Annotated in this window: 88 protein-coding genes (2 of these 88 only partly in view); 46 read left to right on the top strand and 42 right to left on the bottom strand. The window is 72.7% G+C overall.

Annotation, left to right across the window (positions count from 1 at the left end; all coding sequences use genetic code 11):
• The 3 genes from ACIBQ6_RS02275 to ACIBQ6_RS02265 form a co-directional block, all read right to left on the bottom strand.
• On the bottom strand, positions 1 to 307 hold the 5' portion of the coding sequence (locus ACIBQ6_RS02275; protein ID WP_397159937.1) for an HPP family protein. 194 nt of this gene lie to the left of the window's left edge; only the first 307 of its 501 coding nucleotides appear in the window; it begins with the start codon at positions 305 to 307; its stop codon lies beyond the left edge, outside the window.
• A complete protein-coding gene (locus ACIBQ6_RS02270; RefSeq protein ID WP_397209772.1) occupies positions 304 to 1146 on the bottom strand; it encodes a universal stress protein in 843 nt (280 codons plus the stop codon). Before ACIBQ6_RS02270 ends, ACIBQ6_RS02275 begins: the two co-directional genes overlap by 4 nt.
• A 407-nt stretch (positions 1147 to 1553) precedes the next feature.
• On the bottom strand, positions 1554 to 1736 hold the full coding sequence (locus ACIBQ6_RS02265) for a hypothetical protein (protein ID WP_397209771.1): 183 nt from the start codon (positions 1734 to 1736) through the stop codon (positions 1554 to 1556).
• A 359-nt stretch (positions 1737 to 2095) separates the two neighbouring features.
• On the opposite strand from ACIBQ6_RS02265, the gene ACIBQ6_RS02260 reads away from it, so the two are divergent.
• Complete coding sequence (locus ACIBQ6_RS02260; RefSeq protein ID WP_397209770.1) at positions 2096 to 2539, top strand: hypothetical protein; 444 nt, start codon at positions 2096 to 2098, stop codon at positions 2537 to 2539.
• A gap of 15 nt (positions 2540 to 2554) precedes the next feature.
• Here ACIBQ6_RS02260 and ACIBQ6_RS02255 read toward each other — a convergent pair whose 3' ends face one another.
• Positions 2555 to 3736: an acetate/propionate family kinase gene (locus tag ACIBQ6_RS02255; RefSeq protein WP_397209769.1), complete on the bottom strand. Its 1182-nt coding sequence runs from the start codon at positions 3734 to 3736 to the stop codon at positions 2555 to 2557.
• Positions 3737 to 3938: 202 nt separating this feature from the next.
• On the opposite strand from ACIBQ6_RS02255, the gene ACIBQ6_RS02250 reads away from it, so the two are divergent.
• The 6 genes from ACIBQ6_RS02250 to ACIBQ6_RS02225 all read left to right on the top strand — a co-directional run bounded on the left by ACIBQ6_RS02250 (position 3939) and on the right by ACIBQ6_RS02225 (position 14197).
• Positions 3939 to 4544, top strand: coding sequence for a CBS domain-containing protein (locus ACIBQ6_RS02250; RefSeq protein ID WP_358301706.1), 606 nt, complete (start codon positions 3939 to 3941; stop codon positions 4542 to 4544).
• Positions 4545 to 4749: 205 nt separating this feature from the next.
• The gene (locus tag ACIBQ6_RS02245; protein ID WP_397209768.1) at positions 4750 to 5571 is read left to right on the top strand and encodes a MerR family transcriptional regulator; all 822 of its coding nucleotides are present in this window, start codon (positions 4750 to 4752) and stop codon (positions 5569 to 5571) included.
• Between the two features lie 486 nt (positions 5572 to 6057).
• On the top strand, positions 6058 to 7518 hold the full coding sequence (locus ACIBQ6_RS02240; RefSeq protein WP_397209767.1) for an endo-1,4-beta-xylanase: 1461 nt from the start codon (positions 6058 to 6060) through the stop codon (positions 7516 to 7518).
• Positions 7519 to 7993: 475 nt separating this feature from the next.
• Positions 7994 to 10714, top strand: coding sequence for a beta-L-arabinofuranosidase domain-containing protein (locus ACIBQ6_RS02235; RefSeq protein WP_397209766.1), 2721 nt, complete (start codon positions 7994 to 7996; stop codon positions 10712 to 10714).
• Positions 10711 to 12729, top strand: coding sequence for an RICIN domain-containing protein (locus ACIBQ6_RS02230; RefSeq protein ID WP_397209764.1), 2019 nt, complete (start codon positions 10711 to 10713; stop codon positions 12727 to 12729). The genes ACIBQ6_RS02235 and ACIBQ6_RS02230 overlap by 4 nt, the downstream gene beginning before the upstream one ends.
• Before the next feature lie 16 nt (positions 12730 to 12745).
• The gene (locus ACIBQ6_RS02225; RefSeq protein ID WP_397209763.1) at positions 12746 to 14197 is read left to right on the top strand and encodes a non-reducing end alpha-L-arabinofuranosidase family hydrolase; all 1452 of its coding nucleotides are present in this window, start codon (positions 12746 to 12748) and stop codon (positions 14195 to 14197) included.
• A gap of 87 nt (positions 14198 to 14284) precedes the next feature.
• On the opposite strand, the gene ACIBQ6_RS02220 is transcribed toward ACIBQ6_RS02225, so the two are convergent.
• On the bottom strand, positions 14285 to 14812 hold the full coding sequence (locus ACIBQ6_RS02220; RefSeq protein WP_397209762.1) for a hypothetical protein: 528 nt from the start codon (positions 14810 to 14812) through the stop codon (positions 14285 to 14287).
• 284 nt (positions 14813 to 15096) lie between these two features.
• Here ACIBQ6_RS02220 and ACIBQ6_RS02215 point away from each other — a divergent pair, with 284 nt between their 5' ends.
• The gene (locus ACIBQ6_RS02215) at positions 15097 to 15429 is read left to right on the top strand and encodes an STAS domain-containing protein (RefSeq protein ID WP_358303116.1); all 333 of its coding nucleotides are present in this window, start codon (positions 15097 to 15099) and stop codon (positions 15427 to 15429) included.
• A 7-nt stretch (positions 15430 to 15436) separates the two neighbouring features.
• Here the strand turns inward: ACIBQ6_RS02215 and ACIBQ6_RS02210 are convergent, their stop codons facing one another.
• Positions 15437 to 15898: a helix-turn-helix domain-containing protein gene (locus ACIBQ6_RS02210; RefSeq protein WP_358303113.1), complete on the bottom strand. Its 462-nt coding sequence runs from the start codon at positions 15896 to 15898 to the stop codon at positions 15437 to 15439.
• A gap of 157 nt (positions 15899 to 16055) precedes the next feature.
• Between ACIBQ6_RS02210 and ACIBQ6_RS02205 the strand changes: the two genes are divergently transcribed.
• Together ACIBQ6_RS02205 and ACIBQ6_RS02200 are read left to right on the top strand one after the other, a co-directional pair.
• Positions 16056 to 17339: a glycosyltransferase gene (locus ACIBQ6_RS02205; protein ID WP_358303110.1), complete on the top strand. Its 1284-nt coding sequence runs from the start codon at positions 16056 to 16058 to the stop codon at positions 17337 to 17339.
• Between the two features lie 127 nt (positions 17340 to 17466).
• Positions 17467 to 18681, top strand: coding sequence for a cation:proton antiporter (locus ACIBQ6_RS02200; RefSeq protein WP_397209761.1), 1215 nt, complete (start codon positions 17467 to 17469; stop codon positions 18679 to 18681).
• 33 nt (positions 18682 to 18714) lie between these two features.
• Here ACIBQ6_RS02200 and ACIBQ6_RS02195 read toward each other — a convergent pair whose 3' ends face one another.
• Positions 18715 to 19263: a TetR/AcrR family transcriptional regulator gene (locus ACIBQ6_RS02195; RefSeq protein ID WP_397209760.1), complete on the bottom strand. Its 549-nt coding sequence runs from the start codon at positions 19261 to 19263 to the stop codon at positions 18715 to 18717.
• A gap of 80 nt (positions 19264 to 19343) precedes the next feature.
• Between ACIBQ6_RS02195 and ACIBQ6_RS02190 the strand changes: the two genes are divergently transcribed.
• A complete protein-coding gene (locus tag ACIBQ6_RS02190) occupies positions 19344 to 20078 on the top strand; it encodes an SDR family NAD(P)-dependent oxidoreductase (RefSeq protein WP_397209759.1) in 735 nt (244 codons plus the stop codon).
• A gap of 34 nt (positions 20079 to 20112) precedes the next feature.
• Here the strand turns inward: ACIBQ6_RS02190 and ACIBQ6_RS02185 are convergent, their stop codons facing one another.
• Entirely contained in the window at positions 20113 to 21282 is a 1170-nt protein-coding gene (locus ACIBQ6_RS02185) for an alpha/beta hydrolase (RefSeq protein ID WP_397209758.1), read from the bottom strand.
• Positions 21283 to 21409: 127 nt separating this feature from the next.
• On the opposite strand from ACIBQ6_RS02185, the gene ACIBQ6_RS02180 reads away from it, so the two are divergent.
• The gene (locus tag ACIBQ6_RS02180; RefSeq protein ID WP_397210361.1) at positions 21410 to 22279 is read left to right on the top strand and encodes a LysR family transcriptional regulator; all 870 of its coding nucleotides are present in this window, start codon (positions 21410 to 21412) and stop codon (positions 22277 to 22279) included.
• Between the two features lie 10 nt (positions 22280 to 22289).
• On the opposite strand, the gene ACIBQ6_RS02175 is transcribed toward ACIBQ6_RS02180, so the two are convergent.
• From ACIBQ6_RS02175 to ACIBQ6_RS02165, 3 genes are all read right to left on the bottom strand, one after another.
• A complete protein-coding gene (locus ACIBQ6_RS02175; protein WP_397209757.1) occupies positions 22290 to 23705 on the bottom strand; it encodes an OmpA family protein in 1416 nt (471 codons plus the stop codon).
• A 264-nt stretch (positions 23706 to 23969) separates the two neighbouring features.
• Positions 23970 to 24626, bottom strand: a complete 657-nt coding sequence (locus ACIBQ6_RS02170; protein ID WP_358303075.1) for a CBS domain-containing protein — start codon at positions 24624 to 24626, stop codon at positions 23970 to 23972.
• Between the two features lie 190 nt (positions 24627 to 24816).
• Positions 24817 to 25344 carry a hypothetical protein gene (locus ACIBQ6_RS02165; protein ID WP_397209756.1) on the bottom strand — a complete coding sequence of 176 codons (528 nt, stop codon included), beginning with the start codon at positions 25342 to 25344 and terminating at the stop codon, positions 24817 to 24819.
• Between the two features lie 341 nt (positions 25345 to 25685).
• Here ACIBQ6_RS02165 and ACIBQ6_RS02160 point away from each other — a divergent pair, with 341 nt between their 5' ends.
• From ACIBQ6_RS02160 to ACIBQ6_RS02130, 7 genes are all read left to right on the top strand, one after another.
• Positions 25686 to 26435: a hypothetical protein gene (locus tag ACIBQ6_RS02160; protein WP_397209755.1), complete on the top strand. Its 750-nt coding sequence runs from the start codon at positions 25686 to 25688 to the stop codon at positions 26433 to 26435.
• A 1-nt stretch (position 26436) separates the two neighbouring features.
• Positions 26437 to 26946 (top strand): hypothetical protein, encoded by a 510-nt coding sequence (locus ACIBQ6_RS02155; protein WP_358302734.1) that lies wholly within the window; start codon positions 26437 to 26439, stop codon positions 26944 to 26946.
• Positions 26943 to 27455 carry a hypothetical protein gene (locus tag ACIBQ6_RS02150; protein ID WP_352328891.1) on the top strand — a complete coding sequence of 171 codons (513 nt, stop codon included), beginning with the start codon at positions 26943 to 26945 and terminating at the stop codon, positions 27453 to 27455. Before ACIBQ6_RS02155 ends, ACIBQ6_RS02150 begins: the two co-directional genes overlap by 4 nt.
• Before the next feature lie 9 nt (positions 27456 to 27464).
• Positions 27465 to 27638: a hypothetical protein gene (locus ACIBQ6_RS02145; RefSeq protein WP_397209754.1), complete on the top strand. Its 174-nt coding sequence runs from the start codon at positions 27465 to 27467 to the stop codon at positions 27636 to 27638.
• Between the two features lie 18 nt (positions 27639 to 27656).
• Entirely contained in the window at positions 27657 to 28199 is a 543-nt protein-coding gene (locus ACIBQ6_RS02140; RefSeq protein ID WP_358302728.1) for a hypothetical protein, read from the top strand.
• The gene (locus ACIBQ6_RS02135) at positions 28196 to 28588 is read left to right on the top strand and encodes a MauE/DoxX family redox-associated membrane protein (protein ID WP_387676384.1); all 393 of its coding nucleotides are present in this window, start codon (positions 28196 to 28198) and stop codon (positions 28586 to 28588) included. Before ACIBQ6_RS02140 ends, ACIBQ6_RS02135 begins: the two co-directional genes overlap by 4 nt.
• 71 nt (positions 28589 to 28659) lie before the next feature.
• On the top strand, positions 28660 to 29736 hold the full coding sequence (locus ACIBQ6_RS02130; protein WP_397209753.1) for a hypothetical protein: 1077 nt from the start codon (positions 28660 to 28662) through the stop codon (positions 29734 to 29736).
• Positions 29737 to 29767: 31 nt separating this feature from the next.
• Here the strand turns inward: ACIBQ6_RS02130 and selD are convergent, their stop codons facing one another.
• The gene (gene selD / locus ACIBQ6_RS02125) at positions 29768 to 30760 is read right to left on the bottom strand and encodes a selenide, water dikinase SelD (RefSeq protein WP_397209752.1); all 993 of its coding nucleotides are present in this window, start codon (positions 30758 to 30760) and stop codon (positions 29768 to 29770) included.
• A gap of 127 nt (positions 30761 to 30887) precedes the next feature.
• Between selD and selA the strand changes: the two genes are divergently transcribed.
• The 12 genes from selA (at position 30888) to ACIBQ6_RS02065 (ending at position 60859) form a co-directional block, all read left to right on the top strand.
• Positions 30888 to 32198 (top strand): L-seryl-tRNA(Sec) selenium transferase, encoded by a 1311-nt coding sequence (gene selA / locus ACIBQ6_RS02120; protein ID WP_397209751.1) that lies wholly within the window; start codon positions 30888 to 30890, stop codon positions 32196 to 32198.
• A 311-nt stretch (positions 32199 to 32509) separates the two neighbouring features.
• Entirely contained in the window at positions 32510 to 32983 is a 474-nt protein-coding gene (locus tag ACIBQ6_RS02115) for a DUF6463 family protein (RefSeq protein WP_397209750.1), read from the top strand.
• Between the two features lie 114 nt (positions 32984 to 33097).
• Complete coding sequence (locus ACIBQ6_RS02110) at positions 33098 to 34387, top strand: phosphatase PAP2 family protein (protein ID WP_397209748.1); 1290 nt, start codon at positions 33098 to 33100, stop codon at positions 34385 to 34387.
• A 587-nt stretch (positions 34388 to 34974) separates the two neighbouring features.
• Positions 34975 to 36465 carry a thioesterase domain-containing protein gene (locus ACIBQ6_RS02105; protein ID WP_397209747.1) on the top strand — a complete coding sequence of 497 codons (1491 nt, stop codon included), beginning with the start codon at positions 34975 to 34977 and terminating at the stop codon, positions 36463 to 36465.
• A complete protein-coding gene (locus ACIBQ6_RS02100) occupies positions 36462 to 41072 on the top strand; it encodes an amino acid adenylation domain-containing protein (RefSeq protein WP_397209746.1) in 4611 nt (1536 codons plus the stop codon). The genes ACIBQ6_RS02105 and ACIBQ6_RS02100 overlap by 4 nt, the downstream gene beginning before the upstream one ends.
• Positions 41069 to 46498, top strand: coding sequence for an SDR family NAD(P)-dependent oxidoreductase (locus tag ACIBQ6_RS02095; RefSeq protein WP_397209745.1), 5430 nt, complete (start codon positions 41069 to 41071; stop codon positions 46496 to 46498). Before ACIBQ6_RS02100 ends, ACIBQ6_RS02095 begins: the two co-directional genes overlap by 4 nt.
• Positions 46495 to 46710, top strand: coding sequence for an MbtH family protein (locus tag ACIBQ6_RS02090; protein WP_397209744.1), 216 nt, complete (start codon positions 46495 to 46497; stop codon positions 46708 to 46710). Before ACIBQ6_RS02095 ends, ACIBQ6_RS02090 begins: the two co-directional genes overlap by 4 nt.
• Positions 46703 to 49843, top strand: coding sequence for an amino acid adenylation domain-containing protein (locus tag ACIBQ6_RS02085; RefSeq protein WP_397209743.1), 3141 nt, complete (start codon positions 46703 to 46705; stop codon positions 49841 to 49843). Before ACIBQ6_RS02090 ends, ACIBQ6_RS02085 begins: the two co-directional genes overlap by 8 nt.
• A complete protein-coding gene (locus ACIBQ6_RS02080) occupies positions 49840 to 52971 on the top strand; it encodes an amino acid adenylation domain-containing protein (RefSeq protein WP_397209742.1) in 3132 nt (1043 codons plus the stop codon). Before ACIBQ6_RS02085 ends, ACIBQ6_RS02080 begins: the two co-directional genes overlap by 4 nt.
• Positions 52964 to 55993, top strand: a complete 3030-nt coding sequence (locus tag ACIBQ6_RS02075) for an amino acid adenylation domain-containing protein (protein WP_397209741.1) — start codon at positions 52964 to 52966, stop codon at positions 55991 to 55993. Before ACIBQ6_RS02080 ends, ACIBQ6_RS02075 begins: the two co-directional genes overlap by 8 nt.
• A complete protein-coding gene (locus ACIBQ6_RS02070) occupies positions 55990 to 59610 on the top strand; it encodes an amino acid adenylation domain-containing protein (protein ID WP_397209740.1) in 3621 nt (1206 codons plus the stop codon). Before ACIBQ6_RS02075 ends, ACIBQ6_RS02070 begins: the two co-directional genes overlap by 4 nt.
• Positions 59591 to 60859: an MFS transporter gene (locus tag ACIBQ6_RS02065; protein ID WP_364338412.1), complete on the top strand. Its 1269-nt coding sequence runs from the start codon at positions 59591 to 59593 to the stop codon at positions 60857 to 60859. The genes ACIBQ6_RS02070 and ACIBQ6_RS02065 overlap by 20 nt, the downstream gene beginning before the upstream one ends.
• Here the strand turns inward: ACIBQ6_RS02065 and ACIBQ6_RS02060 are convergent.
• From ACIBQ6_RS02060 to ACIBQ6_RS02010, 11 genes are all read right to left on the bottom strand, one after another.
• Positions 60828 to 61847 carry an LLM class F420-dependent oxidoreductase gene (locus ACIBQ6_RS02060; protein WP_358297780.1) on the bottom strand — a complete coding sequence of 340 codons (1020 nt, stop codon included), beginning with the start codon at positions 61845 to 61847 and terminating at the stop codon, positions 60828 to 60830. The two genes, ACIBQ6_RS02065 and ACIBQ6_RS02060, sit on opposite strands and share 32 nt — an antisense overlap.
• Positions 61826 to 62560 (bottom strand): alpha/beta fold hydrolase, encoded by a 735-nt coding sequence (locus ACIBQ6_RS02055; RefSeq protein ID WP_358297783.1) that lies wholly within the window; start codon positions 62558 to 62560, stop codon positions 61826 to 61828. Before ACIBQ6_RS02055 ends, ACIBQ6_RS02060 begins: the two co-directional genes overlap by 22 nt.
• Positions 62557 to 66516, bottom strand: a complete 3960-nt coding sequence (locus ACIBQ6_RS02050; protein ID WP_397209739.1) for an amino acid adenylation domain-containing protein — start codon at positions 66514 to 66516, stop codon at positions 62557 to 62559. The genes ACIBQ6_RS02055 and ACIBQ6_RS02050 overlap by 4 nt, the downstream gene beginning before the upstream one ends.
• Positions 66513 to 66824, bottom strand: coding sequence for an acyl carrier protein (locus tag ACIBQ6_RS02045; protein WP_358297791.1), 312 nt, complete (start codon positions 66822 to 66824; stop codon positions 66513 to 66515). The genes ACIBQ6_RS02050 and ACIBQ6_RS02045 overlap by 4 nt, the downstream gene beginning before the upstream one ends.
• Positions 66825 to 67050: 226 nt before the next feature.
• A complete protein-coding gene (locus ACIBQ6_RS02040) occupies positions 67051 to 67977 on the bottom strand; it encodes an AMP-binding protein (protein ID WP_397209738.1) in 927 nt (308 codons plus the stop codon).
• A gap of 12 nt (positions 67978 to 67989) precedes the next feature.
• Complete coding sequence (locus ACIBQ6_RS02035; RefSeq protein ID WP_397209737.1) at positions 67990 to 69219, bottom strand: serine hydrolase domain-containing protein; 1230 nt, start codon at positions 69217 to 69219, stop codon at positions 67990 to 67992.
• 162 nt (positions 69220 to 69381) lie between these two features.
• The gene (locus ACIBQ6_RS02030) at positions 69382 to 70212 is read right to left on the bottom strand and encodes a hypothetical protein (protein ID WP_397209736.1); all 831 of its coding nucleotides are present in this window, start codon (positions 70210 to 70212) and stop codon (positions 69382 to 69384) included.
• 101 nt (positions 70213 to 70313) lie between these two features.
• Positions 70314 to 71354, bottom strand: coding sequence for a CU044_5270 family protein (locus tag ACIBQ6_RS02025; protein WP_397209734.1), 1041 nt, complete (start codon positions 71352 to 71354; stop codon positions 70314 to 70316).
• A complete protein-coding gene (locus tag ACIBQ6_RS02020; protein WP_364338429.1) occupies positions 71354 to 71938 on the bottom strand; it encodes an RNA polymerase sigma factor in 585 nt (194 codons plus the stop codon). The genes ACIBQ6_RS02025 and ACIBQ6_RS02020 overlap by 1 nt, the downstream gene beginning before the upstream one ends.
• A 159-nt stretch (positions 71939 to 72097) precedes the next feature.
• A complete protein-coding gene (locus ACIBQ6_RS02015; RefSeq protein WP_397209733.1) occupies positions 72098 to 73357 on the bottom strand; it encodes a serine hydrolase domain-containing protein in 1260 nt (419 codons plus the stop codon).
• A 108-nt stretch (positions 73358 to 73465) separates the two neighbouring features.
• Positions 73466 to 74629: a pyridoxal phosphate-dependent aminotransferase gene (locus ACIBQ6_RS02010; RefSeq protein WP_397209732.1), complete on the bottom strand. Its 1164-nt coding sequence runs from the start codon at positions 74627 to 74629 to the stop codon at positions 73466 to 73468.
• A 108-nt stretch (positions 74630 to 74737) separates the two neighbouring features.
• Between ACIBQ6_RS02010 and ACIBQ6_RS02005 the strand changes: the two genes are divergently transcribed.
• Complete coding sequence (locus tag ACIBQ6_RS02005) at positions 74738 to 75508, top strand: GntR family transcriptional regulator (RefSeq protein WP_358297803.1); 771 nt, start codon at positions 74738 to 74740, stop codon at positions 75506 to 75508.
• An 82-nt stretch (positions 75509 to 75590) separates the two neighbouring features.
• Here ACIBQ6_RS02005 and ACIBQ6_RS02000 read toward each other — a convergent pair whose 3' ends face one another.
• The 11 genes from ACIBQ6_RS02000 to ACIBQ6_RS01950 all read right to left on the bottom strand — a co-directional run bounded on the left by ACIBQ6_RS02000 (position 75591) and on the right by ACIBQ6_RS01950 (position 87923).
• On the bottom strand, positions 75591 to 77084 hold the full coding sequence (locus tag ACIBQ6_RS02000; protein WP_397210360.1) for a CoA-acylating methylmalonate-semialdehyde dehydrogenase: 1494 nt from the start codon (positions 77082 to 77084) through the stop codon (positions 75591 to 75593).
• A 74-nt stretch (positions 77085 to 77158) separates the two neighbouring features.
• Positions 77159 to 77953, bottom strand: a complete 795-nt coding sequence (locus ACIBQ6_RS01995) for an SDR family NAD(P)-dependent oxidoreductase (RefSeq protein ID WP_397209731.1) — start codon at positions 77951 to 77953, stop codon at positions 77159 to 77161.
• Positions 77950 to 79134 carry a glycine C-acetyltransferase gene (locus ACIBQ6_RS01990; RefSeq protein WP_397209730.1) on the bottom strand — a complete coding sequence of 395 codons (1185 nt, stop codon included), beginning with the start codon at positions 79132 to 79134 and terminating at the stop codon, positions 77950 to 77952. The genes ACIBQ6_RS01995 and ACIBQ6_RS01990 overlap by 4 nt, the downstream gene beginning before the upstream one ends.
• A 28-nt stretch (positions 79135 to 79162) precedes the next feature.
• Positions 79163 to 80491, bottom strand: a complete 1329-nt coding sequence (locus ACIBQ6_RS01985) for an MFS transporter (RefSeq protein ID WP_397209729.1) — start codon at positions 80489 to 80491, stop codon at positions 79163 to 79165.
• Positions 80492 to 80528: 37 nt separating this feature from the next.
• Positions 80529 to 82244, bottom strand: a complete 1716-nt coding sequence (locus ACIBQ6_RS01980; RefSeq protein WP_397209728.1) for a hydantoinase B/oxoprolinase family protein — start codon at positions 82242 to 82244, stop codon at positions 80529 to 80531.
• Positions 82241 to 84319 carry a hydantoinase/oxoprolinase family protein gene (locus tag ACIBQ6_RS01975; protein WP_397209727.1) on the bottom strand — a complete coding sequence of 693 codons (2079 nt, stop codon included), beginning with the start codon at positions 84317 to 84319 and terminating at the stop codon, positions 82241 to 82243. Before ACIBQ6_RS01975 ends, ACIBQ6_RS01980 begins: the two co-directional genes overlap by 4 nt.
• Before the next feature lie 114 nt (positions 84320 to 84433).
• Positions 84434 to 85003 carry a hypothetical protein gene (locus tag ACIBQ6_RS01970; protein WP_397209726.1) on the bottom strand — a complete coding sequence of 190 codons (570 nt, stop codon included), beginning with the start codon at positions 85001 to 85003 and terminating at the stop codon, positions 84434 to 84436.
• A 181-nt stretch (positions 85004 to 85184) separates the two neighbouring features.
• Positions 85185 to 85592: a hypothetical protein gene (locus ACIBQ6_RS01965; RefSeq protein WP_397209725.1), complete on the bottom strand. Its 408-nt coding sequence runs from the start codon at positions 85590 to 85592 to the stop codon at positions 85185 to 85187.
• A complete protein-coding gene (locus tag ACIBQ6_RS01960; RefSeq protein WP_397209724.1) occupies positions 85589 to 86515 on the bottom strand; it encodes an NAD-dependent epimerase/dehydratase family protein in 927 nt (308 codons plus the stop codon). The genes ACIBQ6_RS01965 and ACIBQ6_RS01960 overlap by 4 nt, the downstream gene beginning before the upstream one ends.
• 140 nt (positions 86516 to 86655) lie before the next feature.
• Entirely contained in the window at positions 86656 to 87012 is a 357-nt protein-coding gene (locus ACIBQ6_RS01955) for an ArsR/SmtB family transcription factor (protein ID WP_397209723.1), read from the bottom strand.
• Complete coding sequence (locus ACIBQ6_RS01950; protein ID WP_397209722.1) at positions 87009 to 87923, bottom strand: ketopantoate reductase family protein; 915 nt, start codon at positions 87921 to 87923, stop codon at positions 87009 to 87011. The genes ACIBQ6_RS01955 and ACIBQ6_RS01950 overlap by 4 nt, the downstream gene beginning before the upstream one ends.
• A gap of 232 nt (positions 87924 to 88155) precedes the next feature.
• Here ACIBQ6_RS01950 and ACIBQ6_RS01945 point away from each other — a divergent pair, with 232 nt between their 5' ends.
• Positions 88156 to 89058 carry an endo-beta-N-acetylglucosaminidase H gene (locus tag ACIBQ6_RS01945; protein WP_358297833.1) on the top strand — a complete coding sequence of 301 codons (903 nt, stop codon included), beginning with the start codon at positions 88156 to 88158 and terminating at the stop codon, positions 89056 to 89058.
• Between the two features lie 63 nt (positions 89059 to 89121).
• Here the strand turns inward: ACIBQ6_RS01945 and ACIBQ6_RS01940 are convergent, their stop codons facing one another.
• Genes ACIBQ6_RS01940 through ACIBQ6_RS01925 form a run of 4 tightly spaced genes read right to left on the bottom strand, consistent with a single transcriptional unit; the run spans position 89122 to position 95241 of the window.
• Positions 89122 to 92118, bottom strand: coding sequence for an alpha-mannosidase (locus ACIBQ6_RS01940; RefSeq protein WP_397209721.1), 2997 nt, complete (start codon positions 92116 to 92118; stop codon positions 89122 to 89124).
• A gap of 30 nt (positions 92119 to 92148) precedes the next feature.
• Positions 92149 to 93063: a carbohydrate ABC transporter permease gene (locus ACIBQ6_RS01935; protein ID WP_358297839.1), complete on the bottom strand. Its 915-nt coding sequence runs from the start codon at positions 93061 to 93063 to the stop codon at positions 92149 to 92151.
• 1 nt (position 93064) lies between these two features.
• Positions 93065 to 93964 carry a sugar ABC transporter permease gene (locus ACIBQ6_RS01930; RefSeq protein WP_358297843.1) on the bottom strand — a complete coding sequence of 300 codons (900 nt, stop codon included), beginning with the start codon at positions 93962 to 93964 and terminating at the stop codon, positions 93065 to 93067.
• Positions 93961 to 95241 (bottom strand): sugar ABC transporter substrate-binding protein, encoded by a 1281-nt coding sequence (locus ACIBQ6_RS01925; protein ID WP_358297846.1) that lies wholly within the window; start codon positions 95239 to 95241, stop codon positions 93961 to 93963. The genes ACIBQ6_RS01930 and ACIBQ6_RS01925 overlap by 4 nt, the downstream gene beginning before the upstream one ends.
• 98 nt (positions 95242 to 95339) lie before the next feature.
• Here ACIBQ6_RS01925 and ACIBQ6_RS01920 point away from each other — a divergent pair, with 98 nt between their 5' ends.
• From ACIBQ6_RS01920 to ACIBQ6_RS01905, 4 genes are read left to right on the top strand one after another with little or no spacing between them, the layout of a single operon-like run.
• Positions 95340 to 96371 carry a LacI family DNA-binding transcriptional regulator gene (locus ACIBQ6_RS01920; protein WP_358297849.1) on the top strand — a complete coding sequence of 344 codons (1032 nt, stop codon included), beginning with the start codon at positions 95340 to 95342 and terminating at the stop codon, positions 96369 to 96371.
• A 46-nt stretch (positions 96372 to 96417) separates the two neighbouring features.
• A complete protein-coding gene (locus ACIBQ6_RS01915) occupies positions 96418 to 97638 on the top strand; it encodes a glycosyl hydrolase (protein WP_358297852.1) in 1221 nt (406 codons plus the stop codon).
• 45 nt (positions 97639 to 97683) lie between these two features.
• Positions 97684 to 101970 (top strand): NEW3 domain-containing protein, encoded by a 4287-nt coding sequence (locus tag ACIBQ6_RS01910; protein WP_397209720.1) that lies wholly within the window; start codon positions 97684 to 97686, stop codon positions 101968 to 101970.
• Positions 101967 to 102953, top strand: coding sequence for a hypothetical protein (locus ACIBQ6_RS01905; protein ID WP_397209719.1), 987 nt, complete (start codon positions 101967 to 101969; stop codon positions 102951 to 102953). Before ACIBQ6_RS01910 ends, ACIBQ6_RS01905 begins: the two co-directional genes overlap by 4 nt.
• An 87-nt stretch (positions 102954 to 103040) precedes the next feature.
• On the opposite strand, the gene ACIBQ6_RS01900 is transcribed toward ACIBQ6_RS01905, so the two are convergent.
• On the bottom strand, positions 103041 to 103691 hold the full coding sequence (locus tag ACIBQ6_RS01900; protein WP_397209718.1) for a TetR/AcrR family transcriptional regulator: 651 nt from the start codon (positions 103689 to 103691) through the stop codon (positions 103041 to 103043).
• 141 nt (positions 103692 to 103832) lie between these two features.
• Here ACIBQ6_RS01900 and ACIBQ6_RS01895 point away from each other — a divergent pair, with 141 nt between their 5' ends.
• Positions 103833 to 104180: a nitroreductase family deazaflavin-dependent oxidoreductase gene (locus ACIBQ6_RS01895; RefSeq protein WP_397209717.1), complete on the top strand. Its 348-nt coding sequence runs from the start codon at positions 103833 to 103835 to the stop codon at positions 104178 to 104180.
• A 29-nt stretch (positions 104181 to 104209) separates the two neighbouring features.
• Positions 104210 to 104989, top strand: a complete 780-nt coding sequence (locus ACIBQ6_RS01890) for a DUF4386 domain-containing protein (protein WP_397209716.1) — start codon at positions 104210 to 104212, stop codon at positions 104987 to 104989.
• Here the strand turns inward: ACIBQ6_RS01890 and ACIBQ6_RS01885 are convergent.
• Complete coding sequence (locus ACIBQ6_RS01885) at positions 104965 to 106437, bottom strand: S41 family peptidase (RefSeq protein WP_397209715.1); 1473 nt, start codon at positions 106435 to 106437, stop codon at positions 104965 to 104967. The two genes, ACIBQ6_RS01890 and ACIBQ6_RS01885, sit on opposite strands and share 25 nt — an antisense overlap.
• A gap of 167 nt (positions 106438 to 106604) precedes the next feature.
• Between ACIBQ6_RS01885 and ACIBQ6_RS01880 the strand changes: the two genes are divergently transcribed.
• The 4 genes from ACIBQ6_RS01880 (at position 106605) to ACIBQ6_RS01865 (ending at position 110513) form a co-directional block, all read left to right on the top strand.
• Complete coding sequence (locus ACIBQ6_RS01880; RefSeq protein ID WP_397209714.1) at positions 106605 to 107849, top strand: sensor histidine kinase; 1245 nt, start codon at positions 106605 to 106607, stop codon at positions 107847 to 107849.
• On the top strand, positions 107846 to 108550 hold the full coding sequence (locus tag ACIBQ6_RS01875; RefSeq protein WP_397209713.1) for a response regulator: 705 nt from the start codon (positions 107846 to 107848) through the stop codon (positions 108548 to 108550). The genes ACIBQ6_RS01880 and ACIBQ6_RS01875 overlap by 4 nt, the downstream gene beginning before the upstream one ends.
• Positions 108551 to 109326: 776 nt before the next feature.
• A complete protein-coding gene (locus ACIBQ6_RS01870; protein ID WP_397209712.1) occupies positions 109327 to 109908 on the top strand; it encodes an RNA polymerase sigma factor in 582 nt (193 codons plus the stop codon).
• Positions 109896 to 110513, top strand: coding sequence for a hypothetical protein (locus tag ACIBQ6_RS01865; protein WP_397209711.1), 618 nt, complete (start codon positions 109896 to 109898; stop codon positions 110511 to 110513). The genes ACIBQ6_RS01870 and ACIBQ6_RS01865 overlap by 13 nt, the downstream gene beginning before the upstream one ends.
• A 17-nt stretch (positions 110514 to 110530) precedes the next feature.
• Here ACIBQ6_RS01865 and ACIBQ6_RS01860 read toward each other — a convergent pair whose 3' ends face one another.
• Both ACIBQ6_RS01860 and ACIBQ6_RS01855 read right to left on the bottom strand, forming a co-directional pair.
• The gene (locus ACIBQ6_RS01860) at positions 110531 to 111079 is read right to left on the bottom strand and encodes a hypothetical protein (protein WP_358297884.1); all 549 of its coding nucleotides are present in this window, start codon (positions 111077 to 111079) and stop codon (positions 110531 to 110533) included.
• Positions 111080 to 111169: 90 nt separating this feature from the next.
• Entirely contained in the window at positions 111170 to 112213 is a 1044-nt protein-coding gene (locus tag ACIBQ6_RS01855; RefSeq protein WP_358297886.1) for a DUF5937 family protein, read from the bottom strand.
• A gap of 195 nt (positions 112214 to 112408) precedes the next feature.
• Here ACIBQ6_RS01855 and ACIBQ6_RS01850 point away from each other — a divergent pair, with 195 nt between their 5' ends.
• The 3 genes from ACIBQ6_RS01850 to bla form a co-directional block, all read left to right on the top strand.
• Positions 112409 to 112954: an ATP-binding protein gene (locus ACIBQ6_RS01850; protein WP_397209710.1), complete on the top strand. Its 546-nt coding sequence runs from the start codon at positions 112409 to 112411 to the stop codon at positions 112952 to 112954.
• The gene (locus ACIBQ6_RS01845; protein ID WP_397209709.1) at positions 112848 to 115097 is read left to right on the top strand and encodes a LuxR C-terminal-related transcriptional regulator; all 2250 of its coding nucleotides are present in this window, start codon (positions 112848 to 112850) and stop codon (positions 115095 to 115097) included. Before ACIBQ6_RS01850 ends, ACIBQ6_RS01845 begins: the two co-directional genes overlap by 107 nt.
• A 144-nt stretch (positions 115098 to 115241) precedes the next feature.
• Positions 115242 to 115343: the beginning of a class A beta-lactamase gene (gene bla / locus ACIBQ6_RS01840; protein ID WP_397209708.1), read on the top strand. 870 nt of this gene lie beyond the right edge of the window; the window shows 102 of its 972 coding nt (coding positions 1–102); the start codon lies at positions 115242 to 115244; its stop codon lies off the right edge, out of view.

The following is a 115343-nucleotide window of genomic DNA, read 5'->3' as shown; positions in this document are numbered from 1 at the left end:
CCCTGCTCAGCGGGGTGTCCGGCCCCACCCGGGGCGTGCGCGCGCCGCCGAGCAGGTCCCGCACCTCGCGGCCGGCCTGCTCCTGCGGCCCGCCGGACCAGGACGCGGCCAGGCACTCCCTGGTCAGGATGCCCAGCAGCCGCCCTCCGTCGAGGACCGGCAGGTGGTGCACGCCGGCCCGGCGCATCAGCTCCCAGGCCATCAGCGGCGACTCCTCGGCCTTGACGGCCACCAGGACCCGGCTCATGACCTGTCCCGCCGTCGGCGACCCGTTCATGACCTGCCCAGCCGTCGGTGACCCGTTCATGACCGCTCCTCCGCGTCCGGCCGGACCACGGCGACCGGGCAGGTCACGTGGTGCAGCACGCCGTGGCTGACCGAGCCGAGCACGGCGGAGGCGAACCCGCCCCGGCCGCGCGAGCCCACGACGACCAGGTCGGCCGATCCGGCCGCCTGCGTCAGGGCGGTGACCGGGTGGGCGCACGGCTGCTCGTCGGTGATCACCAGGTCCGGGTTGGCCTCCCGCCAGGGCACGACCCGCTCGCGCGCCGCGCCGGTCTCCTCGCGCATCAGGTCCTCGATCAGGCTGTTGTACGTGACCGCGTAAGGGGAGAAGACGGGCATCTGCCAGGCCGAGACCACGTGCAGCCGGGCGCCGCGGGCCCTGGCCTGCTCGACGGCGTACTCCATGGCCGCCTGCGCGTCCCGCGACCCGTCGTAGCCCACCACCACCCTGCCGTGCTCGGCGGGGGCGGCGGGGGCGCGGACGACCACGACCGGCCCGGACGCGTGCCCGGCCACCGCCAGGCTCACCGAGCCGACCGTCATCCCGGCGAACCCGCCGAGCCCCCGGCTGCCCAGCACCACTCCGCCGGCCGTCGCCGACTCGCGGATCAGCTCCCCGGCCACGTTCCCGGACAGCAGCTCCGTCGTCACCTTGACGTCGCCGGCCAGCGCGCGGGCCCGGTCGGCGGCCTCCTCCAGCAGGCGGGCGCAGTGCTCGGCGTTCGCTTCGTGCAGCCACTGCGGGCCGACGTGCACGAGACGCAGGTCCAGGCCCCGCCGCCGCGCGTCGGCGGCCGCCCATTCCACCGCTCCGGTCGCCGGGACGGACCCGTCCACACCGACGACGATGTGAGTGCTCATCGCGCATCTCCTTCACCGGTCGAAGCTCTCACCCTCAGGCTCCTACGGGCGGCGGCGCGGCGCCGGAGGAGGAAGTCCCGCCCGGCAGGGCCGTTGGTCCTCATCGGCGTCGCGGGGAGAAGATCTGGCACCATCCGGTCACGCCATCGGCTCACCCTCCCCACGCTCTGTAGTGTCGATGAGCGCCCCCTCCTCGCGCAGTAGCCCGCTCAACGTGAGGACGTCCTCATGACCGAAGAAGCGGTTCCCCCCGTCGCAGCGCCCGCCGCTCCCGCCCGCACCGGCGACCTGCTGGAAAAACCCCAGCTGGCGGAGATGTTCGCCCTGGCCAAGAAGCTGGACGGCACCTGGCCGGTCTTCGCTCGGAGCCTGGATCCCGCCGACGACCCGGCGCTCCTGCGCGGCCGCTACCGGGCGGTGGCCGCGTCCACCGCCCGCTGGTCGGTGCGGCGCAAGCACGTCGAGGACTGCGTGAGCGCCTGGGTCCTGCTGCCCATGCTCGGCGCGGCCGTCGTCTTCGTGGGGTCGGTGTTCTCCGTCACCTCCGTGCAGAAGATCTTCTTGGCCGTCGTGGGTCTCACGGTCTTCATCTGGGTCTCCGTCTGGATCGAGATCCGGCGGCATCGCCCGCTCTTCCGCTACCTCCTCGACCCGCTGATCACCATGCTGGGAATCGGCTGCTTCCCGGCCGCCCTGTACCTCCGCCACGCCACCGGCCCGGCGTGGGCGGTCGACCTGGCGAGCCGGGGATGGATGCCGATCCCCCAGAGCATCGGCACCGTCTGCTGTGCCCTGGTTCTCGGGATGATCCCGGTCAAGGTGGTGATGTGGCAGTGGGACCGCGAGTCCCGCGCCTCGCCCACCGAGCCGCTCTTCGAGCAGCTGGCGGCCATCCTGGACCGCGCCGAACCCGACCGCCGCCCGGGGCGGGACGCCGCTGACCAGGGCCGTGGTCCGCGCCCGCGCGGTCGAGGCGTCCAGGGCCGTCATCGACCTCCAGTTGTGGGTGGCGCTGCCGTCCCCGACCGCCTACGACGACCTCCGCACCCGCGTCGCCGAGCTGACCCGCACGGTCATCACGGGCGAGTACGACCGGCTCCCCACCCGCGACACCACCCCCGAGGAGACCCGCCGGACGTGGCACGCCCGCGTCCTGGAGACCGTCCGGGCCCTGGTCATCGCCCTGCTGCCGGTGGCCGGCCTGGTGGCCGCCGACCGGCTGGGCCTCAGGCTCCCGGCCCCCTTCGACGACGGCGCCATGATCGCCGTCGTGGCCTGGGCCGTCGTGCTCCTCCTGGGGTTCCTCGACCCGAACTTCGCCTCCCACCTGGCCGCCGCCCGTGACCTGACCACGCTCCCGACGTTCAACCGGAACACGGACAAAGGCGCGTAGCGCGGCCCGGTCCCGTCAGGAGGACGTCAGCCGCGCGAGCGTCTGGTGGGCGATCTCCCACTCCTCGTCGGTGGGGATGACGAGCACGGGCACCTCGGCGCCGGGCACGGACACCGCGCGCTCGCCGGACGCCCCCGCGGCGTTGAGCACGGGGTCCACCGCGATGCCGAGCCGCTCCAGCCCCGCCAGGCAGGCGGCGCGGGTGGCGGCGTCGTGCTCGCCGACGCCGCCGGTGAGCACGATCGCGTCCACCCGGCAGCCGAGCAGCGCGTGGTAGGCGCCGACGTACTTGCGGATGCGCCGGGTGTAGATCTCCAGGGCCAGCCTGGCCTCGTCGTCGTCGCGGGCGCGTACCTGGCGCATGTCGCCGGACCCGGTGAGCGCGAGCAGGCCGCCGCGGTGGCTGAGCTCGTGCTCCACCTGCTGGGCGTCCAGGCCGCCGGTGCGGGCCAGGTACGCGGCCAACGCCGGGTCGACGTCGCCCGAGCGGGTGCCCATGACCAGCCCTTCCAGCGGCGTCATGCCCATGGAGGTGTCGACGCTGCGCCCGCCGGAGATCGCGGTGGCGCTGGCGCCGTTGCCGAGGTGGAGCACGATCAGGTTGAGCCCGGCCAGGTCGCGGCCCAGGACGGCGGCGGCGCGGCGGGAGACGTACGCGCACGAGGTGCCGTGGAAGCCGAAGCGCCGCACGCCCTGCGCCCGCCACTCGCGCGGCACCGCGTACGTGTACGCCTCGGGCGGCAGCGTGCGGTGGAACGCGGTGTCGAACACGGCCACCTGCGGCACGTCCGGGAACACCTTGAGCGCCAGCCGGATACCGGTCAGGTTGACCGGGTTGTGCAGGGGCGCGAGCGGGGCCAGCTCCTCGATCGCGGCGATGACGTCGTCGTCGATGAGCACCGCGTCGGTGAACCGGGTGCCGCCGTGCACCACCCGGTGCCCGACCGCGACCGGCGCCGGCTCCGGCCCGGCGGCGGCGAACGCCGCCAGCATCGCCTCCAGCCCGTCCCCGTGGCCGGGGAAGGGACGTTCCCGGACGTACGGCGGCCCGTCCCCGCCGTGGTGCGTGATCCGCCCGCGGTCCTCGCCGATGCGCTCGACCAGCCCTCGGGCGGCGCGCTCGCGGGTGTGCGGATCGACGAGCTCGTACTTGATGGAGGAGGATCCCGTGTTCAGCACGAGAATGGGGTCGGCCATGCCCATGACCCTAAGTCCGTTCCGGGGGTCGGGTGGCGGCACGGATCTCGTTCGGGACTTCCGGCCCTACCGGCCCGGCCGCGTCCCGCGTTGTGATGGGAGAGCCACGAGGCCGCCACCCCGGGCGGAGCGGGCCGTGGGACGACCGTCGTGGCAAGCTGACCTGGAAGACCGACGACTGCGAGTGGGAGGCCAGACAGCGATGCTCGTCCGCGAGGTCATGAGCGGCCCGGCCGTCACCGTCCGCGACACCGATCCGGTGCGGCGGGCCGTGCGGGTCCTGCACGGCCACGACATCACCGCCGCGCCCGTCGTCGGCGACGACGGCCGGCTCGTCGGCGTGGTCAGCGAACTGGACCTGCTGCGGGGGGAGTTCGAGCCCGATCCCCGCGCGACCGTCCGCCCGGCCGCGCCGGCCGACGAGCCGCCGCCCCGCCAGGTCATGGACGTCATGAGCCGCGACGTCGTCACGGTCACCGAGACCACCGACGTCACCGTCGCCATCGATCTGATGGTCCGCGAGCGGGTCAAGAGCCTGCCCGTCGTGACCGGCGGCCGGATCGCCGGGATGGTCAGCCGCCGCGACCTGCTGGCCATGCTCGCCCGCCCCGACGAAGACCTGCGCCAGGCGGTCGAGGCCGCGCTGCGCGAGCAGTACCCGGCGGGCCCCAGCTGGGACGTCGCCGTCCGCGACGGCGTGGCCGAGCTGCGCGGGCCGTCCCGGCAGCAGGCCGACCACATCGCCGGCGTGCTGGCCCGCACGGTGCCCGGCGTCGTCCGGGTCAGACATGTCCGGCCGTCACCGTGAAGACAGAACCGAAAGATCACCCGGCCGCCGCCAGTTCAGGACGCCACCCCTGCAAGGGACTCGGTGGCCTGCTCGGGATGGGGGTCTCCGTCGTACGGCCGCCAGTCGAGCGGCGGTCGGCTTCTGCGGAGGGCGCGGCGGGCCGCCCGGGGCTGTGATCCGGGTCGTTTGTGTCCGCCCCAGGGGCAGGGTCCATACTCGGGCGGTGTCCGATCTGATGACCACTGGACAGTTCGCCGCGCGGTCCAACCTGACGCTCAAGGCGTTGCGGCTCTACGACGCCAAGGGGCTGCTGCCGCCCGCCGAGGTCGATCCCCGCACCGGTTTCCGCCGTTACGGCCGGGCGCAGCTCGCCGTGGCCCGGCGCATCACGCTGCTGCGCGCCATCGACATGCCGCTCGCCGAGGTCGGCAGGGTGCTGGGGCTGGACGGCCCCGCGGCGGTCGAGGCCATCGCGAAGCACTGGAGTCACCGCGAGGAGCAGTGGCGGGCACGTCAGTCGCTGCTGGCCTACATCCGGCAGGTCTTCCTGGAGGAGGCGATCCCCGCGTACGAGGTGCGCCTGCGGGACGTGCCAGAGCAGCGCGTGATCTTCATCCACGGCCATGCGCGCGCCTCCGGCCTGGCGGACTTCATCACGGACGCCTCGGCCGCGCTCTTCGCCCACCTGGGGGCGGCCGGCGGCTGCCTGTCCGGGCCGCCGTTCGCCGTCTTCCACGGCACGGTGGGCGAGGACTCGAACGGCCCGGTGGAGGTGTGCCTGCCGACCGGGAGCCCGATCGAGCCCGCCGGCCGGATCGGCGTCCGGCTGGAGCCGTCCCACCGGACCGCGTACGTCGAGGTCAGCAAGGAGCGGTCGCACTACCCGGCGATCCTGCCGGCGTACGACACGCTCAAAGCCTGGCTGGACGACCACGGGCTGGCCCCGGCGCTGTCCATGCGCGAGATCTACCACCCGAACCGGGAGACGGCGGCCCCGGCGGAACACGTCACCGACGTCGCGGCCCCGTTCGCGCCGCCCTCCTGAGCGACGGCCCTCGGCACGGCTCGGGCCGCGCCGCGTGGCCGACGGCTTCCAGGCACAGCCCGGACTGCGTCCCCGTGATGGTGCAGTCGGAGTTTCGCTCATGGTTCCGCCTGTTCGTGTGTTAACGCTAACAAGTCGCGGTGCCGGCGCGACGGAGCAAATACGAGCCGGGCGACCCCGTCAAGAGCCCCCGAAGCCCGAAGCGGCCGAAACGCGCTCCCACCTCGGACCGGCCGCCGCCCGTCCCCGTGAAACTTTCACGACCCGTCGGCCGAAAACTTTCGACAGGTAGCGGCCCTGGATGACATGCCAGCACAAGCAAGACGGCTCCGAAAGTTTTACCCGAATCTTGACAACTTTCGGCGAGATCCACACACTGAGTGCCCGAGCCCGGCTCTCCCATCCGCTCCCGAACGCCCTGGGCGCACCCCTCCGAAGTGCGTCCGCACGACCTTCCCCCCATGATTCGCGTACGGAGGCTCCAGCATGCGTGTCAACGCCATGTCCCCACCGACCGCCGGACGGCCGCCCGGCGCGCGCCGCCGGGCGCTGATCACCGGCGCACTCGGCGCGCTCGGCCTGCTCACGGCCCTGGCGACGGCGATTCCGGCCGATGCCGCGGCGAGCACGCTCGGCGCGGCCGCCGCGCAGAGCGGCCGCTACTTCGGCACCGCCATCGCCGCGGGCAAACTCGGCGACTCCGCCTACACGACGATCGCCAACCGCGAGTTCACCATGGTGACGGCCGAGAACGAGATGAAGATCGACGCCACCGAGCCCAACCGGGGGCAGTTCACCTTCACCAACGGCGACCGGGTCTACAACTGGGCCGTGCAGAACGGCAAGCGGGTACGCGGCCACACCCTGGCCTGGCACTCCCAGCAGCCCGGCTGGATGCAGTCGTTGTCGGGCAGCTCGCTGCGCCAGGCGATGATCGACCACATCAACGGCGTCATGTCCCACTACAAGGGCAAGATCTACGCCTGGGACGTGGTCAACGAGGCCTACGCCGACAGCGGCGGCGGCCGGCGCGACTCCAACCTCCAGCGCACCGGCAACGACTGGATCGAGGTGGCCTTCCGCACCGCGCGCGCCGCCGACCCGGCCGCCAAGCTGTGCTACAACGACTACAACATCGACAACTGGACCTGGGCCAAGACGCAGGGCGTCTACAACATGGTCAAGGACTTCAAGGCCCGGGGCGTGCCGATCGACTGCGTCGGCCTGCAGTCGCACTTCAACGGCAACAGCCCGTACAACAGCAACTACCGCACGACCATCCAGAGCTTCGCCGCGCTCGGCGTGGACGTGCAGATCACCGAGCTGGACATCCAGGGCGGCTCGGCCACCACGTACGCCAGCGTCGTCAACGACTGCCTGGCGGTGCCGCGGTGCACCGGCGTCACCACCTGGGGCGTTCGCGACACCGACTCCTGGCTCGGCGCCGGCGCCACCGCGCTGCTCTTCGACGGCAACGGCAACAAGAAGGCCGCCTACACGGCCGTGCTCAACGCGCTGAACGGCGGCGGCACGTCGCCGCCGCCCGGCGGCGGCGACGCGGGGCAGATCAGGAGCACGGCCGCCGGCCGCTGCGTCGACGTGCCCGGCTCCAGCACCACCGACGGCACGGCCGTCCAGCTCTGGGACTGCAACGGTCAGAGCAACCAGCAGTGGACGCGGACCTCGGCAGGGGAGCTGAAGGTGTACGGCAACAAGTGCCTGGACGCCGGAGGAACGGGCAACGGCGCCAAGATCCAGATCTACTCCTGCTGGGGCGGCGACAACCAGAAATGGCGCGTCAACACCGACGGCACGATCGTGGGCGTGCAGTCCGGACTGTGCCTGGACGCCGTGGGCGGCGGCACCGGCAACGGCACGGGGCTGCAGCTGTACACCTGCTGGGGCGGCAGCAACCAGAAGTGGACCTACAACGCGGGCGCCGCGTGAGCGTCGCCGGCCCGTCGCGCCGGGGCCCGGCGCCCCGGCGCGACCTCGCCCGCTGACCACCCCTCCCCCGGCCCGGCGAGGCCGGGGGAGCGGTCCCGGGTGACGCCCGTGAAACTTTCATGGTGACGGGCCGTCTCCGCGGAGAGAGAACTCCAGGCGGGCAGGCACCCACAGGACGAAGCCCAGCTCGGCCGGCAATCCCCTCATTGACACCGGAACGGACCGTCGGTTGTACTCCCTCACTACGGAGTAGTCCCATCGGCAAGGCGATGTTAACGCTAACACCCCTCTCCAGCCAAGGAGCCCCGATATGTCACAACCGCCGGCACGGGACACGACGGTGACCCGATCGGCCAGTTGTTAGCGCTAACAGAACCCGCCGAAAGACCAGGCAACGGCCCTTCGAAGGCCCTGACCTGCTGACCCCCGTGACCGGCCCCGGCCGCTCACCGCCCCCCATCCCAAGGAGCTCCGCATGTCCTTGAGCCGCCGTCAGCTCTTCCAGGCCACGGGCGCGACCGCCGCGCTCTCCGTCGTCGGTCAGATGGCCGGCGCGTCCCCCGCCCTGGCCGCAGTCCCCTGGAGCAGGCCCGATCTCGGCGTCTCAGCCTACGAGTTCGACCTCGGCCAGGTCCGGCTGACCTCCGGCCGCCTGCTGGACAACCAGAACCGCGCCCTCGCCTACCTGCGCTTCGTCGACGTCGACCGGCTGCTGTACGTCTTCCGCGCCAACCACCGGCTGTCCACCGGCGGCGCCGCGCCCAACGGCGGCTGGGACGCGCCCGGCTTCCCGTTCCGGTCGCACGCGCAGGGCCATTTCCTGACGGCGTGGGCGCAGGCGTACGCCGTGCTCGGTGACACCGCCTGCCGCGACAAGGCGCGCTACATGGTGGCGGAACTGGCCAAGTGCCAGGCGAACAACCCGGCCGCCGGGTTCACCGGCGGTTACCTGTCCGGTTTCCCGGAGTCGGACTTCACGGCCCTGGAGAACCGCACGCTGACCAACGGCAACGTGCCCTACTACTGCGTCCACAAGACCCTGGCCGGGCTGCTGGACGTCTGGCGGCTGATCGGCGACACCCAGGCCAGGACCGTGCTGCTCGCCCTGGCGGGCTGGGTGGACGCCCGGACGTCGCGACTGTCCGCCGCCCAGGCGCAGGCCATGCTCGGCACCGAGTTCGGCGGCATGAACGCCGTGCTGACGGACCTGTACCAGGCGACCGGCGACCCCCGCTGGCTGGCCACGGCCCAGCGGTTCGACCACGCGGCCGTGTTCGACCCGCTGGCCGCGAACCAGGACCGGCTCAACGGCCTGCACGCCAACACCCAGGTGCCCAAGTGGATCGGCGCGGCCCGCGAGTACAAGGCGACGGGCGCCACCCGCTACCGGGACATCGCCGTCAACGCCTGGGCCATCACGGTCGGCGCGCACACGTACGTGAACGGCTCCAACAGCCAGGCCGAGCACTTCCGCGCGCCCGGCGCGATCGCCTCCTACCTGACCAGGGACACCGGCGAGGCGTGCAACACCTACAACATGCTCAAGCTGACCCGGGAGCTGTGGCTGCTGTCCCCCGACCGGGCCGATTACTTCGACTACTACGAGAACGCCCTGCTCAACCACCTCCTCGGCCAGCAGAACCCGGCCGACGCGCATGGGCACGTCACCTACTTCACCCCGCTCAACCCCGGCGGACGGCGGGGCGTCGGACCGGCCTGGGGCGGCGGCACCTGGAGCACGGACTACGGCACGTTCTGGTGCTGTCAGGGCACCGGGATCGAGACCAACACCAAGCTCATGGACTCGATCTACTTCCACGACGACACCACCCTGTTCGTCAACCTGTTCGTGCCCTCCGTCCTCGACTGGAGCCGGCGCGGCATCACGGTCACCCAGACCACCTCCTATCCGGTCAGCGACACCACGTCGCTGCAGGTCACCGGCAACGTGAGCGGATCGTGGACGATGCGCGTCCGGATCCCGGCCTGGACGCAGGGCGCGACGATCAGCGTCAACGGGGTCCGGCAGGACATCGCGGCCGCGCCGGGCAGCTACGCCGGCCTCACCCGGTCGTGGACGTCCGGCGACACCGTGACCGTGCGCCTGCCCATGCGGGTGGTCATGAAGGCCGCCGCGGACAACCCCGGCGTGCAGGCCGTGACCTACGGCCCGGTCGTGTTGTCGGGCGACTACGGCGACACCGTCCTGTCGTCGGCCCCGGCCCTGAACCCCTCCTCGATCACCCGGACCGGCGGCTCCTCCCTGGCCTTCACGGCCACGGCCGACGGCGCGCCGGTGCGGCTCGGCCCCTTCCACGACGCCACCGGCCACAACTACGTCGTCTACTGGAACGTCCAGGGCGGGACCGGCACGGCGAGCTTCCGGCTGGTCAACGCGGCCAGCGGGCTCGTCCTGGGCATCAGGGACATGTCCACCGCCGACGGCGGCGCGGCCCTGCAGTGGACCGACAGCGGCACCGCCGACCACGACTGGGCCCTGATCGTCGACGGGAACGCCCTGCGGTTCCGCAACGCGCACAGCGGCAAGGTGCTCGGCGTCGAGAACATGTCGACCGCCGCGGGCGCCCGGGTGCTCCAGTGGGGCGACACCGGCACCGCCGACCACCGCTGGACGGTCACCGACGCCGGCGACGGCTCCGTCAAGATCCGCAACGTCCACAGCTCCAAGCTGCTCGGCATCCTGAACGGCTCGACCGCGAACGGCGCCCAGGTGGTCCAGGACGCCGACGACGGCAGCCCGGACAACCAGTGGCGGTTCCTGCCGAACGGCGCGCGGCGCCTGCAGAACGTGGGCACCGGGATGGTGCTCGGGGTCACCGGCATGTCCACGGCCGACGGCGCGCTCGTCGTCCAGTGGGGCGACAACGGCACCGCCGACCACCTGTGGACCGCCATCGCCGACACCGGCGGCTACCTGCGGCTGCGCAACTCCCACAGCCAGAAGGTGCTGGGCGTGGAGAACATGGGCACCGCCGCCGGGTCGCGGGTCGTGCAGTGGGCCGACAACGGCACCGCCGATCATCGCTGGCGGCTGCGCCACGGGTCGGGCGCCGCCTTCCGCGTCCAGTGCGCGGGCGGCGGCCGGGTCCTCGGCGTCGCCGGCGCGTCCCAGGGCGCGCAGGTCGTGCTCGCCGACGACGACGGCTCGGACGACAACCTCTGGAGGTTCCTGTGAGACGTGTCCTCGCGGCTGTCTCGGCCCTGCTTCTCGTGGGCGTGCTGCTCACCGCCCAGGAGGCGTCGGCCGCGACGGTCGACACCAACGCCTGGTACGTCCTGGTCAACCGCAACAGCGGCAAGGTCCTGGACGTCTACAACCTGTCCACCGCCGACGGCGGCCGCATCACCCAATGGACCAGGAACAACCAGAACCAGCAGCAATGGCAGTTCGTCGACTCCGGCGGCGGCTACTACCGGATCAAGTCCCGCCACTCCGGCAAGGTCCTGGACGTCCACAACTTCTCCACCGCCAACGGCGGCCCCATCGTCCAATGGACCGACCTCAACGGCGCCAACCAGCAATGGAAACTCACCGACAGCCCCGACGGCTACGTCAGACTCATCTCCCGCCACAGCAACAAGGCCCTGGAGGTCCAAGGAGCCTCCACCGCCGACGGCGCCAACATCGTCCAGTACGACGACTGGGGCGGCGCCAACCAGCAATGGCAGCTCGTCCCGGTCAACGGCAACGGCGGCGGCAACTACGCCAACCCGGTCGTGTGGCAGGACTTCGCCGACGGCGACATCGTCCGGGTGGGCGACGCCTACTACTACTCGGCCTCGACCATGCACTACTCGCCGGGCGCGCCGATCCTGCGTTCGTACAACCTGGTCGACTGGGAGTACGCCGGGCATTCCGTGCCGAGGCTCGACTTCGGCTCCGGCGCCTACGACCTCAACGGCGGCCGGGCGTACGTGAAGGGCATCTGGGCCTCGGCCTTCAACTACCGGCCCGGCAACGGCACCTTCTACTGGCTCGGCTGCGTCGAGTTCAACCGGACCTACGTCTACACCGCCTCCGCCGTGGACGGCACGTGGACCAAGCGCTCACAGATCAACAACTGCTACTACGACGCCGGCCTGCTGGTCGACTCCGACGACACCATGTACGTCGCCTACGGCAACAGCACCATCAGCGTGGCCCAGCTCTCGGCCGACGGTCTCAGCCAGGTGCGCGCGCAGCAGGTGTTCCAGACGCCGAGCAACGTCGGCACCCTGGAAGGGTCCCGCTTCTACAAGCGGAACGGCTACTACTACATCTGGCTGACCCGCCCCGCCAACGGCCAGTACGTGCTCCGCTCGACCTCGCCATGGGGCCCGTACGAGATGCGCCAGGTCCTGCTCGACCTGCCCGGCCCCGTCGCCGGCGGCGGCGTCCCGCACCAGGGCGGGCTCGTCCAGACGCAGAACGGCGACTGGTACTACATGGCGTTCGTCGACGCCTACCCCGGCGGACGCGTCCCGGCTCTGGCGCCGATCACCTGGACCGGCGACTGGCCGGTCGTGCAGACCGTCAACGGCGGCTGGGGCGTGAACTACCCGAAGCCGAACATCCAGACCAGCCGGACCGTGACGTCCATGATCGGCCCGGACGCCTTCACCTCGGCCACGCTCGGCCCCCGCTGGGAGTGGAACCACAACCCCGACACCAGCCGCTTCTCCACCGGCGACGGCCTGCGCCTGCAGACCGCGACCGTCACCGGCGACCTCTACGCCGCCCGGAACACGCTGACCCACCGCATCCAGGGCCCGTCCTCGACGGCGACGATCGAGCTCGACCCCTCACAGATGGCCGACGGCGACCGCGCCGGGCTGGCGATGCTGCGCGACCAGTCGGCCTGGATCGGCGTCAAACGCGACAACGGCGTCAGCCGGGTCGTGATGACCAACGGCCTGACCATGAACGGCTCGTGGCAGACCACCGGCACCGGCGTCGAGGCGGCGAGCGCGAACGTCCCGGGCGGCCGGATCTGGTTGCGGGTCACCGCCGACATCCGGCCCGGGTCCGGCCGTCAGGCCCGCTTCTCCTACAGCACCGACGGCAGCACCTTTGTGGGCCTCGGCCCGGCCTTCACGCTGAACAACGCCTGGCAGTTCTTCATGGGTTACCGCTTCGGCATCTTCAACTACGCCACCAAGTCCCTCGGCGGCGCGGTCACCGTGCGCCGCTTCGACCTGACCACCCCCTGACACGGCATCGGAGCTCATGGTGAAGAGACACAGTCCCCTGACCGTCCTCGCGACGCTGGCCGTCCTCCTGGCGAGCCTGTTCGTCGCGAGCCCGCCCGCCGACGCGGCCACCGTCGACACCAACGCCTGGTACGTCCTGGTCAACCGCAACAGCGGCAAGGCCCTGGACGTCTACAACCTGTCCACCGCCGACGGCGGCCGCATCACCCAATGGACCAGGAACAACCAGAACCAGCAGCAATGGCAGTTCGTCGACTCAGGCGGCGGCTACTACCGCATCAAATCCCGCCACTCCGGCAAGGTCCTGGACGTCCACAACTTCTCCACCGCCAACGGCGGCCCCATCGTCCAATGGACCGACCTCAACGGCGCCAACCAGCAATGGAAACTCACCGACAGCCCCGACGGCTACGTCAGACTCATCTCCCGCCACAGCAACAAGGCCCTGGAGGTCCAAGGAGCCTCCACCGCCGACGGCGCCAACATCGTCCAGTACGACGACTGGGGCGGCGCCAACCAGCAATGGCAGCTCGTACGGACGGACGGTGGCAACCCCGGCATGTGTGACCTCCCCTCGACCTACCGCTGGACCTCGACCGGCCCGCTGGCGACCCCGAAGGCGGGCTGGGTCTCGCTCAAGGACTTCACCGTCGCCCCCTACAACGGGCGGCATCTGGTCTACGCCACGACCCACGACACGGGGACGAAGTGGGGGTCGATGAACTTCAGCCCGCTCGCCAACTGGTCCGACATGGCCTCGGCCACACAGAACACGATGTCCTTCTCCGCCGTCGCCCCCACGCTCTTCTTCTTCGCCTCCAAGAACATCTGGGTGCTCGCCTACCAGTGGGGCGGGCCCGCCTTCTCGTACCGGACCTCCACCGACCCCGCCAACCCCAACAGCTGGTCGGCGCCGCAGACGCTCTTCTCCGGCAGCATCTCGGGGTCCGGGACGGGCCCCATCGACCAGACGGTCATCGGCGACAGCACCAACATGTACCTGTTCTTCGCCGGGGACAACGGCAAGATCTACCGGGCGAGCATGCCCATCGGGAACTTCCCCGGCAGCTTCGGCACGGCCTCGACCGTGGTCATGAGCGACACGACGAACAACCTGTTCGAAGCCGTCCAGGTCTACAAGCTCCAGGGTCAGAGCCGGTACCTGATGCTCGTCGAGGCGATCGGCGCGCAGGGCCGCTACTTCCGCTCGTTCACCGCCACCAGCCTGAACGGTTCCTGGACGCCCCAGGCCGCGACCGAGGGCAACCCGTTCGCCGGCAAGGCCAACAGCGGCGCCACCTGGACGAACGACATCAGCCACGGCGAGCTGGTCCGCACCGGCGCCGACCAGACCATGACCGTCGACCCGTGCAACCTGCAACTTCTCTACCAGGGCCGCAGCCCCAGCTCGGGCGGCGACTACGGCCTCCTGCCCTACCGGCCGGGGGTGCTGACACTGCAGCGCTGACGCCGTGAGCCGGTGACCCTCGCGGCTCCCACCTGAAATGCCACGGGCCCCCCCTCCGCCGAGGGGTGGGCCCGTGACGGGTCCGAGCTACCTGAGCCAGGCGTTGCGGCGGACGATCGGCAGGTTGCCCAGCCCGAGCGTGGCGCCCGCGCCGGTCATGGCCAGGCCGATCAGGACGATGGCGTAGACGATGTGCTCGTCCATGAAGGGGTTGTTGGCCAGCGGGAGCTCGGCGGCCCACATCAGGGTCAGCATGAGCGTGCCGGCGACCGCCGCGATCCGGGTGCCCACGCCCAGCACCAGCGCCAGGCCGATGCCGGCCAGGCCGGCCATGAACAGCCAGTCCACCCACGCCTGTCCGGCCAGGGTCGAGAACAGGCCGCCCAGCGCGTTCTCGCCGGTGCCCTTGAGGAAGCCCGTCGTCGGGCTGCCGCCCGCGATCCACGCCTTGCCCGCCGGGGTCGCGAACCCCCACCCGAACGTCTTGTCCAGGAACGCCCACAGGAAGATCCAGCCGATCGCGATCCGGGCGACGGCCCAGACGTAGTCGACCGGGGTACGCGCCGCCCGCACGGGGGCGACGTCCATCACGGGCCGGTTGATGGTGGTGGCCATGGCGGGCCTCCCTTTCGGTGGGGGGTGTACGTCCTTGTCTCACCCCTATTCCACTGCGGGCGCCCGCTCCCGGTCAGTGTCGTACGCCCCTCGCTGGAAGGACCTTGGTCCTCAGGGCCGTCCGTTCCGGGCCCGCCCGGCCGGGCCCGGTCCTTCGGCTGCCGGAGGTGGGACTTTGGGCCCTATCCCGGTGGCCGGCGTTCTCGTAGCTTCGCTTCGGGGGCATCGTGCTTCCGCTGACGAACGCCGGCCACCGGCCGCCCGCCGAAGGTAAGGAGACGGACATGGCTTCTCAGGCGCGGCCTGGCACGGGCAGGCGGGCGGTGCTGAAGGTCGCCGGCGACCTGGACCTGGCCACGCAGGCGGGGTTCCGCGCCCGGATCGCCGCCGCCCTCGCCGAGCAGGGCACGCGTCTCGTCCTCGACCTCAGCGGGGTGACCTTCATGGACGCCCGCGGGCTGGCCGCGCTGGTGGCCGCGCGCGACCTGGCGGCCGCCCGCCACGGCAGCCTCCGGCTGACGGGGGTGACGCCGGCCGTCCTGCGGTTGCTGGAGGTGACCCGGCTCGACCGGACGTTCTCCCCGGTCTCCCTCGCGGACGTGCGCCCCGCCGCGTGAACGGCGGTCAGCGGGTCGTGCGGGTCTGTTCCCAGCGGTGCAGCAGGCCGGGCAGCTCGGCGAGCAGGAACTGGTAGAAGTCACGCATCTCGGCCAGCCTGGTGTGGGCCGGGTCGCCGGAGGCGGTGGTGGCGACGCCGGTCTCGGCGGCCTGCAGCATGACACGCACCATCGTGTTCTGGGTGGAGAACAGGGTGGGCCAGGCGTTCTCGCGCAGCCGGTAGTGCTCACGGCGACTGCCGGGCGCGGGCAGGCGCTCGATCAGGCCGGTCGTCAGCAGGGCCTTGACCGCGCCGGACACCGAGCCCGCGCTGACGCCGAGCCGGTCGGCGATGTCGCCCATGGTGACCGTGTCGGCATCGGTGAACAGGAAGAACGCGAGGACCCTGGCCGACATGCGCTGCAGACCGCCCTCGGCCAGCACCAGCGCCAGCCGTTCGGCGGCCTGCCACCGTTCCTGGTCGCCCATCCCGTCACCTCCTGGCTCGGATCATAGCCGTTCTCCGGAGAGTTCAGAAATTTCTGAAATTTCGCTATATTGCGGTTATTCGGCCCTTCATCCGGCCGGTGGTGTGCCGGGAAGCCTGGTCGGCGAGCGCAACAGTCCTTTCGAGCAAGGAACGCCGATGAAGGTCCTCATCCTCACCCACGGCACCCGCGGCGACGTCCAGCCGTACGCCGCCCTGGCCCTCGCCCTGCAGCGGGCCGGGCACGAGGCCGTCCTGGCGGCCCCCGCCGCCATGGCCGGCCTGGCCGGTCCGCACGGCATCGCGTTCGCGCCGCTGCACGACGGCCCGAACACGCTCATCGACGACCCCGGCATCCGCCAGGCGGTCGAGACCAACTACCGCGGCCTGCGCGGCAAGAAGGTGGCCCTGCAGGTGATGCGCCGCAGCAAGCCCCTCATGGCCGAGGTCTTCACCGACATGGCGGGCGTGGTGCTGGACGGTCCCGGACAGAACGCCGACCTGGTCGTGCACGCGCCCGGCATGCCGGGCGGGCACGTCGCCGAGCGGCTCGGCGTGCCGGCGGTGCCCGCCGCGCTGCAACCGGTGTGGGTGCCCACCGCCGCCTTCCGCAACCCGATGTTGCCGCTGCCGTTGCCCAAGGCGCTGAACCGGGCCTCCTACCTGCCGATCAAGCTGATGCTGCGCTCCTTCGCGGGCATCGCCGACGACCTGCGCGCGCGGCTGGAGCTGCCGCGACGGCGCGGCCGGCACGACATCCTGCGCCGCCCGGACGGCCGTCCGGCGACCGTCCTGCACGCCTTCAGCCGTCACCTGCTGCCCCACGACGCGCCGGGCGGTCTGGACTATCCGGCATGGGTGCACACCACCGGCTTCTGGTACCTGCCCGCCCCGCCCGACTGGACGCCCTCGCCGGAGCTGGCCGCCTTCCTGGCCGACGGCCCGCCCCCGGTGTACGTCGGGTTCGGCAGCATGGCCGGCACCGATCCGCGGCGGCTCGGCCGGATCGTCGCCGAGGCCGTCCGGCGGGCGGGGGTGCGGGCCGTGCTGGCCACCGGGTGGGGCGGCATCCAGGCCGCCGACCTGCCCGACGGTGTGCACCTGCTCGACCAGGCGCCGCACGACTGGCTGCTGCCGCGCACGGCCGCGATCGTGCATCACGGCGGCAGCGGCACCACCGCCGCGGCCCTGCTGGCCGGGCGCCCGCAGGTGATCTGCCCGTTCGTCGCCGACCAGCCGTTCTGGGCGTCCCGGGCGCACGCCGCGGGGGTGGCCGTGCCGCCCCAGCCGCAGCGCCGCCTGACCCCGGACGGCCTGGCCGCCGCCATCGGCCTGGCCGCCACCGACGCCCGGATGGCGGCCACGGCCGCCGAGCTCGGGCGGCGCGTACGGGCCGAGAACGGCCTCGGCCACGCCGTCACGGTCCTGGAATCCCTGCGCTGACCACGTCGCCGGAGAAGCTTCCCCGGCGGACCTGTTAGGGTGATCGCCGGTGCGCCGGGAAGTCTGGTCGGCAACGTGTACGACGACGACCGGAGCCCCTTTCCATGATCGCTTCTGCGCGGCCCGCGTGACGGGCGCCCTGCTGACCGCGTTCGCGGGCCTGCTGCTGCTGGCGGTGCTGCTGTCCAGCCTGGCCCACCGCACCGTCCTGTCCACGGCGGCGCTGTTCCTGGTGGCCGGGTTCGTGCTCGGCGACGGCGTGCTCGGCGTGGTCTCGCTCAAGCCCGGCGACGACCTGGTGGCCACGCTGGCCGAGCTGGCGCTGTTCGCGGTGCTGTTCACCGACGGCATGCGGGTGGGCTGGGCCGAGCTGCGCAGCGCGTGGCGGCTGCCGGGGCGGGCGCTCGGCTGGGGCCTGCCGCTCACCCTGGTCATCACCGCCGCCGGCGCGCACTACCTGCTCGGGCTGGGCTGGGTCGAGTCGCTTCTGATCGGCGCGATCCTGGCGCCCACCGACCCGGTGTTCGCCGCCGCCCTGGTCGGCAACGAGAAGGTGCCGCCGCGGTTGCGGCAGCTGCTCAACGTCGAGTCCGGCGTCAACGACGGGCTCGCGCTGCCGTTCGTCATCCTGTTCCTGGCGATCGCGGCGGGCTCGGCCGACCTGCACCTCGGCGAGCTGGGGCTGGAGCTCGGCCTGGGCGTGCTCATCGGCGTGGCGATCCCGTGGACGGCGATCAAGCTGGAGCAGACCCGCTGGTTCGCCGCCTCCACCGCCTACGAGCCGCTCAACGCCCTGGCCATCGGCCTGCTGGTGCTGGCCGTGGGCAAGGCCACGCACGGCAACCTGTTCCTGGCCGCGTTCTCCGCCGGGATCACGGTGGCGACCTTCGGGCAGCGGCAGCGGGAATCGTTCGAGCACTTCGGCGAGCTCATCGCGGAGATCTTCAAGCTGGCGGCGCTGCTGGTGTTCGGGGCGCTCATCACGCCGTCGCTGCTGGGCTCGGTGGGCTGGCAGGGGTGGCTGTTCGCGATCCTGGCGCTGGTGGTGGCGCGGCCGGTGGCGATCTGGCTGTCGTTCCTGCGTTCCGGGCTGACGGTGCGCGAGCAGGCGGCGGTGGCGTGGTTCGGCCCGAAGGGGTTCGCGTCGGTGGTGTACGGGCTGCTCGTGCTCGCCTCCGGGATCGCCGCCGCGCAGCAGGTGTTCCAGATCGTCGCCGTCACCATCGTGGCCTCGATCCTGCTCCACTCCTCCACCGACATCGTGGTGGCCCGCGGCTTCGACGACGAGCACGACGTCCCGGCCTGGTTCGGACGGCTGCGCAGACGCGACCAGACGCCCTGAGACGCCTTCGCCCGCAAGAGCGGGCGATCGCCGCTATCGCAGGCCCGTGAGCAGCGCGTCGAGGCCCGCCTTCACCGCGGAGGCCGTACGGCCCCGGTGGACGACCAGGTTGGCCGCGACCGGCGCGAGCAGGGCGTCGGCGAGGAAGCCCGCGTCCGCCTCCGGCTTGATCTGCCCGATCAGCATGACCAGGTGCTGGTGGTACGCCTCATAGGCCCCGCCGAAGCGGGTGAACTCCCCCGCGGTCTCGGCCATCAGCAGCAGGTCGAGCTGGGCGAAGGTGCGATCGGTCAGCGCGTGCAGGAAGGCGCGCAGCCGCTCGATCTCCGGCGCCCCGGGGCCCAGCGGCGGCGGGCCGGTCAGGAACGCCTGCTGGAACTCGCGTTCCTTCTCGTCGATGAGCGCGTACGCCAGGCCCGACCTGTCGCCGAACCGCCGGTACAGGGTGCCGATGCCGACGCCCGAGGCGGCCGCGACGTCGGCCATCGCCAGGCCCTTCATTCCCGCGGTGGCGACGATCTCCGCGGCCGCCGCGAGGATCTTCGACCGGTTCCTGGCGGCGTCGGCCCGTTCCTGTGCCACGGGTTCACCTTATCGGCCAGCAAAGCGGAACACGTTCCGTATATCCTCAATCGGAATCAGTTCCGTATAGTGGAGGACACATGCTCGACGGCAAGGGCGTACTCGTCACCGGCGGCAGCAGGGGCATCGGCGCGGCCATCGCCCGCCGCCTGGCCGCGGCGGGCGCCGATGTGGCGATCACCTACGCGACGGCGGCGAGCCGCGCGGAGGGCGTGGCGAAGGAGATCGAGGCACTCGGCCGGCGCAGCCTGGCCATGGCCGCCGAGGCGACCGACGCCGAGGCGCTCCAGGCGGCCGTCGCCCGCACCGTCGCCGCCTTCGGCCGGCTCGACATCCTGGTGAACAACGCCGGAATCGCGCCCTTCGGCCCGCTGGAGGACGTCTCCCTGGACGAACTCGACCGCACCCTCGCCATCCACGCCAGAGCCGCCTTCGTCACGTCGCAGGCCGCCGCACGTCACATGCGGGCCGGCGGGCGGATCGTGAACATCGGCAGCAGCCTGGCCGAACGCGTCCCCTACCCCGGCTGGACCCTGTACTCGATGAGCAAGTCCGCGCTGATCGGCCTGACCAAGGGCCTCGCCCGCGATCTCGGCCCCCGTGACATCACGGCCAACCTCGTCCACCCCGGCTCCACCGACACCGAGATGAACCCCGCCGACGGCCCCGACGCCGACGCCGAACGCTCCTACACCGCCCTCGGCCGCTACGGCACGCCGGACGACATCGCCGCCACCGTCCTCCATCTGGCGGGCCCCGCCGGCCGCACCATCACCGGCACGTCCATCACCGTCGACGCCGGCACGACGGCCTGACCTGCGACGGCCGCCCGGTGGCGGCGCGGCGGGGCTAAGGCTGCGGGGTCCGCTGCTGCGATCTCACCCGGGCGGTGAAGGCCTCGATGGCGTCCACGAGCGCCTCGAAGCGGACCGAGTGGTACAGGTCGAAGGCGTGGTTGCCGCCACGCAACTCGGCGTAGACGACGGGGGCGGCCGACGTACGGCGGAGCTGGTCGGCGAAGTGCCTGGCCTCGGCCACCGGCACCAGCGGGTCCAGATCGCCGTGGGCCACGAAGAACGGCGGCGCGTCCGCGGTGACGTGGGCCAGCGGCGCGGACCGCGGGTCCCCGTCGAAGTAGGCGCCGTACCAGCCGTTCAGGTAGATGGCGCCGGTCACGGAGGTGTCGGCGTGCTCGAAGCCCGGCTGGTAGGCGGGGTCGTTGGGGGTGAGCGCGGCCAGCGCCGCCATGTGCCCGCCCGCCGAGCTGCCCGCGACGAACAGCGTCGAGGGGTCGGCGCCGTACTCGTGGGCGTGCTCGCGCACCCAGGCGATGACCTTCTTGAGGTCGATCAGGTGGTCGGGGTGCTGGGACTGGGGCCGCAGCCGGTAGTTGGCGCTGACGGTCACCCAGCCCTGGCCGGCGAGCCGGTAGAGCAACGGCAGCGACTGGCTGTTCTTGTGGCCGCTGTCGTAGTGGCCGCCGTGCAGGTGGATCATGACGGGCGCGCCCTGCGGACGCGAGCGGTGGTGGTAGACGTCGAGCAGGTTGCGCCGGCCTGCTTCGCCGTAGGAGAGATCGGCCACCCGGCGGACGTCCGCGCGGCGCTTGAGGATGGGCAGGAACAGGATGCGACCCCACGGCGGACGACGGCGCAGTCCGGCGGCGAGGTCGGCGTCGATGGCGGCGCGCCAGCCCGCGCCCAGGCCGGCGTCCATCGCCCGCCAGATCCTGGCCCGCTCCCCCAGACCGCGGCAGGCGATGACGGTGAGCCCGATCGTCGTCACGGCGGCCAGGGCGACGACCGCCCAGCCGCCCGCCGTGTGGATGTCCCCCTCGGCGAACGCCAGCGCCGTCGGGGCCAGCAGCAGCCAGAAGAAGGCCGCGAACGGCAGTTCGTTGGCGGCCAGCCCGAAGAAGTAGCTCACCCGGCCGAGCGCGCTCCACCCCGGCAGCGGCCGCAGCGCGAACAGCGTCCCGAGCGCGACGAGTGCCACAGGGATCAGATATCCGACGGGCACCGAACCTCCAAAGCCGCACGTCCTTCGAACGCGCCAAGCCTCTCCCACCCGGCCGCCCCGCATCTACGACGGATCCGATAACGTCCTTTAACCCTGAGATGAAGAATGCGGAGGCTCGCCCGTGGAGATGCGGGAGATCGAGATCTTCCTGACGCTGGCCGAGGAGCTGCACTTCAGCCGTACGGCCGAGCGGCTGGGCATCAGCCCCGCCCGCGTCAGCCAATCGATCAAGAAGCAGGAGCGGCGCATCGGCGCGCCCCTGTTCGACCGCACCACCCGAGCGGTCCGCCTCTCCCCGCTCGGTGAGCAGCTGTACCAGGCGCTCAAGAGCGGCCACCGGCAGATCACGCAGGGGATCGCGACCGCTCAGGCCACCGCCGACGGCACCGCGGGCACACTGACCCTCGGCACGGTCGGCCCGCTCTCCACGCAGATCAAGGACGTTCTCGACCTGTTCCTCGCCCGTCACCCGAACGCCCGGCTCCAGCACCGCGAGATCCAGCCCGCCTCTCCGCTGGACCTGCTGAAGTCGGGCGAGGTGGACGTGGCGCACCTGTGGCTGCCGATCCGCGAGCCCGACCTGACCATCAGACCGACCTCGCACGCCTCCGACGTGGTGTTGATGGTCTCCGCCGACCACCCCTACGCGGGACGAGACTCCATCTGCCTGGAGGACCTCGGCGACTGCACCGTGGTCGAGGGCCAGTCGATCCCCTCCTGCATGGAGGAGATCTTCAACCCCTACCACACTCCTTCCGGCCGTCCCGTCCGCCGCGGGCACAAGGTCACCACCTGGCAGGAGACCCTCAGCGCCGTCGCCACGGGTCAGGCCACCGCCGGGGTCACCGCCGAGGCCGCGGCCTTCTACCCCTGGCCCAGCCTCGCCTTCGTCCCGATCCGCGACGCTCCGCCGTGCCGGTGGACGTTCGCCTGGCGTACGGCGGCCGAGACGCCGCTCATCCGCGCCTTCGCCCGAGCGGCGGCCGACGCCTCATGAAGGAGCGGGCTCAGGACAGGGGCACCTGCAAGGGGCGCCAGGTGGCCACCTTGACGGTCAGCGCGTCAGCCTGGGCGGGCAGGGCGTACAGCGACCAGAACTCCTTCGTCTCCCCCGCCTCGAAGCTCGTCGCCGACAGTGCCACCCCGGAGGTGTTCGTGCACGCGCAGTACGTGCCCGGCTCCTCGCCCTCGGCCACGATCACGCGGGCCGGGCGGTACAGGCGGCGCGCGGCGGGGTCGGTCACCTGGATGTTCGTCGCGGCGTGGTGCTTGAAGGCGTTCCAGTCGTCGGCCCAGTTGAGGTCGTGGTACCACGCCTCGCCGTCACCCCTGCTGGTGATCGTGTAGCGGAGCAGGCCCAGGTCACCGGGCATCCGGCGGAAGGACGTCACCTTCAGGTCGAAGGGCACCCCCTTCGCGCGCACGGTCGCCGTCGTCCCCTCGCCCTCGGGCAGCGGGGACGCCGTGGTGCCGGCGGCCGGCACGTCAGCCGGCGCGGGCTTGGCGAACGTGATCGTCACCCGGCGGTTGCGGCGCCGTCCCTCGTCGGAGCTGTTGCTGTACAGCGGGCGGCGGGAGCCGTATCCACGGGCCCTGAACGTCACCTGGTCGCGCGTGATCAGAGGCACGAGGGCCCGGCGCACCGCCTCCGCGCGGCGGCGGGACAGCGGCTCGTTGACGGCGTCGGTGCCGGAGGAGTCGGCGTGGCCGTCGACCTCGATCGTCGTGTCCGCGGACGTGTCGATGAGCTCGGCCGCATTGGCCAGGACCGTGCGGGCGCGCGGCGTGAGCGTCGCCTTGTTCAGCGCGAACAGCACGTCGGAGGAGAGGCTGACCTTGAGGTCGGCGCCGTCGTCGGTCGTCTCCTCGGTGCGGTCGAGCGACTGGGACGGCGTCTCGATGAGGTGGCTGACGGTCTCGACCTGGGACGCGTCAGGGTCGGGCAGTCGCTGACCGGGCGGCGGCACGGGCGGGTCGTCGCTGACCGGGACGTCGACCATCGGCGGCCCGATCGGTGTGACGATCGTCGTGGTCGCCGGGTTGCCGGACGGCGCGGGCAGCACGGCGTAGACCGTCAGCGACTCGCCGGGGTCGATGATCGCTTCGAGGTCGTCGCGGTCGGGGTCGCTGCACAGGCATTCGCCGTCGGCGGGTTTGTACGGCATGAGCCATCGATGGGCCGGGGCGTCGAGCACCGCGATGCCGGCGGGCCCGCGCCACTTGAGCGGCCGCATCGGGTCGGCGAGCGGCGCCTGCCAGTGCAGCGGCTTGCCGATGCCGGCGGACAGGCGCAACTGCACGATCAGGTGCCTGCCGCCGACGCGGTTGAGCCCGACGAGTTCGGCCTTGTAGTTCGGCTCGACGGTCCCCTGGACGGCGGCCAGCGCGGGCCGGGTGTCGCCGCCGCCGGACGTCGCGCTCACACTCGCGGAGGGCGAAGGAGCGCCGGCCGAAGGCGCGGGAGGCGGTGCGGTGGTCCCGCTCGCCGAGGGCGCGAGTGGTGGTTGACCGCATCCGGCAGCTGTCAAGGCGAGGGCGGCCAGGGCCATGATCCGGATACGCATGCCGGGCATTGTGCCATGACCACCTCAAAGGCGATCAGTCAAGGACATCGTGGACGGACGCCCGCTCCTCGCCGAGCGCCCCCATCGCGCGCCCGGTCACGGGCGGCGCAGCGCTCCCCCGGTCTACCGCGGCGGCGGAACACTGACCAGGTCGTCGTGGTCGGCGGTCACCTCGCCGGTGACGTCGACGACGCCCTCGACACCGCGCACGGCCTCCATCGCCGCGATCGCCTGTGACCGGCGTTCCACGCGCCCGCCGAGCTTCACCACGCCCTGCTCGATCTCCACGGAGATCGCCCCGGACGCCGGGAGCACGGCCCGGACCTCGGCCTCCAGCTCCGCCCGCGGGCGGGCGAAGACGCGCAGCACGTCGCGCTGGTGCAGGGTGCCGACGATGCGCCCGCTCGCCGGGTCGATCACCGGGAGCTGCTTGATGCGCCGGTCGTGCATGATCCGGGCCGCCTCGCGCACGGACGTGCCCGGCGTGACGCTGATCGCCGGGGTGGACATGAGCCGGCCCGCGGTGACGGCCGTCGCCCGGTGGTGCTCGTCCCGCCGGCGGTGGGGTTCGTACATCGACACGCTGTGCCGTACCGGGTCGATCTCCTTGAGCAGCAGGTCGTCCTCGGAGACCACGCCCACCGGGCGCCGGTCGGCGTCTATCACGGTGACCGCGCCCACCGCGTACCGTTTCATCGCGTTGAGGACGTCGGCGAACGACGCGTCCGCCAGCACGGCGATGGCCACCCGGCCCATGACGTCCTTGACCTCGATCGACATGGTGTACCTCCTTGCCCCTCTCTCTCCATCCTGCTCCTGTCCGGACCGGTCCACGCAGGAGCGAACGTCCCGGGCGGCTGGGCCGAAGGCACTCACGTGACGGGGCTTTCGTCCCTGCGTAACCGGCACGGCCCACGGTGACGGCGGAACGCCCACCCCGGGGTGCGGGGTGGGCGTCCGCGTCCGGGCACTACCTGAGCCAGGCGTTGCGGCGGACGATCGGCAGGTTGCCCAGCCCGAGCGTGGCGCCCGCGCCGGCCAGGGCCAGCCCGATCAGGACGATGGCGTAGACGATGTGCTCGTCCAGGAACGGGTTGTTGGCCAGTGGGAGCTCGGCGGCCCACATCAGGGTCAGCATGAGCGTGCCGGCGACCGCCGCGATCCGGGTGCCGACGCCCAGCACCAGCGCCAGGCCGATGCCGGCCAGGCCGGCCATGAACAGCCAGTCCACCCACGCCTGACCCGCCAGGGTCGAGAACAGGCCGCCCAGCGCGTTCTCACCGGCGCCCTTGAGGAAGCCCGTCGTCGGGCTGCCGCCCGCGATCCACGCCTTGCCCGCCGGGGTCGCGAACCCCCACCCGAACGTCTTGTCCAGGAACGCCCACAGGAAGATCCAGCCGATCGCGATCCGGGCGACGGCCCAGACGTAGTCGACCGGACGGCGGCCGGCGGCGGTGATGCTCGAGTAGGTGACGGGCCTGTCGATCGTGGCGGCCATGACGATCCCCTTTCAGCGATGGTTCGTCGTTCTCTTCCGCGCCTCCATCGCACCGTTTTCCGCGCGCCGCGGGCAGTGTCCTACGACCGTCGGCCGAAGGACCTTGGTCCTCACCGCCGTGCCGCCGCGGTGGCCGCGACCCCGTCTTCGGTGACCCGGTAAATGACGAAAATATGGCCATTTACCGACGCCGAAGTGACCGGGCCGTAATGGCACCTTTCTCCCGAACTTTCCCACGGAAAAACGTGTGGATCTTGTGTCTTGACCTGGGTGATGGCGCGTGTAAGGCTTCGAGCCAAATGATCTAGCGCCCGCGATCTGCCACGAAAGGCTGGGGCTTAATGGCGCATTTATCCTCTCTTCGTACCGTCAAGAATTCTCTCCTCCAACTGGAGGTCGAGGACGCCGAGGCCGCCTCGCTGGCCTCCTGGACCGGTCACGTCCGCTACACCCCGAAATACGGGTCGCGGAAGACCACCGCGGAAACCTGGGGGCTCGAACTCGCTCCCCTGTCCTCCCTCACGGCAGGCGTCAACTCGGTCCGCGGACGCGAACGAGAGCGCTTCTCCCTGGCGGGCGGCGAGGTCGTCGTCTACGACTGCGAGGACCCGTCCGACGCCAGGTGGGCCGCCTGGCTCGGCCCCTGGCACATGGCGCACGGGCTCTTCTACTCCCCCGAGTGGGAGTCGGCCGACATCGTCGACATGTTCAGCCGCGTGACGTGGCAGGACACCCCCGAGGGCATGATGGCCGACGGCGGCAAGCGGTTCGACGTCTCCATGGAGCTCTACGCGATCTCGATCGCGGGTGTGGGCACCATGACGGTCGAGCCGAAGCAGGCGGGGATCAACCGCATTCCCAAGTGGCGGGGCTACGGGGCGCCCTCGGGCGAGCTGTGGCGGCTGCCCGCGCCCCCGTCCGACTCGGTGGCCCCCTTCCTGCTGGTCACCGACACCGCCATCGTCACGCTGCATCCCTGGAACGCCCCGAGCTACAACAAGGCGGGCGTGGCGGCACGCGCGGGCGCGGGCACCCCGGAGACCGCGGCCGACTTCCTGAACAAGGTCAAGCGCGTCGAGTGGCGGGCCTGACGTGGAACCGCTGACCGCGGTGGTCATCATCCTGGCCGTCCTGGTCGCTCTGCTGTTCGCGGCGGGGGCCGGACTCTACCGGCGGGTACGCGAACTGGAACTGGCCACCTACAACGGGGTCGGCGTGCGCTTCGCCGCGGCCGGGTCCGAGGCCCAGGCGAACGGGCTGGGCGTGCCCGGCGCCACGACCATGGTGATCAAGGTCAACCGTCGCTGCCCCATCTGCGACGACGTCCTGCTCGCCGCCGCCGGGATGGCGGCCGGCCTGCCCTCGGACCTGTCGTTCACCGTGTTGTCGGACGACCCCGGGTTCGACAAGTCCCTGCCCGATTCCATCCGGGTGATCAAGGACCCGGCGATCTGGCGCGCGGCGAGCGTGCCCTACAGCCCGGCCCTGCTCGTCGTGGACGAGAACGGCGTCGTGGTGTTCACGGCTCCGGTGGGGTCGGGAGAGGCGCTCACGGAGATCGTCGACCGAGCGGTCGCGAACAGAAAGGGAGTGAAGCTGTGAAGGCCGAGAAGCGGACCTCGATACTCGACCAGATACCCAGCGCCGAGGAGATGCCCGAGCAGGCGTTGCCGACGCGGGTGGGCGCCACGCGCGAGGGCTGGAGCAGGCGGCGCGTGCTCGGCATCGCCACCGGCGCCGCCGTGGCGACCGGGCTGGGCGTCCTCGACCTCCTGCCCTGGTCGAAGCCGCGCGGCGCGACGGCCGCCGCCTACACCGCGTGGGAGACCTGCCACGGCTTCGCCGACGCCGGTTCCGTCTGCGTGCCGTCCTCCGCGCTCTACTCGGGCAACTGCTCCGGCTCCTGGCACCGCAACGACGGCGCGTCCGGCACCTGCTACAACCTCCGCTACACCCACAACCCCTCCAGCTGTGACGGCAACAACGCCTGGAAGTGGTACGGCGGCGGCACCACCAGCACCCGCCGCATGTGCTCCGACGGCTGGTACGAGTACCACGACTGCGGCGGCGGCAACGTCTCCCGCTTCTCCATCTGCCGTACGGCGATCTGACCTGAGTTCATGAGCGACTCCACCACCAGAAAATCCGTCCGCCTGCTGGTGCCCGGACTGGCACTGATCGCGGCGGCGGAGGCCCTGGTGCTGTGTTCGAGGGTTGCGGGCGCGGACACGAAGGGCTTCACCTGGCTGGTGGCCGCCCTCGTCGCCGGCTTCTCCCTCTCGGGCTCCGTTTGAAGCCTGAACAGCGCCTGGGTGCTGTCCTCGTCGGTCCGGCGGGGTGCTGATGTCGCCGGCTTCATCGCCGGATTGTTCGTGGGAGCGGGCGCCGTCACGTTCGTGCTGGTGGTCGTCGGCTCCGTGCTGCGGGCTCCGTTCCCCGCAGTGGTTCTGCAGATCATGGTCGCCGCGGCTGCGGTGATCTTCCTGCTGCGCGAGCTGGACGTGTTGTCCTTCCCGTTGCTCCAGAACGCGCGGCTCGTGCCGCAGTTCGTCACCAGGATCCCCTTCTGGGGCGCCGTGCAGTTCGGCGCCGAGATGGGCACGGGGATGCGCACGTACTCGCCGACAGGGCTGCCGCACATCATGGCGGTGGCGATCCTGTTCCTGGCGTCCTGGCAGGAGGCGCTCCTGGCGGGCGCCGGCTTCGCGGCGGCGCGGGCGATGATGCTCCTGACCTTCGCCCTCGCGCGGGACCGGATGGAGGCGGACACGGCGTTCTCCTTCACACTGCCGAAGATGAAGGTCCTGTTCGTCGTGCTCGCGGCGCCCGTGGTGGCGATGCTGGTGATCGGATGATCGCCCTCGTCGCCCGCTACGGGCTGGGTCTCGTCCTGGTGCTGGCGGTGCTCGGGAAGGCGCGCGACCTCGGCGCCTTCCGGAGCGGCCTGGCGGCCTTCGGGCTCCATGGACGGGTGGCCCGGGCGGGCGCCTTCACGGTGGTGACCGTGGAGGCGCTCGTCGCTCTCGCCGCCTTCTCCCCCGTCGCCGGCGACGTGCTGGTGGGTGTGGCCGGGACGTGTCTGGGCCTGTCGTTCACGGTGGCGCAGACGTATCTTCTGGTCATGGGCGAGCAGGCGGCTCCCTGCCTGTGCTTCGGCGCCGCGGAGCGGGCCTCGGCCCGCACGTTCGGCCGGGCGGCGCTGGTCCTGCTGATGGGGCTGGCGCTGTGGGGCGCCGCGGTCTGAGAACCGGCCCGACCCTCCGCCGGCCTCGTCGGGTGTTGCAAGTGAGGCGTCCACGACGGAGGGTTGGGCCGGTGACCGACGACGGGTTCGGCGAGAAGGTCATGAGCGATCGGCTGCGCACGTGGCGACGGCTCCGCGGGCCGGCGTTCGTCCCGCGCAGGGCGCTGGTCGCCGGGTCGGCCGCCGTCATGGTGGTCGTCGGCGGTCTCGCCGTCTTCCATGCGCGTTCGCCCGCCGGTCCGGACACCGGCGTGACGGTGGCCTCGCCGCCGCACGTCGTCCGGCCGCCCGCCCAGGCGCCGGCGCTGCCCGTCACCGGCCCGGCCGGGCGGGGCGTCCTGGTGTACACCGCCTGCCAGTCGCAGTGCCCCACCTTCCTGCTGCTCGCCGACGGCCGGCAGTTCCTGCTGGGCGCGCGGACCGTCAGCCCGCCGGGCAACATCACGCTCTCCCCCGACGGGCGCTGGCTCGGGCGACCCGTCAGAGGCGGGTACGAGGTCAGAGACCTGCTGGGCGTCGCGGTCCACCGGCTCGAACCGCCGGCCGGCGGCGGCGCGGACAGCGCGTACAGTCCATGGGCGTGGTCGGCGGACTCCCGGCGGCTGATCGTCGGCTACCACGCCAGCGGGGACGTGCGCTCCTACCGGACGCTGGAGCTCCCGAGCGGCCACGCCCGCGAACTCGACCTGCCGCCCGGACGGGAGCCGGTCGGCCTGCCGCCGTCGGGCGAGCCGCTCCTCCTCGACACCGGACGGCACGACAGGCCGCCGCTCGACCGGGTCACGCTGGAGCACGCCGGCACCGGCCGCGCCCTCACCCTGACGTCCGGCGCGGGCGTCCTCAGCGACACCGACCACGGGCTGTCCGTGCAGGTGAGCGGTGAGCGGATCTTCACCCTGGAGTACTCCGGCGACCGGATCACGGTCCTGGAGTTCGACGTCACGGGACGGCAGGTGGCCCGCCTGCCGCTGCCGGTCGGCCGGTTCCCGGTCGGACCGGTGGACGGCGGCTTCGCCGTCGTCCAGGTGCCCCAGGACCAGGTCCGTGGGCGGCAGGAGCTGGCGGTGCTCTCCCCGTCGGGCGGCCGGCCGCTGTTCGACGTGCCCGGCCTGGCGGCCGTCGTCCTGCCGGGCGGGGCCCGGCACTAGGCGGCCGCGGGGCTGCGCCCGGCGTCGGCGTTCAGGGACGGATGACGACGGTGTGCCCGGTGTGCTCGATCAGCTCGCCGACCACCGGGGCGCCGGGGATCTCCCCGGCTACCAGCAGCCCCCCTGAGGTCTGCGCGTCGGCGAGCAGCAGCAGGGTCTCCTCCGGGACGTCGCCGGGGTCGAGATGCGGGGCCACCCAGTCGAGGTTGCGCCGCGAGCCGCCGGGGACGAACCCCTCCTTCACGGCCTGCGCCGCGCCGTCCAGCATCGGCACGGCCGAGGCGTGCAGCACGGCGGTGACGCCGGAGGCGCGGGCCAGCTTGTGGAGGTGGCCCAGCAGGCCGAAGCCGGTGACGTCGGTGGCGCAGCGGATCCCGGCGGCCACGGCCTGGCGCGAGGCGTCCGCGTTCAGCCGGGTCATGGTCTCCACGGCGTGCGGGAACACCTCGCCGGTGTTCTTGTGCCGGTTGTTGAGCACGCCCAGGCCGAGCGGCTTGGTCAGGGACAGCGGCAGGCCGGGGCGCCCGGCGTCGTTGCGCAGCAGCCGGTCGGGTTCGGCGACGCCGGTGACGGCCAGGCCGTACTTGGGTTCGGCGTCCACGACGCTGTGCCCGCCGGCCAGGTGGCAACCCGCCTGGGCGGCCACCTCCGCGCCGCCCCGCAGCACCTCGGCGGCCAGGTCGTAGGGCAGGAGGTCGGGGGGCCAGCACAGGAGGTTGAGCGCGACCACGGGCCGCCCGCCCATGGCGTAGACGTCGGAGAGGGCGTTCGCCGCGGCGATGCGGCCCCAGTCGTAGGGGTCGTCGACCACCGGGGTGAAGAAGTCGGCCGTGCTGATGAGCACGGATCCGTCCTGGGTGCGGACCACGGCGGCGTCGTCGCCGGATTCCAGCCCCACCACGAGCTCCGCCTCGGGATCTCGGGGGAACGGCATGCGTGCGTCGCCGAGCAGCGATTCCAGGTCCGCCGCGGGGATCTTGCAGGCGCAGCCGCCGCCTTGGGCGTACTGCGTGAGCCTCTTCATGATCACACCTTAGGGCGATCACGGCCGCCATGATCGCTTTTCTGGCGGTTGATCATATGATGCCTGATCGGCCCCGGTACGAGACCTGGAGACACCGTGCTTCTCACGCCGAACGGACGTCCCTAGCATGACCGACCATCGTCGATCCATCCCGCGGACGGACACGCTGCTCGCCGACCCCCGGCTGGTCGAGGCCCGGCGGCGGTTCGGCCACGCCCAGGTCAAGGCCGTGATCGTCGCGGCGCAGCGGCGGGCCAGAGAGGGCCAGCTCGCGCCGGAGGACGTCCTGACCGCGGCGCTGGCGGCCCTGCCCGCCTCCGCCGCCGGCCTGCGGCCGGTGATCAACGCCACCGGCGTGCTGCTGCACACCAACCTGGGCCGCGCCCCGCTGTCGGACGCCGCCCGCCAGGCGGTGCAGCTGGCCGCCGGGGTCACCGACGTCGAACTCGACCTCGACACGGGCGACCGGGGCAGACGGGGACGTACGGCGCTGGCCGCCCTGTCCGCCGCCGTGCCCGCGGCCGGGGCGGTCCACGTCGTGAACAACAACGCGGCGGCGCTCGTGCTGGCGGCCACCGCGCTGGCGGCGGGCGGCGAGATCGTGGTCAGCCGGGGGGAGCTGATCGAGATCGGGGACGGCTTCCGCCTTCCCGACCTGCTCGTCTCCACGGGGGCCCGGCTGCGCGAGGTCGGCATGACCAACCGCACCGCCCTGGCGGACTACGCCGACGCGATCGGGCCGCGGACGGGCCTGGTGCTGAAGGTGCACCCGTCCAACTACCGGATCGAGGGGTTCACGGCCGACGTCCCGGTGTCGCGGCTGGCGGCGTTGTGCCGGGAGCGGGGTGTCCCCCTCGTCGCCGACGCCGGCTCGGGGCTGCTGGCCCACGAGCCGCTGCTGCCCCGCGAGCCCGACGTCACGAGCTGGTTGACCGAGGGCGCGGACCTCGTCACCACCAGCGGGGACAAACTGCTCGGCGGCCCTCAATGCGGGCTGCTGTTCGGCCGCGCCGACCTCGTGGACCGGCTGCGCCGCCATCCCCTCGCCCGCGCGCTGCGGGTGGACAAGATCACGCTGGCGGCGCTGGAGGCCACGGTCGCGGGCCCGCCGACGCCGACCTGGGAGAGCCTGCACGCCGATCAGGCCACGCTGCGCTCCCGCGCCGAGGACCTGGCGGCCCGGCTGCGCGACAAGGGGATCGACGCCGAGGCCGTCGACAGCCGGAGCGTGGTCGGCGGCGGGGGCGCGCCCGGGCTGTCCCTGCCGAGCGCCGCCGTCGCGCTGGACCGGCGGGCGGCCGCGGCCCTGCGCCGGGCGCAGCCGCCCGTGCTCGCCCGGGTGGAGAACGGCCGCTGCCTGCTCGACCTGCGCGCGGTGCCGTCCGGCCACGACGGCACGCTGCTGGCCGCCGTCCTCACCGCGTGGCCGCAGGGCTGACCGGGCCCGCCGTGGACGACCGCGGCGGCGCCGCGCCCGGGTAGCTCCGTGCCACCAGGGCCGCGTCGTTCCCACCCGGCCGAGCAGGGCGGAACCGCGGTTGCGCTGGAAGGGCAGGCCGACGCACGTCAGGCCGGGCACGGGGCTGACGCCGCCGGAGTGCAGCGGCACGCCGCCCACGCCCGCGGCCTGTCCTTCCCCGAGGCCGAGAGGGCGCTCGCATGAGGCCGCCGGAGACCGCCCCGGGAGAGGGAGCGGCATCCCCCTCGCGGGGGAGCACACCGGACGGCTCCCGGGAAAGGCTGGCAGGCATGAGCACCTCCTCCCCGCTCGCGACGGCCACACCGCCGGACCGGCTCACCATCTGGGCCGGGCGAGCCATGGTCTTCATCGCCCTGGCGCACACCGCCGTGTTCGCCCCCCTCGCCCCGTGGGCGAGCTGGCTCGCCGGAGACCTGCGCGACGGCCTCGCGGACGGCGACTCGCAGGCGGTCTTCTGGGCGCTGCCCGGCGGGTTCGTCGTGGTGCTGGCGCTGCTGGGTCTGCTGGTGGCGCGGGCGGGACGGCAGGGACAGCAGGTTCCCGGATATGTCGGCTGGGCGCTCCTCGCCTGGGGGGCCATAGGCGTCGGCCTGATCGGAATGAGCGGTTTCATTACCGCGATCGTGCCTTCCGGGCTGCTCATCGCGGCGAACGTCATCGCGGTGCGGGAAAGGCGCGACCGGCGTGCCGTGCGCGGCGGCCATGATCGTCCCGGCGGCATCACCCGACGTCAGACCCCCTGAGAGGGCGCGATGCCTCGCTGCCGTTCCGGCGGGCCCGATTTCGGACGTGTCGTTATCGGGTTTTCGCTTATTTGGCCGCTTAACGGCCTTGAGGCGGCATAGTAATTTTCTCAAATGCCTCAATCACGTGGTAGGCGACGGCCGGTCATCGCACGATGGCTGGCCGTCCTCGTCATCGCCGCCGTCATCCCGGCGGGACCGGGCGCATCGACCGCGTACGCGTCGGGCTCGCAACCGCCCGAGAACGCCGTCGTCGTCTGGGACCGCAACGCCCAGACCGCCATCTGGGACGTCGCCGGCCAGCAGCCGCAGGTCCAGGCGCGCAGCTTCGCCATGGTGCACGGAGCCGTCTACGACGCGGTGAACGCGATCGCCGGCACCCCTTACCAGCCGTACCTGACCGCGCCGCGGGCCGACGGCGGGGAGTCGACGGAGGCCGCCGTCGCCACCGCGGCCTTCCGCGTGCTGAACAAGCTCTTCCCCGCCCAGCAGGCCCGGCTGACGACCCAGTACGACGAGTACCTCGCCACGATCGCCGACGGCGGCGCGAAACGACGCGGCGTCGCCGTGGGCGAGCAGGCGGCGGCCGCGATGATCGCCGCCAGGGAGAACGACGGCGCGTTCGGCGACCAGACCTGGCCGATCGGCACCCACCCCGGCCAGTGGCGGCCGACGCCGCCCACGAACGCCTCGGACGGAGCCTGGGTCGGCGACCTCAAGCCGTTCCTCATCCCCAGCGCGTCGATGTTCCGCACCTCGGGCCCGCCCGCGCTGACCAGCTCCCGCTACGCCAAGGACGTCAACGAGCTGAAGCGGATCGGCGGTGCGGACAGCACGGTCAGGACGCAGGACCAGACGCAGGCCGCGATCTGGTGGCACGACCGGCACCTGGCCGAATGGGAGATCAAACGCCGGCTCGCCACGACCCGGCAGCTGAACCCGCTCCAGGCGGCCCGCATGTTCGCCATGGTCGACCTGGCCGAGGCCGACGCCACGACCGCCTGTTACAACGAGAAGGCGGCGTGGGCCTTCTGGCGGCCGGTGACGGCGATCCGCCTGGCCGACACCGACGGCAACCCCCGCACCACGGCCGACCCCGACTGGACGCCGCTGCTCGTCACCCCGCCGCACCCCGACTACACCTCCGGGCACACGTGCTTCACGGCGGCCAGCATGTCGGCGCTGACCCACTTCTTCGGCAGGGACGACATCCCCTTCAGCGGCTACAGCTCCGACTCGGGCACCACCAGGAGCTTCCGCGGCTTCTCCCACGCCCTGGCCGAGGTCATCGAGGCCCGCGTGTGGGGCGGCATCCACACGCGCACGGCGGACGTGCAGGGCGCGAAGATCGGCGCCCAGGTCACCGCCTACATGGTGAGGCACTACTTCCGGCCGAAGCGGTGAGGCCGGGCGACCCGCCCGCCCGCCGCTGAGACCGGAATCGCAGTGATCTCGAGACCTCCCCGTGCTCGTCGCGCACGGGGAGGTCTTCCTGATCCCGGCCCTGACAGGACGGGGGCCGACGGCTGTCAGCACCCCGCGAGGCCGCTGCCAGCGGGATGACCGCCGATCTGACCGATATGGAGAATCGGACCCGACTCAATCAGTCAATAGGGACAGAGACCCCTTCAAACGACAGGACCGAAACCCTAATTACGGGCATTCCATAGAGGGACAAGATCATCACGCAGGGTGGCAGAACCCCAGAACGCGAGGGCGGGCAGAGATCATCCGCCCAGCCGGGGAGGTCCACCGCCCGTAGACACACCCACCGGAAGCGGGTTTTGTCGATGGCCGAAACCAGCATTCCATCATTGGTTTAAATTTCATCCCTTGACTGACTTTCGGACAAAATAATAGGAATGGCGTGGCTTCAGCCGTGAGCCGCCCCTCGCCAGGTCGAACCCTGACGAGCGGCCCATCTTTCCTGCTGCCCGCGCGACGACCTCGCCCGGCGCGGCAGACCTGCCGGAGGGTGACTTCGCGTCGCGATGCCAGAAGAACAGCCGCTGTCCGAGACACCGTTCGCCTCGCTGACGCGATACCCGCCCGGCGCTCGGACCCTCTTCTGCCTCCCCTACGCCGGTGGGGACGTCACCGCCTTCTGGGCGTGGCGGCAGGCGTTCGACGGCGTCCTGGACGTGCGGGTGGCCATGCTGCCCGGCCGGGAGGGCCGGATGGCCGAGCCCGGAGCCCTCTCTCCCGAGCTGATCGCCCGGTCCATCGCCGCCGCCGTCGCCCGGCAGCGCACGCCGTACTCGATCTACGGGCACAGCATGGGCGGCCGGGTCGCCTTCGAGGTGGTCCGCGAGCTGCGGCGGCTCGGCGTGCGGGCGCCCGAATGCCTCTACGTCGGCGCCGCGCACCCGCCGGAGCGCCAGGAGACGCTGGGACGGTGGACGGGCCTGGGCGACGAGGACCTGGTCGACGAGATCATCCTCCGGCTCGGCGCGCCCGCGGAGTTACGCACGCAGCCCGAGGTGAAGGCCCTGCTCATCCCCGCGCTGCGGACGGACATGGAGTGGCTGCGCCGCTACCGCTTCACCCGCCAGGAGCCCCTGGACGTGCCCATCGTCGCCTTCGCCGGCGCGCACGACCGGGAGGTCACCCACCCGACCATGCTCGCCTGGGCCCGCCACACCTCCTCGACCTTCCGCCTGCACACGCTCGACGCCGCGCACCTCTTCCTCGCCACGCACGGTGAGGAGGTGGCGCGGACGATCGCGGCCGGCCCGGAGCGGAGCCTGGCCGCGGACGAGGTGCACGTGTGGCTGGCCGACCTCGACGAACTGCCCGAGGTGTGCGCGTCCCTCGACGAGCTGTCGCCGCGGGAGGCGGCGCGCGCGGCCAGGTTCCGGCAGGAGGACGGCCGGCGCGGCTTCGTCGGCAGGTCGGTGCTGCTGCGGCGGCTGCTCAGGGAGTATGGGGTCGAGCCGGGCCTCGCCGAGCCGTACGGCCGGTCCGGCGGCCTGCCGTACGGCGGGACCGAGCTGACCTACAGCGTCGCCCAGTCGGGCGGGCTCGTGCTGGTCGCGCTGACGACCGGCCGGGAGGTGGGCGCCGACCTGGAGCGCTTCCGCCCGCCGGCGGACGAGCAGACGTTCTTCGAGCGGATGCTGGACGAGCGGGAGCGCGACGAGTTCGCCGCGCTGCCCGAGGAACTGCGGTTGCACAGCGCGTTGCGCACGTGGACGGCCAAGGAGGCGCTGCTGAAGGCGTCCGGTGACGGGCTGCGGGTGGATCCGGCGCGGTTCGGGTTCGCCGGGCAGCTTCCGGGCCGGACGTGGGTGCCCGAGGCGTCCCTTGAAGTGGGCCCGGAAGTGGACGCTGAGGCGGAGTGGCTGGCGGGGTGGCGGGTGACGCACCTGCCGCTGGGCCGGGCGATGGCCGCGATCGCCCTGCGCGCGCCGAGCTTCCTGCTGCGTTTCGAGACGGTACGGCGAGGCCGGCTGGTACGGCCGGGTGTGGAGGCCGCAGGATGACACTCCTCAGCAGTCTGATCACGGCTCAGGCCGCGCGGACCCCGGACGCCCCGGCGGTCCGGCAGTGGGAGAACGTGCTCACCTACGCCGAGCTGGTCGAGCGGGCGTGGGCGCTGGCGGCCCGGCTGCGCGAGCTCGGCGTCGGGCCGGAGGCGCGGGTGGGGTTGTGCACCCGCCGCACGCCGCTGATGCCGGTGGCGGTGCTGGCCGTGCATCTGGCGGGCGGGGCGTACGTGCCGCTGGACCCGGGGCATCCGCGCCGGCGGCTGGATGAGGTGCTGGCGGACGCCGGGATCGCGGTGGTCGTCGTGGACGAGCGCGGCCACGAGCTCCTGGACGGCTGCGCCGCCACGCTCGTCGACGCCTTCCAGCCGGGCCCGGCCGAACCCCGGGAGAGCGGCGCCGTCGCGGGCAACGCGGCGTGGGTGATCTACACCTCCGGCTCCACCGGACGGCCGAAGGGCGTGGTGGTGAGCCACGCCAACGCGGTCTTCTTCGTCACCGCGACCGTCGCGCGCTTCGGCCTGGACGCGAGCTGCAGCTCGATGGCCTTCTCCGCGCTGGGCTTCGACGCCTCGATCATGGACATGGTGCTCCCGCTGACCGTCGGCGGCTGCGTGCAGCTCGTGCCGGACGAGGACCGCGTGGACCCGGCCCGGTTGCAGCACTTCCTGGAAGGGCACGACGTCACCTGGGGCTACCTCCCGCCCGCGCTGCTGCCGCTGGTGGACCCGAGCCGGCTGCCGCACCTGCGGGACGTGGTGACGGCGGGCGAGCCGCCCCCGCCCGAGCAGGTGGCGCGCTGGTCGGCGCACACCCGTTTCCACAACCTGTACGGCCCGACCGAGCTGACCGTCGTCGTGGTGGGCGGCGAGTTCCACGGCGTGTGGGAACGTCCGCTGCCGATCGGCCGGCCGTTGACCGGCTGCCGGGCGTACATCGTGGACGAGGACATGAACGAGTGCCCGCCGGGCGTCCCCGGCGAGCTGCTGATCGGCGGCCCGCAGGTCAGCCGCGGGTACCTGGACCGGCCCGCGCTGACGGCCGAGCGGTTCGTGCCCGACCCGTTCTCGGACGAGCCCGGCGCGCGGCTGTACCGGACCGGCGACCACGTGGCTTGGCAGGAGGACGGCCAGATCGCGTTCATGGGCCGCCTCGACCGCCAGGTCAAGGTCCAGGGGCAGCGCGTGGAGATCGGCGAGGTGGAGACGACGCTGCGCGCCCATCCCGGGGTGCGGCAGGCGGTGGTGGACTTCGCGGGCGAGCTGGTCGCCTACGTGACGCCCGAGGACGCGCCCGACCTGGCCGCCCTGCGCGAGGACCTGGCGGTGCGGCTGCCGCCGTACATGCTGCCGACCAGGCTGGTCCGGCTGCCGCTCCTCCCGCTGAACGCCTCGGGCAAGGTGGACCTGGCTGCCCTGCGGGCGCAGTCGCAGCGGGAGCGGGGAACGGCGAGCGGGCTGGCCGGGATCTGGGCGCGGGTGCTGGAGGCGCCCGTCCCGGACGACGAGGACGACTTCTTCCAGCGCGGCGGCCACTCGCTGCGGGCGATGCGGCTGGTGGCCGCGGTGCGCGCGGAGCTGGGCCGGGTGGTCTCGGTCCAGGACGTGTACGAGGGCCGGACCTATGGCGCGCTGCGCGCGCTGGTGGCGGGCGCGGAGCGGGCGTCCGCCGCCGCGCCGCCCACCGGCAGCCCGGCCGCGTTCTCCCCCGCCCAGCGCCGGATGTGGTTCGTCGAGCAGCTGGCGCCCGAGTCGGCCGCGCACAACATCGCGATGGCCGAGCGGATCCGGGGCCCGCTCGACGTCGCCGCGCTCCGCCGGGCGCTCACCGCCGTGGTGGCGGCCCACGAGGCGCTGCGCTGGCGGGTGGCCTCGCGCGACGGGATCCCCGACGTGACGGTCGCGCCGCCGCGCGAGGTGCCGCTGCCGATCGACGACCTCTCCCCCGCCGAGCTGGACGCGGCCCTGCAGAAGGAGGCGCGGGAACGGTTCGACCTGGCCGCCGGGCCGCTGTTCCGGGCGCGGCTGCTCCGGCTGGCCCCTGACGAGCACGTGCTCTGCCTGACCGCGCACCACCTGGTGTTCGACGGCTGGTCACAGGACGTGCTCTTCCGCGGCCTGTCGGCCGCCTACCGCGGGGAGCCGGTCGAGGCGGGCGAGCACACGTTCGCCGACTACGTGCGCTGGCTGCGCGCGAACGGCGACGGCCAGGCGCTGGGCTGGTGGCGCGAGCGCCTGCACGACGCCCCGCTGGTGCTGGACCTGCCCAGGGACGCGGCCAGGCCGCCCGCGCAGACCTTCCGCGGCGCCGCCGTCCGGGGCGAGGTGGACGCGGAACTGGCCGGCCGGGTGGCCGAGCTGGCGGCGGAGCTCGGCACCACCCCGTACGCGGTGCTGCTGGCCGCCTTCGGACGCCGCCTGGCCACCCTGGCGGGACGGGACGACCTGGTGGTGGGGGCCGCCTACGCCGACCGGCCGCACGTGGCGTTCGAGTCGCTGGTGGGGATGTGCGTGCAGGTCCTGCCGCTGCGGCTGCGCCCCCGGGGCGACTTCGCCGGGCAGGTGACGGCGTGCGCGGCCGAGCTGAACGCCGCGATCAGGCACCGGGACGTGCCGCTCGGGCAGCTGCTGGAGTCGCTGCGCCTGCCGCGCGACCTGAGCCGCAACCCGATCACGCAGGTCATGTTCAACATGTACAACTTCGCGCAGGCCCATCTGGACCTGGACGGCTGCGCCAGTGAGACGCTGCGGCCGGGGCTGCCCGGGGCGCTGTTCGACCTGACGATGTACGTGGGCGAGCAGCACGGCGGCTACGCGCTGGAGCTGGTCTACAACCCCGACCTGTTCTCCGCCGAGCGCATGACGGCGCTGGTCGACGGCTATGTCGAGCTGCTCGGCGAGTCGCTGACCGGGCAGGTGCGACCCGAGCCCCCCGAGGCCGCGCTGCCGGCCTGGGACGGGCCCGGCCTGCTGGAGCTGGCCGGCGACGCGCACGCCGGGGCGCGGCGGCGGACCGAGGCGGCGCTGCGCGGCGCGGGGGTCGAGCCGGGGGCCGTGGTGGCCGTCGTCGCCTCCCGGGTGCCCGAGCTGCCGGGGGTGCTGCTCGGCGTGCTGGCGGCGGGGGCACGGTGGGTGGTGATCGACTCGGCCTATCCCGCCGCCGTCCAGGAGCGGCAGATCGCCGCCGCCGGAGCGCGGGCGGTCCTGCGGGACGACGCGGTCGAGCTGCGCGAGGGCGGCGCCCTGCTGCCGGGTCCCGGCTACCTCTCGATGACCTCGGGCACCACGGGCGACCCCAAGGCGGTGGTCACCGGCGAGCGGCCGCTGGCCCATTTCCTGTCCTGGTACGTCCGCACCTTCGCCGTCGGGCCGCACGACCGGTTCGCGCTGCTGCACGGGCCGGCCCACGATCCGGCGCTGCGCGACATGTTCGTGCCGGCCGTGGCGGGCGCCGAGCTGTTCGTGCCCGAGCACGAGCTGGTCCGCGATCCCGGCAAGCTCGTCACCTGGCTGCGCGAGCACGCGATCACCGTCCTGCACCTGACGCCGCAGCTCGCGGCGATGCTGGCGGGCACCGGCGGCACGCTGCCCGACGTGCGGCTGGTCGGCGTGGGCGGCGACCTGTTCACCGGCGTCCAGGCGGCCCGGCTGCGCGCGCTCGTGCCCGATGCCCGGATCGTCGCCTTCTACGGCACGACCGAGACGCCGCAGGCGCACGCGTGGCACGAGCTCGCGGAGCCGTACCCGGAGGTCGTGCCGATCGGGCGGCCCGTCGAGGGCAGCGAGATCATCGTGGTGACGCCGGACGGCAGGCGGGCCGGTGTGGGCGAGCTCGGCGAGGTGGTCGTCCGCAGCCGCCACCTGGCCGACGGCTACCTGGATCCGGCGCTGACCGGCCGGCGCTTCGCCGGCGACCGGTTCCGCACCGGCGACCTCGGCCGGCGCAACCCCGACGGCACGATCACCCCGGCGGGGCGCGCCGACGACCAGGTGAAGGTGCGCGGCTTCCGGGTCGAGCTGGGCGAGGTGGAGGCCGCGCTCGCCGCCTGCCGGGACGTGCGCGCCGCCGCGGCCAGGGTCGAGGACGGCACGCTCGTCGGCTACGTGGTGCCCGCCCGGCCCGGCCTGGCGGCGCACCGCCTCCTGGACGAGCTGCGCGGCGCGCTGCCCGAGCACGCCGTCCCCAGCGAGGTGGTGGCGCTGCCCGCGCTGCCGCTGACGCCCAACGGCAAGGTGGACCGCGCCGCGCTGCGCGGCCGGCCGGTCGAGCAGCCGAAGGCCGGCGGCGGCCTCGACGGCCCCACCCAGAAGACGGTCGCCCAGGTGTGGCGCGCCGTGCTGGGCGTGCCGCGGCTCGGCCCCGACGACAACTTCTTCGAGATCGGCGGCCACTCGCTGGCCGTGGCGGCGGTCCAGGCCCGGCTGCGGGCGGCGACCGGCCGCGAGATCCCGATCACGGAGCTGTTCAGGCATCCCACGATCCGGACGCTGGCCGCTCATCTCGATGGCGCGGGCGGCAGTCCGGGGCTGGACCGGGCGGCGCGCCGCCTGGCCTCACGGCGAGACAGGTTGAGGAACCGCAACGAGAAGGGGATTGCCCCATGACGGACGAGCCCACGGCCGAGCCGATCGCGATCATCGGCTTGTCGTGCCGAGTCCCGGGAGCGGGTGACGCGCAGCAGTTCTGGCGCAACCTCGCCGACGGCGTCGAGTCGCTGACCACGTACACCCTGGAGGAGCAACGGGCGCTGGGCACGGCGGAGAGCCTGCTGGCCGACCCGAACTTCGTGCCGGCCGCCATGACGCTGGACGACTACGAGGGTTTCGACGCGGCGTTCTTCGGCATGTCGATCAGGGAGGCCGAGGTCCGCGACCCGCAACACCGGCTGTTCCTGGAGCTGTCCCACACGGCGCTGGAGGACGCGGGCTACGACCCCTTCCGCTACCCGGGCGAGATCGGCGTCTACGCCGGGACCGGGACGGACACCTACCAGTGGCGCAACATCCGCAGCAACGCCCAGGCCCACAAGAACGCCGGCTGGCTGGCGGTCATGGTGGGCAACCACGTCGACTACTGCGCCACGCTCACCTCCTACAAGCTCGACCTGCGCGGCCCCAGCTACACCGTGCACACCGCGTGCTCGACCGCGCTGGTGGCCTTCCACATCGCGTGCGAGGCGCTGCGCAACGGCGAATGCGACATGGCGCTGGCCGGCGCGGCCATGCTGGACCTGCCGCAGGGCGAGGGCTACATCTACGACCAGGACGGCATCGTCTCCCCCGACGGGCACACCCGCTCCTTCGACGCCGACGCCGGCGGCACGACCTGGGGCAGCGGCGGCGGCGTCCTGGTGCTGAAGCGGCTGTCGGAGGCGATCGAGGACCGCGACAACATCCGCGCGGTGGTCCTGGGCAACGCGATCAACAACGACGGCGCGGGCAAGGTCGGCTTCTCCGCGCCCAGCCTGGACGGCCAGGCCGCGGTGATCGCGCAGGCGCTGGGCGTCGGCGGCGTGGATCCCCGTACGGTCACCTACGTCGAGGCGCACGGCACCGGCACGGCGCTCGGCGACCCGATCGAGGTGGCCGCGCTGTCCAGCGTGTTCGCCCAGCACACGAGCGACACCCAGTGGTGCGGCATCGGCTCGGTCAAGAGCAACATCGGCCACCTCGGCCAGTCGGCCGGCATCCCCAGCCTGGTCAAGACGGTGCTGGCGCTGGAGAACAAGCTGATCCCGCCGACGTTGCACTTCAAGAGCCCCAACCCCAAGATCGACTTCCCGGCGAGCCCGTTCTACGTCGTCTCCTCGCCGACGAAGTGGGAGCGCGAGGAGTTCCCGCGCCGCGCGGGGGTCAGCTCGTTCGGCATCGGCGGCACGAACGCGCACGCCGTGCTGGAGGAGGCCCCGCCGCGCCCGTCGCTGCCCCGCGAGCGGCCCGCGCACCTGCTGAAGCTGTCGGCCAGGACGGAGTCGGCGCTGGCCGCCGCGCGCGAACGACTGGCCGCGCACCTGGCCGCGCACCCCGAGACGGACCTGGCCGACGCCGCGTTCACGCTGCGCGTGGGCCGCCGGGAGCTCAAGCACCGGGCCGTCGTCGTCGCCACCTCACCGGGCGACGCGGTGGCCGCGCTGTCCGATCCCAGGCGGACCGTCACCGGCGCCAAGCCGAAGCGACCGGCGCAGGTGGCCTTCCTCTTCTCCGGCCAGGGCGCCCAGTACGGCGGCATGGCCGCGGAGCTGTACCGCAACGAGCCGATCTTCCGCGAGGCGGTCGACGAGTGCGCGGCCGTCCTGGACGTGCGCGACCAGATCTTCGCCACCGGCGAGGAGGCCGACGAGGCGTTGCGGCAGACGTCGCTCACCCAGCCCGCCCTGTTCACGGTGGAGTACGCGCTGGCCAGGCTCTGGCTCTCGCTGGGCGTCGAGCCCGCCGCGATGATCGGCCACAGCATCGGCGAGTACGCGGCGGCCACCATCGCCGGCGTCTTCACCCTGCCCGACGCGATGCGGCTGGTCGCGGCGCGCGGCCGGCTGATCCAGGCGCTGCCGCCGGGCTCCATGCTGGCCGTGCAGCTCATGCCCGACGAGATCGCGCCGATGCTGCCCGACGACGTCTCCGTGGCCACCGTCAACGGCCCCGGCACGTGCGTCGTGTCCGGCCCGTCGGAGTCGATCGCGGAGCTGGCCGAGATGCTGGAGGAGGAGGGCATCGGCTGCACCCGGCTGCGCACCTCGCACGCCTTCCACTCGGCGATGATGGAGCCGATGCTGCGCGAGTTCCGCGAGCTGGTCGCGGCGGCCCGGCCGGCCGCGCCGAGCCTGCCGTTCCTGTCCAACGTGACCGGCACCTGGATCACCGCCGCGGAGGCCACCGACCCGTCCTACTGGGCCAGGCACGTGCGCGAACCGGTCCGCTTCGGCGACTGCGTCTCGACGCTGCTGGCCGACGGCGAATGGATCATGATCGAGTGCGGGCCGGGCCGGCAGCTGTGCGGCCTGGCCGGCACCCAGCTGGCCGCCGGCGCGATCGCCCCGCTGCCGTCGCTGCCCGGCCCGCGCGACCGGGCCGGTGACGTCGCGGTCTTCTCGCAGGCCGTGGGCGCGCTGTGGGTGCACGGCATCGAGCTGAACGACTTCGGCGCCCCCGGCTTCCGCGTCTCGCTGCCGGGTTACCCGTGGGAGCGGCAGCGCGCCTGGATCGACCCCGACCCGCAGGGCGCCTTCGCCGGCGGCGTCGCCCACCCGCAGCAGGCCGACGGCCCCCTGCCGCCCGAGCGGTGGTACGGCGTGCCCGTCTGGCACCAGGCGCCGGCCCGTCCGGGGACGCCGTCGCCGGTCACGCGCTGCCTGGCCTTCGTGGACGAGGACTCCGCCGCGCTGGCCGACGCGCTGCGCGCCTCCGGGGCCGAGGTGCTGGAGGTGCGGCCGGGCGCCGCGTTCGGCGCCTTCGACGGGCACTTCACGGTGCGGCCGGCCGTACGGGAGGACTACGACGCGCTGCTGGAGGCGGTCGGCGAGATCCCCGAGCGGGTCGTGCACGCCTGGGCGCTCACCGGCGGCGAGCAGACGTGGGCGGCGCAGGACCGCGGCTTCTTCGGCGTCCTGGGTCTCGTGCAGGCGCTGTCGGCGGCCCAGCCGCCGGGCGGGGTGCAGCTCGACCTGGTGACCGCGGGCACGATGGACGTCGTCGGCGGCGACCTGACCAGGCCGGAGCACGCCACGCTGGCGGCCTTCGCCCGGGTCGTCCCGCTGGAGACGCCGTGGCTGCGCGTCCGCCACATCGACGCGCCGGACGGGGACGCGAACCGGCCGGCGGCGGTGCGGGGCGTCGCCGCCGAGCTGGGCCGCGCGGCCGAGCCCGGCGAGGCCGGGTTGCTGGCCCCGGTCGCCCTGCGCGGCGGGAAGCGGTGGCTGCTCGGGTACGAGCAGGTGGAGGTGACCAGCGAGCCGGGCGAGCCGCGCGACGGCCAGGTGTACGTGATCACCGGCGGTCTGGGCGGCATCGGCGTCTCGCTGGCCGAGGACCTGGCGGCGCGGGCCCGCGTCGGCATCGTCCTGCTGTCCAGGAGCGGGCTGCCCGAAGGCCCGCCGCGGTCGGCCCGCGAGGCGCGCGCCGCCGAGGCGATCGGCCGGATGGAGGCCGCCGGGGCGCGGGTGCTGACCCTGGCCGCCGACGTGACCGATCCGGCGGACATGCGCCGTGTCAGGGACGAGACGCTCGCCGCCTTCGGCCGGGTGGACGTGCTCGTGCACGCGGCCGGCCTGCCCGGCGGCGGCATGGCCCAGATCAAGGAGCGGGAGGCGGCCGAGGCCGTGCTCCGGCCCAAGCTGCTCGGCACGCTGGCGCTGCAGGAGGCGTTCGGCGACCTGGAGCTGGAGGCCGTGGTGCTCTGCTCGTCGATCACCGCGGTGGCCGGCGGGTTCGGGCAGATCGACTACTGCGCGGCCAACAACTTCCTCGACGCGCACGCCCGCGCCGGACGAGGCTGGAACGCCGCCCAGATCGTCAGCGTCAACTGGGGCAGATGGCTGGAAGTCGGCATGGCGGTGGAGACCGCGGCGCCCGCCGGATTCGTCGCGTTGCAGCGCGGCGACCGGATCAAGGCGCTCGACCACCCGGTCCTCGACGCGCGGCACGCCGGCGAGATCGGCGGGCTCGACTGGTGCAGCGGCACGCTCTCACCCGGCACGCACTGGGTGCTGGACGAGCACCGCATCGCCGACGTGCCGGTGCTGCCCGGCACCGGCCACGTCGAGCTGGCCAGGACGGCCGCCGAGGCGGTGCTGCCCGACGGCGGGCTCGTCGAGCTGCGGGACGTGGTGTTCGTCGAGCCGCTGTCGGTGGCCGACGGCGCGACCGCCGAGGTACGGGTGCTCTTCACCCCGGAGGCGGACGGCGCCGAGTTCCAGGTGCAGAGCATCATCGGCGGCTCGCACCGCACCCACGCCAGGGGCACGGCGGCCAAGGTGAGCCCGCCGCCCGCCGACCGGGTGGACCTGCGCGCCGTCATGGACCGCTGCGTGTCCTCGGCGGACGAGCAGGGCGGCGTCCCGCTGTCGGGCCTGCTCACGCTGGGCGCGCACTGGCACCGGACGCTGACCGCCACGCATGTCGGGCAGCAGGAGGCGCTCGGCTTGTTCGAGGCCAACGACGCGCTGATGGCCGACCTCGACCGGTGGGGGCTGCACCCGGCCCTGCTCGACGCCGCCACCACCTTCAGCTGGGTCGCGGTCGAGGGCCACTACCTGCCGCTCGGCTACGGCCGCATCACCGTGTTCGGCAGCCTGCCCGAGGCGTTCTGGAGCCATCTGCGCATCACCAGCACCGACACCGACGAGGTGCTGGTCGTCGACGTCACGTTGATCGCGCCCGACGGCACGGTGCTGGTGCAGATCTCCGACTACGTCCTGCGCAGGATCGACACCGAGGCCGTGGTCTCCGGGGTCCGCTCCAGCGCCGGATCCCAGGTCGCCGCCCCGGCCGCGACCGCGGCCGCGTCGCCGGCCGGTGCCGACGACGCGGCCGGCATCAGGCCGGCCGACGGGGCCCTGTCCCTGCGCAGGCTGCTCGCCGCCCCGCTCGGCCCCCAGGTCGTGGTGGCGGCCAGCACGGTGGCCGAGCTCGTCGCCGGCGTCGGCTCGCTGACCCAGGAGACCGTCGAGAGCGAGCTCGATCCGGCGGCGGTCGCCGACCGGCAGGACAAGGCGCCCGCCGAGGGCTACGTCGCGCCGCGCAACGACGCCGAGGCCACGATCGCCCGCCTGTGGGGCGAGGTGCTCGGCGGCGACCACATCGGCGTCGACGACGACTTCTTCGAGCTGGGCGGCAACTCGCTCATCGCGGTGCAGCTGATCGCCCTGATCCGCAAGGAGCTCGGGGTCCGGCTGCCGATGCGCAACCTCTTCGAGGAGCCGACCGTGGCCGGGGTCGCGGCCCTGATCGACGCCGCCACGGCCGCCGCCCCCGAGCCCGCCCCCGCCGGGCCCGCCGCCCAGACCATCCCCCGCCTCCCCCGGAGTTCCGCATGAGCACAGAGACCAGCACAGAGACCAGCACGGACACCAAGGTCGTACGCAACGACGAGGAGCAGTACTCCATCTGGCCCGCCGGCCGGGACAACCCCTCCGGCTGGTACGACGCCGGTTTCTCCGGCACCAAGGACGCCTGTCTGGCGCACATCGAGCAGGTGTGGACCGACATGCGGCCGAAGAGTCTGCGAGAGGCCATGGACAGTGAGTGATGCCTTCCCCGCATCCTCCGGCCAGGAGCGGATGTGGTTCCTTTCGCGCTTCGAGCCCGATCTGGCCGTCTACAACATCGGCATGGTCATGCCGATGGCGGCCAGGCAGCCGGTGGACCCCCGCCGGCTGGAGCGGGCGATCGATCTGGTCGTGCGGCGTCATGAGGCGCTGCGCACCACGTTCGACTTCCGGGACGGGCAGGTCGTGCAGATCGTCCACCCCGGCGCGCCGCCCACGGCGCTGACCGAAACGGACCTGAGCCACCTTCCGCGGGCCGCCGCCGAGGCGGAGCTGGCCCGCCTGGCCAGGGCGGACGCGGTGCTGCCGTTCGACATGGAACGGGCGCCGCTGTACCGGGGCAGGCACGTCAAGCTGGCCGAGGACGACCTGCGGCTGGCCGTCGTCTTCGACCACACGATCTTCGACGGCGTCTCCTCCATGGTCTTCATGGACGAGGTGGAGGAGTGCTACGACGCGCTCGGCGAGGACCGGCCGCCGAAGCTGCCCGAGCTGCCGATCCAGTTCGCCGACTTCGCCGTGTGGCAGCGCGGCAGGTTGTCCGGCGAGTTCCTGGAGACCGAGCTGGTGCACTGGCGCGAACGGCTGGCCGGGGTGCCCGCCGACCTCGCCCTGCCGGGCGACCGGCCGCGGCCGGCCCGCCGGAGCTACCGGGGCGGGATCCGGCTCGGCGCCTACTCCCCCGAGCTGTCGGCGGGCGTGGAGCGGCTGGCCAAGGAGCTCAACACGACGTTGTTCACGGTGATGCTCACCGCGTACGCCGCCGTGCTGTCGCGCTGGTCGGGGATCGACGACATCGTGGTGGGCACGCCGGTCGCGGGCCGGCTGCTGCCCGAGACCGAGCCGGTCATCGGCATGTTCGTCAACGCGGTGCCGCTGCGCATGGACCTGTCGGGCGCGCCCAGCTTCCGCGAGGCGGCCGGGCGCGTGCGGGCGACGGTCGCCGAGGCGCTGGACCACCAGGAGCTGCCGTTCGAGCGGCTCGTGGAGGACCTGCAGCCGGCCCGGGACCTGAGCGTGCCGCCGCTCTACCAGGTGATGTTCAACCTGGCGATCCGCACCAACGAAGGGCAGATCGCCAACGGCACCGCCAAGGTGGACCTCCAGCTCGACGTCAACATGCGCGACGGGGTGCTGCACACCCGGCTGGAGTACGCCACCGACCTGTTCGACCCGGAGACGATCGAACGCTTCGAGGCGAACCTGCGCACGCTGGTCGAGGCGGCCGCCGCCGACCCCGGCCGGGCGGTCCCCGAGCTCCCCGTGCTCGCCGCGGACGAGCGTGCGCGCGTGCTGGCCCTCGGGGACGGCGGGCCGCCGGCCGAGCCCGGCACCCTGCACACGTTGATCGAGGCCCGGGCCGCCGCGACCCCCGACGCCCCCGCCGTGGTCTTCGGCGAGGTCACGCTCACCTACGCCGAGCTCAACGGCCGCGCCAACCGGCTGGCCCGGCGGTTGCGGCAGATCGGCGTGGAGCGCGGCCGGCCCGTCGCGGTCTGCGCGGAACGCTCGCCCGAGCTGGTCGTCGCGCTGCTCGCGGTGCTCAAGGCGGGCGGGGCGTACGTGCCGCTGGATCCGGAGTACCCGCGGGACCGGCTGGAGTTCATGCTGTCCGACTCCGGCGCGCAGGTGCTGCTCACCCAGCGCCACCTGCCGTCCTTCGGGCCGGTCGGGACGGTGCTGCTGGAGGACGACCACGATCTCGGCTCCGGCGACCTCGACCCGGTGACCGGGCCGGACGACGCCGCGTACCTGATCTACACCTCGGGCTCGACCGGGCGGCCGAAGGCCGTGGTCAACACCCATCGCGGCATCGTCAACCGGCTGGCCTGGATGCAGGAGACGTTCGGCCTGACGGCCGGCGACGTGGTGCTGCAGAAGACGCCGACCAGCTTCGACGTGTCGGTGTGGGAGTTCTTCTGGCCGCTGCTGCGGGGCGCCTGCCTCGTGCCGGTGCGGCCGGGCGGCCACCGCGACCCCGCCCACCAGCGTGACCTGGTCAAGCGGCACGCGGTGACCACGATGCACTTCGTGCCGTCGATGCTCGCCCTCTTCCTGGAGGAGGCGAACATCGAGTCGTGCACGTCGCTGCGGCGCGTGGTGTGCAGCGGCGAGGAGCTGCCGCCCAGGACCGCGGCCCGCTTCTTCGAGCGCCTGCCCGGCGTGGAGCTGCACAACCTGTACGGCCCCACCGAGGCGGCCGTCGACGTCTCCTGGCACGCCTGCCGGCCGGGCGAGACGGTGATCCCCATCGGCCGTCCGATGCCCGGCTGCCGCCTGCACGTGCTCGACGAGCGCCTGGAGCCGATGCCGGTCGGCGTGCCCGGCCAGCTGTACATCGGCGGCGTCCAGGTGGCCCGTGGCTACGCGGGACGGCCGGGGCTGACGGCCGAGCGCTTCGTCCCCGACCCGTACGGCCCGCCGGGCGCGCGGCTGTACGCCACCGGCGACCTGGCCAGGCTGCGCGCCGACGGGGAGCTGGAGTTCCTCGGCCGCATCGACGACCAGGTCAAGGTGCACGGCTGGCGGGTCGAGCTGGGCGAGGTCGAGGCGGCGCTGGCCGCGGACCCGCGGGTGCGCGGGGTCGTCGTCGCGCTGCGCGACGACGCGCCGGGCGGCCGCGGGCTGGTGGCCTACGTGGACTGGACGGGCGAGCCGAGCCGGTTGTCGCACGAGCTGCGCACCGGGCCGGCCCGCACGTTGCCCGCGGCGCTGGTCCCGCAGGCGTTCGTGCAGGTCACCGAGTTCCCCTTGGGCCCGAGCGGGAAGCTCGACCGGGCCGCGCTGCCGCCGCCCACCGGGCCCGGCCGCAGCGATCTGGGCACCACCTACGTCGCGCCGGAGACGCCGCTGGAGGAGGAGCTGTGCGCGCTGTGGGGCGAGCTGCTCGGCCGTGACCGGGTGGGCGTCGAGGACGACTTCTTCGCGCTCGGCGGGCACTCGCTGCTGGCCGTCCTGCTGATCACCCGGTATCGGGAGGCGTACGGGATCGAGATGGACCTGCGGGTCTGCTTCGAGCTCACCACGGTCGCCGAGCACGCGCTGGCCGTGCTGGAGCTCCAGCTCGGCGACGTCGAGCTGGACGATCTCCTGGCGGAGGACGCGGACGGATGAGCGAGGTGAGAGGGCGGCTGGCCCGCCTCAGCCCGGAGCAGCGCGCGGCGCTGGAGCGCAGGCTCCAGCGGCAGCCGAAGGCCCGGCCCGCCGGGATCCCCCCGCGCAGCGATCCGGACGCGCCGGCGCCGCTCTCCTACGGGCAGGAGCGGCTCTGGTTCCTGCAGCGGCTCGACCCCGCCGACGCCTCCTACAACATGTACATGGTGCAGCGGCTGCGCGGCGAGCTGTCCATCCGTGACCTGGCCGGGGCGCTGGCCACCGTGGCGGCGCGGCACCCGATGCTGCGGGCCCGCTTCCCCGCGGTGGAGGGCGGCCCGGTCCAGGTCGTGGAGCCGGCGCTGAAGCTCGATCCGGTGCTGGTGGACCTCGCGGACCTGCCCGCCGCCGAACGCGAGGCCCGCGCCACGGCGATCGTGGCCGAGCTGACCAACACGCCGTTCGACCTGGCCACCGGGCCGCTGGTACGGGTGCATCTGATCACGCTGTCGGCGACCGATCACGTGCTCTGCCTGGTCCTGCACCACCTGGTGGCCGACGGCTGGTCACTGAAGATCATCTTCTCCGAGCTGGCCGCCTGCTACACCGGGAACGCGGCCGGGCTGGGCGTCCCGTCGATCGACTACCGCGACTTCGCGGCCTGGCAGCGCGGCCGCGAGCCGTCGCGGGAGTCGCTGGACTACTGGCGCGCCAAGCTCGACGGCGTGCAGCCGCTCGACCTGCCCACGGACCGGCCGCGGCCGGCCGTACGGGTGGCCGACGGCGACTACTGCGCGCGGCGCATCGGCCCCGAGCTGACGGCCCGGCTGGAGCAGCTGGCCAGGGACGAGCGCGGCACGCTGTTCATGGTCCTGCTGGCCGCCTACCAGCTCCTGCTGGGCGCCCACTGCGGCGCCGACGACCTGACGGTCGGCTCGGTCATCGCCGGCCGCGACCGTCCGGAACTCCAGGACGTCGTCGGTTTCTTCCCCGAGACGCTCGTGCTGCGCGGCGACCTGTCCGGCGACCCCTCCTTTCGCACGCTGCTCGCGCGCACCAGGGCGACGGTGCTGGACGCGTTCGCGCACCAGGACATCCCCTTCGAACGCCTGCTCAACGACCTCGGCATCCGCCGCGACCTGAGCACGACGCCGCTGTTCCAGGCGATGTTCGTGATCCAGGACAAGAAGGCCGGCGCCCTGCCGCTGCCCGGCATCGAGGCGGAGATGTTCGACCCGGGCGCGACCCAGGCGAAGTTCGACCTGATGCTGGACGTCACCCAGTTCGACGGCTCCCTCTGGGCGATGTTGTCCTACGCCCGCGACCTGTTCGAGGAGGAGACCGCGACGCGGCTGCTGCGGCGGTGGGAGCGGGTGCTGGAGGCGGTCGTGCGCGACCCGGGCACGCCGCTGTCCGCGCTGCGCGCGGCCATGCTGCTGCCCGAGGACCGGCCGCCGGTCCTCGACACCCCGCAGCCGCCCGCGCGCGACGTGCTCGACCTCTTCCAGGAGCGCGTCCGGCTGGCGCCCGGCGCGACGGCGGTGAGCCACGGCGACCGCCGGGTCACCTACGCCGAGCTGGACGCCATGGCCGCCGCGCTGGCCGGACGCCTGGCCGCGGCCGGGGTCGGCCCGGACACGGTCGTGGGCCTGCGCGCCGGGCGCTCGGTGGAGCTGATCGCCGGGATGCTCGCCGTCGGCCGGGCGGGCGGCGCCTACCTGCCGCTCGACCCGGCGTACCCGCCGGAGCGGCTGCGGTGGATGGCGGCGGACGCGGGCGCGGCCCTGGTGCTGGACGAGGACGATCTCCGCGAGTCGCCGCAGGCGCCGCACGCCGAGGTCGCGGGGCCGGGCTCGCTGGCCTACGTGATCTACACCTCGGGCTCGACCGGGCGTCCCAAGGGCGTGGAGGTGCCGCGCGAGGCGCTGGCGTCGCGGGTGGGCTGGATGCGCGGCCACTACGAGCTCGGGCCGGGCGACCGCGTCCTGCAGTTCGCCTCGCCGAGCTTCGACACGCACGCCGAGGAGATCTACCCGGCGCTGGCCGCCGGCGCGGAGCTCGTCCTGTGCCCGGACGAGCCGCTGCCGGACTTCCTGAAGACGCCGGAGGGCGCCGCGCTCACCGTGCTGGACCTGCCCACGTCGTACTGGCAGGAGCTGGTGGCCATGGGCGTCGAATGGCCGCCCGGCCTGCGGCTGGTCATCCTGGGCGCCGACCCGCTGCCCGGCCCCGCGCTGGCCGCCTGGTACGCGTCCGGCCCCCAGGGCGTGCGGCTGGTCAACAGCTACGGCCCCACCGAGGCCACGATCATCGCCGCCACCGCCGACATGGACCCCTCGGAGGCGCTGCGCCGCCCGGCCGTGGGCGTCGCCCTGCCCGGCACCACGCTCCAGGTGCTGGGCCCCGACGGGCTCCCGGTGCCGGCCGGCGTCGCGGGCGAGCTGCACATCGGCGGCAGCGGCCTGGCCCGCGGCTACCGGGGGGCGCCCGCCCGCACGGCCGAGCGTTTCGTGCCCGGCCCCGGCGGCTCGCGCCTCTACCGCACCGGCGACCGGGCCCGCTTCCGCCTGGACGGCGGCCTGGAGATCCTCGGCCGCCTGGACCGTCAGGTGAAGGTGCGCGGTTACCGCGTCGAGCCGGGCGAGGTGGAGTCGGCGCTGCTCGCCCACCCGTCGGTGCGGCAGGCCACGGTGGTGGTCCACGACGACCGCCTGATCGCCTACGCCGTCCACGACGCCGGGGACGACGCGTTACGCGAGCACCTCGCCGCCGAGCTGCCCCCGCACATGGTGCCCAGCGCGATCGTCTCGCTCGACCGCATCCCGCTGACCCCCGGCGGCAAGGTCGACCGGGACGCGCTGCCCGCGCCGGGCCGGCCGCGCGGCGCCGGCTACGAGCCGCCGGCCGGCCCGGCCGAGGAGCTCGTCTGCCTGGTCTGGGCCGAGGTGCTGGGGCTGGAGCGGGTGGGCGCGCTGGACGACTTCTTCCAGCTCGGCGGCCACTCGCTGCTGGCCACCAGGACCACGGCCCGCATCGCCGCGGCCGTCGAGCTGGACGTGCCGCTCAAGCTGGCCTTCACCCACCCGACGCCACGCCTGCTGGCCGCGGCCCTGGAACACCTGGCCGAGGAGGCCGACGAGCGTGGATGAACGGCAGGCGCGCGTGCAGGCCCGCTTCCGCAAGGCGATCGCGGGCCTGGGCGCCGCGGAGCAGATCCCGCGACGCGCCGAGGGCAGCGATCCGCCGCTGTCGTTCGCGCAGGAGCGGCTGTGGTTCATGGAGCAGTTCGCCCCCGGGACGAGCGCGTACGTGCTGCCCGTGTCGGCCAGGCTGCGCGGCCCGCTCGACGCCGGACGGCTGCGGGAGTCGCTGGACGCCGTGGTCGCCCGGCACGAGAGCCTGCGCATGACCTTCCCCGCCGGCCCCGACGGGCGGCCGCAGGTGCGGGTGGCGGACCGGGTGCGGGTGCCGCTGCGCGTCGTGGACGTGCCGGACGAGGCGGCGGCCAGGCAGGTGCTCAGCGCCGACGCCGCGCTCCCCTTCGAGCTGGCGGACGGCCCGCTGCTGCGCGCCACCCTGGTACGGCTCGCGCCCGACGACCACGCGCTGCTGGTGGCGGTCCATCACATCGTCGCCGACGGCTGGTCGGCCGATCTCATCCTCCGCGAGCTGCTGACACCGCCGCAGAGCGGGCCGCGGCTGGGTTACGGCGACTACGCGTCGTGGCAGCGGGAGCGGCTGAGCGGCGACCGGCTGGCCGGCGACCTGGCGTTCTGGCGCGCCGAGCTGGACGGGTTGCAGGTGCTCGACCTGCCCCTGGACCGGCCGCGCCCGCCCCGGCAGAGCTTCCGGGGCGGCTGGCACGACGTCCAGATCGACGTGGCGGCGTTCGGCGAATTGTGCCGGGCCGAGGGGGCGACGCTCTACATGGGGCTGCTCGCCGCCTTCCAGGTGCTGCTGGCCCGCTGGTCCGGCACGACCGGCTTCGCGGTGGGGTCGCCGGTGGCCGGACGGACCCGGCCGGAGTTCGAGGACATGGTCGGGCTGTTCGTCAACCTGCTGCCGCTGCGGGCGCGGTTGGCGGGCGACCCCGGCTTCGCCGAGCTGCTGCGCCGCACGCGGGACGGCGCGATCGAGGTCTACGGCCACCAGGAGCTGCCCTTCGAGAAGCTGGTCGCCGAGCTGGACCCCGAACGCGACGTCAGCCGCCCGCCGCTGGTCCAGGTGCTGTTCGCGCTGCAGAGCTACCGCGGCGACGGCGAGGGCTTCGAGCCGGACAGCACGACCACCCGGTTCGACCTGGAGCTCTACGCCGCCGAGCGGGGCGAGCAGCTGGAGGGCCGCTTCGTCTACAACGCCGAGCTGTTCCGGCCGGAGACGATCGAGCGGCTGGCGCAGCGGTTCGCCGCGCTGTTGCATGCGGTGGTGGCGTCGCCCGACGTGCCGGTGGGGCGTCTGGACATCCTGCCGGACGAGGAGCGGAAGCAGCTCGCGCGGTGGAACGCCACCGACCGGGAGCATCCGGGCGGCACCCTGCACGAGCTGGTCTTCGCGCAGGCCGAGCGCACCCCCGACGCGACGGCGCTGGTCTTCGAGGGCGACCGGCTGACCTACCGCGAGCTGGCCGAACGGGCCCGCGCGGTCGCCGCCGGGCTGGACGTGCGGGTGGACCAGCCGGTGGGCGTCTGCATGGAACGCGGCCTGGACCTGCCCGTCGCGCTCCTCGGCGTGATGGCCGCGGGCGGCGCCTACCTGCCGCTCGACCCGGCCGATCCCGAGGAACGGCGGCGCGGCATGCTCGCCGACGCGGGGGCCGCGACCGTGCTCACCGCCGCGGGCTCCGGAGGCGAGTTCACGCCACCGTCAGTGCGCGAGGACAACCTGGCCTACGTCATCTTCACCTCCGGCTCCACCGGGCGGCCCAAGGGCGTGGGCGTCTCCCACCGCGCGATCGTCAACCGGCTGCGCTGGATGCAGGACACCTTCCACCTCACCCCCCAAGACCGCGTCCTGCACAAGACACCCACCACCTTCGACGTCTCGGTCTGGGAACTGTTCTGGCCCCTCATCACCGGCGCCACCATGGTCATCGCCCGGCCCGGCGGCCACCGCGACACCGCCTACCTGCGCGACCTCATCAAGACCGAGAACATCACCACGACGCACTTCGTCCCCTCCATGCTCCAAGCCTTCCTGGAAGAGGAAGGGATTCGGCTTCCGCCCCGGATCATCTGCTCCGGCGAAGCCCTCCCACCCGGCCACGACCTCCCAGGACTGCACAACCTCTACGGCCCCACCGAAGCGGCCGTGGACGTCTCCTGGCACCCCTGCCAACCCGGAGAAACCACCGTCCCCATCGGCAGACCCGTCGACAACACCACCCTGCACGTCCTCGACGCACACCTCCAGGACGTCCCCATCGGCACCCCCGGCGAGCTCTACATCGGCGGCATCCAACTCGCCCGCGGCTACCTCGGCAAACCCGCACTCACCGCCGAACGCTTCCTCCCCGCCCCCGACGGCAGACGCCTCTACAAAACCGGCGACCTCGCCCGCTGGCTACCTTCGGGCGAACTCGAATACCTCGGCCGCACCGACCACCAAGTCAAGATCCGCGGCATGCGCGTCGAACCAGGCGAGATCGAGGCCGTGCTGCGCGAGCAACCCGGCGTGACGGCGGCGGCGGCCAAGCTGGTGAACGGCCGCCTGGTCGGCTACGTCGTCGGCGACGTCCCCGACCTGTCCGACGCGCTGCCGGATTTCATGATCCCGACGGCGTGGGTGCGGCTGGACCGCCTGCCCGTCACCGCCAACGGCAAGCTCGACCGCGCCGCCCTCCCCGCGCCCGACCGCCCGGCCGACCTGCCGTGGGAGCCGCCGCGCGGGGCGGCGGAAACCGCCGTCGCGCAGGTCTGGCAGGAGGTGCTCGGCCTCGACCGGCCCGGCCGGCACGACACCTTCTTCGCCGTGGGCGGCGACTCCATCAGCAGTCTCAAGGTCGTGGCCCGGCTGCGCGCCACCGGCTACGACGTGGAACTGCAGCAGCTGTTCACCCATCAGGCGGTCGCCGAACTGGCCGCCGTGCTGCGGCCGCGGCAGGCCGTACCGGAGACCACGGCGGGAGCCTTCGACCTGCTCAGCGTGGCGGACAGAGAGAGGCTCACGCGATGATCATCGACGCCTACCCGCTCAGCGCCCTCCAGGCCGGGATGCTGTACCACAGCGAGCTGGACGGCGTGACCTTCCACGACCACACCACGCTCACGCTGCGCGGCACGTTCGACGAGGCGGCCCTGGTCAGGGCGCTGGACGAGCTGTCGGCCCGGCACGAGGTGCTGCGGACGTCCTTCGACCTGACCGGGTTCAGCGAGCCCGTCCAGCTCGTGCACGACCGGGCGGAGATCCCGCTGACCGTCTCCGGCGGCGAGCCGGAGTACGGGCCGTTCGACTGGACGCGGGCTCCCCTGCTCCGCGTCCACGTGCGGCCCGAAGCCGACCGGTTCGCGCTGACCGTCTACTTCCACCACGCGATCCTCGACGGGTGGAGCGTCGCGAGGCTGGTCAGCGAGCTGCTGGAACGCTATGCGACCCCCGGGCTGCCGGTGGAGCCGCCGGCGGCGCGCTTCCGTGACCTGGTGGCGGCCGAGAAGGCGATGCTCGCCCGGCCGGAGGCGGCGGAGTTCTGGCGGGAGGCGATCGCCGAGGCGCCGGAGGGCCGGTTGCCCCGGATGCCCGGCTACCCCACCGGCGGGCCGCGCGAGGTCGCGGTGCTCGCCACGGCGCTCCCCGGCGAGCTGGCCAAGGCGCTGGCCGAGCAGGCGGCCGCCGCCCGGGTGCCCCTGCGGTCGGTGGTGCTCGCGGCGCACGTGCGCGTCATGGCGCTGGTCACCGGCGATCCCGACGTCCTGACGGGGATGCTCACGCACAGCCGTCCGGAGAGCGAGGCCGGGGACGAGGTGCTCGGCCTGTTCCTCAACACCGTCCCGCTGCGGGTCCGGGCCGACGCGCCCGACCTGGTCCGGCGGGTCTTCCAGGCGGAGGTGGCGGCGCTGCCGTACCGGCACTTCCCGCTCTTCGAGATCCAGCGGGCCAGCGGTCGCGCGCGGCTGCTGGACACGCACGTGGACTTCCGCGACTTCCACGTGAACGGCGCCGCCGCCACGCCCATCGAGGGCCAGGACTTCTTCGAGCAGACCGATTTCGCCTTCAGCACGGCCTTCGTCCGGACGCCGGGCCAGGGGCTGACGCTGACCATCTCCTACGACACCACGCAGTTCCCCGCCGACCAGATCGCGGCGATCCGGGACCACTACCTCCGCGCCCTGTCCGGAGAACTCGGCATCTCGCCGCAGGACGCGGCTCAGCTCGCACGCTGGAACGCCACCGACCGGGAGCATCCGGGCGGCACCCTGCACGAGCTGGTCTTCGCGCAGGCCGAGCGCACCCCCGACGCGACGGCGCTGGTCTTCGAGGGCGACCGGCTGACCTACCGCGAGCTGGCCGAACGGGCCCGCGCGGTCGCCGCCGGGCTGGACGTGCGGGTGGACCAGCCGGTGGGCGTCTGCATGGAACGCGGCCTGGACCTGCCCGTCGCGCTCCTCGGCGTGATGGCCGCGGGCGGCGCCTACCTGCCGCTCGACCCGGCCGATCCCGAGGAACGGCGGCGCGGCATGCTCGCCGACGCGGGGGCCGCGACCGTGCTCACCGCCGCGGGCTCCGGAGGCGAGTTCACGCCACCGTCAGTGCGCGAGGACAACCTGGCCTACGTCATCTTCACCTCCGGCTCCACCGGGCGGCCCAAGGGCGTGGGCGTCTCCCACCGCGCGATCGTCAACCGGCTGCGCTGGATGCAGGACACCTTCCACCTCACCCCCCAAGACCGCGTCCTGCACAAGACACCCACCACCTTCGACGTCTCGGTCTGGGAACTGTTCTGGCCCCTCATCACCGGCGCCACCATGGTCATCGCCCGGCCCGGCGGCCACCGCGACACCGCCTACCTGCGCGACCTCATCAAGACCGAGAACATCACCACGACGCACTTCGTCCCCTCCATGCTCCAAGCCTTCCTGGAAGAGGAAGGGATTCGGCTTCCGCCCCGGATCATCTGCTCCGGCGAAGCCCTCCCACCCGGCCACGACCTCCCAGGACTGCACAACCTCTACGGCCCCACCGAAGCGGCCGTGGACGTCTCCTGGCACCCCTGCCAACCCGGAGAAACCACCGTCCCCATCGGCAGACCCGTCGACAACACCACCCTGCACGTCCTCGACGCACACCTCCAGGACGTCCCCATCGGCACCCCCGGCGAGCTCTACATCGGCGGCATCCAACTCGCCCGCGGCTACCTCGGCAAACCCGCACTCACCGCCGAACGCTTCCTCCCCGCCCCCGACGGCAGACGCCTCTACAAAACCGGCGACCTCGCCCGCTGGCTACCTTCGGGCGAACTCGAATACCTCGGCCGCACCGACCACCAAGTCAAGATCCGCGGCATGCGCGTCGAACCAGGCGAGATCGAGGCCGTCCTGCGCGCCCAGCCGGGGGTCCGCGACGCGGCCGTCACCGCGCACGGGCACAGCCTGGTCGGCTACGTGGTGGGCGACGTGCCCGACCTCCAGGACGTCCTGCCCGACCACCTGATCCCGCGCCGCTGGGTGAGCCTGGATGCCCTCCCCCTCACCCGCAGCGGCAAGCTCGACCGGGCCGCGCTGCCCGCGCCGGAGACGGCGGGCGGCCGGCCGTACGTGCCGCCACGCGACGAGGTGGAGGCGCGCCTCGCCACGCTCTACGAAGAGGTGCTGCAGGTGCCCGCGGCCGGGATCCTGGACGACTTCTTCGAGCTCGGCGGCCACTCGCTGAGCGCCCTGCGGCTGGCCGCCCGCATCCGCAAGGAGCTGGGCCGGAGCCTGCCCGTGGGCACCGTGCTGACCGCGCCGACGATCAGCAAGCTGGCCAGGGTGCTCCGCCAGCCCGAGGACCTGGCGCCGCCGAGCCACGTCGTGCCGCTCAACCCGGACGGCGACCGCACGCCGATCTTCTTCATCCACGCGCTCGGCGGCCAGGTCTTCCGCTACCACCCGCTGGCCCGCCGCCTCGGCCCCGACCAGCCGGTGTACGCCATCGCCGCGCGCGGGCTGGCGCCCGGCGAGGAGCCGCACGCCACGCTCGCCGAGATGGCCGACGCCTACGTGGCCGACCTGCTGGAGGTGCGGCCGGCGGGGCCGTACGTGCTGGGCGGCTTCTGCATCGGCGGGAACATCGCCCTGGAGGTGGCCAGGCGGCTGCGCGAGCGCGGCGAGCAGGTGCCGCTCGTCGTGCTCCTCTACGCCAACGCCGAGGAGCCCGTGGCCGAGGCGTCGCTGGAGGACGACACGGTCCTGCTGTTCCACGCGCTGGCCGGCGGCCCCGAGGAGACCCTCGGGCTGGACCCGGCCGAACTCGCCGCCCGGCCGCCGGAGGAGCAGCTCCTGACGGTCATGGGCGCCGCCTCCGCCGCCGACCGGCTGGCGCCGGACACCGCCGAGGTCGAGCAGGCGCGCCGCTACCTGGCCGTGTTCCGGGCCAACGCGCACGCGGTCGGCGGCTACCGGCACGAGCCCTACGACGGCGACGTCGCGCTCTTCGCGCCCAGGCGCGAGGACGGCAACTGGCCCTCCGTCGCCAAGGGGCGGCTCGCCCACGTCGCGATCCCCGAGGAACGCGTCCCCATCCTGTACGAACCCCTGGTCGCCGGAGCGGCCACCGAGATCAGAAGGTGGATGGATCATGGCATCCCCGACCAGTGAGCAGACGAGCCTCTGGAAGCACCCCGACTTCCTGCGGCTGTGGGCGGGCCAGAGCCTGTCGCAGTTCGGCTCGGCGATCAGTCTCTTCGCGTTCCCCGTCATCGCGGTCACCGTCCTGAACGCCTCCGAGGCGGAGATGGGCGTCGTCGGCTTCCTGCTACGGCTGCCGATGGTGTTCTTCCTGCTGTTCGGCGTGCTGGCCGACCGGGTGCGCAAGCGGCCCATCCTGATCTGGACGGACGTGGCGCGTTTCGTGCTGCTGATGCTGATCCCGGTCGCGTGGTTCGCCGACCTGCTCACGCTGACCTGGCTCTACGGCGTCATCTTCGCGCTCGGCCTGCTCAGCACGCTCTTCCAGACGGCCTACCGGAGTTACTTCCCGTTCCTGGTGCCGCGGGAGAACTTCATGGAGGGCAACTCCAAGCTGCAGCTGACCGAGTCGGCCGCCCAGACGTTCGGGCCCGGCCTGGCCGCGGCGCTGCTGAAGGTGCTCGCCGCGCCCGCGCTGCTGATCATCGACGCGGTGTCGTACCTGGCCTCCGCGATCGCGGTGTCCCTGATCAAGCGGCCGGAGGCCCGTCCGGAGCCGGACGACACCACCCCCGCGCAGGTGCACAAGGCGATCTGGCAGGGCATGGGCTGGGTGATGCGGCACCGGCTGATCCGGCCGCTGGCCGTCTCCTCGGCCGTGTACTCGCTGTTCATCCTGGGCTCGATGAACTCGATCTACGCCCTGTACGTGATCCGCGACCTGGGCGTGCCCGCGGGCTGGTTCGGCAGCATCCTGGCCGGCGGCGGCGTGGGCGCGATCATCGGGGCGCTGGTCGCCGTCAAGGTGATGCGGCGCCACGCGATCGGCAAGGTGCTGGTGTGGTCGATGGTGTACGGCAACCTGGCGCTCTTCCTCATCCCGCTGGCCGTCGGGCCGGTCTGGGTCTCGGTGGCGATGCTCGTCGTCGCGCAGCTGGTCAGCGGCGTCAGCTCGCAGATCTTCTTCGTCACCAACACCAGCCTGGTGCAGACGGTCACCCCGCCGCACCTCCAGGGCCGGGTGGTGGCCTCGATCTACTCGCTGGGCCTGATCCCCGCCCCGCTGGGCGCGCTCGGCGCCGGCCTGCTGGCCGGCGCCGTGGGGACGCGTACGACGCTGTGGGTGGTCATCGCCATCGGCGCTCTGGTGCCGATCGCGGCGATGGCCTGGTCGCCGCTGGCCAAGCTCATCGGGATGCCGGAGCCAGACTCGCAATGAGCCGCAGCTGACGGCTGCGCAGCCGCCGGGTGGGCGTGACCAGGCCGACGATCAGCGTGGTCGCGCCCGCCTCCTGGTAGGCCGCCATCCGCTCGCGCACCTTGCCCGCGGGGCCGCACATGGTCATCGCGTCCACGAGCGCGTCGGGCAGCATCGCCATGGCCTCGCCCTGCCGTCCGTCGAGGAAGGCCTCCTGCATGCGGGCGGCCTCCTGCTCGAAGCCGAGCGTGGCGGCCAGCCGGTTGTAGAAGTTGGTCCGGCGCGAGCCCATGCCGCCGAGGTAGAGGGCGAGCATGGGCCGCATCATGTCGTAGGCCAGCTCCTGGTCCTCCTCGACGAGCGTGAGCACCATGGGCGCGACGTCCAGGTCGGCGCCGTTCAGGTGCTTGGCCATGCGGGCCAGGTGGTCGGGCGGGAAGTGGATGGCCAGCCAGCCGTCGGCGAGCTCGCCGGCCAGCGCGACCGTCTTCGGGCCCATCGCGGCCAGGTAGACCGGCAGCCGCTCCTGCACCGGCGCGACGGCCAGCGTCAGCTCCTTGCCCTCGCTGCCGGGCAGGGGCAGCGTCATCGTGGGGCCCTCGTGCCGCACCGGCTCGCCGTCCAGCGCCTTGCGCACCACCTGGAGGTAGTCGCGGGCGCGGGCCAGCGGCCGGTCGAAGCGCTCGCCGTGCCAGCCCTCGACCACCTGCGGGCCGGACGGGCCCACGCCCAGCCGGGCGCGGCCGCCGGAGACCTGGTCGAGGGTGGCCGCCGTCATCGCGGCGACCACGGGCTTGCGTCCCGACATCTGCAGCACGCCGGTGCCGAGCGCGATGCGCTCGGTCTGCCCGGCGATCCAGGCCAGCAGTGTCGCCGGGTCGGTCCCGTAGGTCTCGGCCGCCCACACGGACGAATAGCCCAGGGCCTCCGCCTCGCGGACCAGCGCCAGGTGGTCGGCGGGGCCGAGGCCCGCGCCGCCCCAGTAGCTCATGCTGTAACCGAGGCGCATCCCATCTCCTCAACGATCGCGGCGGCCAGGGCGTCGGGGGTCTCCTCGGCCAGCCAGTGGGTGGAGTCGAGCTCCTTCAACGCGGGCCTGTGCACGCTCTGCCGCCGCCAGCCCAGGAGGCCGCCCCGGGTCAGCGAGGCGTCCCTGGCTCCGTACAGGACGGAGATCGGCACCGGCAGCGGCGGCCCCGGCCGGTGGTGGTAGCCGGCCAGCAGCCCGAAGTCGGCGCGCAGCGCCGGCTCCAGCACCGGCCAGAGCGCCTCCCGGTCGGCCAGCTCCGGCGGGACGCCGCCGAGCTCGATCAGCTGCTCCCAGAACAGCCACGACGGCAACGACGGCAGGCGGCGCAGCAGCAGGGTCACGTCCGGCGCGGCGAACGAGCCCACGACCAGCCGTTCCGGCCGCCCGCCCAGCTCGACCACGCGCCGGCAGACGAGGAAGGCCAGCAACGCCCCGCTGCAGTAGCCGAACAGCGTGTACGGCTCCCGCCATCCGGCCAGGTCGCGCGCCAGGTCGTCGACCAGCCCGTCGAGGTCGGTCCGCGGCTCTTCGGCGAGCCTGGCCTGGCGTCCCGGCAGGTTGACCGACCACAGGCCCACCTCGGGCGGGAAGTGCCCGGCGAGCTCGCCGAGCGAGGCGGGACCGCCGCCCGCGTGCGGGAAGGCGACCAGCGCCCGCTCCCCCTCCTTGACCTGGACGTACCACGGCGTCATCGGGCTTCCCCCAGGTGCAGGGCCAGTTCGGCCGGCGTCGGATGGTCGAACACGGCCCGTACCGAGACGGCGCGGCCCGCCAGCTCCTCCAGCGGGCCGATCAGCCGGACGGCCAGCACGGAGTGGCCGCCGTTGAGGAAGAAGTTGTCGTGCGGCCCGAGCCCGGGCCGGTTCAGCGCCTCGCTCCACAACGCCACCACCTGCCGGACCAGCCCGTCGCCCGCCTCCCGGGCCGGGGCGCGGCCCTCGTCGGGCACCTTCAGGTCGCGGTAGGCGATCTTGCCGTTGGCCGTGGTGGGCAGCCTGCCGGTGACGATGTACCGGGTGGGGACGGCGTAGTCGGGCAGCCGCGTCCTGGCGAAGCGCCACAGCTCTTCCTCGGTGGTCTCGCCGGTGACCTCCAGGAAGGCGGCGAGCCGTCCGTCGGTCTGCGGGTCGCCGTCGAGGATCACCGCGGCCGTGCGCACCGCCGCGTGCTCGTGCAGCGCGGCCTCGACCTCGCCGAGCTCGATGCGGTGGCCGCGCAGCTTGATCTGCCGGTCGTCGCGGCCGAGCAGCTCCAGCCCGCCGTCGTGGCGGATGCGCGCCCGGTCGCCGGTCCGGTAGAACCGGCCGTACCGGTCGTGGTGGCCGAAGCGCTGCGCCGTCAGCTCGGGCCGGTCGAGGTAGCCCGCGCTCACCCCCGCGCCGGCGACGCACAGCTCGCCCGGCACGCCCGGCGGCAGCTCGCGGCCCGCCGCGTCGGTGACGAAGATCTGGGTGTTGGCCAGCGGCTCCCCGGCGGGGACCGGGTCGAGCGGCGGGTCGCGCAGCTCGGCGGCGGTGGACCAGATGGTCGTCTCGGTCGGCCCGTAGACGTTGAACACCCGGCAGCCCAGCTCCAGCAGGTCCCTGGCCAGGGCGGCGGGCATCGGCTCGCCGCCGCACAGCACCGTGCGCCCGGCCAGCTCGCGCCCGGCCTCCGGCGCGATCAGCCGCCACGCGGTGGGGGTGGCCTGCACGACCTGGACGTCGCTCGCGGCGATCAGCTCCAGGAACCTGCCCGGCTGCAGCTGGTCCTCGTCGGAGGCCACGACCACGGTGCCGCCGGAGGCCAGCGGCAGCAGCAGCTCCAGCCAGGAGATGTCGAAGGAGGTGGTGGTGGACCACAGGACGCTGGTGGGCGCGCCCAGCCGGTCGGCGAAGTCGAGCACGAGGTTCGTCAGGTTCGCGTGGGTGACCTGCACGCCCTTGGGCTGCCCGGTGGAGCCGGAGGTGTAGATGACATAAGCGATGTTCCCGGCCCCGGCGGGTCCGGGCTCCCCCGGCGTGCCGGGCATCGGCACGACCGGCGTCCCGCCCGCCCAGTGCGGACCGCCCGCCGCGACGACCAGCCGCGCCCCCGAGTCGGCCACCTGGAAGGCCAGGCGCGACTCCGGTTGCCGCACGTCCAGCGGCAGGAACGCGGCTCCCGCCTGCCACACGCCGAGGACCGCCGCCACCAGGTCCGCCGAGCGTCCCAGGCCCAGGGCGACGACGTCGCCGTCGCCCACCCCTCGCTCGCGCAGCAGGTCGCGGACCGCGGCCGCGCGCCCCAGCAGCTCGTCGTAGGTGACCTCGTGCCCGCCCTCGCGCACCGCCACGGCCGGGCCCGGCACGATGCGCCCGGCCAGCGTGCCCGGCCAGGCACGGCCCGTGTCGTTGACCCGGTCGAGCAGCGCCCGGTCGGCCGGGGAGAACACGTCCGGCACGCCGCCGCGCGCCGCCTGTCGCACCACCGCGCACAGCCTGGCGGTGAACGCCGCGATCTCGTCCTCGTCGTGCACCTCGGTGCTGTGCACCATGCGGACGGTGAGCCGGTCCGGCTCCTGGATGACGTTGCACTGCAGGTCCAGGCGGCTGCGGTCGATCAGGTTGTCGACGTATCCGGGCACCTCGCCCTGGATGTGCACCTTCTCGTCGCTCCAGGGCCGGTAGTTGAACATGTGCCGGAACAGCGGGACCCGCCAGTCGTCCGTGCCGTGCCCGCGGCGGGTCAGCACCGCCTCCACCGAGGCCCCTGCGTGCTCGACGCCCTCCGCGAACGCCTCCTCCACGCGCCTGGCGACCTGCTCGAAGTCGTCGTCCAGCTCGACGTGGACGCGCAGCGGCAGGGTGCTCACGGCGTAGCCGACGCGCCGGTGCTGCTCGCCCGTCTTGGTGCTGACCGGCATGCCGATCACCAGGTCCGGCCCGGCGCCGTGCCCGCGCAGCGTCAGCAGGAAGGCGGTGGCCAGCACGATGTTGCCGGTGGTGCGCAGCCTGGCGCGCAGCTCGTCCAGGGCCGCCACCGTCTCGGCGTCCACCTGCCAGGAGCAGGTGTGCCCGGCGAACGTCGGACGGCCCGGCGAGTGCCGGCTGCCCGGCAGCACCATGGCGGCGGGGTCGACGCCGTCGAGCCGGTCCAGCCAGTAGCCGATCGACTCCTCCGACGGCTCCCCCGGCTCCAGCATCGGCGCGGGCCCCGCCAGCTCCGGGGGCAGCGAGCCGTGCCCGGTCTGGCTGTCGTAGAAGCGGCCCAGCTCCTCCACCAGGAGCTGCATGGAGGTGCCGTCGATGATGATGTGGTGGCCGGCCAGGCACACCACGGTTCCCGCGCCGTCGGGCAGGGTGAAGTGTCCCACCCTGATGAGCAGGTCGCGGCCCAGGTCGAAGGGCTCGTCCAGGAAGGCACGCAGGTCCGCGACCAGCGTTTCCTCCGTCGTGGCCCGGGTCTCGACCTTCAGCTGGGCGTCCTGCGGGGCCACCAGGTGCCGGACGGGCGTCCCGTCCACCACGGGGAACCGCAGGCGCAGCGCCGGGTGCCGCTTGACCAGCCGGTTCACCGCGATCTGCAGCGGCAGCCGGCGCAGCGGCGTCTCGAACCTGAGGGCCACCGCCAGGTTCGACACGCCGCTGTCCGGCGCGAGCTGCTCCAGCACCCAGAACGAGTACGGCACCGCCGACAGCGGGCGCGGCTCCTCCACGGAGGCGGGCAGCTCCGGTTGCGGCCTCGGGACGGGGACGCGTTGCAGCGGATGATCGGGGTCGAGCGCGGCCCAGTCCACCCGGCCGCCGCCCGTCCAGAACCTGGCCACGGCGGCCAGCAGCCCCGCCCGGTCGGGACCCGCCTCGACGTCGGCCCCCGCGTTCGCCCGCGTGAGGGCGGCGAGCGTGTCGTGCGGCGAGGGGTCGTCCGCGAGGGCCGCCGGGTCCGGGACGTCCGGCAGGACGCCCCAGGCGGCGAGGGTGGCCGCCAGCCCGTAGGCGGCGGTGAGGGCGGGCGACGCCTGGACGCCGCGGGCTTCGAGTACCTCTTCGCACACGTCCACGGCCTGGGTGAACACCGGCTCCACGCCGTACAGGCCGGCCGCCTCGGCGGAGAGGGTCAGGCGGACCGGCTCCTGCTCGTAGGCGTGCTCCCGGCCCAGCGCGAGGGCGGCCTCCGCGGCGCTCCGGCAGACCACCGCGCCGCGCACGGGGTGGTGGACGCGTCCCTGCTGCAGGGTGCCCGCCACGTCGGCGTAGCGGTCCTCCGGCAGCCCGGCGAAGAAGCCGGCCAGGCCGCGCCGTACCGACTCGGCCTCCTCGCGGGTGCGGCCGGACCACACCACGACCCGCGGACGGCCGTCGCCCGGCGCGTGCACCGGCGGATAGCCCTCCTCGACCTCCAGGTCGTCGGGCCAGATCACCCGGTGCACCAGGTCGCCGTCGAGCAACGCCCGGTCGAGCAGCCGCAGGACCAGGGTGCCGCGCAGCGTTCCGGGCGGCAGCTCGCCGGCGTCGGTCACGGCGAGCTCGCACTCCCCGGCCAGCAGCGCCGCGCGGGCCTTGCCCACCCCGCCGTACAGCCCGACGACCTGCGCTCCTGGATCGTGCCCGGCCTCCTCGGCGGCCCCGGCCTCCAGCGGGAAGCGCCCCACCGCGATCACCGCGACGGGCTGTTCGTGCGAGGTCACCGACCTTCCTCGCGGATCCTGGCGCGCACGTCCCGGCGGCTGCCGCCCAGCGGACGGCGGCGGACGCCGTCCTGCCTGGCGGGGGCGGGCGCCTGGCCCTTCGCGATCAGCTGCGAGAGCGCGCGCAGGTTCGGGTGGGTGAACATCGCGGTGACCGGCAGCTTCAGGCCCAGCGCCTCGGTGATCTCCTCGTGCAGCTCGACCAGCGCGAGCGAGTCGAAACCGGCTTCGAAGAAGTTGAGGTCGGGATCGAGGGCGCGGCCTAACCTGCGCTCCACGAGTGATGCAACCGCGTCGGCCTGGGTCATCCGGCGTCCTTCGTCTCGCCTGCGATCGGACGGGATCACCGTCCACCTCCCAGCATCCTTCCCGAGCGCCGTAATCCACCACAAGCCCGTATTTATCGGGATTTCGGTCACGCAAAAAGTCCGCGGAGCCGCCGCGCCGGGCCTGACATGGCGCTACGCGACGGACGAGCACGCACCGAGCAGGGACGCTCGCCGACCGTACGCGCCGGAGCGGCGGCCGGCTTCGTCAGCCCCCGGGGAGCTCGGCCTTGAGGCGGTCGGCGATGTCGGTCCTGAGGGCCTTCTTGTCGATCTTCCCGACCTTGGTCCAGGCGAGCTCCTCGACGACGACGAGCCGTTCGGGCAGCTTGAAGCGGGCGACCTCCGCGCCCTCCATCCGCGCCCGGATCTCCTCCAGCGTGACCGTCGCCCCGGCCCGGGGCACGACGTACACGCACACGCGCTCCCCGAGCACGGGGTCCGGCATGGCCACGGCGGCGACCTGGCTGACGGAGGGCAGCCGGTACACGAGGTTCTCGATCTCCTCGGCGGAGATCTTCTCCCCGCCCCGGTTGATCATGTCCTTGTCGCGGCCGGCCACCACGAGGTTGCCCTCGGGGGTGCGCAGGCAGATGTCACCCGTGCGGAACCAGCCGTCGCCGGTGAAGGAGCGGGCGTTGTGCTCCGCCGCCCGGTAGTACCCGCGAGGGGTGTACGGCCCACGGGTGAGCAGCAGCCCCTCCGCCATGCCGAACACCTGCTGCAACCTCGCCCCGAGCACCGGCTCGACCTGGCACGCCAGCTCGTCCGCGAGGCGGGCGCCGCCGACCTGGACGACCCGCAGGGTGGCGAGCTGCCCGGCGCCGTGCTGGGCGGCCCGCTCCAGCCAGCGGCCGGCGACCGCGGGCACCACCGCGGTGTGCGTGACGCCTTCCGCCTCGATCGTGGCGAAGGCCCGTGCCGGCTCGGGCGAGGGCAGCATGACCACCCGGCCCCCGGCGAGCAGGACGCCCAGGATCCCCGGGCAGGCGAGCGGGAAGTTGTGCCCGGCGGGCAGGCTGACCAGGTAGACCGAGTCCTTCGTGACCCCGGCGACCTCGGCGCTGGCCCGGGCGTTGTAGGCGTAGTCGTCGTGGGTGCGGGCGATGAGCTCGGGCAGGCCGGTCGTGCCCACCGCCGGTCGGTGTCAGTCGTCGAGGGCCTGGTAGAGGGTGGTCCAGAAGTCGTTCATCAGGTGGGCCGGGTTCGGGACGGAGTAGCCGAGCTGGCAGAGCAGGATGCCGGTGAGCCCGTTGACCGGGTCGGCGTAGGCCGAGGTGCCGCTGCCGCCGTCCCAGCCGAACTGGCCGACCGGGGCGTAGTCACCGCGGTAGGTGCGCACCGCCATGCCCATGCCCCAGCCGCCCTGCTGTCCCTGGCCGAAGGAGATGTGCACGTTGTTCCTGGCCAGGGCGGTACGGGCGTCGTTCTGCTGCGGAGTGAGCCGGTTGGTGGTCATCAGCTCGACGGCGGGCCGGGACAGGACGCGGGTGCCCTGGTGGGTGCCGCCGTTGAGCAACATCCGGAAGTAGGCGTGGTAGTCGTCGGCCGTGGAGACCAGGCCGCCGCCGCCTCCCTGGAACGCCGGCGGCTTGCTCCACCGTCCGCCCTCGGGCTCGTCCCAGACGACGAACTCGCCGGTGACCGGGTCGGGGGCGTACAGGGCGGGCAGCCGGTCGATCTGGTCGGCGGGCACGTGGAAGCCGGTGTCGGTCATGCCGAGCGGTTCGAAGACGCGCTCGCGCAGGAACTCCTCGAACGGCCGGCCGGTGACCCGGGAGACGAGCACGCCGACCAGGTCGCTGCTGATCTGGTACTGCCACTGCTCGCCCGGCTGGTACATCAGCGGCAGCTCGCCCAGGCGGCGCATCCACTCGTCCGGCTCGGGCATCTCGACCGGCAGGTTCGGGGTGAGGCCCCGCTCGAAGATCGCGTTCATGATCGGCTTGCCCAGCGCGGTGAAGTCCATGCCGAGCCCGAAGGTGGAGGTCAGCACGTCCCGCACGGTGATCGGCCGGTGGGCCGGGACGGTGTCGTCCAGCGGCGCGCCGGGGCTGGTGAGCACGCGCCGGTCGGCCAGCTCGGGCAGCCACGGGTCGACCACGTCGTCCAGCCGCAGCCGGCACTCGTCCACCAGCACCATGGCCGCCGCGATCGAGACGGGCTTGGACGTGGAGGCCATCCGGAAGACGGTGTCGCGGCGCATGGGTGCGCCGCCGTCGTGCCGCATCGTGCCGATCGCCTCGACGTGCGTCTCCTCGCCGCGGCTCACCAGGGCGACCAGGCCCGGGATCCGCCCCGAGTCGACGTGTCGGGCCAGCACCTCGCGCAGCCTGCGCAGCCCCTGCCCGGAGAAGCCGTTCCCGCCGATTGCCATGATCGTGTCTCCTTGTCGCGGTGGTCGATCCGCCGGATCCGTCCGGTCCGGCGTCGATGGGTCAACCCTCGCGAAGAGCCCTGACACGGGGCCGTCACCGCACTGACGCCGCCGCTGACGCGACCGTTCCCGGTCGGCGGCGACGGCGTCCCCGGGCCGCGCCTAGCGGCCGAACTCCTGGTCGACCCGCGACCTGATCTCCATGGCCTCGGGAGAGTAAGCCGGGTAGAAGTCCTTGCCGCATTCCAGGTCCTTGAGCGCCGCCTTGATCTCCTTGTCCAGGTACGGCCGGGCCTGCGCGGGCTTCAGGTTCGGGCGGAAGGTGATGGTCCTGCCCTTGGGCGCCTTGGGCAGCTCGCCCTTCCATGCCTTCCTGGCGACGTCCGACGCCTGCCGCACGATCTTCGAGCGGCTCAGCCCGTCCAGCGCGGTCGGCTCGGCCGGTTCGACGCCCAGGCACGCGGCGAACTGGCTGCCCAGCCGGACGAGCTCCTTGTCCTGGTCGAGCACGCTCAACGACTTCTGTGTCGCCGCTTCGAGCTGGTCGTAGTAGTCGTCCTGGGAGGTGACGGTCTTGCCCAGCACCTCCTTGACCGCCTGGGAGAAGCAGGAGTCGTCGGCGGCGCGCCACTTCTTCAACTGGCCGGCCGAGAGCGACATCAGCATCTTGTTGTTCGGGTTCTCGTGCCCGACGGGGTTGACGACCTTGTCCTTCGGATAGACGTTCGGGGACCAGACGCCGAAGCCGTACTTGGCCCGGTACGCCCGCAGCGCGTCCAGGTCGCCCGCGAGCCGCTCCCGCTCCCCGGGCTGCCACTCGTGCCGCGGCTCCGGCGCGGCCAGGTAGTCCAGCCCCCGCTCCGTCATGCAGGCGACGCGCTTGGCCTCCAGCTTCGTCTGCGTGTCGTACGCGGTGTCCCCGGACGGCGGCGAAGCGGGACTGCCGAACGAGCCGGCGAGCAGGGTGACCGCGATCGCCTTGACGATGAACATCAATATTCTCCTTTTGACTGCATGCCGGATCCATCGGAAGGCATGCGGAACAGAACCTCCGGCCGGAAGGCCGGAAGGCCGGATTCAGACGGGAAGAGGTCTCAGCAGGGGATCTTCATGCGGGACGCCTTCGGCGACACCTCGGGCAGGCCGGAAGCGAGGTCGACGGCGAGCAGGGCGGTGCCCGTCGCGGTGCCCTTCTTCGCGGTGTACTCGGCTCCGGAGGACACCTTCACCTTGTGGTCCCTGGTGTTCACCGTGCGCTCGCCCAGGTAGCGGTAGGTCTCCCGATCGAAGATCAGCTCGGACCGGGTGCCGTCGCCCTCGTCCATGGCGGCGGCCAGGCCGGTGCGGCCGGCGGCGTCCACGGCGTCGCCGATGAGCATGATGCCGTCCAGCCCGGCCGCGACCTGGTACAGCGCGGCGCCCAGGCTGGGGCGCACCACGGACTCGCGGACCAGGGCCTGAAGTGCGCGCCAGACGCGCAGCGGCTGCTCGCCCGTGTCGGCCACGATCTTCGCGCGCACCTGGGCGGGGTCCGTCGGCCAGGTGGCCAGCCGAGCGTAGGGCGGCCGGCCGGGGCAGCCCGGCGACTCCGAGAGGACGTCCTCGACGCCGTGGTCCCAGAAACTCCGGGGCGCCGGTCCCGTGGCTGACAGGGCCTGTGTGCGGCTCAGCCAGGGCATGCCCACGTCGGCGGCCTCCCAGCGCTCCTCGTTGACCATCACCTTGGTGTACTGCGTCGCGCCCGACTTGTCCTTGGTGTGCAGGCTTTGCTGGGCCAGCGTCCTGGTGTGGACGTACTGGCCGCGGGCGGGCTCCGGGTCGGGACGGTCCGCGGCGGCCCGCGCGGCCAGGGTGAGCAGCGCCTTGGCGTCGGCCGGAGGGGCGGCCAGCAGATGCCCGGGGGTGTGCGGGCCGGAGCCGCCCAGGCCCACCTGGCCGACGATGATGCCGCCGGTGAGCAGCACCGCCATGGCGCCGGCCAGGGCGACGCGCCGGATCGGCAGGGCGGTGCGCCACGTGCGCTCCGGCCGTGGCGCCCGTGCCTGGCGGAGGAGGCGGTCACGTCCCTTCGCCACCGCCTCCGGCGTCGGCTCGGGCTCCGCGAACACGGCCTCGACCAGTTGCAACTCGTCCATCACCACTCCCCGATCGGGTTGACGTCGCCGAGGGCCTTGCGCAGTTTCCTGCGCGCTCTGTTGATCCGGGATCCGACGGTCCCCACCGGGATGTCCAGGGCCGTGGCGATCTCCTCGTAGCCCAGCCGGCCGAACACGAGCAGGAACACCACGTCGCGATCGCCCTTCGCCAGGCCCCTCAGCCCCCGTACGAGCCGCGGGCGGCTGGCCAGCGCCGCGAGTCGCGAGGTCACCTGGTCCTCGGGCCCGTCGGCGGTGTCCTCGGCCGCCACCTTGCTGAGCGCGTTCAGGCGGCGGCCCTCCCTGCGGCGGTGCCGGGCCACGACGTTCGTGGCGATGCCGAACAGCCACGACCGCACGGTGCCCAGCCGCGGGTCGAAGGCGTGCCTGCCGTGGAAGGCGAGCAGGAAGGCGTCCGCGACCAGATCCTCGGCCTGCTCGCCGCCGAGCCGGGCGGCCAGGTAGCGGTAGAGCTCGGTGAAGTACCGGTCGTACAGGAGGGCGAAGAGCTCGGGATCGTCCAACGACCGCTCGACCACGGTGACGTCTTCCATCACATCGTTGGCGTCAGGTGGTGCCGTCATGGCGTCCTTCCGAAGGCGACTGTCTCCCAGTGTTCGCCGCTCGGTGGATTTTCTTCACGCCGATTTCCGGCGCGGCCACACGCCCTCACTCCCCCGGCATGCCGATGCCGCCGGGGTGAGCCGGCGGCATCGACGTGAGCCGTGCTGAGCGGTGTGACGCTAGCGCTTGACGGAGACCAGCCGGTCCACGGCGAACGGGACGACCTGCGGCTGCGCCGCCGTCGTGCGCGCCGCGCTCTGACCGCAGAGCCCCAGCAGCAGGTAGTCGACGGTGGCGTAGTCGATCGGGCTGATCACGATGTTGCCGTTCTCGTCCAGGCTCTGGTACTTCGTGCGGTTGACGCCCATGGAGAGCTGGCGGGCGCCGTCCGGGCTGGTGTAGGAGTCGGTGGCCATGCCGAAGACGCCGCCGCTGTGCCCCCAGAACCGTCCGCACGGCAGGTCGGTGGCGTAGATGCCGAGGCCGTAGGCCCCCGACACGCCGGCCACGGGCACGGTCTTCTGCATCTCGGCCAGCTCGGCCGGGCCGATCAGCCCGCCGCGCAGCAGCACCCGGTAGAACTGGTTGAGGTCGTCCATCGTGGACACGACGGCGCCCGCCGTGGTGATCCACGACATGTTGTAGACGCTGTAGTCCTTGGGCGGGTCGATGAAGCCGAACATCGACTCGTACGCCTTGGAGTGCGGGCCGGGGATGACCGGCGTGCGCGGGAAGGACGTGTGCCGCAGGCCCGCCTTGCGGATGACGTTGCGGGTGATGTACTGCTCGGCGTTCTCGCCCGTCACCTTCTCCAGGAGCAGGCCGGCGATCAGGTAGTTGGTGTTGGAGTAGATCCCCGGCGTGGCGCCCGGCTCGCCGGTGGGCGTGGCGGCCAGGCCCAGCTCGACCAGCTCCCGGCGGGAGAAGGTGCGGAAACGGTTGTCGTCGAGGCTCTCGAACGTGCCCTGGAGCAGCGAGGGGAAGGCCGGGCCCACGTGGTCGGCGATGTGGCTCGTGTGGTTGAGCAACATCCGCACGGTGATCTTCTGGCCGCGCTCGCCCGGCACCACGTCGGGCAGATAGCGGGCGATGGGGGCGTCCAGTTCGACGGCGCCGCGGGCCACCTGCTGGAGCAGGGCCACCGCGGTGAACGTCTTGGTGATGCTGCCGACCCGGTGCGCCATGCCGGGGCGCACGGGGCGCTTCGTGGCGACGTCGGCCACGCCGGAGGCGCCCCGCCAGCTGCGCTCGCCGTCGCGGACGGTCGAGTAGATGCCGTACATGCCGGCCTTGTGCACGGCGTCCAGCGACTGCCGCAGCGCCTGCCGGTCGAGCCCGGTCTCCCGCGCGGGGGCGGCCTGGGCGGGGCTGGCCGCCAGCACCATTCCGGCGGTCAGGGCGACGGCCGAGGCGTTCTTTCCAAGCGTCCGGATGTTCATGGCGTAAGCATGATCCAAACGCGGTTCCGCGGTCAGTCGCGGCTGTCATCGGCTGCGCATGACAGGAGTCATGAACCGTCCCGCCGCCCGTGCCGGCGGGCGGGCGCGTCAGGACGCTCGGCGGGCCTGTCCGAGGCCGCGGACCAGCTCGGCGAGCGTTTCCTCGTCGGAGCCGAACGTGATGCGGACATGCGTGTCGGGAGCGTGCATGTCGGCGCCGCGCACGGTCGCGATGCCGTTCCGCAGGAGTGCGCGGTCGATGGCGGCCGGGGTCTCACCGAGGCGTGAGCAGTCGGCGAGCAGGAAGGCGCCGCCCATAGGCCGTACGGGCTGGGGGAAGCCGCTCGCGGCGAGGCCGTCGCAGACGAGGTCGCGCTTGGCCTGGTAGGTGGACAGCGCCAGGTCGAGCCAGTCGCGTGGGCCGGTGAGTGCGGCGACCGCGGCCCGCTGCGGAACCACTCCGCAACACACCGCCTCCCACTCGAAGCGGCGGTTGAGCGCGTCGATGATGGGTGGCGGCGCCAGGACGTAGCCGAGCCGCCAGCTCGCCAGCGCGTAGTACTTGCTGAGGCTGGTGACGGTGACCAGGTGCGGCCAGCGGTCGGCGAACGCCTCCACCGGGTGGTAGCGGTGGCCGTCGTACGTGAAGTGCTGCCATGAGTCGTCGGAGATGACGAGGAGCCCGTGGCGGGCGGCGAGGTCGACCACGGCCGCGAGGGTCGCGGCGTCGGGGAGATAACCCGTCGGATTGGTCGGATTGCACAGCAGCACGGCACGGCTGCGGCTGGTGACGGCGGCCTCCAGGCCGGCCAGGTCGAGCGCCCAGCCGTCGCTCTCGCGGGACGGGACGCCGACGGGCGTGGCGCCGGCCTCGCGGATGGCGCCGTCGAAGAAGTAGGTGGGGGTCGGCACGATCACCTCGTCGCCCGGCGCGAGCACCGTGCGCAGCACGAGGGAGAGCCCCTGCATCGCTCCGTGGGTCATCAGCAGGCGGCGCTCGGGATCGACGCGCAGGCCGTGCTCGCGCTCCAGTTCGGCGGCGATCGCGGCGCGCAGTTCCGGCAGGCCGCGGGTGTCGCGCGGGTCGGGGAGGTCCATCGCGCCCGCCACCGCCCGCCGTACGTGCTCGGGCATGGGCAGGATCGGGGCGCCGACGAGCGGGAGCATCCGCACACCGTCGCGTGCGCCGCGCTCCGCGCGGGCGCGGGTGCTCATCGCCCCCAGCGCCGGGAAGTCGCTCGCGACGGGAAGGGACCAGGAGTTTCGCTGCATGGAACGAAGCATCGCACATTGAGATATCAACAACAAGAATAAATATCTCTACCCGATGCACGGCGGCCGAGCTGCTGTATCAACGCTGTGAGTTGGTATTCTGGCGCGATGTCCGACATCCATGGCGTGGTCAGCGGAACGCCGCACATCCCCGCGCTGCTGCTGGTCGGCACCGACGAGACCGGCCTCGACCGCACGAGCCAGGCCTACCGGGCGATCAGGCGCCAGATCATCGATCTGACGCTGCCGCCCGGCAGCAGTTTCACCGAGACGTCGCTCGCCGAGCAATGGCGGATCAGCAAGACGCCGGTGCGCGAGGCGCTGGCCCGGTTGCGGCGCGACGGGCTCGTGACCGCGCTTCCGCGCGCGGGCTACGTCGTCAGCCCGATCACGCTGCAGGACACCGACGCCCTGTGCGCCCTGCGGACGCTGCTGTCCGGCGAGGCGGCCGCCGCCGCGGCGCGTCTCGGAGTCACGGCGCCGGCGCTCGAACGGCTCGAAGCGCTGTCCAAGGTGCCCATCGCGCTCGCGGCGGGCGAAGTGGAACAGGAGGAGTCGCTCCAGGCCGGCATCGAGTTCGAGGGCATCATCGCCAACTTCAGCGGCAACCCTCGCCTCGGCAAGGCCATCGTCGACGTGCTCGACGAGCTGGAACGGGTTCTGCGCATGGCCGCGTTGATCGATCCCGGCATCGCGAGCCCGCCCGGCGAGCTGGGGGCCGTCTACGAGGGGCTGCGCGCGCGTGACGCGGACGCCGCCCGGGACGCGATGCGCGCGCGGTGCGAGCGCGTGCGCCGCGACCTGCTGCAGGTGCTGGCGAAGAGCACGTCGGTGAGCCGGGCGCACATCGAGCTGCCCGGGTCACGCCCGCGGGCGTAGCCCGCGCCGGGCGGGGGCCACGCCGGGCGGGGCCGGGCCTCCGGGGTACGGCGCGAGGCCGGGCGGAGGCCGGGCCGTCCGGTCAGACCGCCGTCGGGAAGGAGAGGTCGCCGCGGTGGCGCGGGCCCTCCTCCCGCTCCGCCGGCCACCGGCTGGTGACGGCCTTCGCGCGCGTGTAGAACGCGACGCCCTCCGGACCGTGCATGTGGTGCGCGCCGAACAGCGACTGCTTCCAGCCGCCGAACGAGTGGAACGCCATGGGCACCGGGATGGGCACGTTGACGCCGATCATCCCGACCTGCACGGAGCGCTGGAAGAGGCGCGCAGCGTGGCCGCCCCTGGTGAAGATCGCCGTGCCGTTGGCCAGGTTGTTGCCGTTGATCAGGTCGATCGCCTCTTCGAGCGAGCCGACCCGCACGACGACGAGCACCGGGCCGAAGATCTCGTCGCGGTAGACGTCCATCTCGGGCGTGACGTGATCGAACAGCGTCGGCCCGACGAAGAAGCCGTCGCCCCCGAGGTCGAGCTCGCGCCCGTCGACGACGAGGTCGGCGCCCGCGGCGACGCCGGAGTCTATGGAGCTTCTGATCCGTTCCAGCGCCTCCGCCGACACGACCGGCCCCATCTCGGACCCGGCCTCCAGCCCCGGTCCGACCTTGATCGCCTGCGCCTTCTCGCGCATCAGCTCGACGAGCGGCTCGGCCACGTCGCCGACCGCGACGGCGACCGAGATCGCCATGCAGCGCTGGCCCGCCGAGCCGTACCCGGCCGCGACCAGATGCTCGGCGGCGTGGTCGAGGTCGGCGTCGGGCAGCACGACGGCGTGGTTCTTGGCGCCGCCGAGCGCCTGGACGCGCTTGCCCCCCGCGGTCGCGCGCTCGTACACGTACCGCGCGACCGGCGTCGAGCCGACGAACGACACGCCGTCGATGTCCGGATGGTCGAGGATCGCGTCGACCGCGACCTTGTCGCCGTGGACGACGTTGAAGACGCCGTCGGGCAGACCGGCTTCGGCGTAGAGATCGGCGATGAGGTTGGCCGCCGACGGGTCGCGCTCGGAGGGCTTGAGCACGAACGTGTTGCCGGTCGCGATCGCGATCGGATGCATCCACAGCGGGACCATGGCGGGAAAGTTGAACGGCGTGATCCCGGCGCAGACGCCGAGCGGCTGCCGGAACGAGAACAGGTCGACGTCGGTCGAGACCTGGTCGGAGTACTCGCCCTTGAGCAGGTGCGGGATCCCGCAGGCGAAGTCGATCACCTCCAGGCCGCGGACGAGCTCGCCTCTGGCGTCGTCGAGGACCTTGCCGTGCTCGGCGGAGACCAGCCGCGCGAGGTCGTCGAGGTGCTTGTCGACCAGCTCGCGGAAGGCGAACATCAAGCGCGAGCGCCGCATGACCGAGGTGTCGGCCCAGCCCGGCAGCGCGGCACGCGCGGCCCGTACCGCGGCGTCGACGTCGGCGGGCTCGGCCAGCAGCACGTCGGCCTGATGCGCGCCGGTCGCGGGGTCCCATACCGGGGCGGTGCGGCTCGACCGGCCGGCGGTCTCGCGGCCGTCGATCCGGTGCCGGATCATCCTGACTGTCCCTGTGCTCACAGAAAGCTCACCTTCTCGTGGGGTGCTGGTTGCGGGTGTTCGGCGGCGCCGCGTCAGACGATCAGGTCGCCGCCGTTGATGTCGATGGCCGCCCCGGTGATGTACGCCGCGCGGTCCGAGGCGAGGAAGGCGACGAGCTCGGCGACCTCCCAGGGCTGCCCGACGCGGGGCACCGGGAACGACCGGGTGGCGCGTTCGAGCGCCTCTCCGGGCAGCAGCGCGCGGGCCATCGGGGTGTCGATGAGTCCCGGGCAGACGGCGTTCACCGTGATCCCGTCGGGCCCGTAGTCCTTCGCCAGGTGCCGGGTGAGCCCGAGGACGCCGTGCTTCGCCGTCGTGTAGTGGGCGCCGCCCGCGGTGCTGATGGTCTTGCCGGCGGTGGAGGAGAAGTTGACGATGCGGCCCCAGCTCCGGGCGCGCATCACGGGAAGTGCCTGCTGGCAGCACAGGACCGTCCCGAGCACGTTGACCGCCAGCACCTGGTTCCACTCGGCCCGGGTGATCTCCTCGAACGGGGTCGGCGGTGCGACGCCCGCGGCGTTGACCAGGATGTCGAGCCGCGACCGCTCCGCCAGCAGGGCGGTGAACGCCCGCTCGACCTGGTCGCCGTCCGTGACGTCCACCGCGAGCGACCGGACGCGGTCCGCCGGCACGGCCAGCGTCGCCGCCAGCTCTCCCGGGCCGGGCGCGGCCAGGTCGAACACCGCGACGGTCGCGCCGCGGCGGGCCAGCGCGTGTGCCGCGGCCAGGCCCATGCCGCGGGCCCCGCCGGTCACGATCGCGACCCGGCCCGCCAGCTCGCGGCCGTCGGCGCTGGTCGGCGCCCGCAGCCCCTCGGCGGTGCTCATGAGCCGGCCAGGACGGCACGCGCCCGGCCGAAGGCGGCCGCCGCCCGTTCGAGCTGGCCGGCGGTGTGCGCGGCCGAGACCTGCACCCTGATCCGCTCCTCGCCGGCCGGGACGACCGGATGGGAGAGCGCGAAGGCGAGCACGCCCTCGCGGCGCAGCGCCGCCGCCACGTCGCGGGCCAGCGTGCCGCCGCGCAGCATCACGGGGATGATCGGATGCTCCCCCGGCGGCACCTCGTAGCCGAGGTCGCGCAACGCCCGGCGGAGCCAGGCGGTGTTGGCGGCCAGGCGTTCCCGCAGATCGGGACGCCGTCGTGCGATGCGGATCGCCGCCAGCGCCGCCCCGGCCAGCACGGGGGCCATGGCGTTGGTGAAGATGTAGGGCCGCGAGACCTGGCGCAGCGTCTCGACCAGCGCGCGGTCGCCCGCGACGAAGCCGCCGGCTGCGCCGCCCAGTGCCTTGCCGAGCGTCCCCGTCAGCACGTCGACGCGTCCCTTCAGTCCGAAGTGCTCGGCGGTGCCCCCGCCGGTCGCGCCCAGCACCCCCGTGGCGTGCGAGTCGTCGACCACGAGCACCGCGTCGTGGCGTTCGGCCAGTTCGCAGAGCCGGGGCAGCGCGGCGACGTCGCCGTCCATGCTGAAGACGCCGTCGGTGACGATGAGGCGGTGGCGCGCGCCGGCGAACTCGGTGAGGTGGCGTTCGAGCTCGTCGAGGTCGGCATGGGCGAAGACGCGCCGCCGGGCCCTCGTGAGGCGGATGCCGTCGATCAGGCTGGCGTGGTTGAGCGCGTCGCTGAGGACGACGTCCTGCGGGCCGAGCAGGGCGTCGAAGAGGCCGAGGTTCGCGTCGAAGCAGGAGTTGTGGAGCACGGCGTCCTCGGCGCCGACCAGCTCGGCGATGCACGCCTCCAGCTCGCCGTGGACGGCCCGGGTGCCGCAGAGCACCCGGCCCGCCGCCACCCCGAGCCCCGTCTCGCGCAGCGCCCGCCGGGCCGCGTCGAGGACCTCCGGATCGCCGGCCAGCCCGAGGTAGTCGTTGGAGGCGAAGTTCACCAGCCATTCCCCTCCCACGCCGAGCGCCGGCCCCTGGGCGCCCGAGACCACGAGGTCGCGGCGCAGCCCGGTGGCCGCCCGGCGTTCGTCGAGCTCGGCCCGGAGCCGGTGCAGCAGCGCGGCGTTCACGCCCTGCCTCCCTGCCGGTCGGCGGCGGTCATGACAGGCTCCCGTCCAGCCGCTCCATCCGGCGTCCCGCGGTGAGCAGGACGGCCAGCCCGGCTGCCATGATGATCGCGATGGCCAGCAGCGCGTACGTGAAGCTGCCGGTCGCGGACGCGATCGTCCCGGTGAAGTAGGGACCGATGAATCCGCTGACGTTGCTGACGGAGTTGATCAGAGCGATGCCGGAGGCGGCCGCCGCCTCGGTCAGGCCGATCGCCGGGATCCGCCAGAACTGCGGCATCGCGGTGATGATCCCGGCGACGCTCAGGCAGACGGCGAGCACGAACAGCGTGCCGCTGCTGGTGAAGGTCGCCAGCAGCAGCCCCGCCGCGCCGAGCGCCATCGGGACGGCCGTGGCCGTGACCGCCGTCCAGCGCGCGGCCAGGCGAGCCCAGGTCAGCAGGGCGACCGCGGCCACCACGTAGGGGATCGCGGACAGCAGCACGCTGCTGACGTCGGCGGAGTCACCGACGCTCTGCGTGATGGACCTGATCATCGTGGGCAGGAAGAACTGCAGCGGATAGAGCCCGAACGCGATCGCGAACCACGTCACGGCCATCGCCCACACCCGGCCGCTGGTCAGCGCCTGGCGCAGCCCGGTGAGCGCCCCGCGGGCGCGCTGTTCGGCGGCTTCGGCGGCCAGGACGTTCTCGATGGCGGCCTTCTCCTCGTCGTCGAGCCAGCGCGCGTCGGCCGGGCGGTTCGGCAGGAAGACGAAGATCAGGACGCTGACGACGACCGTCAGGATGCCCTCGACGAGGAACAGCGCCCGCCAGCCCGCGATGCCGAACAGGCTCTGGCCCCACTCCAGCAGCGCGGCGGCCAGCGGAGAGCCGATGATCGAGGACAGCGGGATCATCACGATGAAGGTCGACAGCGCCCAGGACCGCTGGCGGCGCGGGAACCAGAACGTCAGGTAGAGCAGGATCCCGGCGGCCAGACCGGCTTCGGCGAACCCGAGGAGGAGCCGCGCGGCGAACAGTGTGGCCGGGGAGTTCACGGCCGCGGTCGCCGCCGTGACCAGCCCCCACGTGATCATGATGCGGGCGATCCACTTCCGCGCGCCGAACCGGCTCAGCATCATGTTGCTCGGCACTTCGAACAGGACGTAGCCGATGAAGAACAGTCCGGCGGCCAGGCCGATCTGGCCGCTGCCGAGGCCCAGGTCACGGGACATGGGCGCGGCGATGTAACCGACGTTGGCGCGGTCGATGTAACTCGCCACGTAGGCGAGGCCGACCAGCGGCATGATCCGGACGCCCACCTTGCGCCAGGTGCGCGGTGAGACGGTGCTGGATGGAGTCGCGACGGGTGAACTCATGGGGGGTTCCAATCGGTGTGGGGGGTGTGCGGCGGCTTCAGCGCGCCTGGCCTCGCAGCCTGGCGGTGGCGTCCCGGTCGATCACGCCGTCCGCGGTGATCACGACGCCGTAGTCCCGTTCGGCTCCCTCGTGGGTCACCTTGCCGTCGAGGACGTCTTCGAGGACCAGTTCGGGGACGCGTTCGAAGGGGACGCCGTGCCCGCCGCCGCCGGCGGTCACGTGCCGGTGGCGGGTCCCCGCGGTCATCTCGAAGTGCGGTTTGGACTCCAGCACCCGTTCACCGGGACCGCCGGGGTCGAGCATGTTGAGCGAGGGGGTTCCCGGCGCGCCGCCGGCCAGTCCGTACGGCAGGAACGTGCGCCGGTCGGACCTGATCTGCACCTTGGCCTCGGCCGCCAGCAGCGTCATGTCGCGGAAGGTCGCCAGGCCGCCACGCCAGCGGCCCGCTCCGCCGCTGTCGGGGAGGTAGCCGTAACCGTCGATGCGGAGGTGACCGGAGCGTTCCAGCTCCTCGACCGGCGTGTTGGTCAGGTTCGCGCCCAGAGAGCTGATCCCGTCCACGCCGTCGCGGTCGGGACGCGCGCCCCACGCGCCCGCCAGCGGGTCCCACAACACCATGGACTCCCCGTCCGGCCCGACGAGGCCGATCGCGATCCCGTCGGGTCCGCCTTCCCCGGCGGCCGGCACCCGTGCGGGGAACACCGGGGCGAGCGCCCCGAGCACGGCGTCGATGATCCGGAAGCCGACGAGCCCGCGGGCGCCGCGCGCGGCCGGCCGCCGGCCGTTGAGGATGGAGGCTTCCGGGATGACGAAACTGAACGGCCGGTAGAAGCCGCTGTTGGCCGGGATGTCGGAGGCGAGCACGCCCTGCAGGGCGGCGTAGGCGGCCGAGCGGGTGAAGGAGGCCGTCGCGTTGAGCGCGGAGTCCACCTGCGGCGAGGAGCCGGTGAAGTCGAGCTCGATCCCCGACCCGGACAGCGTGACCTTGACGCGGATCGGGATCGGCCCGGACCCCAGACCGTCGTCGTCGATGTGGTCGAGGAACTCGTAGGCGCCCGGGACGGCCTCGGCGAGCGCGGCGCGCAGCAGGGTCTCGGAGTAGTCGAGCAGCTCGTCGACGAGGGCGGCGAGCCCGTGGACGCCGTGCCGCGCCGCGAGGGCGCGCAGCCCCTCGGCTCCGGTGTGGCAGGCCGCGAGCTGGGATTCGAGGTCGCCGCGCAGCAGCTCGGGCTCGCGGACGTTGCGCAGGATCAGCCGCAGGAACGTCTCGTTCACCGTGCCGGCCTCGACCAGGCACGACGGCGGGATCTGCACCCCTTCGGCGAAGATGCTGGTCGACTGCACGGCCATCGAACCGGCGGCCCACCCGCCGACGTCGGTGTGGTTGACGACCGTGACCGCGAAGCCCAGGAGGTCCTCTCCGGCGAACACCGGGGCGACCGCGAAGATGTCGGGCAGGTGCATGCCGCCCAGGGACGGGTCGTTGAGCAGGTAGACGTCTCCCGGACGGATCCGGTCGCCGAACTCGTCGAGGATCGCCTCCATCGCGTCCGGGATGGACCCGAGGTGCACCGGCAGGGTGTTGGCCTGGGCGATCACCCGGCCCCGCGCGTCGCACAGGGCGGCGGAGAAGTCCATGCTGGACGCCACGAGCTGCGAGTGAGCCGTGCGCAGGATCGTGATCGCCATCTCGTCGGCGATCCCGGTGACGGCGTTGCGGAAGACCTCGAAGGTCACGGCGTCGCGGATCATGAGGCGCTCCAGGTGATGACGATGTTGTTGAGCCGGTCGCGGTGCACCCGGGCGCCGGGCGGGACGAGGGTGGTGGCGTCCATGTCCTCGATGACCATCGGCCCCTCGACCGGTTCCGGGCCGAGATCCGACCGGCCCACGACGGGCGTGGGCACGGTCCGGTCGAACCGGCATTCGCGGACGGCGGGCTCGCCGCCGGGGGCGAGGGGCAGGCTCAGCACGTCCGCGATGGACACCTGGGTGGGGAGCCGGCCGCGCACCCGGAGGTTGACCAGCTCCACCAGCTCGTCCGTGCCGGCCCGGCCGTAGGTGCGCCGGTGCTCGGCGTGGAAGCGGGACCGCGTCTCGGCGAGCAGGTCCTCGGTGAGGTCGCCGTCGGGCACCCGGATCCGCAGTTCGAACCGCTGGCCGCGGTAGCGCATGTCCAGGAGCCGGTCCACGACGGCGTCGGCGCCGAGCTGGTCGCGTACGTGGGCGGACAGCCGCGCGAACTCCGCGGCGAGCGCGCCCACGTCGGCGAAGCCGGCCCGGTACGGGGTGAGCTCCTGGCGTTCGGTGTCGGCCACGAGCAGGCCCAGGCTGCTGAACAGTCCCGGATGCACGGGCACGATCACGGTCGAGATCCCGAGTTCGCGGGCCAGCGCGGCGGCGTAGAGAGGGCCCGCGCCGCCGAAGGCGACCATGGTGGCCTCCCGCGGGTCACGCCCTCGTTCGCTGGTCACCGCCTTGACCGCGGTCGTCATGCTCGACACCGCCACCTGGTACGCGCCGCGCGCGGCGCCCGCCACGTCGTCGCCGAGCTGCTCGGCCACCGGTGACAACGCCTTCACGGCCAGCTCCGGGTGGATCGCCACCCGGCCGCCGGCCAGCGCGTCGGGGCTGAGGTAGCCGAGCGTCACGTTGGCGTCGGTCAGGGTCGGCAGCTCGCCGCCCTGGCCGTAGCAGGCAGGGCCGGGACGCGAGCCGGCGCTGACGGGCCCCACGTGCAGGGCGCCCGCCGCGTCGACGGAGATGATGCTGCCGCCGCCGGATCCGACCTCGGCGATGTCGATCGACGGCGCCCGCACCGGGTACCCGGCGCCGGAGCTGAGCCCGCGGGCGCCGTTCATGCCGCCGCCGACCTCGTAGTCGGCCGAGACGAACGGTTCACCGTGCTCGATCAGGGACGCCTTCGCCGTGGTCCCGCCCATGTCGAACGCGACCACCGTGGACAGGCCGATCAGCTGGGCGAGCTTCTGCACGGCGGTGACGCCGGCCGCCGGACCGGACTCGATGATCTGCACCGGCCGCCGGGCGACGGAGGCCGCGTCGAGCAGTCCGCCGCTGGACTGCATGACGAGCAGGGGCGCGCGCACCTTCGCCGAGCGCAGCCCCGCTTCCAGCCGGGTGAGGTAACCGTGCACGGTGGGGCCGACGTAGGCGTTGACCGTGGCGGTGCTCATGCGCTCGAACTCGTGGGGCTGCGGGGAGACGTCGACCGACGCCGTGACGTACACGCCGGGCAGTTCTGCTTGCAGCAGTGCGGCGACCCGCCGTTCCTCGTCAGGGCGGACGTAGGAGTTGATCAGGCACACGGCCACCGCTTCGATGCCGTCCGCGCGCAGGCGTCCGGCCAGCGCGCGGATCTCGTCCTCGCTCGCCGGTGGGCCGAGCCGGCCGTCGGCGCTGATCCGCTGGTCGAGTTCGTGCCGGTCGCGTCGCCGGGCGAGGGGTTCGGGCTTGGACCATGACAGGTCGTAGAGCACCGGCCGGCGCAGCCGCCCGATCTCCAGCACGTCGCGGAAGCCGCGGGTGGTGACCACCGCGGTGCGGACGCCGTTCATCGACAGGATCGCGTTGGTGGCGACGGTCGTGCCGTGCAGCATCGCGACCACGGCCTCGGGCCGGGCACCGGCCAGGGAGAGCACGCCGGTGGTCGCCGCCACCACGCCGGCGCCGTAGTCGGGCGGGGTGGACAACACCTTCATGGGGACGACCTGGCCGTCCGGCCCCAGCGCGATGACGTCGGTGAAGGTGCCGCCGATGTCGGCGCCGACTCGCCAGCCGGCCGGTCGAGGATCGTGACGGGGGGGCACTGGATCTCCTTCGTTCAACGGAGCGACTGGGATCACAGTACGAGTGGGTTGAGATATCAGCAATGCCTAGTTGTCATTTTTATGCGAGTCAGGTGATATGACTTGCTTGGGTCGTCAGCGTGCTTCCGGCTGGTCCGGCAGGCGCACGACGGCGGTGCCGGCCTGGGACTCGCCGAACCCCCAGCCCGCGACCAGCGAGCAGCCGACCGCCTCCAGGACGCCGGTCCACGGCCAGGGGCCGTCGCCGCCGTAGAAGCCGCCCTCGCTGCGCGCGTCGTCCTCGGCGAGACAGAGCATGCGCAGATGGTCGCGGAGCGCGGGATGCGCGACCGCGCCCAGCCGCGCCTCCCAGGGCTCGACGGCGGAGCGGCGTGCCGCATGTCGGAGACGGACACACAGGTGGCCGGGGCCACGTTCGGTGAACGTGGCGGCCCGCATCGCGTCGGTGAGGGTGCCGTCGGTGGCGACGCGCAGCAGCACGGTCAGCCAGCCGTTCAGTCTCTCGCACTCCTCGCCGGTCAGATCGACGCCGTGGCGGCCCAGGAGCGGCCCCAGCTGTGCGCCGTGCACCAACACCTCGCCGGCTTCGTCCGCTTCGTCGGCCGCGGACACGGCCCGCAGGTCGGCGACGAAGGCGTCGCCGAACGGCCGGGGGCCCTTGTGCCCGCCCTCGCCCCATGCCACTGTTCCCGCCAGCAGATCGGGGTCGAACCAGAACAGCGACCCGCCCAGGTCGAACCGCCAGGCCCAAGGGGAGAAGGGGTGTTCACCGTCCGGATCGGACGCCCGGCAGCCGCCGATCAGGCCGACCGTCCGGCCCCCCAGGGCGACCCGGGCACGGACGCCGAGCCGCGCCGCCCTTGACCTACCCCTGCGCCCGTGACCGGCGGCCGAGTTGCCTGCGGTGCACCACGAGGCCGGCCAGCGTCAGCAGGGAGAGGAGGGCGAGCTGCCACCAGTTGTCCGGGTTGCCGCCGAGGTCCAGGTCGGCCGCGTGGTTCACCACGTGCAGCGTGTTGGCGACGAGGAACCCGACCAGCACGACCGTCAGCACGTCGCGCCACACCAGCGCGCTCAGCATCATCAGCCCGATGCCGATCTGGAAGACCCCGGCGTCGTGCAGGAAGTGCACGTGATTGGGGAAGCGGGCGAAGACCGCGAAACCGGCCGGGTCGAGGCGCATCCACACGCCGAAGCCCAGCATCGTCAGCGCACCGACCGCCACGGCCACCTGGACGAAGATCCTGGCCGGACTGCTGTAACCGTTCGTCATCTCATGTCCTTCAGTCCGTCGGGAACGCTCGGGTGCACCGGGGTCCAGCCCAGGTCGCGGGTGGCCTTAACGTGCGAGACCCGCATCGTGGTGTCCATCAGCAGGCAGCCGAGGTACGGCACGGCCAGCCGGACCAGCCATCTCGGAATCACGACGGGACGCGGTGTGCCGTGCGCGCGGGCGACCGCGGTCAGGAAGTCGCGCCAGCTCATCGGCCGGTCGTCCACGATGTTGTACGCCTGGCCCGCGCCGCCGCGTTCCATGGCCGCGACCGCGGCCGCCGCGGCGTCGTCCACGTGGACGAAGGACGTGGTGCCCGTCCGGCCGCGGGGCAGCACCGGCGCCCGTTTGCGCATCAGGTCGGCGAACAGGTCGCTGAAGGCGTTCCTGCCGTAGAACATGCCGTAGCGCAGGGCGACGCCCTCGATTCCTTCGGCGGCGAACACCTGGCTCTCGGTCGCCAGGCTGGAGTCGGTAACCAGGTCGGCGACGGTGCCGACGTGCACGCCGAACTCGTCGTCCTCGGTCAGCACGCGGTCGCCGTGGTCGCGGTAGCCGTACCCGGTGATCAGCGACTGGGTGACGAACCGGCGCGCGCCGACGGCCCGCGCGGCGTCGAGCAGGTGCGCGGTCCCCCGGTCGCGCAGGGCGAGGGTGGGGTCGTCGGGGCGCAGCCTGCGCGAGGCGCCGCGCAGCGCCGTGGCCTGGTGCATGACGACGTCGGCGGCCTGCCCGTCGAGCGCGCGCAGCAGCGCGTCGCGGTCGAGCACGTCGGCGACGACGGCGTCCGCGCCGCGTTCGGTGACGAGCCGGCGCTTGGCGGGATCGCGGACGACGGCGACCACGTCGTGCCCCGACGCGGCCAGCGCCGACAGCAGCGGAACCCCGATCGCGCCGGTCGCCCCGGCCAGCACCACCTTCATCGCCTCTGCTCCTTCGCCCGTCGCCCGTGGGGGTGTGTCACGGAGATCTCCTCAGCTGGATGGACAGCACTGCGAGGACGGGACAGCCGGCCCCGATGTGACAGACCGGGACGGGAAGGCGCGCGGGCGGTCGTCGATCTCTAGTGGCCGCCCGGCTGTTCGCCGAGGCCGGAGGCGCACGAGATGATCATCGTGATGAGGTCGCGCAGGGGCGTCAGGAGCTCCGGATAGGCGTCGGCGTTGAGGTCGTACAGGCGCAGGGTGCCCTTGCGCCGTACCGTCAGCAGATCCGCGTCGCGCAGGATCTTGAGGTGGTGGGAGGTGGCGGGCTGGGACAGCTCCAGGTGCGCGGCGATGTCGCCGACGCTGCGGGCCTCCGCGGACTCCAGCAGGTGGACGACGATCTCCTGCCTGCGCTCGTCCCCCAGGGCGGTGAACAGTGGCCGGGTCCGCGCGAACAGCGCGAGGACGTCCCGGGCCTCGATCGAGCCGCTCATGCGGGCAACGAGTCGCGCACGGCGGACAGGCGGCCGACCGGCAGCGCCCTGGCGGACCCTTCGGCGATCCAGCCGTCCAGCATCAGGCGTGTCTGCGCGCTCACCTTCGTGAAGTGCGTCTCCAGGTAGCGGCGCAGGTCGAAGGGGAGCAGCCGGGGCAGCACGCGCAACGCCAGCCCCACGGCCCAGGACGGAACGGGGACGGGAGCGCGCAGCCCGTGCTGGGCGCAGACCACCGCGACGGCCTCCCGGACGGCCGCGGCGGCGCCCCGCAACCGCGGGCCCGACGCGGGCAGCCGCCAGCCGGCGGACTCCAGCGCGGCGATGTAGGGGATCATCCGGGCGGCGGTGAGCTCCCCCGCGCCGGCCCGGGTCACCCGCCTGGCCCGCACGCCGCCGGCCCGCAGCGCGGCGACGACCTGCGGGGCGCGCGCTCCGGTGACGCCCGTCGCCGTGCCGGGCGGCACCCAGTACGCCACCCCCGGCGCGGGGACCTCGCGCTCCAGCGGCGCCTGGTAGGCCAGCAGCGTCGGCGTCACCTGGACGATCTGCTCCCGCGGCCAGACGCCGGCGAGGGTGCGCAGATCGCCCGGATCCTGGCCGATGGTGACCACCGTCGCCTCACCGGTCGCCGCGCGCAGCGCGCCCGTCCAGTCGCCGCGCAGGGCCGGCGAGTCCACGCAGAGCCACACCATGTCCCACCGTTCGCGGGGCGGCTCGCTGCGCACCTCGTACGGCGTGACGCGCTCGGCGACCGGCGCCCGCCCCCGCCTGAGCCGGTACAGCGAAGCCCCTTCCCAGCCCTCCCGGCCCGGCCGCACGAGATAGCTGACCCGGGCCCCGCCCGCGGCCAGCCACGCCCCGAAGACCTGCCCCAGGGCGCCGGCACCGACAATCAGCACCTTTGTCATCACTGCTCCATACATCTAAATATTTGGATATACGGAACATTACCACCGGAGAGATCTCCGGCGCCCGCGGCGTCTTTTCCGCGCCGGCGACACCTTGACAGCGGGCCCCGGGCTGCCGATGATCGAGGCGCTATACCGATTTATCTCCAGCCCCCACGCAGCCTCACGAAGACGAGTGGACTGGACTTAACCGATATAGCAAATCATCCCCCCATGCCCTGAGGAGCCGATCGTGAGTTCACCGCTCATGCGCAGAAGGACCCTGCTGGCAGCGCTGGCCGCGACCACCGTGGGTGCCGCGTTACCCACCGCGGCACACGCCGAGCGCCGCGCGGCCGGCAAGACCGGCCCGCTCTCGGTGGTCTACATCGAGGTCAACAGCGAGAGCATGACGAACGTCGCGAAGTACACGCTCGCCCGAGGCGGTGCGCAGGTGTTCGACATCGCGGTCATCTTCGCCGCCAACATCAACTACGACGGCACGAAGGCCTACCTCCACTGCAACGAGAACGTGCAGCGGGTGCTCGACAACGTGGCGACCGAGGTCCGCCCGCTGCAGCAGAGGGGCATCAAGGTCCTGCTGTCCATCCTCGGCAACCACCAGGGCGCCGGCTTCGCGAACTTCCCCTCCCAGCAGGCCGCCGACGCGTTCGCCCAGGAGCTGGCCGACGTGGTGACGACGTACGGGCTCGACGGCATCGACTTCGACGACGAGTACGTCGAGTACGGCAGGAACGGCACCGGCCAGCCGAACGCCTTCTCCTTCGTCTACCTGGTCCAGGCCCTGCGCCAGAAGCTGCCGAACAAGCTCATCACGCTGTACGACATCGGCCCGGCCGCCGACCGCCTGTCCTACAACGGCGTCAGCATCAACAACACCTTCGACTACGCCTGGAACCCCTGGTACGGCACCTGGTCCGTGCCGAACGGCCCGACCTCCAGGTCCCGCCTGTCGCCGGCCGCCGTGTCCTTCACCGGCACCAGCTCGTCCACCGCCGCCTCCCTCGCCCGCCGTACGGTCACCGAGGGGTACGGCGTCTTCCTCACCTACAACCTCACCTCGGCGAACACCGCCTCCTACATCTCGGCGTTCACCAACAAGCTGTACGGGAGCTCGGCCGTCTACACCCCCTGACGACTCCGCCGTGAACGCAGGTGAGGGGCGCCCGGACGGGCGCCCCTCACCGGGAACGTGCGGTCAGCGGCCGAGCCGCAGGGTGACCAGCTCGAACGGCCGCAACGTCACCGGGATCGACCGGCCGGGCCGCTCGGGCTCGGCCAGCGGGCGCTCCAGCAGGTCGGTCACGGTCACCGAGGTGACGGGGAAGCCGGCCGTGAGCGTGGCCGCCGCCCGGCCGCCGCGCGACTCGTGGAAGCGCACCACGACGTCGCCGCTGCCGTCGTCGGCCAGCTTGACCGCGGTGATCACGACCGCGTCGTCGTCCACCGTGACCAGCGGCGCCACCTCGGCTGCGCCGGACAGGACCCGCTCGGGCAGGTTGAGGAACCAGCCCTCGCGCACCGCGTCGCCGATCGTCGCGCCGGGCAGCAGCGCGTGCCGGAAGGTGTGCCTGCCCTGGTCGGTCTCGGGGTCGGGGAAGCGGGGGGCGCGCAGCAGCGACACCCGCAGGGTCGTGGTGGTGCCGCCGTCCTCGCGCACGGTCCGGGTCACGTCGTGGCCGTAGGTGGAGTCGTTGACCACGGCCACGCCCCAGCCGGGCTCCTCCAGGTGCACGAACTTGTGGTTGCACGCCTCGAACTTGGCCGCCTCCCAGCTCGTGTTGGTGTGGGTGGCGCGGTAGGCGTGGCCGTACTGGCTCTCGGCGGCGTAGCGCTCGGCGCGCACGTCGAGGGGGAAGGCCAGTTTGAGGAACTTCTCCGTCTCGTGCCAGTCGACGTCGGTGGCGATGTCGACCCGCCGCCCGTCCAGCGAGATCACCTGCGTGACGGACGAGCCGCCGAACGAGCGGGTGACGCGGACCGAGCCGGGCCGCTCGCCGGCCGTCACCTCGTCGGCCGCGGTGAGGTCGGTGACCGTGTTGCGGTAGAACTCGTCCACGTCCCAGGCGTCCCACATGTTGGGGAAGTCCTGGTGCAGCTGGAGCAGGTTGGCGGCCTGGCCGGGGGGCAGGGTCTCGCGCCGGGCCCGCAGGTCGTAGGCGGAGACGATCAGGCCGCGCCCGTCCACCTCGACCCGGAGCAGGCCGTTGTCCAGCACGAAGCCGCCGTCCTCGCGGGGTTCCACGGCCGTCGGGGTCCCCGGTGCGGCCGGGGCCGCGCCGCCGGCCGGGACGCCGTCGCGGGCGTGCGGGGCCGCGTTGAAGACCAGCTCGTGGGGGCCGTCTCCGGCCAGGGCCCGCTGGGCGTCGTCGATCAGGCCGGTCAGCTCCTCGGCCAGCGCCGCGTAGGTGGCCCTGGCCTCGCGGTGCACCCAGGCGATCGACGAGCCGGGCAGGATGTCGTGGAACTGGTGCAGCAGCACCGTCTTCCAGATGCGGTCCAGCTGCTCGTACGGGTAGGGCGCGCCGGTCCGCACGGCGGCCGTGGCGGCCCACAGCTCGGCCTCGCGCAGCAGCGACTCGCTGCGCCGGTTGCCCTGCTTGGTCTTGGCCTGGCTGGTCAGCGTGGCCCGGTGCAGCTCCAGGTAGAGCTCGCCCACCCAGACCGGCGGGTCGGGGTACTCGGCCTCGGCCTTGGCGAAGAAGCCGGCGGGGGTCTCCCAGGTGACGGTGGCCGAGCCCTCCAGGTCGCGCAGCCGGGCGGCCTTGGCCACCATCTCGCGGGTGGTGCCGCCGCCGCCGTCGCCCCAGCCGGTGGGGGCCAGCGAGTGCCGGGCGACGCCCTTGTCCTTGAAGTTGCGGGCCGCGTGCGCGATCTCCCGGCCGTTCATCGAGCAGTTGTAGGTGTCGACCGGCGGGAAGTGCGTGAACACCCGCGACCCGTCGATGCCCTCCCACAGGAACGTGTGGTGCGGGAACGTGTTCGTCCGGCTCCACGAGATCTTCTGGGTGAGCAGCCGCTTCGAGCCCGCCGCCTTGATGATCTGCGGCAGCCCGGCCGCGAACCCGAACGTGTCCGGCAGCCACACCTCCTCGTTGTCGACGCCGAACTCGTCGATGAAGAACCGCTTGCCGTGCACGAACTGGCGGGCCATGGCCTCGGAGCCGGGCATGTTCGTGTCGGACTCCACCCACATGCCGCCGGTCGGGACGAACCGCCCGGCCGCCACGGCCTTGGTCACCTTGGCCCACACCTCGGGCCGGTGCTCCTTGATCCACGCCCACTGCTGGGCCTGCGACATCGCGAACACGAACTCCGGCTCGTCGGCCAGCAGCGCCGTCATGTTGGAGGCCGTACGGGCGACCTTGCGGACGGTCTCGCGCAGCGGCCACAGCCAGGCCGAGTCGATGTGGGCGTGCCCGACCGCGCTGATCCGGTGCGCCGAGGGCACGGCGGGCGCGGACAGCACGCCGGCCAGCTCGGCGCGGGCCGCCTCGGCGGTGGCGTTGACGTCCTGGAGGTCGATCGCGTCCAGGGCGCGGTCGACGGCCCGGGTCAGCTCCGCGCGGCGGCCGCTGTCGGCGGGCAGCTCGTGCATCAGCTCCCCCACCACCTCCAGGTCGAGGATCAGGTTCCACACCGTCTCGTCGAACACGGCCAGGTCCATGCGCGCCAGCCGGTACTGCGGCTCGCTGCCCGCCGTCTCCTTGTCGCCGAGCAGGGTGGGCACGAACGGCTTGTAGTCGAGCACGACCGGGTTCGAGGCCGCCTCGATCCGCAGCTCGACCCGCTCGCCGCCGGTCGCCGGCGCGCCGACGCGCACCCACTGGTTACGCGGGTTGAGCCCCTTCACGGGCGTGCCGTCGGGCAGGTAGACCAGGCCCTCGCACTGGAAGCCCGGCATGTTCTCGTCGAAGCCGAGGTCGAGCACCGCCTCGACGGTCCGGCCCGTCCAGGCGTCCGGGACGGTGCCGGTCACCGTGAACCAGCTCGTCGCCCACGGCGCGCCCCACGCCGCGCCGACCGCGATCGGCTCGGTCGGGGCCGCGAGCCCTTCGGCGACGGGGACGGGCTCGCCCGGCGCGGTCCAGACGCGCACGTCCATCGGCACGGACTCGGGGTGGACGGCCGGGCGCAGACGTTCGTCCAGCACGCGCTTGAGACGGGCTTCGACCAGTGTGCGGTCGTCATGCATGGAGAGAGACTCCTCGTTCTCGGAACCGGCTCAGCCCTTGATCGCGCCCTCGGCGACGCCGCGGAAGAAGAAGCGCTGCAGCGAGGCGAACAGGAGCACGATGGGCAGGAAGGAGATCATTGTCCCAGCGGCGATGAGACGGGGGTTGGCGCTGAACGTGCCGTTGAGGTACTGCAGTCCGACGGTCAGCGTGAAGTTCTTCGGGTCGTTGAGCACGATGAGCGGCCACAGGAAGTCGTCCCAGGCGCCGATGAACGCGAAGATCGTGATCACGCTCAGCATGCCGCGCACGTTCGGCAGCCCGAGCCGGACGAGCCGCTGCCAGGGGGTCGCCCCGTCGATGACCGCAGCCTCGTCCATCTCCTTGGGGATGGCCTGGAAGGCGGTGCGCATCAGCAGCACGTTCAGCATGCCGATCGCGCCGGGCAGGGCCACGCCCAGCAGCGTGTCGGCCAGGCCCATGCCGCGGACGGTGACGTACTGGGAGACGATCGTCACCTCGCCCGGCAGCACGAGCGTGGACAGGAACAGCACCAGGAGCAGCTTGGCGCCCCGGAACTCCAGCCGGGCCAGCGCGAACCCGGCCAGCGTCGCGCCGACCGCGTTGCCGCCCACCACGATGACCGCCACGATCACCGAGTTGAGCGCGTACGTCCACACGGGGATGGTGTCCGCGACGCGCGCGTAGTTCGCCAGCGTCGGCTGGCGCGGGACGAAGCTCGGGGTCTGCGCGAAGACGTCCTCGAACGGGCCCTTCAGCGAGGTGGACAACTGCCACAGGAACGGCAGGATCGTGATCGCCAGGACGAGCAGCAGCAGCGCGTACCGCAGGACCAGCTCTCCTGGCGTGGTGGCGCCGAACCCGCCCCGGCCCCGGCGGCGGCCGTGCCGCCCCGGGCGGGCCGCCGCGGCGGCGGGTCGCGCGCTCGCCTTCATCGCCGCCATGTCAGTCCGCCTTCCTGTTGAGCCGGGTCAGCAGGAGCATCGGGCCGATCGTGATGACGAAGAGCAGGATGCTCAGCGCCGAGGCGTAGCCGAAGTGGCCGTAGAAGCCGCGGCTGTACATCTGGATCAGCATGACCAGCGACATCGCCCGCCCGCCGGGCCCGCCCGTGCCGTTGGACAGCACGAACAGCTCGGAGAACACGCGCAGGGCCGACACCGAGACCAGCACCGACACCAGCAACATCGTGTTGCGCACGCCGGGCACCGTCACGCTCCAGAACCGGCGGACGGCACCCGCCCCGTCCACGGCCGCGGCCTCGTGCAGTTCGCGCCGCACGTTCCCGAGCGCCGACAGGTAGATGATCATGTAGTAGCCCAGCCCCTTCCACACCGTCAGGGTGATGGCGCTGAGGACCAGCAGCCACCGGTCGGTCAGGAACGGCAGCGGCCCCTGCAGCACGCCCAGCGCCTGCATGAGCCCGTTGATCAGGCCCCGGTCGCTCAGCAGCCAGCTCCAGATCAGCGCGACCACGACGGCGGAGGCGACGACCGGGGTGTAGAAGGCGGTGCGGAAGAACGTGATGCCGGGGATCTTCTTCTCCACCAGGATCGCCAGCAGCAGCGGCAGCAGGGTGAGCACCGGCAGGCAGACCAGCATGAAGACGACGCTGTTGAGCAGCGCGTTGCCGAGCTGGTCGTCGTCGAGCATGCGGCCGAAGTTGGCCAGCCCGGTGAAGTGCCCCCCGCTGAGCGGTTTGGCGTTGGTGAAGGCCAGCACCAGCGTGTTCAGCGAGGGCCAGACGTTGAAGACGAGCAGCCACAGCGCGGCGGGCGCCACCAGCAGCCAGGGGGTGAGCCGGCGGCGGAGGGCGCCCTGTGCGGGAAGAGCGGGGGTGATCACTGGTTGAGCAGCTCGTTGCACTTGGCGACCGCGGCGTCCAGCGCCTCCTTGGCGGAGACCTCGCCGTTGAGCGCGAGGGCGATCTGCTGGCGGATGAACTTGCTCATCGCGTCGGTCACCTCGACCGGCTGCAGCATCTTGGCCGTGGCCAGCGACTTGAAGGCGATGACCTTGGCGTCGCCGGCGTTGGTGCCGTCGCTCTGGGTGAAGAACGGGTCGCCGGCCGAGGCCTTGGTGCTGGGGAAGACGCTGACCTCGTGCGCGAACGCCGCCTGGTTCTCGGCGCTGGTCACCCAGCGGGCCAGCGCGATCGCCGCGGCCGGGTTCTTGCTCTTCTTCGACACCGACAGGCCCTGCACGTACAGCGGCGGGGTGCCCATCGCGGTCGAGGGCACGACCTTGGGCGCGAGGGAGGGGTTGTCGGTCTTGACGGCGATGATGTGGTTGGCGCCGGCCGTCGTCCAGGCCACGGTGCCCTCGTTGAACAGCTTGGCGTTGCCCGCGTAGGTGTCGGTCAGCACGTCGCGCGGCAGTAAGCCCTCCTTGAAGGCGGCCCGGTACTTCTCGATCACCGCGACGGCCTCGGGGGTGTTGAAGACGAAGCTCTTGCCGTCGTCGGACAGCAGCTTCACGCCCGCCTGGGCCAGGTCGCCCAGCTCGGGGCGGCGGCTCATCAGGTACGTCTTGCCGCCGGACTTCTCCTTGTAGGTCCGGGCCTGCTCGACCAGCTCGTCGAACGTCGTCGGCGGCTTGGCCGCGTCGAGGCCGTTCTTCTTCATCAACTCGGAGTTCCAGTAGTTGACGTCGGTGTTGAGGTACCAGGGATAGCCGTACGTGCCGGGGTAGCCGCGGAAGGTGTAGGCGTCGATGCCGCCCGCGACGTACTCGTCGGCGAGCTTGGGGTCGGCGGCGGCGACGTCGAGCAGCATGCCCTGCTGGACCAGGGGCCTGGCGAAGTCGGGGGGCAGGTTGGTGACGTCCGGGAGTGTTCCGGAGGCGGCCTGGTTGAGTACCTTCTCGGAGTAGGCGTCCGCCGGCTGGTCGAGCCATTCGACCTTCGTGCCGGGGTACTTCTTCTCGAAGGCGGCGACGACGCCCTCGACGTACGCCGTGAACTTGGGCTTCAGGGCCCACGTCTGGAGGCTGACAGTGCCCTTCACCTCTCCCGTGGCCGCCGCGGTCGGGGCGGCGGCTCCCGACTCGCCGGACCCGCCGAGGCCGCAGCCCGAGACGACCATGACGGCTGCCACCGCCGGTCCCGTCCAGTACCTACGCATGGCGCTCTCCTTGGTTACTAAATCGCTCTAGTTGCGGGACTATTCACCTGGCTAGACTCGTGTGTCAATAGCTGAGACGAATTCGTGAAGGAGCAGTGGTGCGCCGACCGACGATCACCGACATCGCCGAGCGGGTCGGGGTTTCCAAGGGCGCGGTGTCCTTCGCGCTCAACGGCCGCCCGGGGGTCGGAGAGGCCACCCGCGCGCGAATCCTGCAGGTGGCGAAGGAGATGAACTGGCGTCCGCACAGCGCCGCCCGGGCCCTCGGCGGGGCGCGCGCGGAGGCGGTGGGCCTGGTCATCGCCCGGCCCGCCAGCGCCCTCGGCGTGGAGCCGTTCTTCGCCCAGTTACTGTCCGGCCTGCAGTCGGGGCTGTCGGCCCAGGCCGTCGCGCTGCAACTGCTGATCGTGGAGGACGCCGAGGCCGAGATGGAGATCTACCGCGAGTGGACCTCCGCCCACCGGGTCGACGGCTTCGTCATGGTGGACCTCATGGTCCGCGACCCGCGCGTCGCGGTGCTGGAGGAGCTGGGCGTGCCCGCCGTGGTCCTGGGCGGGCCGGGCAGGCACGGGTCGCTGTCGAGCGTCTGGGCCGACGACCGGGAGGCCATGCTGTCGATCGTGGACTACCTGGCCGCGCTCGGCCACCGCAGGATCGCGCACGTCGCGGGCCTGCCGGCGTTCCGGCACACCCAGCGGCGCGCCCGCGCGCTGCGCGATCGCGCGGGGCGGCTGGCCCTGGAGGAGGCGGTGTCGGTGCACACCGACTTCAGCGACTCCGAGGGCGCCGCCGCGACGCGTGCGCTGCTGTCGCGGCCGCGCCGGCCCACCGCCATCGTCTACGACAGCGACGTGATGGCCCTGGCCGGGTTGGGGGTGGCCGGCGAGATGGGGGTGAAGGTGCCCGACGACCTGTCCATCGTGGCCTTCGACGACTCGGTGCTCACGCGGATCACCCACCCCGCGATCACCGCGCTCTCCCGCGACACCTTCGCCTTCGGCAAGCGGCTGGCCGAGGTGATGCTGGAGGTCATCGCCGACCCTGAGCAGCGCAAGGACGTCAAGACCGAGACCCCCCGGCTGACGGTCCGGGAGAGCACGGCGGCTCCGGGGGCTTGGCAGGGCGACTAAATCGCTTTAGGCTCCGCCGGGAGATCGTACGACCCCCGGAGGACGCGTGCCCCTGCTCGACCCCATCCGCCACGGCGCCAACTACGTGCCCTCCGCCGGCTGGTTCCACAGCTGGCTCGACCTGTCGCTCGACGCGGTCCGCCGCGACTTCGAGGACCTGGCCTCGATCGGCCTGGACCACGTGCGCGTGTTCCCGATCTGGCCGTGGATCCAGCCCAACCCGGGGCTGGTCCGGCAGCGCGGCGTGGAGGACCTGCTGGCCGTGATCGACGTCGCGGCCGAGTTCGGCCTGTCCGTCGCCGTGGACCTGCTCCAGGGGCACCTGTCCAGCTTCGACTTCCTGCCCTCCTGGGTGCTCACCTGGCACCGTCGCAGCCTGTTCACCGACCGCGGCGCGCGCGACGCCATAGCCGCCTACGCCGACCGGCTCACCCGGGCCGTCGCCACCCGCGGCAACGTGTTCGCCGTCACGCTCGGCAACGAGGTCAACAACCTCTACCCCAGCAACGCCACCACCCCCGAGGCGTCCACGGCGTGGGCCGCCGAGCTGATCGACGTCGTGCGTGCGGCCGCGCCCGGCCTGCTCGCCCTCCACTCCCTGTACGACGCCACCTGGTACGACCCGGAGCACCCGTTCCGTCCCGCCGACAACGTGGACCTGGGCGACCTGACCACGGTGCACTCCTGGGTGTTCAACGGCGTCTCCGCGATCGACGGCCCGCTCGGTCCGGCCACCGTCTCGCACGCCGACTACCTGGTCGAGCTGGCCGCCGCCACCTCGCTCGACCCGGCCAGGCCCGTCTGGCTGCAGGAGATCGGGGTGCCCAGGCCCGACGTGCCCGAGGCCAGGACCGCCGAGTTCGTCCGCCGCACGCTCGACGCGGTGACCGCCAACCCCGCCCTGTGGGGCGTCACCTGGTGGTGCTCCCACGACCTGGACCGTTCCCTCTCCGACTTCCCCGAGCGGGAGTACGAGCTGGGCCTGTTCACCGTGGACCACCGTCCCAAGCCGGCGGCCAAGGAGCTCGCCGCGATCATCGACGAGCGCCGCGGCCGTACCGAGGCGCGGCGTCCGGCCCTGCGGTGCGACGTGGACCTGCGGACCGAGCCCGGACGCCGGGCCGAGGTCGCGCCGGGCAGCGCCTTCCACGCCGCATGGGTCCGGCTGCGCCAGTCCGGGCCCGTGGCCATCGTCGCCGGCGACCGCGCCGACGACCCCGGCCACCTCACTGCCCGAGGGATCGGCAGCGTCCTCACCCCGGAGTGAGCGGCGGGCCGACCGCAAGATCATCGATTTCCAGAGAGGAAGACCGTGTCAGTCGCCATCGTCTCCGTGGAGTCCACGGACCTGTTCACGGGCACCGAGGACGCCCCGCGCCAGGTGCTGCGCGTGACACTCGACGGCCCGCCGGCCCGGGTCGCCGTCACCGGCCCGGGCGTGTCCGGGGAGGCGGAGGGCGCGGGCGTGGTCGAGGTCCCGCTGGAGATCGCCGGCCCGGTCCCGGGGGCCGAGCTGCCGGTCGTGGTGACGGCGGGCGGCGCGCGGGCCGAGGCCGTGGTGGTCGTGGCCGAGCCCGGCTGGACGATGTTCCTGGTCTCCCACTTCCACTACGACCCGGTGTGGTGGAACACGCAGGCGGCCTACACCTCGCCGTGGGAGCTGCTGTCCGGGGACGCCACCACCCGCCCGCTGTGGGAGCGCAACGGGTTCGCGCTGGTGGAGGCGCACCTGGACCTGGCGCTGCGCGACCCGGTCTACAAGTTCGTGCTGGCCGAGATCGACTATCTCAAGCCGTACTTCGACGTCCATCCCGAGCGCCGGGCCGACCTGCGGCTGCTGATGGAGCGCGGGCAGGTCGAGCTGGTCGGGGGGACGTACAACGAGCCCAACACCAACCTCACCGGCGCCGAGGTCACGATCAGGAACATCGTGTACGGCATCGGCTACCAGCGCGACATCCTCGGCGGGGATCCGGCGACGGCGTGGCAGCTCGACGCGTTCGGGCACGACCCGCAGTTCCCCGGATACCTCGCCGCGGCGGGGCTGACCGGCAGCGCGTGGGCGCGCGGGCCGTTCCACCAGTGGGGGCCGATCCAGAAGAACTTCCGCGAGGCCAAGGACGACGCCCGGGTGATGCAGTTCCCGAGCGAGTTCGAGTGGATCGCCCCCTCGGGGCTCGGCGTGCTGACGCACTTCATGCCCCACCACTACTCGGCCGGCTGGTGGATGGACTCCGCCGCCGACCTGGCGAGCGCCGAGCACGCCGTGTACGAGCTGTACCGCAAGCTCAAGCCGGTCGGGGCGACGCGGAACCTGCTGCTGCCCGTGGGCACCGACTACACCCCGCCCAACAAGTGGGTCACCGAGATCCACCGCTCCTGGAACGCCCGCTACGTCTGGCCGCGCTTCGTCTGCGCCACCCCGCGCGACTTCCTCGACGCGGTCCGGGCCGAGCTGGCGGCCACCGGACGCCGCCCGAGCCCGCAGACCCGTGACATGAACCCGGTCTACACCGGCAAGGACGTCTCCTACATCGACACCAAGCAGGCGCAGCGGGCGGGCGAGGTGGCCGCCGTGGACGCGGAGAAGCTGGCCACCCTCGCCGCGCTCGAAGGGCTCGGGACCTACCCCGAGGCCGCGCTGGACAAGGTGTGGCGGCAGCTCGCCTACGGGGCACACCACGACGCGATCACCGGCAGCGAGTCCGACCAGGTCTACCTGGACCTGTTGTCCGGCTGGCGCGAGGCGTACGACCTGGCGGGCGCGGTGCGCGACGTCTCGCTCGCCTCGCTGGTCGCCCGCGTGGACACCGGCGGCGAAGGCGTCGCGGTGGTCGTCGCGAACACGCTGTCGTTCGACCGGTCGGCGCCGGTGGCCGTACGGCTGCCCGCCGGGCTCGACGGCGGACGGGTGCTCGACGACACCGGCGCGGAGGTGCCGTGCGTCGTGGACCGGGGGACCCTGCGGTTCCTGGCCGAGGACGTGCCCGCCACCGGCTGGCGCACCTGGCGCCTTCTCCCCGGATCGTCCCGGCCCGGTGCGGCCGCATGGACGCCCGCGCCCGGCGTCACCGTCGAGAACGCCCGCTACCGCGTCACCGCCGACCCCGGCCGCGGCGGCTGCCTGTCCGCCGTCCTGGACAAGAAGGCGGGACGCGAGCTGCTACGGCCCGGCTGCGTCGGCAACGAGCTGCGCGTCTACGAGGAGTACCCCGCCCACCCCGACTTCGGCGAGGGCCCCTGGCACCTGGTGCCCAAGGGCCCGGTCGTCGGCGCGGCGGAGGGCGCGGCCCAGGTGCGGCGCGAGACCTGCCCGCTCGGCGAGCGCCTGGTGATCACCGGGACGGTGGACGGCATCGGCTACGAGCAGACCGTCACGCTCTGGGACGGCGTGGACCACGTGGACCTGACCACCCGCGTCCTGGACTACCGCGGGGCCGACCGGCTGCTGCGGCTGAGCTTCCCCGCCGACCTGCCCGGCGCGCTGCCGGTGAGCGAGGTGGCCGGGGCCGTGGTCGGGCGCGGGTTCGCCCTGCCCGACGTGGACGCCGCCGAGGCGCCGTGGACCCTCGACAACCCCGCCAACACCTGGTTCGGCCTGGGCTCCACCGCCCGCGTCGCGCTCACCGGCCCCGGCGGCCGGCCGCTGGGCGAGCGGGCGCTCGGCGTGGCGGAGGTGGTCGTGCCCGGCCCCGACCGCCACTCTCCGGGCGAGCAGGCGCTCGGCGCGGCCCAGGTGATCGTCTCCGGCCCGGACGACGGCGCCGGCGTGCGCGACCTGCTGGTCGCGCTGGTCAGGGCCGGGGTCACCGCGACCACGGCCGGGGCGGACTGGTCCAGGTACGGCTGGCTCGACGTCGACTCCAACCTCCCCGACTTCCGCATCATGATCGGCGGGCCGCGGGAGAACGACGCGGTGCGCGAGCTGCTGGAACGCGCGGGCCCGGCCTATGCCGAGGTCCTGGAGCGGGACGGGCGCGTCTGGGTGCCCGCCGCCCGGCCGCTGCGCGAGGTCTGGCGGCCCAACGCCGACCTGCGTGACCTGCGGGCGCTGCCGGCCCTGATCACCACCGATCCCGCCGCGCTGACCGCCGACCTCGCCGACGCCCGCGTGAGCTCCGCCTGCCCCGGCGAGGTCCCGGAGTCCGAGCTGCTCACCGGCCACACCGTCGCGCTGCTCACCTACGGCCTGCCGGGCTTCGCCGTCGATCCGGCCGGCACGTTGCACCTGTCGCTGATGCGCTCGTGCACCGGGTGGCCGTCCGGGGTGTGGATCGACCCGCCCCGCCGTACGCTGCCCGACGGAGCGGGCTTCCAGCTCATGCACTGGACCCACGAGTTCCGTTACGCGCTGGTCTCCGGCGAGGGCGACTGGCGCACGCTGACGCTGCCCGCCCGGGGGCAGGAGTTCAACCATCCGCTGTACGCCGTGCTCGCCGAGCCGCACGGGGGCCCGTTGCCGCCGACCCGGTCGTACCTGAAGGTCGAGCCGGCCCGGGAGGTGCTGGTCGGCACCGTCAAGCCGGCCGGCAACCCGACCGCGCACGGGTCGGCCGCCGCGGCGGACCCGGCTTCCGGGGTGACCGTGCGCCTGATGGAGTCCACCGGACTCGGCCGCGACGCCGTCCTTTCCGGTGCGCTCGCCCTCACCGAGCCGCACCGCGCCGACCTGCTCGAACGGCGGCGCGAACCCGTCCAGGGGGCAGCCGTCACGCTGACCGGCGCCGAGGTCGCCACCGTGATCGCCGTCCCCGCCCTGCCGCTGGGTGGGTCGGCCCGCGGCGGTGCGGTGCTGGGGCCGGCGGCCGAGGTGGCGCAGCCGGTGCATGCGCGGTACTGGCTGCACAACCGGGGGCCGGCGCCGATGGGCTACCTGCCGGTGAGCGTCACGGCGTCGCCGGGCCTGGTGCGGACCGAGGGCGAGCCCGCCGAACTGTCGGTGGTGCTCTCCTCGCACCTGCTCGACGCCGACGTGGAAGGAACCGTGGAGATCCTCGTCCCCGAGGGCTGGACGGCCGGTCTGACGCGGCGCCCGTACCGGCTGGCGGCGGGCGGGCACGTACGGTTCCCGGTGACGGTGACCCCGCCCCGGGGCGTCGAGCCGGGCCTGTACTTCGTCGCCGCCCGGATCCGGCACGACGGCCAGACCGTCGAGGACGTGGTCACCGTCGCCGTCGGCGACCTCCCCGGTGACCTGCCCGGCGTGCTGCCCGTGCCCGGTGACGTCCCCGAGGACTGGGTGGCCGCGCAGGGCAGCAAGGACCGTCCCGGCCGCGACACCGGCCTGTCGGTGGAGGTGACGACGCCGTCGGTGCGCGTCGCTCCCGGCGGGCGTGCCGTGCTGGGGCTGGCGCTGCACAACCGCACGAACGGTGAGATCCGGGGCGAGCTGCAGGTCGTCTCGCCCTGGGGCACGTGGGACCTGATCGCCGCCCCGGTCCGCGGGTTCGTCCTGGCGGCCGGCGAGAGCACGGTCGCCGAGTTCGAGGTGTCCGCACCCCGCGACGCGGTCCCGGGCTCCGCCTGGGCCCTGGGCAAGGTCATGTGGTTCGGCCGCTGCCAGTACGCCCCGACCGTCGAACTGGTGGTGACCCCATGACCCCCACTCCCAAGGCGAACCATCCGACCTCCGCCCCCGTGCCCGCAGCGGACCATCCGACCTCCGCCTCCGCGCATCAGGCCGACCATCCGGCCCCCGCCCAACCTCCCCGCGCCCACCATCCGACCTGCGTCCCAACACCTCAGGTCAGCCATCCGGACTCCGCCCACGCGCCCGTCACCGGCGAGCCGGTCGCGCCCGGCGTGGGGCCGGTGCTCGGCTGGCTCGACGGCTGCCCGCTCCCCCGCTTCGAGCTGGACCGACGGCTCGCAGCCCTCCGGGCCGGCCCGAGGTCCTCGGCGCTTCCGGCGCCGGGCACGGCCGAGGACCGGCAGCTCACGCGCTGGGTGGCCCAGGTGGTGCTGACCGAGCAACTGTGCGCCGCCGAGGCGACAGCCCGCGGACTCCCCCTGGAGAAGCCCCCACCACCCCGCCCCAACCAACCCCCCACCGACGCCCCTGCAGTACGGCCGGACCAACGAGCCACCGACGCCATCGCGGTACGGCTCGACCAGCGGGCGGCTGTTGAGCTGGGTTCGATCGCTGCGGCGGCCTACGAGGGCAGCGCCGCCGTTCGAGCCGTCTACGAGGCCGTCACCGCCGACGTCACGGTCTCCGCGTCGGAGGCGGCCGCGTATCGGGAGGCCACCACGCGACCGCCCACCGGACCGACATGGCGGCTACGCACCCCGGACGGCGAGTTCGACGCCGAACCGGGTTCGCTGCCCGTCGCCCTGGCCGAAGCTCTGGCCGCCGCCGTACCGGGCCAGACGGTGACGGCCGGTCCTTGGACCGCCACCCTCGTCACCCGCCACGACCCCGTCCCGGACCGAGACGCACCCGCCGACGGCCTCCTCGACTCCGCACGCAGGGTGGCGTTCGTACGCTGGCTCGACCACGCCCGCGCCCACCGGCTACGCCTGGTGCCGGGCCTCGAACACCCCGGCGACCCCGCACAACCCGACAACCACCACCGCCACTGACACCACCATCAACCCAGCCGGACCGGCCCGTCCAAGCCCCTCGCCCGTTCGCCACCCGTACCGAGAAGCTCACCCGGATTCGCCCCGTCACTGGACGCTTCGGCGCGCTTCGAGGGCGTCCAGGATCAGGTCGAGGCCGTAGCCGAATTCGCTGGTGTAGTCGTAGCCCGGTCGCAGGGCGTGGTCGCGGATCATCTCGGTGAGGTACGGCAACTCCTTCTCCGGCAGTTGCCGGAGGATGTCGCCGGCCACGTTCTCGACGTCGTCCGGCGTCGCCATCGGCAGGTTCGCCTCCTGCAGGACGAACCCGGAGACGTAGCTGTCGATCAGCGACACGGCGTGCGCGGCCATCGGCAGCGTGAACCCCGCCTCCCGCAGGACGCCCAGGACGGCATCATGGTGGCGTAGCGTCGCCGGCCCCGGATCGCGGCGGGAGTCCATCAGGCCGAGGGCCCAGCTGTGCTGCGACAGGACCGCGCGGGCGGAGACGGCTCGCGTACGGATCGCATCGCGCCAATCGTCGCATTCGGCACCCGGCAACTTGATCGCCGCGAAGACCATGTCGACCACGCCGTCGAGGATCGCGTCCTTGTTGGGCACGTGGTGGTAGAGCGACATCGCCTCCACGCCCAGTTCCTGCGCCACCCTGCGCATCGTGATCGCCTCCGCGCCGCCGCGGTCCGCGACCCGGATCGCGGCTTCCAGGACGAGGACTCTGCTGAGCGGTTGCGGCGGCATGACGGCTCCGGGGACGTGTGCGGGTTGACAGCCTTACGAGCGTAAGCCAACCTTACACCTGTAAGTGACCTTACGAGCGTAAGGCTGTTCTGGAACGTAGCGAAGGAGACTTCCATGCCGATGCCGAGGTGGTGGGGGCACGTGAACAAGAAGGTGTTCAACCCCCGCGCGATAACCGGCGGAAGATGGCCGGTGCTGATTCACGTCGGCCGCATTTCCGGCGCCACGTACCGCACGCCGCTCGACGCGCATCCCGTCGACGGCGGTTACCTGTTCGTTCTGGTGTACGGATCGCGTTCGGACTGGGTGCAGAACGTCCTGGCGGCCAGAAATGCGCGGCTCCGGGTCGACGGGCGGGACGTGGAACTCACCGCCCCGCGCCTCATCGGTGAGGACGAGGCTTTCCAGGCCCTTCCCGAGAAAGTGGCACGCCCGCCGAAGCTGCTCCGCATCACCGAGTTCCTGCGCATGGACCTGCTCACCGGCTGACCACCACGACAATTTCGGGGACAAGAATCGTGCACACGAACAGGCGGGCGACCACAATTGCCGGCGCCCTGGTCATCCTGGGTATGATCGCCGGCGCGCTGAGCGTCGTTCCCGCCGTCGATGAACCACGCCGTCTCGCTCTCGTTTCCGCACACGAGAGCCAGGTCATCCTCGGCGCAGTCGCTCAGTCCATCATGATCCCCGCCTATGTCGGATTCGCGCTGTGCCTGTATCCGATGTTGCGGGCGGAGAACGAAGGACTCAGCTCCGGTTTCCTCGGGTTCAGGCTGATCGCGGCGACGTTCCACTTCATCGGCGTCATCATGCTGCCCTTGTTTCTCGTGCTGGGCCGGGAACTCGCCCAAGCCGATGCCGTGGCCGCATCCAGTATCGAGGTCGTCGGTGAATTACTGCGGACGGCGCGCGACCTGGTCAATCATGTCGCCTTGATCATCTCGCTCAGTCTTGGAGATCTCCTGTTGTTCCGCATTCTGTGGCGGTCGAGATCTGTCCCTCGATGGTTGTCCGGGTGGGGATTCCTGGCAATAGCGGCAGCCGTGTCGGCGAGTTTCCTGGTGCTGCTTGGTGCAACTGACGTCGTAACGCCGCTCTACCTGGCGATGAATGCGCCACTGGCCCTGCAGAGCTTCGTCTTCGCCGTGTGGTTGATGACAAGAGGTTTCGTCACGCAGAAGGCATCTTCGAGGCACTGGCGGCGGGCGGTTCACCCCGATTCCCATGGCCGGCCGCCGCCCGCGGCCGGCCTGTTCCGGGCGCGGAGGCGCTACCGCCGCCGGCTCGTCAGGTAGGAGAGGGCCTTGGCGAAGGCGGCGTCGTGGCCGCCGTTCAGTTCCTCGTCGCTGAGGACGCCGGGAACGGACAGGTGCGGCGGGATGCCCGTGACGTCGAAGGTGGTCCCGTCGCGGGTCAGGAAACGTTCGTTGGGCAGCGCGAAGCTCCACCCGTTGGGCAGCTTCCGCCACAGGAAGTCGGAGAACGCTCCCTGCGTGTTCTCCCCGATGCGCTCGGGCCGGGGCGTCCGTCCCGTCATGGCCTGGGTGAAGGTCTCGCCCGCGCTGATGGTCAGGCTGCTGGTGAGCATGGCGATGGGGCCCGTGTACACCGGGGCGGTCGCCGGCCGTACGGGCACCGGCCTGGGGCGGGTGAACCCGGGCGGATCGCCGGGGGTGTTGCGGGCCTGCTTGGCGTACGCCTCGTACGGCCTGCCGGTGAGCCTGGAGGCGAGCCGCAGGCCGAGTGCGTCGTAGCCGCCCAGATTGACGCGGACGTCGATGATGAGACCGCGCAGCCGGCCGGGCCCCGAGGTGCGGGACACGGTGAAGATCTCGTCGAGCGCCCGGTCCAGCTCGGCCGCGTTGGGCTCGTAGCCGCCGTCGGCGTAGCCGTCGAACGCGCCCAGCCGCAGGTAGCCCAGGCCGTCCGGGAGGTCGGCGTACCCGATCACGCCTCGTCCCCACTGTTGCAGAGGTTCGTGGGTGTCGTTCTTCTCGACGAACTCCCGGACGCGTTCGTTGAAGGCGATGAAGGCCGGCACCCCGTCCAATTGCCTGGTGCCCGGACGCAACGGTCTGGCGAACTGCCTGCCGCCCGCGATGAGCGCGGTGTGCGCGTCGCCGAGCTCCTTGAGGATGTCGCGCAGGACGGCGAACAGCTCCTCGTTCCCGCTGTCCGGACCGATCCTGGACCGGTACCGGTCCCGTACGGCTCGCCAGTCGACGCCCTTGGTGGCGAAGAACGGGTAGTTCTCGGCGAAGGTCGTCCAGAAGACGTCGAACACCTTCACCGGATCAGCGGGCGTGGGGGTGGCACAGGCCCGGGGCAGGCGGGGCAGCCTCCGCAGGTCGATGGCGCCGACGCTGCCCGGATATCGTAGCCGCGCCCGGCCTGGCCCCCGCGTCTGGACGACGATCCGCCGGCCGCCCTCCTGGGCCGTGAAGGACGCCGAGTCGCGCGTGCGCGCCGTCTGTTCCGCCGAGAGCACCCCACGCAGGCAGCTGATCGCCGTCGTGTCGTAGGTGATGAGCCGCCCCTGGCCGATGCCGAAGACGGTGCCGTAACCGTCGGCCCGCCAGAGGCCGTCCAGCGGCTGCCGCCCGACGGCGGCCTCCGCGGGCGGTGTGGCGACCTGTCCCGCCACGGCGACGCCCAGCGCGGCCAGTACGGCGGCCAGTCGCCGGAGCGTCCGTCCGCGGCCCCTCTTTCTGCTGTCGGTGCCGAGATCGTTGTTGTCGTTCATGGGGTCCGACGCTAGGCAGCGTGCCCGGCCGGGCGCGTCACACCACGGAGCCGTCCATACCGGTCATACCTTCTGGCCATCCGGCCGGCGCGTCATACCCAGGTGGGAGGCCCGAAGTCGGCTCTGAGGCTGATCCGTCCGCGAAGGCCGGCGGCTACGGTGATGGCATGTCGCGCGCCTTCACCACGGCCCCGGCCCCGGCCGGACCGGCGGCCCCATCCGCGCTCCGGTTCGCGAGGGTGCGGGCCGGAGCGCCCTGGGGGATCGCCTGCTTCATGTTCGCCATGAACGTGGGGATGCTCGCCACCGTCTACGACGCTCCGGTCGAGCTGACGGTGGCGCTCGCGGCGGCCTGCGCGGCTCCGGTGACGTTCTGCCGGCGCCGGCCGGTGACCGCCTGGCTGCTGCTCTACACCGGGATGCTGGTCACGCCGCTGCTGGTCGCGCCGCCGCCGGCGAACAATCCGTGGCCGTGGCTGCCGATGCCCGTGGTCGCCTATCTGATCGTGCTGTTCGTGCTGGCGCAGCACCGGCCGCGATGGATGCTGGCGGCCGTGTGGGCGCTGTCCCTCCTCGGCGCGCTGGCGGACGTGTCACTGGTGCCCATGTCGGCCACGGACCGGGCCGTGGCGCTGCAGCTCGTGGCGGCCGTCGTGCCGGTGCCGTTGATCGTCGGCGACAACGTGCGCTGGCGCCGCCGGGCCCGGGCGCGGGTCGCCGAGCAGGAACAGGTCAGCGCGGCCGAACGGGCCCGGCGCGAGCTGCTGGAGGAACGGACCAGGATCGCCAGGGAGATGCACGACGTGGTGGCGCACCACATGTCGGTGATCGCCGTACAGGCCGCCAGCGCGGCGCGCAGGCTCGGCGGGGTGCCCGCCGGCGCCGAGCGGGAGTTCGACTCCATCGGGGCGGCGGCCCGGCAGTCACTGGCCGAGATGCGGCGTCTGCTGGGCGTGCTGCGCAGCGACGACGCGCTGCCGCCGCGCGCCCCGCTGCCGGGCCTCGACCAGCTGGGCGTGCTGGTGGAGAGCGCCAGGCGGGCCGGCACACCCGTCGAGCTGACGGTGAGTGGCCTGCCCAGGCACATACCCCCGGGCATGGAGCTGCCGGTCTACCGGATCGTGCAGGAGGCGCTCAGCAACGTGATCCGGCACGCGCCGGGCGCCGCCACGGCCGTGGCGGTCACCGGGAACGGGTCCGGGCTGCGGGTCGTGGTCGAGAACGCGCCGCCCGCGGGCGCGGGGCTCGCGCTCGCCGAGCCCGCGGGCACCGGTCACGGGCTGGCCGGGATGCGAGAACGGGCCGCCATGGTGGGCGGCGTCCTGCTGACCGGGCCGACGCCACGGGGCGGGTTCCGGGTCGAGCTGACGTTACCCCTGGTGCAGGCGGGACACGGGAAGGAGCACCCATGACGATCCGGGTGCTCGTCGCCGACGACCACGCAATGGTCCGGGCGGGCTTCGGCGCCCTGCTGGCCGCCGAACCGGACATCGAAGTCGTCGGTGACGCGGCCGACGGCGAGCAGGCGGTGGACCGGACAAGGCGGCTGCGGCCCGACGTCGTCCTCATGGACGTCCGCATGCCCGGCATGGACGGCCTGCGGGCGGCCCGGCTGCTCCTGGCGCCGCCCGGCGGCCAGTACAGGCCGCGTGTGGTGATGCTGACCACCTTCGACCTGGACGACTACGTCTACGAGGCGCTGCGCGCAGGCGCCAGCGGGTTCCTGCTGAAGGAGGCGCCGCCCGCGGACCTGGTCTCGGCCGTGCGGGTGGTGGCGGCCGGCGACGCCCTGCTCGCCCCCTCGGTGACCCGGCGTCTCATCGAGGAGATCGCCCGGTGCCGGCCCGCGTTGCCTGACGCCGCACCCCGGGTGCAGTCGCTGACCGAGCGGGAGTCCGAGGTGCTTGTGCACGTGGCCCGCGGCCTGTCCAACGCCGAGATCGCCGCGGCCCTGATCGTCGCCGAGCAGACGGTCAAGACGCACATCGGCCGCATCCTGGCCAAGCTCGATCTCCGCGACCGCGCCCAGGCGATCGTCTTCGCCTACGAGAGCGGCCTCGTCGTACCCCGCTCCGACCTCACGGCGTACGGGAACTGGAGAACGCCGAGTTGAGAGGGCGGGGAGAAGTCGGCACACGCGCGCCTGCCCCACCTTGAACGTCCAGACGGAGCCCCGTCCCCTCGGGGAGGCGCACAGTCGCACGTCGCGGCCTGTGACGGTGACCTTCGCTGGACCGAGCGACGCGATCTCGCCCGCTCGCCCGCTCGCCCGCTCGCCCATTCGCCCGTTCGCCCGTTCGCCCGTTCGCCCGTTCGCCCGTTCGCCCGTTCGCCCGTTCGCCCGTTCGCCCGTTCGCCAACAAGCCGACGGCGGCCCGCCACCGCCGCCGCCGTCGCCGTCGCCGTCGCCGCCACTGAACCTGCTGACGTCACCATCGCCGCCACCACCACAGACCCTACTGACCTCACCATCGCCGTCACCACCGCTGAAGCTGCTGACGTCACCGACGTGAACATGTCGCACAGACCAAGGCCCTGCGCGCGCAGGGCCTTGGTCTGTGCGACATCGCCGCCCGGCTCGTCATCACCGAGGACGAGGAGGGGCGCTCCTCCCCCGTCACCGTCCGCGACGTGGCGCAGGCGTCCGCCGGCGGTTGGCCGAGATCGCTAGCAGTCGTACCTGCCCATCCGCCACGCCCCGGCTTGTATCGGCGTTTTCGCTGGTCACCGGGTATGCGTCGGACGTTCGGCACATGCTCCGGAAGTGCCTGGCCCCCGGACTCTTCGCCGGACCACTTTGCGCCCGTACTGCCCGCGTTCCCCCGTGAAGGATTTCGGGCTGGCGCGGTAAGTACAGGTGACCGCATACGCCAGGAAAGGTCGGTATGCATGACAATCCCTCGCGAAGCAGTCGAGGTCGACGATGCGCTCCTCATCGAGAGATCGCTGAACGAACCCGAGATCTTCGCCACGTTGTTCGACCGGCACGCGCCGCTCCTGCACCGTTACGTGACCAGACGCCTGGGCCCCAGCGAGGCGGAGGACGTGGTGGCCGACACCTTTCTGGCCGCCTTCCAGCATCGCGGCGGCTATGACAGGAATCGCCCCGATGCCCGACCGTGGCTGTACGGCATCGCCTCCAACCTGATCGGCCGTCGGCGGCGTACCGAGATGAGTCTCTACCGCGCGTACGTGCGCAGCGGCGTGCATCCGGCGGAGCTGTCCGGCTCTCGGGTCGAGGACGAGGTCAACACCCTGGCCGTCAACCGCCCGCTGGCGCTGGCCCTGATGGAGCTCGCGCCGGCCGATCGCGACGTGCTGCTGCTCGTCGCCTGGGCCGAACTGAGCTACCAGGAGGTGGCCGACGCGCTGGCCATCCCGCCGGGAACCGTCGCCTCGCGACTCAACCGGGCCCGTCTTCAGATCCGGCAAGCCCTGAGCAACGAAGGAGAACGCCAATGGACGCCCTGAAAGCCATGTGGCAGACCGTTCCCCCCGCCACCCCGGACGAACTCGCCGGCGCACGGCAGCGACTGCTCCGCGGGATGCGCCCCCGGCGACGCGCCGTCACCGGCCCTCGGCTGCTGGTCGCGGCCGGAGTCGCGGCGGCGATCAGCATCACACCGTTGATCGCCGGAACCGGGACCGCCGCCCACGCGGTGACCAGAGGCCCGGACGGCACGGTCGAGGTCACCGTCAACGAGCTGCGTGATCCCGCCGGCCTGGAGGCCAAGCTCGACGCGGTGGGCATCAAGGCCGACGTGACCTTCCTGGCTCCGGCCACGCGGTGCGCGGGCCCGCGATTCACCGGCGTGGACCGCGCCTACGGCGGGGAACCCGCCTCCGACGCGAGCGAGCTGCGTTCGCTGGTGGAAGAGTCGCGATCGTACAAGGCGACCCGGGTGAAGTCCGTCCGGACGATCCAGATCTTCCCGCAGTACATCAAACCGGACGAGACGCTCGTGGTGGAGTTCCGCGACAACGGGAACCCGGAGGCGCCCTGGCAGCTCGGCGCCTGGCTGGCCGAGGCGGGCACCCCCGTGAAGCCGTGCACGCCCGTCGCGGGCGCTCAGTGAAGGCCGCCGCGGCCAGCTCACCACCGCTCCGCCGCCGCGCGCCCTGACCTGCGGGAAGCGGCAGGCGGGGTGGACGGCAGCCGGCCGAGGTGGATGGCGGCGTGCCAGTACGCCGGGTTCCCGGGCACGGTCCACGCCCTCTGTACCACCGCGCCGAGCCCGGGCACGTCCCAGGACTCCTCGCCGTACCGGCTCAGGTCCGTCAGGATCGCGTCATGCACGGCCCCGAACCGGTGCAGGAGCAGCGGGGCCGGGAGGTGCCGGCCCGCCTCCACGCCGCCGATGTTCAGCGCCTGCCCGACGGCGGGGTCCTCCCAGCGTGGGTCGAGGCTCCAGTGCGGCCGGCCGGCGGCGGCTTCCGTCAGCACCGCCAGGTTGATCTCGTCCCACATCAGGACGTGCGCGATGAGGTCGTGCAAGGAACGGCAGAAGTCGCCGAGCGGGCCGGAATCCACCAGATGGTCGGCGTCGAGCTGCTGCTCGGTGAGTCCGGTGACGCGAGCGAGGAGGATGTCCCGATCGGCACGCAGGCGGCCGATCGCCTCTTCCGGAGACAGGATCGTCATGGTGGTTCTCCCTGGATGAAGTGGTTGGGAGGGACTTCAGCACCACCGCGGCCGTCCGGCCAGCGGACTGACGAATGCGATCAATCGTGCTCAGCGCAGCAGCAGCGACAGCACGTCCTTGCCGAGCTCCTCCAGGACGTCGGCGGCGAGCCGGTACCGCACGAACCGTCCCTGACGGGCCGTGGTGGCCAGTCCCGCCGCGGCCAGGGCGCGCAGGTGCCGGTTCACCTGGGTCGGGTCGACGTTCCACAACATCGCGATCTCGCCGGCCGTCCGCGGTTCGGTGGCGATCGCCCGGGCGACCTCCAGGCGGCCCTGGTGGGCGAGGGCCTCCAGCCGTCGCCGCACCACGGTGGCGGAGGGCACCGGGAGGCCGGCGTCGACGGGATGGAGGAGAAGGAGCGGCCGGCCGGGAACGTCGGCCACGTACAGGTGGGGACGGATGAAGGTGCTGGGCACGACGACCAGCCCGCGCCGGGACACGTCATGACGGGCGGCCTGGATCTTGGCGATGCGGACGGCCACCCCGGCCGGTGCGAGCTCCATCGCGGGGTCGAGAGCGGCGAGCGCGGGCCCGGGCCCTTGCCGGGAGGCCAGGTCGGCGAAGCGTCGCGCCCGCCCCGCCAGCACGGGCCGGATCCGGGTCCACTCGGCCTCGAACCACTCCTGCCGGCTGCGACGCAGGAACGAGAGGAAATCCGCGGCCGCGTCCTGCGGACGCCTGACGAGCGCTTCGACGCGGGCCGCCACCGCCGGATCTCGCGCGCGCGACCATCGGAGCGCGACCTGCCGGTCGCCCGAGGGAGCGATCGGCCGCAGCAACTGACCTGCCAGCTCCTGGGCGGGCATGGCACGCAGCTGTTCGAGCCGGTCGTCGAAGCTCTCCGCCGGGGGCTCGGGGGTGACGAACGGCGTCGCTCTGATGGCCTGCGCCGTCCACCACCACGATCGGGTCCAGGCCGCCAGGTCAGGGCTCATCGCCGCGAAGATCTCCGCCGCCCAGTCCTCCAGGCCGTGGTGAGCAGGGTCGCGCAGGACGTGCAGCGCCGAGCCGAACTCGGTCATCGCCGATACCGCCGCCAGCAGGGACCCCGCCTGCATGCACCGGTCGAGGCCAGTGATCACTGTGGGCATGGCACCGATCCCATCATCCCCGCAGCCGAGGCCTGTACGTCGAGACAGGGGCGCGACTCAGGCCCCGCGGAGGCCGGCGAACTGCAGGCCGGTGGCGCGCCGAATCCGTCATTGTGACGGTAGTGCCAGGTCACGGTCATTGCTCACCGCTCCCACCCGGAAGGGGCAAATGTCCGTTCCGCTAAATTTTCGGCCATGTTGTTTGGGCGGGCTGCGGAGCAGGCGCAGGTGGACCGGCTGCTGACGGACGCCCGGTCCGGACGCAGTGGCGTGCTGGTGGTGCGCGGGCAGCCGGGCATCGGGAAGTCCGCCTTGCTCAGCCACCTGGCCGAGCGCGCCGCGGGGGTTCGGGTGCTGCACGGGGTCGGCATCGAGTCAGAGGCGGAGCTGCCGTACGCCGCCCTGCACCTGCTCCTGCGCTCCGAGCTCGACCGGATCGACGCGCTGCCCGAACCGCAGGCGGCGGCGCTGCGCGGCGCGCTGGGGATGGGCGCGACCGCTCCGGTGAGCCGGTTCCTCGTCGGGCTCGCCCTGCTCAGCCTGCTGGCCGAGATCGCCGGCGACGGGCCGCTGCTCTGCCTGGTCGACGACGCGCAGTGGTTCGACCGGGCTTCCGCCGACGCCCTGGTGTTACGTGGCGCGGCGGCTGGACGCGGAGGGCGTCGCGCTGGTGTTCGCGGGCCGGGAGGAGTTCGACCCGCAAGGGCTGCCCGAGTTGTGGCTGGACGGCGTGGACCGTGAGGCGGCCGTCGCGCTGCTGACCGAGTCGGCCGGGGATCTGGCCCCGAAGGTGCGTGACCGCGTCCTGGCGGAGGCGGGCGGCAATCCGCTCGCGCTCCTCGAACTGCCGTCCGCGTTCACCGCGGAGCAGCAGGCCGGGCAGCCGAACCCGTTCACCGCGATCCCCGTCGCCGGACGGGTGCAGGAGGCGTTCCGGCAGCAGATCAGGGCGCTGCCCGGCACGGCGCAGACGCTGCTCGCGGTGCTCGCCGCCGACGACACGGGCGACCTCGGGATCGTGCTGCGCGCCGCGCAGTCCTTCTCCGCCCGGCTGGCGGACCTGGAGGCGGCGGAGCAGGCCAAGCTGGTCGCGGTGAACGGGGCCACCGTGACCTTCAGGCACCCGCTCATCAGGGCCGCCGCCTACCGGAACGCGCCGTTGACGTCCCGGCTGGCCGTGCATCGCGCGCTCGCCGAGGTGCTCGGCGGCGGCGGGCACGCCGACCGCCGGGCCTGGCATCTGGCCGCGGCGACGACCACGCCCGACGAGGACGTGGCGGGCGAGCTGGAGTCGGCCGCGGAGCGGGCGCGCACGCGCTCGGGCTATGCGGCCATGGCCGCGGCCTACGAACGGGCCGCCGAGCTCACCCCCGACACCGCCAGGCGGTCGGTACGGCTGGCCGCCGCGGCCGTGGCGGCCAGCGACGCGGGACAACTGGCCCGTGCGGGCGCGCTGGCCGGCCGGGCCAGTGAGGAGATCAGGAACCCGCTGGCCCTCGCCCATCTGATCCAGGTGCGCGCCCATCGGGAGTTCGAGCAGGGCAGCCCCGCCACGGCCGGTGACCTCATCATCGCCGGCGCGGAGCGGGTCGCCCCGCTCGACGCGGAACGGGCGGCTTACCTGCTCGTGGAGGCGATGCGGTGCGCGTGGTACGCCGGTGACCCGGGCCTGGCGGCGCAGGCGGCGAAGCTGCTCAGGGCGCTGCCCGAGGTGGGGTCTCCGCTGGTGGGCGGCGCGCTCGGGCTGTCCGCGCTGGCCAACGGCGAGTTGTCGGACGCCGTCCCGCTCATGCGGGGGCTGGTGCTCGCTCCCGACCTGTCCGGGCTTCAGGTGCCGGGGCTGACCTTCCTGGCCCAGCTGTGTGCGCCGATCGGGCGCTACGGCCTGGCCGAGGCCATGGCGGCGCGCGTCGAGGCCGAGTGCAGGGCCCACGACATGGGCGGCTGGCTGACCGTCGCGGTGGAGATCCGGACGGAGGCGCAGATGTTGCTCGGCAGGTATCGCGAGGCGGCGTCCAGGCTGGAGGAGAGCATCGCGGTGGTCGGCGACCTGGGGCAGCGGAACGGAGCCGTCGTGCTCGCCGCGCTGCTCGCGGTGACGCGCGGCGAACTGGGCGACGAGCTCGGTTGCCGGACGGCGGCCACGACCGCGCTGGAACAGGCCAGAGCGCGCGGGCTCCGTACGGCCGAGGCGATGGCCCTGGCCGGGCTCGGGCGGCTGGAGCTGGCGCTGGGCCGTCCGGAGGCGTCGCTGAGGATGCTGGAGAGGATCTCGCCCGCCAACGCGCCGGTGTCCGTCTTCTCCGCCCCTGACCGGATCGAGGCCGCGGTCAGGGCGAAGGAGCCGGAGCCGGCGGGCGAGCCGCTGGCGTACTACCTGGACTGGGCGGCCGGCGTCGGCGTGCCGTCCGCCGATGCGATCGCGCTGCGCTGCCGTGCCCTCGTCGAGGACGACGAGGATCTGTACGAGCAGGCCGTCCGGGCGCACGAACAGGGCGAGCAGCCGCACGAGCAGGCCCGCACGCGGCTGCTCTACGGCGAGTGGCTGCGGCGGGCGCGCAGGCGCGCCGCCGCCCGCGCCCAGTTGCGCGCCGCGCTGGAGACCTTCGACCGGCTCGGCATGGCGCTCTGGGCCGAGCGGGCCCGCGCGGAGCTGCGCGCCACCGGCGACGTGCCCGCGGCCCCGCGCCGGCCGGACGACCCGCTCAGCGTCCTCACGGCGCAGGAGAGGCAGGTGGTACGGCTGGCGGCCACGGGCGCGTCCAACCGTGACATCGCGGCCCAGCTGTACCTCAGCCCGCGCACCGTCGGCTACCACCTCTACAAGGCCTTCCCGAAGCTGGGGATCTCGTCGCGGGCGGAGTTGGCCGCGATCGTCGCCTGAGCGTCGAGGTGCGCGAAGCGATTACCTGGGGAGATATCCGGATCCCTATGATTCGGGGTCTCATATCGCTATTGGACATCCCGCCGTCGCCTCTGGTCTCCTGGTCGCGCTCAGGAAGATCCGGATCGAGATCGGGGAGTCGGGATGAGAGACGTTCCTTACGGAGGGCTGCGTACCAGGCTCGGCGCCTCCGTGCTGGCGACCTCCACGGCGATGGCGGCCGTCGCCGGACTGGCGGGCTCGGCA

Origin of the sequence: Nonomuraea sp. NPDC049655 (assembly GCF_044465465.1) — a bacterium.
Lineage (GTDB): Bacteria > Actinomycetota > Actinomycetes > Streptosporangiales > Streptosporangiaceae > Nonomuraea.
The sequence above is the reverse complement of the archived record's forward strand: the minus strand, read 5'-3'. Positions and strand labels throughout refer to the sequence as shown.

Coding starts and splice junctions, on each gene's coding strand:
- ACIBQ6_RS02225 (WP_397209763.1), top strand. CDS start 12,746: ATGGTGAAGAGACACAGTCCCCTGACCGTCCTCGCGACGCTGGCCGTC.
- ACIBQ6_RS01880 (WP_397209714.1), top strand. CDS start 106,605: ATGTCGCGCGCCTTCACCACGGCCCCGGCCCCGGCCGGACCGGCGGCC.
- ACIBQ6_RS02045 (WP_358297791.1), bottom strand. CDS start 66,824: ATGACCCAGGCCGACGCGGTTGCATCACTCGTGGAGCGCAGGTTAGGC.
- ACIBQ6_RS02240 (WP_397209767.1), top strand. CDS start 6,058: ATGCGTGTCAACGCCATGTCCCCACCGACCGCCGGACGGCCGCCCGGC.
- ACIBQ6_RS01865 (WP_397209711.1), top strand. CDS start 109,896: ATGGACGCCCTGAAAGCCATGTGGCAGACCGTTCCCCCCGCCACCCCG.
- ACIBQ6_RS02255 (WP_397209769.1), bottom strand. CDS start 3,736: ATGGCCGACCCCATTCTCGTGCTGAACACGGGATCCTCCTCCATCAAG.
- ACIBQ6_RS02020 (WP_364338429.1), bottom strand. CDS start 71,938: ATGACGGCACCACCTGACGCCAACGATGTGATGGAAGACGTCACCGTG.
- ACIBQ6_RS02115 (WP_397209750.1), top strand. CDS start 32,510: ATGAGCACCTCCTCCCCGCTCGCGACGGCCACACCGCCGGACCGGCTC.
- ACIBQ6_RS02270 (WP_397209772.1), bottom strand. CDS start 1,146: ATGAGCACTCACATCGTCGTCGGTGTGGACGGGTCCGTCCCGGCGACC.
- ACIBQ6_RS02160 (WP_397209755.1), top strand. CDS start 25,686: ATGGCGCATTTATCCTCTCTTCGTACCGTCAAGAATTCTCTCCTCCAA.
- ACIBQ6_RS02015 (WP_397209733.1), bottom strand. CDS start 73,357: ATGAACATCCGGACGCTTGGAAAGAACGCCTCGGCCGTCGCCCTGACC.
- ACIBQ6_RS01935 (WP_358297839.1), bottom strand. CDS start 93,063: ATGGCGGCGATGAAGGCGAGCGCGCGACCCGCCGCCGCGGCGGCCCGC.
- ACIBQ6_RS02095 (WP_397209745.1), top strand. CDS start 41,069: ATGACGGACGAGCCCACGGCCGAGCCGATCGCGATCATCGGCTTGTCG.
- ACIBQ6_RS02145 (WP_397209754.1), top strand. CDS start 27,465: ATGAGCGACTCCACCACCAGAAAATCCGTCCGCCTGCTGGTGCCCGGA.
- ACIBQ6_RS02055 (WP_358297783.1), bottom strand. CDS start 62,560: ATGACGCCGTGGTACGTCCAGGTCAAGGAGGGGGAGCGGGCGCTGGTC.
- ACIBQ6_RS02235 (WP_397209766.1), top strand. CDS start 7,994: ATGTCCTTGAGCCGCCGTCAGCTCTTCCAGGCCACGGGCGCGACCGCC.
- ACIBQ6_RS01960 (WP_397209724.1), bottom strand. CDS start 86,515: ATGAAGGTGGTGCTGGCCGGGGCGACCGGCGCGATCGGGGTTCCGCTG.
- ACIBQ6_RS02135 (WP_387676384.1), top strand. CDS start 28,196: ATGATCGCCCTCGTCGCCCGCTACGGGCTGGGTCTCGTCCTGGTGCTG.
- ACIBQ6_RS01950 (WP_397209722.1), bottom strand. CDS start 87,923: ATGACAAAGGTGCTGATTGTCGGTGCCGGCGCCCTGGGGCAGGTCTTC.
- ACIBQ6_RS01905 (WP_397209719.1), top strand. CDS start 101,967: ATGACCCCCACTCCCAAGGCGAACCATCCGACCTCCGCCCCCGTGCCC.
- ACIBQ6_RS02190 (WP_397209759.1), top strand. CDS start 19,344: ATGCTCGACGGCAAGGGCGTACTCGTCACCGGCGGCAGCAGGGGCATC.
- ACIBQ6_RS02205 (WP_358303110.1), top strand. CDS start 16,056: ATGAAGGTCCTCATCCTCACCCACGGCACCCGCGGCGACGTCCAGCCG.
- ACIBQ6_RS02065 (WP_364338412.1), top strand. CDS start 59,591: ATGGCATCCCCGACCAGTGAGCAGACGAGCCTCTGGAAGCACCCCGAC.
- ACIBQ6_RS02170 (WP_358303075.1), bottom strand. CDS start 24,626: ATGTCGATCGAGGTCAAGGACGTCATGGGCCGGGTGGCCATCGCCGTG.
- ACIBQ6_RS02110 (WP_397209748.1), top strand. CDS start 33,098: ATGCCTCAATCACGTGGTAGGCGACGGCCGGTCATCGCACGATGGCTG.
- ACIBQ6_RS02030 (WP_397209736.1), bottom strand. CDS start 70,212: ATGTTCATCGTCAAGGCGATCGCGGTCACCCTGCTCGCCGGCTCGTTC.
- ACIBQ6_RS01995 (WP_397209731.1), bottom strand. CDS start 77,953: ATGAGCACCGCCGAGGGGCTGCGGGCGCCGACCAGCGCCGACGGCCGC.
- ACIBQ6_RS01875 (WP_397209713.1), top strand. CDS start 107,846: ATGACGATCCGGGTGCTCGTCGCCGACGACCACGCAATGGTCCGGGCG.
- ACIBQ6_RS01965 (WP_397209725.1), bottom strand. CDS start 85,592: ATGACGAACGGTTACAGCAGTCCGGCCAGGATCTTCGTCCAGGTGGCC.
- ACIBQ6_RS02000 (WP_397210360.1), bottom strand. CDS start 77,084: ATGATCCGGCACCGGATCGACGGCCGCGAGACCGCCGGCCGGTCGAGC.
- ACIBQ6_RS02105 (WP_397209747.1), top strand. CDS start 34,975: ATGCCAGAAGAACAGCCGCTGTCCGAGACACCGTTCGCCTCGCTGACG.
- ACIBQ6_RS02210 (WP_358303113.1), bottom strand. CDS start 15,898: ATGGGCGACCAGGAACGGTGGCAGGCCGCCGAACGGCTGGCGCTGGTG.
- ACIBQ6_RS01860 (WP_358297884.1), bottom strand. CDS start 111,079: ATGACGATCCTGTCTCCGGAAGAGGCGATCGGCCGCCTGCGTGCCGAT.
- ACIBQ6_RS01850 (WP_397209710.1), top strand. CDS start 112,409: ATGTTGTTTGGGCGGGCTGCGGAGCAGGCGCAGGTGGACCGGCTGCTG.
- ACIBQ6_RS02265 (WP_397209771.1), bottom strand. CDS start 1,736: ATGAAGACCGTGAGACCCACGACGGCCAAGAAGATCTTCTGCACGGAG.
- ACIBQ6_RS02180 (WP_397210361.1), top strand. CDS start 21,410: ATGCGGGAGATCGAGATCTTCCTGACGCTGGCCGAGGAGCTGCACTTC.
- ACIBQ6_RS02070 (WP_397209740.1), top strand. CDS start 55,990: ATGATCATCGACGCCTACCCGCTCAGCGCCCTCCAGGCCGGGATGCTG.
- ACIBQ6_RS01885 (WP_397209715.1), bottom strand. CDS start 106,437: ATGAACGACAACAACGATCTCGGCACCGACAGCAGAAAGAGGGGCCGC.
- ACIBQ6_RS02090 (WP_397209744.1), top strand. CDS start 46,495: ATGAGCACAGAGACCAGCACAGAGACCAGCACGGACACCAAGGTCGTA.
- ACIBQ6_RS02025 (WP_397209734.1), bottom strand. CDS start 71,354: ATGGACGAGTTGCAACTGGTCGAGGCCGTGTTCGCGGAGCCCGAGCCG.
- ACIBQ6_RS01900 (WP_397209718.1), bottom strand. CDS start 103,691: ATGCCGCCGCAACCGCTCAGCAGAGTCCTCGTCCTGGAAGCCGCGATC.
- ACIBQ6_RS02100 (WP_397209746.1), top strand. CDS start 36,462: ATGACACTCCTCAGCAGTCTGATCACGGCTCAGGCCGCGCGGACCCCG.
- ACIBQ6_RS02005 (WP_358297803.1), top strand. CDS start 74,738: ATGTCCGACATCCATGGCGTGGTCAGCGGAACGCCGCACATCCCCGCG.
- ACIBQ6_RS02215 (WP_358303116.1), top strand. CDS start 15,097: ATGGCTTCTCAGGCGCGGCCTGGCACGGGCAGGCGGGCGGTGCTGAAG.
- ACIBQ6_RS02165 (WP_397209756.1), bottom strand. CDS start 25,344: ATGGCCGCCACGATCGACAGGCCCGTCACCTACTCGAGCATCACCGCC.
- ACIBQ6_RS02060 (WP_358297780.1), bottom strand. CDS start 61,847: ATGCGCCTCGGTTACAGCATGAGCTACTGGGGCGGCGCGGGCCTCGGC.
- ACIBQ6_RS01870 (WP_397209712.1), top strand. CDS start 109,327: ATGACAATCCCTCGCGAAGCAGTCGAGGTCGACGATGCGCTCCTCATC.
- selD (WP_397209752.1), bottom strand. CDS start 30,760: ATGAAGAGGCTCACGCAGTACGCCCAAGGCGGCGGCTGCGCCTGCAAG.
- ACIBQ6_RS02035 (WP_397209737.1), bottom strand. CDS start 69,219: ATGGCAATCGGCGGGAACGGCTTCTCCGGGCAGGGGCTGCGCAGGCTG.
- ACIBQ6_RS02080 (WP_397209742.1), top strand. CDS start 49,840: ATGAGCGAGGTGAGAGGGCGGCTGGCCCGCCTCAGCCCGGAGCAGCGC.
- ACIBQ6_RS01940 (WP_397209721.1), bottom strand. CDS start 92,118: ATGCATGACGACCGCACACTGGTCGAAGCCCGTCTCAAGCGCGTGCTG.
- ACIBQ6_RS01955 (WP_397209723.1), bottom strand. CDS start 87,012: ATGAGCGGCTCGATCGAGGCCCGGGACGTCCTCGCGCTGTTCGCGCGG.
- ACIBQ6_RS01980 (WP_397209728.1), bottom strand. CDS start 82,244: ATGATCCGCGACGCCGTGACCTTCGAGGTCTTCCGCAACGCCGTCACC.
- selA (WP_397209751.1), top strand. CDS start 30,888: ATGACCGACCATCGTCGATCCATCCCGCGGACGGACACGCTGCTCGCC.
- ACIBQ6_RS01925 (WP_358297846.1), bottom strand. CDS start 95,241: ATGCGTAGGTACTGGACGGGACCGGCGGTGGCAGCCGTCATGGTCGTC.
- ACIBQ6_RS02220 (WP_397209762.1), bottom strand. CDS start 14,812: ATGGCCACCACCATCAACCGGCCCGTGATGGACGTCGCCCCCGTGCGG.
- ACIBQ6_RS02010 (WP_397209732.1), bottom strand. CDS start 74,629: ATGCAGCGAAACTCCTGGTCCCTTCCCGTCGCGAGCGACTTCCCGGCG.
- ACIBQ6_RS01985 (WP_397209729.1), bottom strand. CDS start 80,491: ATGAGTTCACCCGTCGCGACTCCATCCAGCACCGTCTCACCGCGCACC.
- ACIBQ6_RS02250 (WP_358301706.1), top strand. CDS start 3,939: ATGCTCGTCCGCGAGGTCATGAGCGGCCCGGCCGTCACCGTCCGCGAC.
- ACIBQ6_RS01855 (WP_358297886.1), bottom strand. CDS start 112,213: ATGCCCACAGTGATCACTGGCCTCGACCGGTGCATGCAGGCGGGGTCC.